This is a genomic window from Sphaerisporangium corydalis (assembly GCF_025506355.1).
In the GTDB taxonomy this organism is placed as follows: domain Bacteria; phylum Actinomycetota; class Actinomycetes; order Streptosporangiales; family Streptosporangiaceae; genus Sphaerisporangium; species Sphaerisporangium corydalis.
This window is the reverse complement of sequence record NZ_JANZYP010000031.1, coordinates 1-98,881: the sequence shown is the minus strand read 5'-3', so window position 1 is coordinate 98,881 and position 98,881 is coordinate 1. Positions and strand designations below refer to the sequence as shown.

Sequence of the window (98,881 nt, the reverse complement as noted above, 5' to 3'; positions counted from 1 at the left end):
CAACCGCCTGGTGGGCATCCTCCACGGCTGCCTTAAAACCCACACCACCTACGACCAGGCAACCGCATGGTCACACCGCAACCACGACCTCGCCGCTTGACATCCAACGTCCAGGGATGTCTGACCCCGTCACGGGCGCCGCCGCCCCAAGCGCCGGTGCCCGGAACGGTGTGGCCCAACTCTCGGGTGAGGATCTCGCGGACGCGTTCCGAGTTACCGTTCTCCCCGCTGTGACTCACCCCGGCCGCGAGCAGTCACCGCCCGGCCGACGGACAGGCGCATCCACCCTCGCCGGCCCCGTCAGAAATCGAACTCGTCCGCACGAACGCCCGCCAGGAAGGCGTCCCACTCACCTCGTGTATAGACGATGACAGTCCCCTCACGATCACGGCTGTGCCGGACGGCGATCCGCCCGGAGCCATCGAGGAGAGGTCCCGCCTCGACACAATTCGCGCCGCCATCTGGACTGAAACTGCTGATATGCCATGCAGCGCTGATCTGCGGGTCGGGAGTTGACATCGACCGTTCCTCCGTCTCAGGGCAGGCGAATCTTGTTCGCCGCCGCCTGGATCATTTTCACCGACTGTTCGTGATCCAACGCGTCCCGGCGAATGGCATCGTATTTGGCCGTAAGACGCTGAACTTCATCACTCTCAACATAGATTCCCCCTCCAGGACTGTCCACGAAGGCCACCTCGGGGTATGGATCAGGCATCTCGAAGATCCGGAACGCGCCCTCGGGGCTCACGTGAGCACCCGAGCTGAATGGAAGTACTCGAATACCCATCTTTGGGTGCTCAGCCAGATCAGCTAGATGATCGAGTTGATCTCTGAGCACCTCTGGACCTCCTGACAAGCGGTACAGGAGACTCTCATCCAAGACGGTCTCTATGTACGGCTGTTCTGGAGTCCCCATGAATTTCTGACGTTGCATGCGAAAGCGGACTCCGGATGCGACCTGTTGAGGAGACAGACCCTCACCGGCTCTTTGGATCACGGCTTCAAGGTAGGCGCCGGTCTGGAGAAGCCCGGGAATCACAAGAGCGTCGAATGAGCGGATCTTGATGGCACGCGCCTCCAGCCACGCGTAGTCGATGATGCTCCTGGACAGCTTCTCGGAATAGTCGTCCCACCAACCTGTGCGCCAGACCTCGGCGGCCAGACGTAGTAAGGCGTCCCTGCGATCGCGATCTGCCAGGCCGTACAGGTCCAGCAGCGCCGCGACATCTGGAGTGCGTGCGGGATAGAGCCCGGTCTCCAACCGGCTGATGGTGCCTCCGTCACGCTGGATATGGCTTCCCGCGTCCATGAGGGTGAGGTCCGCGTCCTCACGCAACTCCCTCAGTTGACGACCCAGCCACTGAGCCCTCAAGGTCATGCCTCGTTTTCCCGCCATGCCCGATCCCTCCTCACCCGGAACAGAGGGAACATTACTAGTCGCGGTCGGTCGATCACGTTGAGTTGAAGAACTTCCTCGAAACGGCATGCAGGATTGCAGACTCGCTGTCATTGTGCGTATTGGCTTGCATACGGAGAGTGCTGGCCTTGCTCTCATGGGGCAGGTGGCCGGTGCCGGTGACGGGAGGTCGGTCGTGGAGTTCGGGCGGATGGACCGGTTCGGGGGTGGCTCGTGGTGGGGCGGGGGGCGGGAGGAGGTGGAGGCCGAACCGGTCTCTCCGGTGTGCTCGCAGAAGTTCGCCAACGCGGCATGCCAGGTCAGACCGGCGCGCACGTTCGTCGCCGGGCTGCTGGGGCCGGCGCATCCGTGCCTGGACGACGCCGTCCTGCTGACGAGTGAGCTCGCGGGCAACGTCATCCGGCACGCCGTCGACCAGGACTTCACGGTCACGGTGGCCTTCAAGCCCTGTGGCGTACTGGTCGCCGTCCAGGACGGCGGCTCGACGAGGATCCCGACGCTGCTCAACCCTCGCGACGACGAGACGAGCGGACGAGGCCTGCTCCTGGTGAACAACCTCGCGGCACGCTGGGGCTTCCACCGCGACCCGTCCGGCACGACCGTCTGGTTCGAACTGGATGAGCTTCGGCGCGCGGCGACTGACTAGCGTGTCCACAGGTTCCTTTCACTGCGTGCGCACCGGCTGCTTACCGGTTTCTCGCCGTACTCGGCGCCGACAACTCCGCCCCGCGACCCGCCGTACCGGCGCCGTTCACAGACGCATTCCAGGTGCGGGGTAGTTCCTGGTGCGGGGTAGTTCCTGGTGGTTCCTGGTGCGGGGTGGTTCCTGGTGCGGGTGAGTGTGGGCCGTTCGGTGTGAAAGTGGGCCGGTCGCGTTGGCTCGGGTGAGCCGCTAGGCCTATAGAAAACTGCCCGAGCCGAAGGCGAGGACCTTTTCACCGCGCGCATACCGGATGCTCACCGGTCGGCGGCTTGGTTGGGCTGTCAGGCCCCTGGAAAACCGCCCGAGCCGAAGGCGAGGGCCTTTGCGGGTCTGCGTGACTGTGTAACTTACAGCGGCATCGGCGCGTGAGAAGGCCTTTGAGCTGTGAAAGGACCCGGGACGCGGCCGGCGGGGGTGCCGGGTGATTGACCGGCTCCTGGGGGCGATCTAGGAAGACGGCATGCAGCCTCGATCGGCCGTGACGGCCCTTCTGACCGCCGTCGCCCTGGCCGCCGCCATGATCCTCATCCCCGGCCCGGCCGTCGCGGCCGCCGGGGACGGCGGCCCGGCGGACACCAACATCGCCTATGTGGGCCGGTGGGACACGACCAACAGCGCCGGCTACGTCCCCAACTGGACCGGCGCCTACCTCGTGACGTCGTTCACCGGCACCACCGTCAAGATCAAGCAGCGCGACGCGGTCAACATGTACGTCAGCGTCGACCGGGGCGCGGACGTGTTCTACGCCGGGGTCAGGGGCACGGTGAACCTCACCCCGACCAGGCTCGCGGCCGGCACCCACACCCTGCGGGTCTCCTACCGCTCGGGCGACACGATCTTCCAGGGGCTGGTGCTCGACGCCGGGGCGACCACGGTGGCGCCGAGCGTGCCCGCCAAGCTGGTGGAATTCGTCGGCGACTCCATCACCGCCGGGTACCTCGACTCCAAGCTGGCGCTGTCGGCCTACGGGTGGGTGCTGGGCGAGAAGCTGGGCGTGCGCCACACCCAGATCGCGCGCGCCGGGTACTGCCTGGTCGCCCAGTCCGGGTGCGTCGGGCAGAGCGGCCAGTTCTTCAAGCTGGGCAGCACGGGCACGACCGACTGGAACTTCGGCCGCTACCAGGCCGCCGCCGTGGTGATCAACCTCGGGACCAACGACATCGGGCACGGCGTCACGGGTGCGGCCTTCCAGTCGTCCTACACCGCGTTCCTGCGCGCCGTCCGGGCGAGGTACCCCGGTGCCGCGCTGTTCGCGATGGAGACCTTCAAGAAGCGGTACGTCGCGGAGACGCAGGCGGCGGTCGCCGCGCTCAACGCCTCGGGTGACGCCAACGTGTTCTACATCGGCACCGAGGGGTGGCTGACGGTGAACACCGACTACGCCGACGGCGACGGGCACCCCAACGACGCCGGGCACATCAAGATCGCGAACCGCCTGGCGCCCATCATCGCGCCCAGGATCGGCGTCCCGGCTCCCTAGCCGGCCGAGGTCCCAGGAAGGGACGGCCCCATGTCGCACTGGAGGACCCTGATCACGCTGGCCGCCCTGGTCGCGGGCGGGCTCGTCCCCGCCACCGGGGCGTCGGCCGCGACCGGGGACGGCTCGCCGACGGACTCCAACATCGCGTTCACCGGCCGGTGGGACACGGCCACGACCACCGCCTTCACGCCGTACTGGGCCGGGGCCTACTTCACCACCGGTTTCACCGGCACGACCGTCAAGCTGCGGCAGCGCAACACCATCGACCTGTACGCCAGCGTCGACGGCCGGCCGTACACCTACCTGACCAACGTGAAGGGCACGGTGAACCTGACGCCGACCCCGCTGGCGTCCGGCAACCACACGCTGAAGGTGTCGTACCGGGTGGTCGCCGGCTCCTACCACGGGGACGCCGTCTTCCAGGGCCTGATCCTGGACTCCGGCGCCCGGACGCTTCCCGCGGCCGTCCCGGCCAAGCTGGTGGAGTTCGTGGGCGACTCCATCACCGTCGGGACCACCACCTCCAAGAACGCGCTCACCGCGTACGGGTGGCTCGTCGGGGAGCGGCTCGGCGTCCGGCACACCCAGGTCGCGCAGGGGGGTGCCTGCCTGGTGGTGACCACCGACGGGTGCGTCGGCCTGGAGCGGCAGTTCCTCAAGCTGAACCCGAACGCGACGACGCCGGACTGGGACTTCTCCCGCTACCAGGCGAGCGCCGTCGTCATCAACCTCGGGACCAACGACTCCGGCCACGGCGTGCACACCCCCGAGTTCCAGGCGTCGTACACCAACCTGCTGCGCGAGGTGCGGGCCAAGTACCCGCGTGCGGCGGTGTTCGCCCTGGAGACGTTCAGCAAGCGGTTCGCCGCGCAGACCCAGGCGTCGGTCAAGGCCCTGAACGACGGCGGCGACGCGAACGTGTACTACGTCAACACCGAGGGGTGGCTGACCGCCTCCGACCTGAGCGATTCGGTGCACCCGAACGACGCGGGGCACGTCAAGATCGCCGACCGGCTCGCCCCGATCATCTCGGCGAAGATCGGCTGAGCCGCCCGGCCCGGGAGGGGGTATCCCTCCTAATACCAGACGGGCGCCTTGGATACCCGATTCGCTGGCAGGAAGCGGTCATCGGCGGGCAACTTGCTGCCTTCGATTTCTCTGGCCCGCGGGCGGTGGAAAGCGCAGAGTTGGTCTTGCGAGAACGAATCCACCGCCCCGAGAAAGAGAAAAGGAATGAACGATCCCCGCCGCCGGCCAGTCCCTTATCAGTGTGGTCGGCATGCTTTGTCCCATATACGGGGCCGGCCCGCCAGTGGCCGTCCCGGTGGGCTTCACCTGGGGCGGAGCGGAGGGGCACGGCGATGCTCGTCGTGCTGACGCTGCGCCGCGACCCGAGGCACCCGTCGGACGACTCCCCCGTCGACGGTAAGCGACTCCTGGCCCAATTGCCCCGGCAATGGGACAAGGAACTCCGGCAGGGTGTCGGTTTCATCGCCATCCGAATTCACACAGAGGAGAGCGTCACCGCGCAGATCCGCGCACAGGTGGTCGACACGATCGCCAATCCCGAATTGAGCCCGTGGCGGCTGGTCTCCTGCGAGACCCTGACCCAGCGCCAGCCGAGAACGAGGAGGAACACCCCGCCCGCGATACAGCCCTTCCAGCAGCACTCGCAATGGAACTGACGCCCCGTGCCACCGAACCCGGCCGGCGAACATGACAAGGAGGACATCTCACGCCCACTCAGCGGGCAGGGTCCGGGCGCAGGCCCGCCGAGACCACGGTGATCATGCGCAGGCGCGCGGCGGTGTCACCGTCGCCTCGCTCCCTGGCGAGGCACCCCATGATGAGCGCCTTCACATCGGCCACCTCGACGTCCGGCCGTACCGCCCCCGCGCGCTGGGCGGCGGCCAGCAGATCGCGCAACACCCCCATGACGTCGTCGGAGGCGCCGGAGGACGCGGCCTCCATGTCGAAACCGGCGCCCGCGAACGCCTCGGTCAGCCCCCGGTTGGCCGCCGTCTCCTCCACCATGACGGCGAGGAAACGGTAGAAGGCCGTGCCGGGGTCCCCGAGCGACTCCAGGGCACGGGCCTGGTCCACGATGCGCTCGATGCGGTCGAGGATGATGGCGCGCAACAGGTCCTCCTTTGTCGGGAAGTGCCTGCTGACCGTGCCGGTGCCGACCCCCGCCCGCCGTGCGATCTCGGCGACCGGGACCGACAGGCCCTCGGCCGCGAACACGTCGCACGCCACCTCCAGCACCCGTTCCCTGTTCCGCCTGGCGTCGGCACGCACGACCCGTCCCCTCCAGGACCCTTCGACAAACGGGACGGCCGTCCCGTATAGTCGCCTCAAACGGGACGACCATCCCGATTATAGGCGGCTGGAGGCGCACCATGAACGCGAGATGGACCGGGGCCGAGATCGGCGACCAGCGAGGACGGACCGCCGTCGTCACCGGCGGCAACACCGGCATCGGCTTCGAGACGGCCAAGCTGCTGGCCGAGCACGGGGCCACCGTGCTGCTGGCCTGCCGCGACCTCGGCAAGGCGGAAGCCGCGGCGGCACGGATCGGCGCCGGGTCAACGGTCATCCCCATCCGCCTGGACCTGGCCTCGCTCGCCTCGGTCCGCGAGGCCGCGGAACGGATCGGGGAGATCCACCCCCGGCTGGACCTGCTCGTCAACAACGCCGGCATGATCATGCCGCCGTACACCCGCACCGAGGACGGCTTCGAGCTGCACTTCGGCACCAACCACCTCGGGCACTACGCGCTGACCGGCCTGCTGCTGGAACTGCTGCTGCCGGTGCCGGGCTCCCGCGTCGTGACCGTCAGCAGCATCGGGCACCGGCGCGGGGAGATGAAGTTCGGCGACCTCCAGCTCGAACACGGGTACAAGGGCGAGACCGCGTACTTCCAGTCGAAGCTCGCGAACCTGATGTTCGCCTACGAACTGCAACGGCGGCTGGCCTCGGCCGGCGCGGAGACGATCTCGCTGGCCGCGCACCCCGGCAACGCGCGCACCGACTTCGGCCGCAACCTGGGCGTCTTCGTGCGCGTCGCGATGCGGCCCGGGATGAGGTGGTTCACCTCGTGGCTGCTGCAGAGCCCGCACGTGGGGGCGCTGGCGTCGGTGCGCGCCGCCGTCGACCCCGCCGCGCGTGGCGGCGAGTACTACGGCCCGCCGGGCAGGCTCCAGTTCACCGGGCACCCGGAGCGCGTCGAGTCGAGCGCCCGCTCGTACGACACCGCCGCGCAGCGCCGCCTCTGGGAAGAGTCGGAGCGGCTGACCGGCGTGGTCTACCGCTTCGCCGAACCCTCTCTGCGACACCCCGGCTGACCGATCCGCGCGACACGACCTGAGCCGAGGCGGTGTGCGGACTGCGTCAGCCGTCGGGCTCCGTTAGCCCGTGGACTCCGTTTCGGTCAGCGGATTCCGGAGTCGGGGTTGGCGGTGTCCCAGCGGCGGCGCGCGTCGGCGATGACCTGGTGGTGCTCGGCCGACCAGTCGGCGAGGGCCTTCACCAGGTGGGTGAGGCTGTGGCCCGTCGCCGTCAGCTCGTACTCGACCTGGGGCGGGATCGTGGCGTGGACGGTCCTGGAGATCACGCCGTCGCGTTCCAGGCGGCGGACCGTGAGGGTCAGCATGCGCTGGGAGATGCCCGGCACGGCGCGCTGGAGGGCACGGAACCGGCGCACGCCCTGGGCGAGCTCGACGATCACCAGGACCGACCATTTGTCCCCGATGCGGTCGAGGACCTCCCGGATCCCGCAGTCCTCCTCGTAATCCGCGCAGCTGCCCACCGGCTCGCCGGTCACCACCGCTCGCCCCACTGTCATCGAGGTGCCTCCTCCGGCCCGATGGCGCGTCGCCGTCGATTGTCTCAGCCACCGGCCACGACCACCACCGCGAGCCACACCCACCCCGACGGTGCCACGACCCTGGTCAGGACGTGGCGACGCCCGTGGGCAGGACGGCGACGAGAGCCTTCACCGCGTCGGCGACCAGGTCGGGGACCGGACGGGGCGGCGCCGCCAGCAGGCCCGGCAGGTCGCCGCCCTCCTGCACGAGCCGGCCGGCGTTGACGTTGGAGAGCGTCGAGATCGCGTGGTCTGCCTGGAACGCCGGGAGCCCGGCCTTGCCGATGACGACCCGCGCGGCGGCCAGCGGCGCGGTCCGGTAAGCGACCGGGCGGCCCAGCGTCTCGGCGAGCGCCGCCGCGATGTCCGCCCCGCCGATGGCCGCCACCCCGGGCAGCTCGTACACGCGTCCCGCGTGCCGGCGGTCGGCACCGGCGGCCAGGTCCGCGTACGCCTCGGCGGCGACCCGCGCGGCCACGTCGGCGAGGTCCTCCCTGGCCACGACCGTGACCCGGCCCGCACCGAACGGCGCCTGGAGAACGCCGGAGGCGACGCCGGACCCGGCGCACAGCAGCGCGAGGGCGACGGGCACCTCCGCGTACAGCCCGTTGCGCAGGACGGTCACCTCGAAGGGGGCCTCGGCCAGGCGCTCCTCGGTCCAGCGGTGGATCAAGGCGAGGCTGAGCCCGTCGCCCGACCCGGCCAGGCTGGTGTAGATCACGTGCCGCACGCCCGCCTTGGCCGCCGCCCGGACCACCGCACCGTGCCGGGCGATCACCACGTCGTCGTCGGCGTACCCGGCCGACACGAACACCAGGACGTCAGCGCCCGCGAACCCGGTGGCGAGCGTCTCCGGCCGGTCGAAGTCGATCCACCGCGCGTCCGGACGACCGGCCGCCCGATTCCCCTCAGAGGTGTCGCCCGAGAGGGCCAATGGTGCGGGACCCGATGGCGCGGGGGCCGATGATTCGGGGGCAGCGGCGCGGGTGCCGGCGACCACCTCAAGGCCGGGGACGGCCGAGAGGCGGTCGAGGATCAGACCGCCGAGCGCGCCGGACGCGCCGGTGACGAGGATCATGAGGCATCTCCTTGGTTCTGTCAGGTAACCGCCCCAGCATCGCGACCGGCGGCCGGGCCCATAAGGAGGCACATGAATGTCGGTCAGGCACACCGCCGTAACCTCCCAGGTCAGCCCCATGGCCCTCCCTGGAGCCGCCCACACCTGCCACCGCTCCCCCGACCCAGCCGCGCGCGGACGGCGCCAGTGGTATGTTCGTGAACACAAGTTCATGAACGCGTGTTCATAACAACCTATGCCCGGAGTGAACGTCCGGGCTGGGCGGCACCCCATGGGAGGGCTCAAATGCATTCGATCGTCAACACCGAGCAGTCCGAGGCATGGAACGGGTACGAAGGGCGGCACTGGGCCGGCAACCACGACCGATACGACGCCGTGAACAGCGGATTCAACGGATTCCTGCTGGACGCGGCGGCCATCGGGGAGCACGACCGCGTGCTCGACGTCGGGTGCGGCAACGGGCAGCTCACCCGGCTGGCCGCGGGCCTGGCTCGGCACGGGCACGCCACCGGGGTCGACCTGTCGGAGCCGATGCTGGAACGGGCACGCGCCCTCGCGGCCGAAGAACGCGTGACCAACGTGACCTTCGACCGGGGGGACGCCCAGATCCACCCGTTCCCGGCAGGCGGTTTCGACGTCGCCATCAGCCGCTTCGCGATCATGTTCTTCGCCGACCCGGTGGCCGCGTTCGCCAACATCGGCCGCGCACTGCGGCCCGGCGGCCGGGTCGCCTTCCTGAGCCTGCGGAGCATGGCCGACAACGACCTCGGCCAGGTATTCGCCGAAATGGCCGAGCACCTCCCCGCGCCTGACGCCCCGCAGACCGGCGGCCCCGGGCCGGATTCGCTGTCGGACCCCGCGCACGTCCGCGAGGTGCTCACCGAAGCCGGCTTCACCGGCGTCGCCACCACACCCGTCGACGCTCCCCAGATATGGGGACGCGACGCCGCCGACGCGGCCGCCTTCCTCGGTGCCTGGGGACCCGTCCAGCACCTGCTCGGCCAGGTCGACCCGGCGACGGCGGCACGGGCCCGCCAGGCACTCACCGAGGCCCTGCTCCCCTTCGAACACCCCGGAGCCGTACGCCTGCGCGGCGGCGGCCTCCTGATCACCGCAACCCGCCCGTGACCCGGGTCCGGCCTGGTCTCCGCCGGGCGGACCGGGGCCGGTACTCAATACGATGTGCGTGATGTCTCCGAGAAGAGCGGCCGTGCTGCGGGACGGCGGCGGCGAGCAGAGCCTGCGCGAGCACCTCATCGCCACCGCCGAGCGGCTCATCGCCGAGCAGGGCACCGCCGGCCTGACGGTGCGGGCCATCGCCCGCGAGGCACGGGTCGCCGACGGCGTGCTCTACAACCACTTCGCCGACAAGGAGGAGCTCCTCGCGCTGGCGCTGCACGCGCACGTCCGTTCGGTGGAGCGCCGGCTGGGCGAGCCGCCCGGGCGGGCCGGGGAGGGCAGCGTCGAGGCCAACCTGCGCGCGTACGCCGCCTACGGCGTGGCCCTGCACATCGCGATCCTGCCCGCCTTCGCCGGCCTGCTCCACCAGCCCAGGGTGCTCATCCGTTTCGGCGAGCTGACCAACCCGACGGCCGGGGGACGCGGCCTGCGCGCCGACCTGGCCGACTACCTGCGGGCCGAACTGCTCCTCGGCCGCCTGTCCCCGGACGCCAGCCCCGAGGCCGCCGCCACGATGATCATCGGCGCCTGCCACGAACTGGTCCTGCTCCCCCTGCTGAGCGGCACGGTCCTCACCCCCGACCAGGTCCCCCCCGACTTCACCGACTCCCTGATCACCACCATCCTCACCGGCCTCGACCCCGAACCTCGACCCCGAGAATGACTGTCCCGCCCACGGGCACAGCGCCGCTAGTGATCGCTCAGCCAGTTGACGATGGTGGACGTCAGCCAGGCGCCGTGTGACAGGTGGAGGTCGTGGCCGCCTTCTGGGGCCTCCAGGTAGGTTCCGCGTGGGAGGGCCTCGGCCATCTGGCGGACCAGGCTCGGGGGGCAGAAGGGGTCGTAGGTTCCGGTGATCAGGAGCGTGGGGCAGGTGATGTCGGCCGCTCTTGATCGGCTGATGTCGCCGCCCGCGTCGATGACCGCGCTCAGTGCCTGGGACCAGCTGTTCGCCATGGTGCGGGCGTGGGCCACGCCGTGGCTCTCGGCCAGGTAGGCGGCCAGCGTCTTGAGCTCGTCGATGGGGTCGTCCAGCAGGTTCGCGAGCCCGTGGAGCATCCGCGGCGACGCCACGATCTGACCGGCCGCGCCCCAGGTGAGGACCGAAAGCGCCCGGGCCGGGCGCAGCGCCGCCATGAGGAGCGCCTCCTCGCCGCCATCGCTGAAGCCGATCAGATGGGCCACCTCGACTCCGAGTTCGTCGAGCAGGCCGAGCAGGACCCGGGCGTCGTCCAGGTAGTAGGTCGGCGCGTAGTGCCTCGGCTGGGGCAGGGACCGGCCTGATCCCGGCAGGTCGACGGCGATGACACGGAACCCGCCGGCGAGTTCGCCTCGCACGCGATCGAGGTCGATGACGCTGCCGCCCCAGCCAGGCATGATCACGACGGCGTCACCCCGGCCGGCGTCCTCGTAGTAGATCCGCTGCGCGTCCGGCCCGTACCAGGTCATGGAATCCTTTCGACACCCGTTCGGCACTCGCTCGGCAGGACCATCGAGGTCAGGCGATGCCGCCGTTCACGTAGATGATCTGGCCGTTGATCCAGCGGGCGGGGCCGGCGAGGAAGGCGACGGCCTCGGCGATGTCGTCGGGGGTGCCGAGGCGTTCCAGCGGGGGGCGCGCGGCCATGGCGTCGATAGTGGCCTGGTCCTTGCCGTCGAGGAACAGGGGCGTGGCGGTGGGGCCGGGGGCGACGGCGTTGACGGTGACATCCTTGCCGCGCAGCTCGCGCGCCAGGATCAGGGTGATCGCGTCGACCGAGCCCTTGGAGGCGGCGTACGCGGCGTAGCCGGGCGGGGCCAGCTTGGTGACGGAGGTGGAGAAGTTGATGATCGCGCCGCCGGAGCGGACCCGGCGGGCGGCCTGCTGGTCGACCACGAACGTCCCCCGGATGTTCACGCGGTGCATGCGGTCGAGCACGTCGAGATCGTAGGTGGCCAGCGGCCCGAGGATCATCAGGCCGGCCGTGTGCACCACGACGTCGATGCCGCCGAACTCCCGCTCGGCCCGGTCGAACAGCGCCGCCACCTCGGTCTCCTCGGCGACGTCGGCCCGCACCGTGATCGCGGTGCCGCCGGCCGCCTTCACCGCGTCGGCGGCGTCGGCGGCCTTGCCCTCGCTTCCCGAGTAGCCGACCACGACCGCGTACCCCTCGGCGCCCAGCCGCTCGGCGACCTGGCGTCCGATGCCGCCGGATCCGCCGGTGACGATGGCGACGCGCGAGCTGGCGTGCTCCGTGCTCATGAGGGATCTCCTTGGCAGGCTGCGGCGAGAGACCACCACCGTAACGGGAGGTCGCCCCCGGCCCGGAACCCGGCCGGTGAGAAACGGGAGAGCGTTCGAGGGCGGGTGCCCGGCGGGTCAGCCCAGCGGGTCAGCCCAGCGGGTCACAGGGTGGCGTGGCGGTCCAGGAAGGTGTAGACGTCGGCCTCGTCCACGCCGGGGAACGAGCCGGGAGGCAGGGCGGCGAGGACGTGGGAGTTGGCGCGGGCCGACGGCCAGGCGTACCCCTCCCAGCGCTGGGTCAGCTCGGCCGGCGGGCGGCGGCAGCAGTCGCCCGAGGGGCAGTTCGACTTGGACCTGTTGGTGGTCTCCCGGCCCCGGAACCAGCGGGACTCGCGGTACGGCACCCCGAGCGTGATCGCGAAGTCGCGCTCCCGGGAGGGGTCGACGTGGGCGCTGCAGAAGTACGTGCCGGTGGGCGAGTCCGAGTACTGGTGGAACACCGAGAAGCGGTCCGGGGACAGGAACACCTGGCGGCCGGACCACCGCAGGCACATGCGCTGCCCCTCGATGGCCCCCTGTTCGTCGGCGGGGAACTCGATGCCGTCGTTCTCGTAGGCCTTGTAGATGATGCCGCCCGCGTTGTTGCGCACGAAGTGGCAGACCAGGTCGAGGTGGTGGGTGGCCAGGTTGGTGAAGCGGTGGGCGGCCATCTCGTACGACACCGCGAACACGTCACGCAGGTCCTCGACCGACAGCACCCGGTCCTGCTTGGCCTCCCTGAGGTAGGGCACGGCGGTGGTCTCCGGGACCAGGATGGCGGCGGCGAAGTAGTTGGCCTCGGTGCGCTGCCGCAGGAAGTCGGCGAAGTCACGCGGCTTGTGGTGGCCGAGCGCGAGGTGGCCGAGGGTCTGCAGCAGGATCGTGCGGGGGGTGTGCATGCCGAGTTGCTCGTGTTTGACGTAGATGCGCCGATGGCGAAGGTCGGTGATCGACCGTACGGAGCGAGGGAGGTCCTGGGCGGTCTGCACGGTGTACCCGAAATGGGTGACGAGCGCCTGCACGGTGCCCTGGGAGAGCGCGCCGGTGCGGTACCCCACGGCGGCCAGGGCCTCGGCGGCGGCGGCCTCGATCTCGGCGAAGTAGTTGCCCTGCTCGCGCTGCTTGCGCCGCAGCTCGGCGTTGGCCGCCCTGGCCTCCTCGGGCGTCGCGGTCCCCTTGGCCTGCCGCGAGCGCAGCTCCTCGTACAGCCCGAGGATGTGTTCCAGCACGTCGTTGGGCACCCGGGCGGAGACCTTCAGCCGGGGCAGGCCGAGCGAGGCGTAGATCGGGTCGCGCTGCGCCTCCTCCAGGCCGATCTCCAGCTGGGCGCGGCGGTTGGGCGCCTGGCGCCGCAGCAGTTCCTCGACGGGCACGGTGAGCGCGGTGGCGAGCGACTTCAGCAGGGACAGCTTGGGCTCCCGCTTGCCGTTCTCCAGGAGGGAGAGCTGGCTGGGGGCCCGGCCGACGCGCTCGCCCAGCTCTGACAGGGTGAGCCCGCGCTGCTTGCGCAGGTGCCGCAGCCGTTGACCGAACGCCAGGAGGTCGAGCTCCTGCGTCAAAGACAGCGGTTCTTCTCCCACCAAAGACGCCATACCACGATCCTAATCGAAATTTCTACACATCTTCCAGCACGCTGCGTCATCCCGCCCGTCAAGCCCACCTCCGCCCTCCGGCCCGGCGCCGCCCCGCCGACCACACACCGTCCCGGCCGGCGAGGGACGCCGAACCCGCTCGCCATTCCCCGGCCGGGCCGCCGGTGACGGCGAGGCTCCAGATCATCGTCCCGGCCGGGTGGGCCGGGTGGCCGTCCGGCCCGGCCGACCGGGCGGGTCATGCCTTTCTTGGGACGACCCACCTGCCCACCCATCGCCCGAAGTATCCCTGTTTGTCGCGATAAATGGTGGTTTGCCAGCCTGCGATGAGTGGCGTGGTCCACAGGAATTGGTCTAGTCCATAGTGAAAACTTTGCGTTTCTTCTCAGCGGAATACTGACGAGTATTCATTCTGAACGAAAGAAGCGTCGTTCTTCTCTTGATCGATCCTGTTCACGACCCCTAGAAGGCCGCAGAATCGAAGCAAGCGCCCAGAGGACGCCAAAGGAGTCAAAATGAAAGATCGCCTCAAGGGAGCTGCAGACGAACTGCGGCGAGAGTGGGAGAGCAACCCGCGCTGGAAGAACGTCGAGAGGACCTACACGGCCGAAGACGTCGTTCGACTGCGCGGCTCCGTTCAGGAGGAGCACACCCTCGCCCGGCTCGGCGCCGAGCGGCTGTGGACCCTGCTGGAGACCGAGGACTACGTGCACGCGCTGGGAGCCCTCACCGGCAACCAGGCCGTGCAGCAGGTCAAGGCGGGACTCAAGGCCATCTACCTCTCCGGCTGGCAGGTGGCGGCGGACGCCAACCTCGGCGGGCAGACCTACCCCGACCAGAGCCTGTACCCGGCCAACTCGGTCCCGGCCGTGGTGCGCCGCATCAACAACGCCCTGCTCCGCGCCGACCAGATCACCTGGTCGGAGGAGGACGCCAGGGCCCCGCACTGGCTCGCGCCCATCGTCGCCGACGCCGAGGCCGGCTTCGGTGGCGTGCTGAACGCCTTCGAGCTCATGAAGGGCATGATCGCCGCCGGCGCGGCGGGCGTGCACTGGGAGGACCAGCTCGCCTCGGAGAAGAAGTGCGGCCACCTCGGCGGCAAGGTGCTGATCCCCACCGGCCAGCACATCAAGACGCTCAACGCCGCCCGCCTGGCCGCGGACGTCTGCGACGTGCCGACCCTGATCATCGCGCGGACCGACGCCCAGGCCGCGACGCTGCTGACCAGCGATGTCGACCCCCGCGACCAATCCTTCACCACCGGCGACCGCACGGCCGAGGGCTTCTACCGCGTGCGCAACGGCGTCGAGGCCTGCATCGCGCGCGGCCTGGCGTACTCACCGCACTCCGACCTGCTGTGGATGGAGACCTCCACGCCCGACCTGGACGTGGCGCGGCGGTTCGCCGAGGCGATCAAGGCCGAGTACCCGGACCAGATGCTCGCCTACAACTGCTCGCCGTCGTTCAACTGGAAGCAGCACCTGGACGACTCCACCATCGCCAAGTTCCAGCGCGAACTGGGCCACATGGGGTACCGGTTCCAGTTCATCACCCTGGCGGGCTTCCACTCGCTGAACTACTCGATGTTCAACCTGGCGCGCGGCTACGCCGAGGACGGCATGACGGCGTACGTCGAGCTGCAGGAGGCCGAGTTCGGCGCCGAGGCGCAGGGGTACACCGCGACCCGCCACCAGCGCGAGGTGGGCACCGGCTACTTCGACCTGATCAGCACGGCCGTCGCCCCCGACTCCTCGACGGTGGCCCTGAAGGGCTCCACCGAGACCGAGCAGTTCGCCACCACGCACTGACGATCCTCCGCCCAGGACCGTCCATCCGAACGCAGGGGTCCCTGGCCGCCTATCCGACGGCGGGGACTCCCTGCTCCCGAGAACGCGCGGGTCCGTCCAGTAAAGATCCGCCATGGGCAGCGGCCCCCTCCGGACGGACCCGCGTCCTCATGCCCGCTTCCGATACGTGGTGGTCATCGATCCGTGTTCTTCCGTGGCGGGAGCCGGCGGAAGGTGCGGCGGTATTGGGCGGGGGTGGTGTCGAGGGCGTTGTGGAAGCGGCGGCGGAGGTTGACGGCGGAGGAGAGGCCGACGCGTTGGGCGATGGTCTCGATGGGCAGGTCGGTCTCCTCCAGGAGGGCCCGGGTGCTGGCGATGCGGCGGTCCAGGAGCCAGCGGCCCGGGGAGACGCCCAGTTGGTCTGCGAAGTGGCGGCTGAGGGTGCGAGGGGTGCGGCCCGAGCGGGCGGCCATGTCCTCGAGCGTCAGGGGCTGGTCGAGGTTGGCGATGACCCAGTCCAGGAGAGGGGACAGGGAGTCGGGGACCGGGCCGGTGGTCGGGAGTTCGGGATACTGGCGCTGGCAGCCCTCGCGGTGCGGGGGCGCGGAGAACTGGCGGCCGATGCGCATGGCCAGGGCGGCCCCGTGTTCGTGTCTGACCTGGTTGAGGCAGAGGTCGATGGTGGTGCCTGAGGTGCCTGCCGTCGCGATGTCGCGGTCGTCCACGTAGAGGACGGTCTTGTCGGCGCGGACGCGCGGGTAGCGCTTGGCGAAGTCGGCGGTGAAGTCCCAGTGGACCGCCGCCCTCCTGCCGTCGAGCAGGCCGGCCTCGGCGAGCAGGTAGACGCCCGAGCAGATGGCGACCAACCGGGTGCCTCGGGCATGGGCGGCCTTGATCGCGTCCACGAGTTCGGCGCTGATGCCGGTGCCGCCGCACCCGCCCCACCCGGCGATCAGGAGGGTGCCGGCCTCGGCGATAGCGTCCAGGCCGCGTTCGACCACGAGGTCCGCGCAGACGCTCGTCGCGACGGGGCCCGGACGCTCGGCGCAGATCTGGAAGTCGTAGTGCCGGGGGATGTCCGGGCCGTGGTAGCCGAACACCGCCGAGGCGCAGGTCACCGTGTAGAGCTCCTGGAGCGGGCTGACGAAGACGACCACGCGCTGCTTCATGGCATGAATGTACCCATTGATGTCATTGCGGGCGCCTGCCGGAACCCCATCGGATGTCCAGAATGAGATCCCATGGAGTCCCCCGACATGACCGCCGTCCTCGATCGCGGGCAGCCCCCGGTCACCCGAAACAGCATCTGGACCAGGGATTTCACGCTCTATTTCGGGGCCAGATCCGTAGCCCTGCTCGGCGACGCGATGATGCAGGTCGCCGCCGCCCTGGCCGTCGGAGCGATTTACGGAATCGCGGGCGTTGGGTACGTTCTGGCCATCTTCACCACGCCCTTCGTGCTCTTCGTGCTGTTCGGCGGGGTCTTCGCCGACCGGATCGGGGCCCGCACGATGATGGTCGGCGCCGACGCCGTCCGGATCGTCAGCCAGGGCACGGTCGCGGTCGCGTTCCTGACCGGCGTCCCTCCGCTCTGGCTCCTGCTGGCCTGCTCCTTCGTCGCCGGGACCGCCGCCGCGATGTTCCAGCCCGGCGTCAACAGCATGGTTCCGCTGGTGGCGCGCGACCCGCAGCGCGCCAACGCCACCCTCAAGATCGCCGACGCGGCGTCCCAGCTCGGCGGGCCCGTCCTCGCGGGGCTGGTGATGGCGCTGTCCAGCGCGGGCGTCGTCTACTCGCTGAACGCCGCGGCCTTCGCCTTCAGCGCGCTGTGCCTCACGCTGATCCGGCTCGCCCCCACCGCACGGCCCGAGCGCGCGAGCGTGCTGCGTGACCTGCGGCGGGGCTGGGCGGAGTTCCGGTCCCGCACCTGGATGTGCGCGGTGATCATCATCTGGGTCTTCTTCGGGATGCTCGTCTTCGGCCCCTCGATCCCGCTCGGGTCCCGGCTGATCGGCGAGCGCCTCGGCGACGCGGCGTACGGCTGGGTGATGGCGGGCCTCGGCGTCGGGACGGTCATCGGCGGTCTGGTCGCGATCCGCTTCCGCCCGTCCCGGCCGCTGGCCGCGGGGGCCGTCGCGATGATCGGTTTCGGTTTCGGGCCGCTGGTGACCGCGCTCGAACTGCCGCTGCCCCAGCTGATGGCCGGGCATCTGCTCGGCGGCATGGCCTGGGCGTTCTGGGCCGTGATGTGGTCGACCAGCGTGCAGACCCAGGTCGCCCCGGACGTCCTGAACCGTGTCACCGCCTACGAGGTGGCCGGGTCGGTGTCCGGTATCGCCGTCGGGCAAGCGCTCGTCGGACCGGTGTCGGGGGTGATCGATCCCCGCGATCTGCTGCTGACGTCGGCGGGGGTCAGCTTCGCCGTCTGCGCCGCCCTGCTGCTGACGCCGTCGGTGCGCAAGCTGCGCAGGGCCGGGCCGGTCGGGGTCAGTGATGGCGGGTCACTCAGTCCGGCTCACTGATCATGTCGTTTGACTCCAGGGACTCGGCGGGCGCGGGGGGCGGTCGATAGGGTTGGGGTGGCGGCAGATCCACCACGAAAGGCCCTCGATCACCCGTGGCTGATTCATTCGTTCACCTGCATGTTCACACTGAGTACTCGATGCTCGACGGCGCAGCGAAGATCAATAAGCTGGCCGCGCGGGCGGCCGAACTGGGGATGCCCGCGATCGCGATGAGCGACCACGGCAACATGTTCGGCGCCTACGAGTTCCAGGCGAAGATGAAGGCCGCCGACGTGAAACCGATCATCGGGATCGAGGGGTACGTCAGCCCCGAGTCGCGCCATTACAAGAAACCGGTGTTTTGGGGGGAGCCCCACCAGCGCAAGTCCGACGAGCGGACCGGGCTCGGCGGCGACGTGTCGGCGACCGGCACCTACCTGCACAAGACGATGTGGGCCGTCAACGCCCAGGGGCTGCGCAACCTGTTCCGGATCTCCTCGCTGGCCTCGCTCGAGGGCCACATGAAGAAGTACCCCCGCATGGACGACGAGCTGTTCGAGAAGTACCACGAGGGGATCGTCGCCACCACCGGCTGCCCCTCGGGCGCGGTGCAGACCCGGCTCAGGCTCGGGCAGTTCGACAAGGCGGTGGAGCACGCCGCCAAGTACCAGGAGATCTTCGGCCGGGACAACTACTTCCTGGAGATCATGGATCACGGCGGGATCCCGATCGAGACGGGGGTACGCAGCGAGCTGCTGCGGCTCGGCGAGGTCCTCGGCATCCCGCCGCTGGTCACCAACGACTCCCACTACGTCACCGAGGACCAGTCCACCGCCCACGACGCGCTGCTCTGCGTCGGCACCAACTCCCAGATCAGCGACCCGTCCCGGTTCCGGTTCTCCGGCAACGGCTACTACGTGCGGTCGGCCGACGAGATGTGGGCGCTGGACCCGAACTCCGAGGTCTGGGCGCAGGGCTGCAAGAACACCCTGCTGATCGCCGAGCGCGTCGAGGCCTACGACGAGGTGTTCGCCCACCGCGACCTCGCCGCCAAGTTCCCGGTCCCCGAAGGGGAGACCGAGATGAGCTGGCTGCGCAAGGAGGCCCACCGCGGTGCGGTCCGCCGTTACGGCGACCCGGTGCCGGCCCATGTCGAGGAGCGCATCGAGTACGAGCTCACCGTCATCGAGAACATGGGGTTCCCCGGCTACTTCCTCGTCGTCGCCGACATCTGCCAGTACGCCCGCGACAACGGCATCTGGATCGGCCCGGGCCGCGGGTCGGCGACCGGTTCCATGGTGGCCTACGTCACCGGCATCACCGAGCTCGACCCCATCGAGCACTCCCTGCTGTTCGAGCGGTTCCTGAACCCCGAACGCATCTCCATGCCCGACGTCGACCTGGACTTCGACGAGCGCAGGCGCGGCGACATGATCCGGTACGTCACCGAACGCTACGGCCAGGACAACGTCTCGCTGATCATCACCTACATGACGATCAAGTCGAAGGCGGCCGTCAAGGACGCGGCCCGCGTCCTCGGCTACCCCTTCCCGGTCGGGGAGAAGATCACCAAGGCGTTCCCGCCGGCCGTCATGGGCAAGGAGATCCCGCTCTCCGGCATCTTCGACGAGAAGCACCCCCGGTACGCCGAGGCCACGGAGCTGCGCAAGCTCTACGAGGAGGACCAGGACGTCAAGCAGGTCGTCGACACCGCACTCGGCATCGAGGGCCTGACCCGGGGCACCGGCGTCCACGCCGCGGGCGTGATCCTGTCCTCCCAGCCCCTGCTCGACGTCATGCCGATCTTCATGCGGGCGGACGACGGCGCGCGAATCACCGGCTTCGACGGGCCCAGCAGCGAGAACATGGGCGCGCTGAAGATGGACTTCCTCGGCCTGCGCAACCTGACCGTCATCGGGGACGCCGTCCTGAACGTCAAGGAGAACCGCGGCGTCGACCTGGACATGCTCACACTGTCCCTGGACGACAAGAAGGCCTACGAGCTGCTGGCCCGAGGCGACACCCTCGGGGTGTTCCAGCTCGACAGCTCGATGATGCGCGACCTGACCAAGCTGATCGCCCCGGCCCGGTTCGAGGACATCTCGTCGGTCCTGGCGCTGGGCCGCCCCGGCCCGATGGGCGCCAACGCCCACACCAACTACGCGCTGCGCAAGGCCGGGCAGCAGGCGATCACCCCGATCCACCCCACGCTCCAGGACGCGCTCGACCCGATCCTCGGCACCACCTACCACCTGGTGGTCTACCAGGAGCAGGTCATGGCCATCGCCCAGCAGCTGGCCGGGTACACCCTCGGCGGCGCCGACATCCTCCGCCGGGCGATGGGCAAGAAGAAGAAGGAGGAGATGGACAAGCAGTGGGCCACGTTCTCCTCCGGCATGGTCGGCAAGGGCTACACCGAGGAGGCCGCCAAGGCCGTCTGGGACGTCCTGGAACCCTTCAGCTCCTACGGGTTCAACAAGTCCCACACCGCCGGGTACGGGCTCGTGTCGTACTGGACCGCCTACCTCAAGGCCAACTACCCGGCCGAGTACATGGCCGCCCTGCTCACCTCCGTCGGCACCAACAAGGACCGCATGGCCCTGTACCTCGCGGAGTGCCGCCGCATGAAGGTGAAGGTCCTTCCGCCCGACGTCAACGAGTCCGGGCTGCGGTTCAGCGCCGTCGGCGAGGACGTCCGGTTCGGGCTCGGGGCGGTGCAGAACATCGGCGAGAACGCCATCAACGGCATCATCACCGCCCGCTCGAAGAAGGGCGCCTACAGCGACTTCAACGACTTTTTGACCAAGGTCCCGCAGGTCGTGTGCAACAAGAGGACCATCGAGTCGCTGATCAAGGCCGGGGCGTTCGACGGACTCGGCCACACCCGGCGCGGCCTGGTCCAGATCCACGACCAGGCCGTGGACTCGGTCATCGACGTCAAACGCAAGGAGGCCCTGGGCCAGGACTCGCTGTTCGACGCGTTCGACGACGCCGACGACGACGCGAACAACGTGTTCCGCGTCGTGGTCCCCGAGGGCGAGTGGGACAAGAAGACCAAACTGTCCTTCGAGCGGGAGATGCTCGGCCTGTACGTCTCCGACCACCCGCTCAACGGCGCGGAGCGCGTCCTTGAGCGCAACCGGGACCTGACCGTCGCCCAGGTCCTGGAGGGCCAGGCGGGGTTCGGCAACGTCCGCATCGCCGGGATCATCTCCGGCGTCGACAAGAAGGTCACCAAGAAGGGCGACGTGTGGGCCATCCTCAAGATCGAGGATCACGACGCGTCCATCGAGGTGCCCTGCTTCCCCCAGACCTACCAGCTGTACGGGAGCAACCTCGCGCCCGACCTGGTCGTGTCGGTGACGGGCCGCATCCGCTCGCGCGGCGACGGCGAGGAGGCCACCATCTCCTTCAACGCCACCGACATCAGCTTCCTCGACATCTCCGGGATCCAGGCGGACGGCCGCGAGCCGGTGGTCATCGCCCTGCGCGAGGAACGGGTCACCCAGGACCTGGTGTACGAGCTCAAGCGGATCCTGAAGGTGCATCCCGGCGAGACCCCCGTCCACCTCCGCATGGAGCGCCTCAACCGGAAGATCAGCGTCGTGGAGCTGCCCGACTACCGGGTGAACGCCGTCGGCGGCGCGTTCGCCGGGGACATCAAGGTCCTGCTCGGCCCGAACGCCCTGGTCGGCCCCTGACCAGGGATCCGGGCCACCACGACATCCTGGCCGGAGGACGGGCCGTTTCGGCCGGTCAGCCGGCCGGGCGGGACGCGCGGGCGTACCAGCGGCCGTCGGCCCGGTCCAGGGCCAGGGGGCGGCCGAAACACTCCGACAGGTTCGGGCCGGTGAGCACGGTCGCCACCGGCCCAGCGGCCAGCACGCGGGCGTCGCGCACCAGCAGGGCGTGCGTGGTGGTCGCGGGGACCTCCTCCAGGTGGTGGGTCACCAGCACGGTCGTCAGCGCCGGGCGGCCCGCCGCCAGCTCCTCGATCGCGGTGACGAGGTCCTCCCTGCCGGGCAGGTCCAGGCCCGCGAACGGCTCGTCGAGCAGCAGCAGCGCCGGGTCGGGCATCAGCGCCCGTGCGATGCGCACCCTGCCCCGCTCCCCCTGCGAGCACACGGCGAACGGCCGGTCCGCCAGGTCCTTGCAGCCGAGGTCGGCCAGCAGCGCGGCGGCCCTTTCGCGTTCCCCGGGCCCGTACCGGTCCCACAGCGGGGCGCTGCTCCCGGTGTGACCGGTGAGCACCACCGTCTGGGCGGTCAGCCCCTCCGCCTCCATCAGCTCCTCGTCGACCAGCCGCCGGGTCGCCGCCACCAGCCCGATGTGCCGGCGCAGCTCGCGCAGGTCCACCCGGCCCAGCCGGTGCCCCAGCACCGACGCCGACCCCGAACTCGGGTGCCGCATGGCCGCCGCGACCGACAGCAGCGTGGTCTTCCCCGCGCCGTTCGGCCCGAGGACCACCCAGTGCTCCCCGTGCCCCACCCGCCAGTCGACGGCGTCCAGCAGCGTGCGGCCGACGACCCTGACGGTCACCCCCGCCATCTCCACCGCCGTGCGATCCTGACCCATCGGGCCCCCTTTCCCGCGAGCAGCATAGGGGGACGTTCCCCCGGGAAAGCGCGCCGGGCCGGTGCAACACCTGACCCTTCTCCCCCGTCTTAACCGGGACGGACGAGAGAGGACACTGACCCGTGGACGACGACCCACGCTTCGAGGACTTCGCCGGCGACCGCGCCGACGCGTTGCTCCGGTACGGCTACGTGCTGACCGGCAACCCGCACGACGCCGCCGACCTGGTCCAGGAGGCCCTCGTACGGTTGCGGGGGTCGTGGCCGAAAGTCCGGCGCAAGCAGGACCCGGAGGCTTACGTCCGCACCACGATGACCCGGCTGCACATCAACGCCTGGCGCAGGCGAAGACGCGAGCATCTCACCTGGGACCCTCCCGAGCCGGCGAGCGCCGACGACCCCTTCGCCAGGTCCGACGACGACGCCGAGCTGTGGGAGCTGCTGGCGGCGCTGCCCCGGCGGCAGCGGGCCGTGCTGGTGCTCCGCTACTACGAGGACCGGACCGACGCCGAGATCGCGGAGATCCTCGGCATCTCGCGTGGCACCGTGCGCAGCCAGGCCTCCCGGGCCCTGGACAAGCTGCGCTCCCCCGTCGCGACCGCCTCGCCCGCCAACGGGAGCACCCGATGACCGACCTCGAAGACGCCCTGACCCGTACGCTGGCCCGCGCCGCCACCCGGGCGCCGGCCGCCCGGCCCGATCTTCTCGGCCGGGTCGCCGCCCGGCACGCCGAGCGGCGCCGGCGCGGCCTCGCGGCCATCGCGGTCGCCGCCGCCGTCGCCGTCGCGGTCGTGGCGGGGTCGACGGTCACGCTCGTCCGGCTCACGGCCGGGCCGGACCTTCCCGTCACGAGGCCGTCCCCGACCACGGGGACCGGCATGCCGCCGGCGATCACGAAGGTGTGGCCGAAGGCCGTGCGCACCGCCCCCGAGAAGCTGCCCAACGGGCGGTACCTCTACCCGCAGCTCCTCCTGGACGACCACACGCTGCTGGCGACGACCCTCAAGGACGACCACGCCGACCGCCTCGACGGCCTGTGGACGTACGACATGAACACCGGCGAGGCGGGCAGGCTCGCACGGGTGACCACCCCGCCGGGGACCTCGGTCACCGCTTCCTACCTGTCCATCGGCGACGGGCACATCGGGTGGTGGACCTACCGCAGGGAGGGCGGGCACCAGGTCGTCCGGATCTGGACGGTCCCGGTGACGGGCGGCACGCCGCGCCAGGTGGCCGTCCTGCGGGACGCCGGTGCGACCGGGATCGACATGGCGATCGGGGACGGCAAGGTGGTCTGGTCGGTGTGGGGGAAGGACGGCGTCCACCAGGTGCCCCTCGACGGGAAGAGGCCGGCGCTGGTTCCCGGCACGGAAAAGTATTACCTGTTCCAGTGGCCCTGGGCGTCCTATCCGCGGGTCCACGAGAACGAGCCCTTCGACGTGCCCATCGGCGAGCACCTGCTCGACCTGCGGACGGGCAGGACCGTCGGCGCGGTCACCAGGCCGGGTGAGCGGGGCGTCGTCTGCGCGATCACGTGGTGCCTGACGGGGCGGACCGCGAGACATCGTGACGGGTCGGGGGAACGCGCTCTGCCTGGGCAGGCCATGCCGTCGCAGAACATCCCCCTCCTCGACCGTTTCCTGATGCTGGAGCGGCGGGCCGGTACGACGCGCGGAGGCGTGGTGCTCTACGACCTCACCTCCGGGCGCTCGGCCGACCTCGGGATCCGGAGCGACAAGCGGGGGGCGATGGCCATCCCGACCTTCGACCACCGCCTACCCGGCATGTTCAGCTACCGGCTCGGCGGGAGGTTCGTCATCGTGAACCTGGCCGCCATCGACTAGGTCAGACGGGTGGGGCGTCGGTCGGGGTGGGGGGTGGCAGGGACGGGGAGGGTTCGGGGGACTCGCCGTCGCCCCATTCGGGGAGCTGGCTGATGCTCACCGTCGGCTTGGGGGACCTGGTGGGGCTGCGGGTGGGTTCAGGGTTCCTGGTCGGCTTGCACGGCTTCTCCTTGCCGCGCTTGTTCGTGCAGGTCTCTGGGTCGTCCTGGGCCGGCGGCGGCGGGGTGGTGCGCTTGGGCGTCGGCGAGGGCATCCGCGTCTGCCATGGCGCGTCCGGCACGGGCGTCTCGCCACCGGGGTCGCTGGGGCGGGTCATCGCGATGCTCGGGGTCGGCGTGAACCCGGACGGGATCTGGCCGGGCCCGGAGGTCGGGCTCCCGCTCCTGACGCCCGCGACCGTGGGCCCTGAGGTGTTGAGCACCTCGACCGGGACCCGGGAGCCCTCGATCGGCACCACCACCGGGATCCGGCCGGGCCGGTCCGCGCTCGGGTCGACCCGGGTGCCCCCGGAGCCCGCCGCCACGACGGTCAGCGCGGCGATCGACACCGTGGCCAGGGCCGCGTAGCCGGCGTGCGAGGCGTGACCGCGCCGCCGCGCCGCCCGGCGCCCCGAACGAGCCCCCGTGGTGGCCTGGCCGTCGGCGAGCGCGCCGCCGGTGGCGTCCGCGAGCCGCAGGCGCCCGGCCCCCACGGGGTAGGGGACGGGGACCCAGATCTCCTCAAGGACGGCCGAGACGGCCTCCCGCTGGTCCCAGGCCGGGTCCACTCCCCCGGCGCGCAGCAGCCAGGACAGCAGGGCGGCTGCGTCCGGCCGCTGTCCCGGCTCCTTGGCCAGCGCCGCCGAGACGGGGTCCCACAGCAGTTTGGGCACCGACGCCAGGCGGGGCTGTTCCACCAGGATGCGCCGGGTGAGCACGTCGGCCTCGCCCGTGCCGAACGGGTGGTGGCCGGTCGCGGCGTAGGCGACCAGGCACCCCCAGGCGAACACGTCGGAGGCGGGGATCGCCGGGCCGCCGACGAGCCGCTCGGGCGCCACCCACCCGGGGCTGCCCATGACCTGGCCCGCCTGGGTGTGCGCGACGGCCGCGTCCACGTCCCTGGCGATGCCGAAGTCGATGATCCTCGGCCCGCGCGGGGACAGCAGGATGTTGCCGGGCTTGAGGTCGCGGTGGACGAAGCCGGCCTCGTGGATCGCGACCAGCGCCGCGGCCGCGCCGAGCGCCACGCCGTAGGCGAGGTCGGGGGTGAGCGGGCCGCGCCCGGAGACGACCTGGGACAGGGACGGCCCGGGGATGTGCTCGGTGACGAGGTAGGGGCGGTCGCGGTCGGTGCCGTCCTCGAGGACCGGGGCGGTGCAGAACGGCACCACGCGCCGGGAGAACGCGACCTCCTCGGCGAACCGCGCCCGCAGGGTCGGGTCGGCGAGATGGACGGCGTGCGGGGTCTTGAGCGCGACCAGACCGCCCTCCGGGCGCTCGGCGAGGTACACCACGCCCATCCCACCGGCGCCGAGCCGGCCGAGCAGAAGGTAGCGCCCGATGATCACCGGGTCGCCGACCGTCAGCGGCCGAACGCCTGGAGGCATCCCGCTGGGGACGCCTGCTCCGCCACGTGCCATCCGGAGGTGACCTCTCTAAGAGGAGTACAGCACAGGTAACTGTGTCGCTCCCGAAGGTCATTCGGCGACAACTAGTTCGAAGTGGCATGGGAGGTAAGGCGAATCATCCCTGGAGGTAAGGAACGGCAGTGTCTTATGTGACTGGATGGGCGATTGTGACCGAGGGGCCACTCTCCGCACACGGCCGCCGTCTCGCCGCCCGTGCCCGTTCAGCCGCCGCCGGTGCCTGTTTCCGAGGCGGTCAGGCCGCCGCCGAACCGGATTCGGGGTTCGCCGCCGAGGCCTGGAGGTCCCCCGGGACGGCCGGGGCGGGGACCAGGCCGGCCGCCGGCGCCGTGGAGGCGGCAGCCGGATCGGCCGCCGCGACGGCGTCCAGGAACCGCTGGATGTGGCCGAAGACGAGCCGGGCCTCGGGCAGGATGTCCGCCAGGATGGCGAACACGTGCGGCATGCGGTGCCACTCCTCGTAGGTGACCCGCACCCCCGCGCCCCGGGCCCGGGCGGCGACGCGGCGGCCCTCGTCCCGCAGCACCTCGGTGGACCCGGTGACGACCATCAGCGGCGGCAGGCCGGTGTAGTCGCCGTACACCGGCGAGACCAGCGGGTCGCGCGGGTCGAGCCCCGCGGTCCACCTGCGGGCGAGCCAGTCGACCCGGCTCGCGGTCAGCATCGGGTCGGCCCACCGGTTGGCCCGGCGCCCGCCGTCCGACAGATCGGCCCACGGCGACAGGCAGACCGCGGCGGCCGGCTCAGGCAGGCCTCGGTCGCGCAGCGCCAGCAGCGTGGCCAGGGTGAGGTGGCCGCCGGCCGAGTCGCCGGCGAGCAGGATGTCGCAGGCCCGGTAGCCCTTGTCCAGCAGGCCCTGGTAGGCGCCGAGGGCGTCGGCGAGCGACTGGGCGAGCGAGTGGGCCGGGCCCTGGCGGTAGTCCAGGGCCAGCACGGGACGCCGGGCGGCGGCCGACAGCCGCCAGGTGATCGGCCGGTGCGTCGCCGGGGAGCAGAAGAAGTAGCCGCCGCCGTGGAAGTAGAGCAGCACCTTGTCCTCGTCCAGGTCCGCTCCGGCGCGGACCCACTCAGAGCCGCACGGGTCGGCGTCCTCCTTGACGATGGAGACGCCGGCCGGGGCGGGCAGGGGGAGCCGCTCCCCCATGGCCACCAGCCGGGACACCAGGGACATGACGGCGGTGTGCCGGAGCAGGAGGGCCGACATGGGCTTGGTCGTGCCGCGCATCAGGCCGTTGAAGACGCTGGCCCGCCAGCTCATCGGGTACGCGGGGTGCACGTCCACATCGATGTCCTGCCGCATGCGAGCCTCCACGAGCAGCCCTTGCCTCCGCTTGTGCTATCTACCAGCACCTATACCCCGGTTTACATGCCTGTTACACACTTTGTACAGGGTTGACGGAAACATTTGACCTGGTAGGGGGCGTGGAGGGCTCGCCGTGGGGGTCGGCCCGTGGCCCGTCGCGGGCGTCGGCCCTGGCTCGTCGCGGGGCCGGCCGTGGGGCTCGTCGCGGGGTCAGCCGACGTTGCGGCGGATCTCCCCGAGGAAGCGGACGAGCTGCTCGCGTTCGGCCGGGTCCAAAGTGCGCAGGGCACGCTCGCTGAGCCGGGTCATCTCCTCGGCGATCACGCTCTCCAGCGCGTGCCCGCGCTCGGTCAGCCGGAGCCGCACCAGGCGCGCGTCGGTGGGGTGGGGTTCGCGGCGCAGCAGGCCGGCGGACTCCATGCGGGTGGTGGCCCGGGTGACGGTGGGCGTGGCCAGCTCCAGCCGCCGGGCGATCTCACCGGGGGCGAGCCCGTCGGTGTCCCACAGGCACTGCAGGATGAACTGCTGGCCCGCCCGCACGCCGTGGCGGTTGTACGCCGCCTCGGCCGCCACGGCCATCGCCCGCTTCGCCGTCCAGAAGGCGGTCTGGAACTCGTCCGTCACCGCGCGCCCCCTTCCCCGGTCACCCTTCGCGCATGTGTGCGCAAGGTACCAGGAACGCCGCGGGACCCCGGCGGTGGTCGCCCGCGCGTGAAAAATATCGGCGGCGCCGGGGCGCGGATGACTAGGATGCCTATCCCGTCTCCTCTGGAGGTGCCCGACCTTCCCTCTCTACTTCACCGTCTTCAGGTACGGCTTCCGCCGGCACGCCACCTACCGGGCGTCCGCCTACGCCGGGGCGTTCACCAACACCGTCTTCGGCGTACTCCGCGCCTACGTCCTGATCGCGTTGTGGGAGGCCAGACCGGGCCTCGCCGGGTACGACGTGGTCGACGCGATCACCTTCTGCTTCCTCACCCAGGCGTTCATCGGTCCCATGGAGGTGTTCGGCGGCGGTCTTGACCTCGCCCAGCGCGTCCGCACCGGTGACGTCGCCCTCGACCTGGTCCGCCCCGCGTCCCTGCAGTTCTGGACCATGGCCGACGACCTCGGCAGGGCCGCGTTCCTGTTCTTCGCCAGAAGCGTCCCGCCGACGGTGGCCGGGGCGCTGATCTTCGGCATCCGGGTGCCCGCCGACCCGGTCACCTGGGCCGCGTTCCTGGCCTCGATGGTCCTCGGGATCATGGTCAGCTTCGGCCTGCGCTACCTGGTGGCGCTGTCGACCTGCTGGCTCGTGGACGACCGTGGCCTGCAGTCCATGTCGCTGGTCATGACGACCTTCTTCAGCGGCATGGTGGTGCCCCTGGTCATCCTCCCGGGGTGGCTCGCCACGGTGGCGCAGGCGCTGCCGTGGTCGGCGATGGTGCAGGTGCCGGCCGACGTGTTCCTCGGCAAGCGCGACCCGCTCGGGGCCCTCGCCTTCCAGGCGGCCTGGGTGGCGGTGGTGCTCGGCGCCGGCGCCCTGGTCACCCGCTCGGCCCGCCGCAAGGTGGTGATCCAGGGTGGCTGACCTTCGCCCCGGACGCGAAGCGGGGTGCGCGTGATCGAGATGACCAGGGTCTACGTCCTGCTGGTGGTCACCTGGATCCGGGCCGCCGCCCAGTACCCGGTGTCGATGACGCTGCTCACCGCCGGCTCGTTCCTGGTCACCGGCCTCGACATGGCGGCCATCGCGGTGATCTTCTCGCACGTCGGCTCGCTCGGCGGCTTCACCCTGCCCGAGGTGATGTTCCTGTACGGCGCGTCGGGCATGTCGTTCGCGCTGGCCGACCTGCTGTTCGGCAACGTCGACCGGCTCGGCCAGCACGTCAAGGCCGGCACCTTCGACGCGATGCTGATCCGGCCGGTCAGCCCCTTCGTGCAGATCGCGGTCGAGCGGTTCTCCTTCCAGCGTCTCGGGCGCGTGGCGCAAGCGGCGACGGTGCTCGCCATCGGCCTCGCCCACCTCCACGTGCCGTGGCAGCGCCTGTGGATGATCCCGGTGATGGTGGTCTGCGGCATCGTGGTGTTCACCGCCATCTGGACCATCGGCAGCTCGATCCAGTTCACCCTGACCGACGCCGGGGAGGTGGGCCACGCCTTCACCTACGGGGGCGGGCAGCTCACGCAGTACCCCCTGAGCGTCTACGGTGCCGACCTGGTGCGCGCGGTCACCTTCATCGTGCCGCTGGCCTTCGTCAACTGGCAGCCGGGGCTGTACGTGCTCGACCGGCCCGACCCGCTCGGGCTGCCGTACTGGCTGCGCTTCCTCGCGCCGGCCGCCGCGCTCGTGCTCGCCTGCGTGGCCGCGCTCGCCTGGCGCTCGGGGCTGCGCCGCTACCGTTCCACGGGGAGTTGACCAGATGATCGAACTCGACGGCGTCGGCCGCACGTTCACCGTCCGCGCGCGCACCGGGCGGCTGCGCCGGGACACGCGGGTCGTGCACGCCGTGCGCGACCTGTCCTTCGAGGTGGCGGCCGGGGAGTTCGTCGGCTACCTCGGCCCGAACGGCGCGGGCAAGTCCACGACGATCAAGATGCTGACCGGGATCCTCACGCCGACCAGCGGGCGCATCCAGGTGGCCGGCCTGGACCCCTCCCGGCGGCGCACGACGCTGGCCCGGCGCATCGGCGTGGTGTTCGGGCAGCGGACGACGCTGTGGTGGGACCTGCCGTTGCGGGACAGCTTCACCCTGATCCGGCACCTTTACAAAGTAGATCAAAAGGTACATCAGAGTCGGCTGGCCGAGCTGTGCGAGGTGCTGGAGCTGGGCGGGTTCCTGGACAAACCCGTCCGCCAGCTCAGCCTGGGGCAGCGCATGCGGGGCGACATCGCGGCGGCGCTGCTGCACGACCCGCCGGTGCTGGTGCTCGACGAGCCGACCATCGGGCTGGACGTGGTGAGCAAGGCGGCGGTGCGGGACTTCCTGCGCGGGCTGAACGCCGAGCGGGGCACGACGGTGCTGCTCACCACGCACGACCTCGGGGACATCGAGCGGCTCTGCCGGCGCGTCATGCTGATCGACCACGGCAGCCTGGCCTTCGACGGGACCGTCGAGGACCTGCGGGCCACCGCCCCCGAGGGCGCGTCGATCGAGGAGGTCGTCACCCGGCTGTACACGCGGCAGGCCGGGTGACGGTGGCGGGCTAGTAGTAGCCGCGGGAGGTGTCGGGGGCCTCCTCCTCGTACACCTCTTCCAGCTCCTGCTGGCGCCCGGCCCACCGGGAGGGCATCAGGACCGGGACGAACAGGGCGATGCCCAGCATCGCGAAGATCCCCCGGCCCAGCAGGTCCTGCATGCCCCTGCCCGCCTGGACGATCATCGGGTTCATCGCGGGGTCGACCGGCGCCAGGCCGAGCGCGCGGTTGGTGTCGAGCGCGTAGATCACCGTCCACGCCAGCAGCGCCATCGAGGGGACGAACGTCGCGAGCGGCGAGACGCGCCCGGCGACGACCAGGCCGAGCACGAGGCCCGCGAGGAGCATGGCGCCGAGTCCGATCAGGGCCTTGGAGTCGTTGATCGGGTCGACCGTGGCACCGCCCGCCAGTCCCCTGACCGCGTCCTGCGAGGCCCAGCCCGCCCCGGCCAGCAGGACCGCCGTCACCACCACGCCGATCAGCAACCCGAGAAAGTGCCGCATGGTCACCACCTCGCCCCTCAGAGAACCAGCGAACGCGGCAACAGTAGCGACAAAACCCCTAAAGCGGCAGACGTCACAACGAGGCGGTAGAAATACGAAGCGTGCCGCGGGACAGGTGGTCCCCGGGCGTGAAACGATGTGGGACGTCATGCGTGCCCGCCTCCCCCTGCGCCTCACGCGTTCGGCCGCCTTCACGGTCGTCTGCGTGACGCTCGCCGTGCTCGGCCACCGCGCCGCGGGCGGGTCGGGCCCGGCGACCTGGACGGTCGCGGCCGGCGCGGTCGCGGTGAGCGTCCTCACGGTCCTGCTCGCCGGGCGCGAGCGGTCGCCGCAGACCGTCATCGCCTTCCTCGTCGGCACTCAGGTGCTGCTGCACCAGCTCTTCGGCCTGTCGGGGGTCACCGGCTCCCCCCTCGGCGTCCACCTCTCGCACGGGCAGGGGCTCGGCGCCGACATCGGCATGGTGGTCGCCCACCTCACCGCCACGCTGATCACCGGCTGGTGGCTGGCGCGCGGCGAAGCCGCCCTGTGGTCGCTGGTGCGCGGGCTCGGCGCGCTCGCGATGAGCCGGCTGCGCCACCTGGTGGTGCTGCTCGACGACGAGGGCGTGTCCGGTCCTGGGCGCCCGGTCGCCCGCGCGCCCCGCCGCCTCGGGCTCGGCCGGGCCCGGCGGGAACTCCGCCACACGGTCAGCAGGCGCGGTCCTCCGCTTCCCGCCGCCTTCTGACACCCCGCGAGCCGCCGCCGTCCGGTGGCGCGCCGTCTCTCACGCGCGCCCACGGCGCCCGCTCGCGCCTTCCCGGCCTACCCGGCCTTCCCCCTTGCACGAAGTGGAGATCCCCGATGTCGTTCCGCTCCGCCGGCCGCCGCGTGGCCGCCGTCACCGCCGGTGCCGTGGCCCTGACCCTCGGCCTGGCCATGCCCGCGCTCGCCCACGTCACCATCAACCCCGGGACCGCGGAGAAGGGCGGGTTCACCAAGGTGGCCTTCCGCGTCCCGAACGAGCGGGACAAGGACTCGACCACCAAGCTCGTGGTCGACCTCCCCATCGACCACCCGCTCCCGTTCGTGTCGGTCCGCCCGGTGCCCGGCTGGGACGTCAAGGTCACGCAGAGCAAGCTGCCCAAACCCGTCGCCTCCAAGTACGGCGAGATCACCGAGGCCGTCACGAAGATCACGTGGAGCGGCGGGAAGATCGCGCCGGGGCAGTTCCAGGAGTTCGAGGTGTCGATGGGGTTCATGCCCGAGGACACCGACCAGCTCGTGTTCCCCGCGACCCAGACCTACTCCGGGGGTGAGGTCGTGAAGTGGGCCGACGAGCCGAAGGCCGACGGTTCCGAGGCCGAGCACCCCGCGCCGACGCTCAAGCTGGTCGCCCCGGCGGCCGGGGAGGGCGACGAGCACATGGCGGGCACGCCCTCGGCGAGCCCGGCCGCGGCGGCGGCGCCCACGATGGCGGTCAAGGCCCAGGGCGACGAGGCGGCGGAGGGCGCGATGTCCGGCTCCGACGGCACCGCGCGGCTGCTGGCCGGCGTCGGCATCGCCGTCGGCGTGGCGGGCGTCGCGACCGGCGTCGCCGGCCTGCGCCGCGGACGCCGCGCCCCGCAGGACTGACCCACCCCGGGGCCCGGGCCATCGGCGCCCGGGCCCGCAGGACCGGCCCGCCGCGCCGGCCCGGATGTCATCCGCGGCCGGGCTCCGCGGGACCGTGTGGCGATGTCAGCTGGTGATGTCGCGACCGGAGAACCGGGCCCAGGCGATCGAGCCGAAGATGAGCGCGTAGGCGCCGAAGACGAGCAGTCCCTGGACCATCACGTCGGCCGCGATCGGGTCGCGCAGCGCGCCGTCGAACGAGCTCCACCACGACGTCAGCAGCCACGGCCGCAGGGGCTCGAGCTGCGGGATCAGGCCGAAGACCTGCGAGAACACCACGGTCACCATCGTGCCCGCGACCGCGCCGATCGGCACCTCGGTCAGCGTCGAGATGGCCAGGCCGACGGTGCCGAGCGCCGCCATGCCCGCCGCGCTGTACCCGGTGACGATCAGGACGCGCAGCAGGCCGTCGGCGAGCGGGATCGTCGACCCCGACAGCAGCGTGACCGGGCCGACGGGGAACAGGATCGAGCCGGTGACCAGCGCGGCGACGGCGACGACCGAGCACGCGGCCAGCGCGAAGACGCTCACGTTGGCGAACTTCACCGCAAGCAGCCGGCCGCGCCCGGCGGGGGCTGTCAGCAGGTAACGCAGGGTGCCGCCGTTGGCCTCGCCGGCGATCGCGTCGCCCGCCACCACCGACACGGCCAGCGGCAGCAGGAGCTGGACCAGCAGCGTCAGCGCGGCGAAGGTGAGCATCAGCCCGTTGCCGGCGACCTGGGTGATGATCGAGGGGGCGTCGTCGTCCCCGCCCACCACGCGCAGGACGACGCCGATCAGCACCGGGACGAAGGCGAGCACGACGAGCATCGCGATGTTGCGCGGCCTGCGGAAGGTGAGCCCGAGCTCCGACCCCAGCATCCGCAGCGCTGCCCGCCCCGGCCCCCGCCTCCTCACGGCCACCGCCCCGGCGCCCTGGCCGCGAGCCGCTCCCTTTCCCGTCCCGGCGCCTTGCCCGGCGCGCGGTTCGGTGTCCCGCCCGGCGTCCTGGTAGGCGCGCGGTTCGGTGTCCCGCCCGGCGCCCTCGCCGGCGGGCCGTTCCATGTCCTGGGCGGCGCGCGGTTCCGGTTCGCGGCCGGGGTCCTGGGCGGACGGGCCCGGCGGGCCGTCGGCGGGCGCGGTGGTGGCGGACGTCTCAACCGTCGACATCGAATCCCTCCCCTGTCAGTCCCACGAACAGCTCTTCGAGGCTGGGCCGCTGGACGCCGAACCCGCGCACGGCCACCCCGTCCGCGACGAGCTCCGCGACCACGCGTTCCGGCTCGACGTCGCCGAGCTCGGCCGTGACCTCGCCGTCCTCGGCGCGCACACCGGCCAGCCCGAGCCGGTCCAGCACGAACACCGCCTGGGCGGTGTGCGGGCTCTCCACGCGGACGCGCGGGGCGTGACCGGCCCGCAGCCCGGCGATCGGCCCCTGGGCGACCAGGCGGCCGGTGCTCATCACCCCGACGTGGGTGCACATCTGCTCGACCTCGGTCAGCAGGTGGGAGGACACGAAGACGGTGGTGCCCTCGGCGGCGACGTCCTTGATGAGCGTCCGCACCTCCCGGGTGCCCTGCGGGTCGAGCCCGTTGGTCGGCTCGTCCAGCACCAGCAGCTCGCGCGGGCCGAGGAGCGCCCCGGCGATCGCGAGGCGCTGGCGCATGCCCAGGGAGTAGGCCCGGTACCGCTTCTTCGCCGCCGCGCCGAGCCCGACCTTGTCGAGCGCGGCGCCGACGCGGGCGCCGGCGGTGCGGGGGTCGGCCATGGGGTCGGCGGCGTCGTACCGGCGCAGGTTGGCCTCGCCCGACAGGTACGGGTAGAAGGCGGGGCCCTCGACCAGGGCGCCGACCTTCGGCAGGGCGGTGGCGAGCCCGGCGGGCATCGGCTGCCCGAGCACCTCGCAACCCCCGCTGGTCGGGGACATCAGGCCGAGCAGCATCCGGATGGTGGTGGTCTTGCCCGACCCGTTGGGGCCGAGGAAGCCGAACACCGAGCCGCGCGGCACGGCGAGATGGAGATCGTCGACGGCGACCTGCCCGCCGCGGAAGCGCTTGGTGAGCCCGGTGGAGACGATCGAGCAGTCTTCGGGGGCGGCCGTGGGAAGGCCCGCCCGAGGGGGCGCCGTCCCCGGCGCCCCCTCCCCCGTCATCGTCGGTGTCACTTGTGGCCGGCCGCCTCGGCCAGCGCCTCGGGCGTGACCGCGCCGACCAGCAGCCTGCCGTCGTCGGTCACCAGCGCCGAGACCAGCTTGCTCTGGATGACCCGGCCGCTCCCCCAGGGCCCGGAGACCTGCTTGGCGGACTTCAGCAGGGAGTCGATGACCTGCGCCGGGTCGCCGCTCCCCCGGTCGCGCCGCTCGCCGGTGGCGGGCTTGGACAGGTCGGTGAGCGAGAACGGCACCTCGGCGACGGTGGCCCAGCCGGTGCCGAACGTGCGGACCTTGCCCGCGTTCTTCTCCATGGCCTCCTGGCCGGGGGTCTTGCCGGCGCCGAACGGGCCGCCGGCGTCCTCCTCGCCGAGGGTCTTCCGCTCGACCTTGGCGCCGGCCGGCGGGGTGAAGGCGAAGTTCTCCTCGGCGGGCGCCGAGAACGACACCTGGGTGAAGCCGACCTCGAAGGCGGGCTCGGCGGCGCCCTTGGCGAAGACCTGGACGCGCAGCGGGATGTGGTTCTCGCCGTCGAGCGCGACCTTGACCTCCTTGACCAGGGACGAGGAGTCCTTGGGCGTCAGGACGATCTGGTAGGCGGCGCGGCCCGCGATGTGCTGGCCGTTCTCGACGGCGACCGAGGTGCTCGCGTCCGCCGCCTCGAGCACCTTGGCGGCCACGTCGGCGGGCGTCGTCGCGCCGGGCGGCGTCGGGTGGGCGGGCCGCCTGTCGGCCGGGGTCCCCTGCTTCAGCGTGTAGGCGGTGGCGGTGTTGGTGTCGCTGCGCCACACCCAGGCCTCGCCCTTGCCGGTGGCGATGACGTCGGTCTCGCTCATCGGGCCGGGCAGCGCCAGCCGCATGCGGCCGTCGCCGCCGTACCAGACCTTGAGCGTGTGGGATCCGGACAGCAGGGACAGCGGCGAGCTGCTCGACCCGCCGGGGATGGGCAGGGACGGCAGCCCGAGCGAGGCGGTCTCCACGACGGTGCCCGACATCGCGGGCGGCGCCGTGTCGCGTGCCGCCTTGGCGAGGTCGGTGAGCAGCTGCTCCGCGGTACGGTCGGGCAGGGCGGGGTCCCCCTGGGCGGCGGCGATCACCGGGCCCGCGCCGACCGCGGCGCCCACCACGGCGACGGCGGCGATCGGTACCCCCCACCTCACGGCGCGTGCTCTTCTCGACTGGGGCGACATGTCACTCCTCAACGGTATGTCCTGGCGATCCGATATCCGCAGACTGCCGTGTTCCGCCTGTGCCGAAGCTGAGACGACCTGAGAGGTCTCTCAGGCTGGAGGCGTTCTCGCAGGCGGCGGGGCGTCCGTACGGGCCGGGGCCTCTCAGGCGGGTCTCAGCCGGGACAGGCCAAGATGGGGGGACACACTCGCTGGGGGGAGTCCGGATGCGCGTGCTCGTCGTCGAGGACGAGAGGCGGATGGCCGCCGCGCTGCGGCGCGGGCTGCAGGCCGAGGGGTTCGCGGTCGACCTGGCCCACGACGGCGAGGACGGCCTGCACCTCGCCAGGGAGGGCGACTACGACGTGGTCGTGCTCGACATCATGCTGCCCCGGCTCTCGGGGTACAACGTGTGCAAGCGGCTGCGGGCCGAGGAGAACTGGGTGCCGATCCTGATGCTGTCGGCCAAGGACGGCGAGTACGACCTCGCCGACGGGCTGGACCTGGGCGCCGACGACTACCTCACCAAGCCCTTCTCCTACGTCGTGCTGGTGGCCCGCCTGCGGGCCCTGATGCGGCGCGGCGCCCGCCGCCGTCCCGCGAAGCTGCGGTCGGGCGACCTGACCCTGGACCCGGCGGGCCGCTCGGTCAGCCGGGGGGACGTCGCGATCGAGCTGACGCCGCGCGAGTTCGGGCTCCTCGAGTTCCTGCTCCGGCGTCCCGGGGAGGTCGTGTCCAAGACCGAGATCCTGGAGCACGTCTGGGACACCTACGACACCGACCCGAACGTCGTCGAGGTCTACGTGGGCTACCTGCGCAGGAAGATCGACGTCCCGTTCGGGCGCAACTCCGTGCAGACCGTGCGCGGGGCGGGGTACCGGCTGGCCGGCGATGGCGGCTGACCCACCGGGCCCGGACGGGCACGAGCGATCGGCGCGAGGCCCGGACGGGCACGACCGGCCGGCGGTGGCGGCCGTGGCGCCGGGGCGGGCGGGGCCGCTGGTCTGGTGGCGGCGCAAGAGCCTGCGCTTCCGGCTGACCGCGACCGCCTCGGCGGTCCTCGCGCTCGCGCTCGCGGCGGCCGCGTGGATCCTGGTCGGCGCGCTCGGCCGCGCGCTGATCTCCTCGACCGACGAGCTGGCGTACCAGCGGGCCAGGGAGGTGGTCGCCCTCGCCGACGACGGGCGGCTGTACGACCCGATCGCGGTGTCGGACGGCACGATCATCCAGGTGCTCGACGCGCGCGAGCGCATCACCCACATCACCCTCGGCGGCGACCGCCTGGTCCCGCTGGTGAGCGCCCGCGAACGCGCGTCCGAGCCGCCGGACGGCCGGGGACGGTTCGTGGACGGCGGCCCCTACGGCATCCCCGGCCCGCTGCGCGTCGTCGTCCTGCGCGCCGACCACGGCCGCACGGTGATCGCCGCGCGCTCGTTCAAGGACGTCGCCGACAGCCTCACCACGACCGTGCACACGCTGGTCATCGGCACGCCGGTGCTGCTGGTCCTGCTCGGCGCCGCGAGCTGGCTGATCATCGGCCGCACTCTGCGGCCGATCGACGAGCTGCGGCGCGGCGCGGCGGAGATCAGCGGGACGGCCAGGGAGCGGCGGCTGCCGGTGCCCGAGGCGCGCGACGAGGTGCACGAGCTGGCCACCACGCTGAACGACATGCTCGCCCGGCTGGAGGCGGCCGGTGCCTCGCAGCGCGCCCTGGTCTCCGACGCCGCCCACGAGCTGCGCAGCCCGCTGGCCAGCATCCGCCTGCAACTGGAGGTCGCGCTCGGCCACCCCGAGGGGCAGGAGTGGCGCGAGACCGCCGAGGGCGTCCTTGAGGACACGCTGCGCCTCAGCCGGCTGGCCGAGGGCCTGCTCACCCTGGCGCGTCTCGACGAGCGCCGCCGCCCGGCCAGGCGCGAGCCCGTCGACCTCGGCGAGCTGGTCGGCGCGACGGCCGGGCGGTACGACGGGACCGTGGTGAAACTCGCGGCGGCCGAGCCCGCCGTGGTCGAGGGCGACGCGATGGACCTGGGCCGGGTGCTGGTGAACCTGCTGGACAACGCGGTGCGGCACGCCGGCGCCCACGTCGGGCTCGAACTGCGCGCGACGGCGTCGGATGCGGTGATCACGGTCACCGACGACGGGCCGGGGATCCCCGAGGCCGACAGGGAACGGGTGTTCAACCGGTTCACCCGCCTGGACAGCGCGCGCAGCCGCGACGAGGGCGGGGCGGGGCTCGGACTGGCGATCGTCCGCGAGACCGTGCGCGCGCACGGCGGCTCGGTCCACCTGGAGGACGCCTCCCCCGGCCTGCGCGCGGTCGTCCGTCTCCCCCTGGCCCGCGCCTGATCACCCTCACCTCCGCGCGCCCGTCCGGCTCCCCCTGCACCTGCCGGCCCTCGTCCACCCGTGACGTGACAGGGGTGCGGCGGCGCCCGGCATGGGTGGGGAGGCGTGGTAATGTCCCTCGCCGATTCCGTACGGCGTGCCGGGGCGCCGGACACGCCCGCTCACGGGACGGCGCCCCGTGCCCGCCCGTGTCGCAAGGGAGAACCGCGTGCTTCCCGAGAACGGCCGCCCGGCCGACGAGCTCCTCGCCGAGATCGCCCGGCTGCGGCGTGACGACCTGCAGGTGCGCGGCGGCAAGGTCACCGCCTACGTGTACGACACCGGACGCCCCGAGGTGCACGACGCGGCGGCCCGCGCGTACTTCGAGATGCTCGAGGTGAACACGCTGGACCCGACCGCGTTCCCGAGCATCGTGGCGATGGAGAAGCAGGTCGTCGGGGCGGTGGCGGAGCTGCTGGGCGGCGGCCCGCGCACCCCGGGCATCTTCACCAGCGGAGGCACCGAGTCGATCATGCTGGCGGTGAAGGCGGCCAGGGACGCCCGCCCGATGGCGGGCAGGCCGAACATCGTGGTGCCGGTGACCGCGCACCCGGCGTTCCACAAGGCCGCGCACTACCTCGGCGTCGAGGTGCTGCCGGTGGCCGTCGACCCGGTGACGTTCCGCGCCGACCCCGGGGCGGTGGCGGCGGCGATCACCCCGGCGACCGTGCTGGTCGTGGTGTCGGCCCCCTCCTACCCGCAGGGCGTGATCGACCCGGTGGCCGAGATCGCGGCGCTGTCGGCCGCGCGCGGGGTGCTGTGCCACGTGGACGCCTGCGTCGGCGGCTGGCTGCTGCCGTGGCTCGCGGACGCCGGAGCTCAGGTGCCGCCCTTCGACCTGTCGGTGCCCGGCGTCACCTCCCTGTCGTGCGACCTGCACAAGTTCGGGTACGCGCCCAAGGGCGCCTCGGTCGTGCTGTTCACCGACCCCGCGCTGCGCCGCGCCGCGTACTTCGCCTCGGCGGCCTGGCCGGGGTACACGATCATCAACGCCACCGTGCAGAGCTCGAAGTCGGCGGGGCCGCTGGGCGGGGCGTGGGCGACGCTCAACGCCCTCGGCCGCGAGGGCTACCGCGAGCTGGCCCGCAGCACCCTGGAGGCCACCCGCAAGCTCGTCGCGGGCATCGGCGGCATCCCGGGGCTGCGGGTGCTGGGCGAGCCGGAGTCGTCGCTGGTCGCGTTCACCGGCGACGACGAGGTGGACGTGTTCGTGCTGTCGGACGAGGCGCGCAAGCTGGGCTGGTTCCTGCAGCCGCAGCTCTCGTACGCGGGCATCCCCGCGAACCTGCACATCACGGTCACCGGGGTCACGCTGGCCGGGGTGGACGCGATGCTGGAGGTGATCGCCGCGTCGGCCGAGGCCGCCAGGGAACGGGGCCCGGCGAAGGTCCCCGACGGGCTGGCCGAGATCCTGGCCACGCTCGACCTCGACGCGCTGGACGACGCGACGTTCACGGAGCTGGCGGCGTCGGTGGGCATCGAGCTGGGCGGCGGGGGGCAGCCGGAGATGGCGGTGGTCAACGCGGTGCTCGACGCGCTGCCGGCCGAGACCCGCGAGGCGATCCTCATCAGGTTCCTGTCGGTCATCTACACCTGACCGCCTCCGCTCGGGCGGGCTCCGGCGAGCGCGAGCGTCCCGCAGACCGTGCGCGGGGCGGGTGTGCCGTGGACGGGCCTGGGGCGGGCGTGCCGGAGACGGGCCGGGGCGGGGCGGGCGTGCCGCGGTTCAGGCGTCCCGGAGGCGGCCGACGGTGGCGAGGGCGGAGCGGGCCGAGGCGGCGTCGTGGACCCGGAAGACCCGCGCCCCCTGCCACGCCGACACCGCGAGCGTGGCCAGGGTGCCGGCCTGGCGCTCGTCCACGGGGAGCCCGCCGAGCGTCTCCCCGACGAAGTCCTTGTTGGAGACGGCGACCAGCACCGGCCAGCCGGTGGCGACCATCTCCGAGAGCCTGCGGCTGACCTCCAGGGAGTGCCAGGTGTTCTTGCCGAAGTCGTGCGCCGGGTCGATGAGGATCGCGTCCTCGCGCACGCCGGCCCGCACGGCCCGCCCGGCCAGGCCGGTGGTGTGGGCGATCACGTCGGCCACCACGTCGTCGTAGGCGACGCGGTGCGGCCGGGTCCTCGGGGTGGCGCCGCCGGCGTGGGCGCACACCAGCCCGATGCCGTGCTCGGCGGCGACGGCGGCGAGGGCGGGATCGGGCCCGCCCCAGGTGTCGTTCAGCAGGTCGGCGCCGGCGCGGGCGACCACGTCGCCCACCTCGGCCCGCCAGGTGTCCACGCTGATCACCAGGTCGGGATGGGCCAGGCGCACCTCGGCCACCAGGCCCGCGACCCTGCGGATCTCCTCGGCGGCGTCCACGGTCTCACCCGGACCGGCCTTCACCCCGCCGATGTCCACGATGTCGGCCCCGGCGCGGGCGGCCTCATCGACGGCGGCGAGCGCGGCGTCGAAGCCGTAGGTCCTGCCCCGGTCGTAGAACGAGTCGGGCGTGCGGTTGACGACGGCCATTACGGCGAATTCGCCTGGCCGGAACTCGCGGTCGCGCAGGCGCAGAGTATGCATCGCCGCAAGCGTACGCCAGCGTCGCCGTACGAGCGCCGATGCCGTTGGACAGATGCTCCCAAGCTACGGGAACGCTCCAAAACGGCTCAGACCGCTGATTTGCTCTCGGCCACGGTCAGGAAATCCTGCGCCATTCCCGGTAGTCGCTTGCGCGCGTGCACGAGCGCGATGATCCGGCGCAGCGGTGGGTCGAGGGAGCGGACCACCAGCCCGGCCTTGACGGCCTGGTCGGCCATCCCCCGGTAACCGAGCAGGGACGCCGAGGCGGCCCGGATCGTGTTCAGCCAGCCGCCGCGCTCGTCGGTCTCTGCGGCCACGACGGGCCGCACGCCGTAGGTGGCGAAGAGCTGGTCGAACTCCCGGCGGCGCGCGCTTCCCGGCATCGGCAGGACGAGCCGCATGCCGTTCAGGCGGATCATCGGGATCGACTCGGGGAGGTCGAGGCCGAGGGGCGAGATCAGCACGATCTCCTGGCGCTCCAGCGGGTGACTGACCAGGTCGGCGGGCACCGGCAGGTCGGTCAGCCCGAGATCGGCGCGCTGCTCCCTGATGGCGTTCACGACCCCGTCGCGGCCGTCGCACCGGACGATCTGCACGCGCACCCCCGGATGCTCGGAGACGTACGCGGGCAGCAGGCGGCCGGCCAGGCCGGGCTCCAGGGTCGGGGGCGAGGCGATGCGCAGCTCGGTCGCACCCGTGTGGGTGTGCGTGGCGAGCGCCTCGATCTCGTGGACGGCGTCGAGCGCTTCCTTGGCGAGTTTCACCACGCGGCGTCCCTGCGCCGTCACGACCACTCCCCTGCCCGAACGGGCGAAGAGGGTCATGCCGAGTTCGCGTTCCAGATCGCGGATCGCGCGGGAGAGCGCGGGCTGCGCGATGTACAGGGATCTGGCCGCGTCGGTCATGGTGCGGTGCTCCGCAGTGGCGACCACATAACGGAGCTGCTGCAGATTCATGGGATCGAAGCTAGGGCAGACGGGTGCGGCGATTCCGGAACATCGCAGAGATCACCTTGGATGATTTCAGAATGTAACCATATACGGCTACTTCAGTGACTACAGAGAAATGAGTACAGTTCTGCCCAAAATGGTGAACAATGTGGATCTTGTGACTGGGGAGCACGGCTCGGCCTTTTGGGGCCGGGAAGGGGGCGCACGTTATGGCTACCAACGGACGGAATCTTCCACCGCCGCCGCCTCCGCCGGGGGGACGCCACCCCTATCCGCCGCCGCAGGATCCCGGTAATAACGGTCCCTTACCGTCCGCCGCGCCACCGTACCCGCCCCGGGGACCGCAGCAGCCGCCCCCGGGCTACCCGCCCCAGGGCAACCCGCCGCCCGGACGTCAGCCCTACCCGGGACAGGGCCCCGCCAACCCGTATCCAGGACAGGGCCCCGCGCAGCCGTACCCGCCGCAGGGCGCTCCGCAGCCGTACGCGCCGCAACAGGGGCCGGGGCAGCCCTACCGGCAGCCGTACCCGCCCTCGCAGGCCCCGGGACGGCCCCCGCAGGGGCAGCCGTACCCGGCCCCGCCGCCGCCGGGCGGCCAGGCGCCCGCGCCCTACCCGCCGCCCGGGCCCGGCTGGGGCGGGCCGCCGGGGACGTACGGGCCGCCGGGGCACCTGGCCCCGAACTGGCGGCCCCCGAAGCGCAAGTCGGGGGCCGGCGCGGTGATCGGCGGGATCCTCGGGGTGCTCGCCGCCGTGTTCGTCCTGCTGATCGTCGGCTCGGCGGCGCTGCGCAGTGCCAAGCACTCCGACCCGGTGTCGCCCGTGGCGATCCCGACGTACCAGCCGCCGAGCTACGAACCGAACACGCCGCCCCCGCTGCCCACCTACTCCTCCGGACCGGAGACCACGACCTCCACGGCGCCCCAGACCTCGCGGACGCCGGACACGACCACGACCACGCGGGCCGACACGAGCAACCAGACGACCACGACCCGGCCGGCGCTGAACAGGACCCTGACCGGGAACACGGTCTACAAGGCGGGGACGCTGCCGCGCCTGCCCTGCCGGGCGAGCGCGACGAACATCTACAACGACGCCCAGCTGAAGGCGCTGATCCTCAAGACCGGGCAGTGCATGAGCCGGACGTGGGCCCCGGCGCTGCGCCGGGTCGGCATCGCCTTCTCCCAGCCGGGGTACGCGATCACGGCGCGGGGCGGGCGCGGCGCGTGCGGCGACTTCCCGCAGCGGGGCTCCATCGTGCCCTACTACTGCCCCCGCAACACCACGATCTACGCCTCGACCTCGGCGCTCTCCCGGGGCAAGGGCAACGCGCGCGGGTACGGCAGCCTGTCGAGCTGGCACGGCGCGATCATCGCCATGATGGCCCACGAGTATGGCCACCACGTCCAGCAGCTCTCGGGGCTGGCCAACTCCTGGTGGGGCAAGACGCTGGCCTCGCGGTCGTCGAGCGGGAAGCTCGCGCTGAGCCGCAAGTACGAACTGCAGGCCAACTGCTTCAGCGGGATGTGGATGAGGTCGGTGGCCGCCAGCTACCCGATCCCGCCGGCCCGTCGCGGCAACCTGTACTACTTCTTCTCCAACGTGGGCGACTGGCCCCAGTACCCGCGCGACCACGGCAGCCCGCCCAACAGCGGGCGGTGGTTCCGGCAGGGATACGAGCGGCAGAAGGCCTACCAGTGCAACACCTGGCTGGCGCCCGCCTCCAGCACCTCCTAGCGGACGGACGTTCCCGCCCTGGTGATCACGGGTGGACGGCGCCCGGCCCGTCCGCCCGCGAACGGCCGGCACCCCTTGTCAACTGGGGCGGAATGTTAGGAGACTTGTTACCGTCCGATTCCTCAATATTGGGTTTGCGTCGGTGATGTCCATGTATGGGGGCTAGAATCCTGGAAATCCGTGAACCGCGAGGGGGCTGAGGATGGGTTTCTCCTGGTTGGCGGCTGGATTCCGACAGTCATGAGGGAGCGCTTGTGACCACGCCTCTGGGCCAGACCGTGGGGGAGGCAGCCGGAGACGGCCCGGGGGAATCGGAGAGACCCGCTCCGCGGCCGAAGACCGCCCCCGCCCCGCCCCGCTTCGCCAAGGCCCCCACCACGGCCTCGGTGATCGGGTGGACGACTCTGTCCGCACTGGTCCCAGGCGCCGCCCACTTACGGGCGGGCCGGCGGCGTGGCGGGTTCATCCTGCTCGGCGTCTTCGGCGCCGTCATCGTCTGCGGCGTCGTCCTCGCGCTCGTCCTGCGCTCCAACGTGGGGCTCGCCGCCACCAACGGCTTCCTCGTGGGAGTGACCATCGCGGCGGCCGTCGGCGCGCTCGCGTGGTTCGCCCTGGTCATCACCTCCTACGTCGCCCTGCGCCCCGACCGGCTGCCCCAGACCGGCCAGATCGTGTCAGGCGTCGTGGTCGGCATCCTGTGCGTCGGCATCATGGGACCGTTCGCCCTGACGGCGAGCAGCGTGCTGACGGCCCAGGAGACCATCAACTCGATCTTCCCGAGCGACCCGGAGCCGGGCACGACGGCCGCCCCGGTCAAGCAGGAGGACCCGTGGAACGGCCGGCGCCGGGTCAACTTCCTGCTCATCGGCGGTGACGCGGCCGGCGACCGCACGGGCGTGCGGACCGACAGCATGACCGTGGCCAGCGTCGACGTCAGGACCGGCAACGCCGTCATGTTCGGGCTGCCGCGCAACCTGCAGTTCGTCCGGTTCCCCAAGGGCGACCCGCTGGCGGCGAAGTTCCCCAACGGGTTCACCGGCGACTCCGGCCAGGGCCTGCTCAACGAGGTCTGGCAGTACTCCGAGGACCACCTCGGCAAGGGCAAGGGACCCCACGAGCTCAAGTCCGCCATCGGCTACACCCTGGGCCTGAAGGTCGACTACTACGCGATCGTCGACATGTACGGCTTCGCGGCGCTCATCGACGCGATCGGCGGCCTCAGAATCCGTGTCGAGCGCGATGTCAAGTGGGGCGGTCACTTCGGCACGGCCGGCACCATCAAGGCCGGCTACCACAAGCTCGACGGCGAGCACGTGCTCTGGTACGGGCGCTCCCGCGTCGACAGCGATGACTTCTCCCGCATGTCGCGTCAGCGCTGCGTGATGGGCGCCCTGCTCGACCAGGCCACGCCCAGCACGGTCCTGGCCAACTTCGGCAAGATCGCCAGCGCGACCCGGCACATGTTCCGCACCGACATCCCGCGCGACCTGCTGGAGCACCTGGTGCCGCTGGCCCTGAAGGTCAAGGACGCCAAGACGACCAGCCTGCAGTTCGTGCCGCCCACCATCTGGCCGGGCTCCGCGGACTGGCTGAAGATCCGCCGCCTCGCCGCGCAGGCCCTCAGGGACTCCGAGCGCACCACCAGGAGTGCCCTGGCCGCCGGCGTGACCGCCAGCCCCGGCGCGACCCCCTCCGGCTCAGGCGGCCTCCCCACCGCCGCCACCACCCCCAAAACCCCCACCGCCCTCCAAACCCCCACCCCCAACCGCCCCACCAAACCCGCCGCCAAATCCCTCGCCGAATCCTGCGGCCTCTGACCCACCACCCCCGCTTTCCGGGGGTGATGGGTGGCGGCGTACGGCGGGCTATATGGCTGGGGATTTGCGGGGGAGGAGGGCGAAGGCGCCTAGGTAGAGGAGGCCGGCTACGACGAGGAGGCCCTCGTAGCCGATGACGAGGGAGAGGTACTCGAGGCAGCCGCCGAGGATGGCGCCGAGGAGGTTGGCGCCGAAGGCGACGGTGGCGTCGGCGGTGTCGGCGAAGCGTTTGGCGAAGACCACGTTGGCGGCGAAGATGGGCAGGAAGGCGACGACCACCGCGCAGACGGCGCGCAGCGGCAGGGGCAGCCCGAGCAGCCAGGAGTTGGGCACCAGGGCGGCCAGCACCAGGCCGCCCAGCAGGATGGCGTACATGATCGGCAGGGACGGCATGCGGAAGCGCCGTGTCACCTCCACCGCGGCCAGCACCGCCACGAGCACGCCCGCGAACACGATGGCGTTGACGATCCAGGTCGTGCCGAACAGCAGCGCGAAGCCGGTGACGTTCTTGGTCTCCAGCAGCAGGAACGACACCCCGAGCAGGAACAGGTCGGCGTAGGGGCGCATCTTGCGGAACGGCCCGGCGACCGCGCGGACCGACACGACGCTGACCAGGAGGATCAGCCCGAGCGCGATGAGGTAGATGGACGGGATGTCGCGCCCGTGGAGGTAGAGGAACGGGCGGTCGTCCTGCGCGGGGGGCGGCGTGTCGGCCTTGGCGCCAGACCACACCGAGGCGCAGCGCTGCGCGTCCTCGGTGATGCCCGCGGTGATCACGGCCTGCTGCCCCGAGCCGACCTCGTCGACGCACGGCTTGTGGCCGAACGCGGCCTGCGCCGTCGAGGCGAGCCGGTCGACCAGCCACTGTTCGCGGTAGTAGTTGTACATCGAGAACGCGCCGCCCGGCTTGAGGTGGTCGTGCGCGGCGCGCATGGCCTGCTCGGTGAACAGGTAGCTCTCCAGGCGCAGCGAGCTGGCCCCCGACACCAGGGTGAGCGAGTCCGGCAGGGCGAACAGGATGAGGTCGTACTTGTCGTCGGTGCGCTCAAGGAACGCCCGGCCGTCGGTGATGTGGGTGGTGACGCGGGGGTCGCTGTAGGGCCGGTCGGGGTGGAAGGTGGCGCCGAGCTCCCGCAGCTTGGGGTCGATCTCCACCGCGTCGACGTGCCTGGCGCCCTTGGACAGGGCGATGGCCACGTCGGTGCCGCTGCCGGCGCCGACGATGAGCACGTTGCCGAGGTCGCCCGCCGACGCGGCCCGCTCGTACGGCAGGGCGTACTGGCGCTCCCACTGGAGCCGGTTGACGGCGGGGATCGCCTGCTGGTGCGGGATGCCGTTCACCGAGATGTCCATGATCGGGACGCCGCTGAAGTCGTACCGCTTGTAGGTCACCTTGTAGTACGGGGACCACAGCGCGCCCGCGCTGATCGTCTCCATCGTGAGGGCGCCGACGACCACCAGCGACGGCAGCGCGACGAGGACCACGTAGCGGGCCAGCGAGCGGGGCTGGAGCAGCAGGCCGTACGCGCAGGCGGCGATCAGGCCCCAGGCGACCGGCGGCGCGCCGGCGAGCGACAGCAGCGAGAACATCGCGATGCCGGTGAGGCTGCCGATGAGGTCGTACCGGTAGGCCTCCAGCCTCGGCAGCTCGGGGAAACACCTGCCGACCAGCTCCGCCGGGCCCATCAGGACCAGCGCCGCCGCGCAGAAGATCACCGGCAGGATGGCCCACGCGGGCGGCCCGCTGGTGGACAGGCTGGTGAAGTACAGGACGCCCTCGGTCTCGCGGTTCACCGTCACCGGGAAGAACAGCACGATCAGCACGAGCGCGGCGAGGACGATCGGCGAGTAGTACGGCTGCCGGGTGGTGCGCCCGACGCGCAGGAACCCGAGGCCGATGCCGAGGAACGAGCCCAGCAGCACGAAGTTCGTGAAGTAGCTGAGGTGGACGATGTTGGAACCGGTCCACCGGATCAGCGCCAGCTCGAGGAAGAGCATGAAGGCGCTGGCCACCACCAGCCTGGGGCGAACGGGGAGCCGGAGCCCCCCACCGGAATCAGGACGAGAGGGGCTGTCTACCTCGGCGATCATTCCTCAAAAGGTAGTCATCCGCCGCGTCCGGCGGAAGGCTTACGCGCGACCACATCTTGACGGGGTGCCCGACAGGGCCGTCACCCTTCCCGAAAGGCCGGTGGGAGAGCGCATCCGGGCGCCGCGTGGCGAAAAAACCTGTCGGCGGTTCGCCCGATTTCGCGGTCTATTGCCGAGCTACACGACATTTCTGCTGGTAGACGGGGTGCGGCCGATGCACGAATGTGGTGCCGTTCCGGCTTCGCATCCAAGGTGGTCCCCCCATGCGCGTCCTGATCCAGCTCCGTCCCTCCCCCGACGTCGTCGCCGCGGTGGCCGCGCCCGATCTCACGGCGACCACCGCCGACGTCACCGACGGGCTTCCCGGGGTCGCCCTGGACCATTCGTTCACCCCCGTGGCCCTCCCCCGTGCCCGGCCGGCCACCGACGGCGCCGATCCGCTGTCGATGCGCCAGCCGCTGGTCTTCTCCCTGGCGCCGGGCGAGGCGTCGGTCCTGGTGCGCGGTGAGATCTCCGACGACGAGCGCGGCGAGCGCATGGCGCTGCTCCCCGGCCACGACCCCAACGTGGTCGGCGTGTACGCCGATCCCGTCATCGAGACCAGCCTGACCTGCGGCGGCACTCCCCCGGTCGGCACCTGGCGGGACGTCGCCCGCCTGCTCGGCACCGGCACGCTGCTGTCGGAGGGCTGCGACGGCTCGGGCGTCGCCCTCGCGATCTGCGACACCGGCATCAACGCCGCCCATGTCGCCCGCCAGATGGGCAGGGAGTGCGCGATCGACCGCGACCGCTCCTGGAGCCCCGGCGGCGTGACCGGTGAGCCCGGGCGGTTCGACGTCGACCACGGCACGATGTGCGCCTTCGACACGCTCATCGCCGCCCCGGAGGCGACGCTGCTCGACATCCCGGTGCTGCTGTCGCGGCGGCAGGGCGACGGGGGCATCGACGGGCTGCTGTCCGACGCGGTGGCCGCGTTCGCCCACCTGCGCACCGTCCTGGACGCGCAGCCGGCCGCGACCCGGGCGCTGGTGGTCAGCAACAGCTGGGGGTCGTTCTCGCCGCTGTGGGACTTCGACCCCGGGCAGCCCGGCAACTACTCCGACAACGCGGCCCACCCGTTCAACATCATCGTGGGCAGCCTGGAGCACGCGGGCGCCGACATCCTGTTCGCGGCGGGCAACTGCGGCACCCAATGCAAGGACCGGCGGTGCGCCTACCCGAGCCGCCCGATCGGTGGCGCCAACTCCCACCCGCAGGTGCTGTCCGTCGGCGGGATCGACACCAACGGCGAGCGGGTCGGGTACTCCTCGCAGGGCCCGGGCCGGCTGAGCGAGCGCAAACCCGACATCTGCACCTACACCCATTTCGCCGGCTCGAAGGCGTTCGGCGACGACCAGCCGGACTCCGGCACCTCGGCGGCCTGCCCGGTGGCCGCCGGGCTCGTCGCCGCGATCCGCACCCGGTGGCCGGCCTCGGAGCTTCCGCCGAGCGCGCTCCGCAGTCTGATCAACCGCACCGCCGAGGACCGCAGCGACGTCGGCTTCGACTACGACTACGGGTACGGCGTCGTCGACCCGGCGGCGATCCTGCGGGTCCTGGAGCGCCGCGCCAGGCGGGACGCATGCTGAGGCGGCCGGCCTGTCCGGATCCGGTCCTGCGGCGCGCGGCGTGTCCGGATCCGGGGACGCGTAGCGTGAGGGACATGGTCCTGGTCACGGTACGGCTCCCGCCCACGGCGACCCTCGGCGAGGCCATGCTCCGGCTCGGTCTCACCGAGGACGAGGTGGACATGGCGTACGGCCTGGTGCCCATCGACCCCGACCAGGGGCTGTACGTGCTGCGCGTCACCGACGATGCCGGCGCGCGCGTGGGCCCGGACGCCGGCCCGTTCTCCGACCCGCACATCGAACCCCACGGCCCGCTCCGCTGACGCGCCCCTCGGCGCGTCGAGCCCTGTGGCGCGTCGAGCCCTGTGGCGCGTCGAGCCCTGTTGCCATCCACCGGCGCGGGCCCCTGGCGTTCGCGGCGAGCCGTCCTTTGACCTAGCGCTTGCTGGGCAATAATCTTGCCGGGCCCGAGGGAGCCGGAACAGGACACGAGGTCGCCATGGTCGAGCAGCAGCCGTCCGGCGGCGGAGTCAGGAGGCGCGTCAGCGTCGCGCTCCGCCCCTTCTTCCAGTGGCTCTCCACCACCCGGGGCTTCGCCATGGTGGCCCCCGCGATCGTCCCGCCCGCCGACCGCCTCCTGAACCGGCTCACCGGCGGGCGCGTGCTGATGGGCGACCAGATGATCCCCCACCTGCTGCTCACCACCACCGGCGCCACGACCGGGCAGGCCCGCCAGAGCCCTCTCGCCTGCCTGCCCGAGGCGGGCGGCACGTTCCTGGTGGCCGGCAGCAACTTCGGCAAGGACCGGCACCCCGCCTGGAGCGGCAACCTGATCAGGAACCCGGCGGCCACGATCACCTTCCGGGGACGCGTCACCCCGGTGACCGGCCGCCTGCTGGAGGGCACCGACCGCGAGCGGGCCTGGGAGGCCCTCAACCGCCACTGGCCGGTGTACGACGGCTACACCGAACGCTCCGGCCGTGAGCTGCGCGTCTTCCGCCTCACCCCGCGCCCCGGCTCAGGTGACGGCGGGGAAGACCAGGGAGAAGGCGGCGCCGTGCCCGGGTGAGGTGCGGAGTTCGACCCGCCCGCCGTGCGCGGCCACCAGCGACCAGGCGATGGCCAGCCCGAGGCCCGCGCCCCCGCCGTCCTCCCTGCTCCGTGAGGCGTCGGCGCGGTAGAACCGGTCGAACGCCCGGCCCGCCTGCTCGTCCGTCAGGCCGGGCCCGGCGTCCTCGACCACCAGGACCGCCTCGCCGCCCGCCGTCCCCACCCCGATCCGTACGGGCGTCCCGGCGGGGGTGTGCGCCACCACGTTGCCGACCAGGTTGCTCACCACCTGGCGCAGCCGCGCCTCGTCGCCCAGTACCGGCCCCGAGGCGGGCGGGCCGCCGTACGGGCCGGTCAGCTCCACGGGCCGGTCGGGGGCGAGGGCGCGCAGGTCCAGGCGGGCGTCGGCGGCGAGGGTGCGCAGGTCCATCGGCGCCAGGTCGAGCGGGAGCGCGTCGCCGCCCTCGTCCAGGCGGGCGAGCAGCAACAGGTCCTCCACCAGGCGGGCCAGGCGGCCGGACTCGCTCTCGATGCGGGCCATCGCGGGCCCGGCGTCGGCGAGGCCGCCCATGCGGTAGAGCTCGGAGAACCCCTTGATCCCGAACAGCGGGGTGCGCAGCTCGTGGGAGACGTCGGCGACGAACCGCCGCAGCCGCGCCTCGGACTCGGCCCGCGCCTCGAAGGCCCGCTCGATCTGGCCGAGCATGCCGTTGAGCGAGGCCGACAGGCGCCCGACCTCGGTGTTCTGGCCCTGGACGTGCGGAACGCGGCGGGACATCTCGCCCGAGGCGATGGCAGCCGCGGTGTCCTCGATGCGGCGCAGCGGGCGGAGCCCGGCGCTGATGGCGAACCATCCGGCCAGCGTGAGCAGGACGAGCAGGGCCGCGCCCGTCACCACGATGGCGGCACGCAGCCGTCCGACCGTCGCTTTCACCGCGTCGAGGGAGGCGGCCACGACCACGCCGGTCACCCGCCCGTCGTCCCGGCCGGCGAGGATCGGGGAGCGGGACAGGGCGAGCACCCGCCACTGTCGCGCGCCGTTGGCGCTCTCGGCGTCGAAGGGACGCGGGTCCCGCCGGGCGACCGCGTCCGCGTCGAGCACCGGCGGCTCCGGCCCGCCCGCTCCCGCGGCACCGGACGACCCCGGAGCGCCGGACGATCCCGGGGCAGCGGATGGGGACGGGGTACCCGACGGGGCGGAGGAGGACGGGGCGGGCAGGCGGGTCTCGCGCACGATCGTGCCGTCGGCGGCCAGGAACGCGACGTACAGGTCGGTGACCAGGTCGAGGTCCGCCGACGATACCCGTCCTGGCGCTATCCCGGCCGGGCTCTGTGCCGGGACGTCGAGCGGGAGGATGCGGGCCAGCCCGCCGAGGGCCCGGAGCTGCTGGTCGACCCGGTCGGTCAAACTGGTCCGCAGCACGCCAACCAGGACCGAGCCGCTGAGCAGCGACCCGGCCGCCAGCAACGCGCTGGTGATCAGCAGCAACCGGGCCCGCAGCGACATCCTCGCCGGACGCCACCCGGACGGCCCCCGGACCGCGCCGCGCACACGTCCCCGAAGCCGGGCGATCCCCCGCCGCACTCGCACTCCCGGCAGGGACGCCGCCCGCCGGGCGCGCCGCTCGGACCGGGACGCGTCCCCGGTGGCGCCCGGAGGGCGGGAGCCGGTAGGCGTCACCGGGGCCTGCGCAGGACGTAGCCGACGCCGTGGACGGTGTGGATGAGCCTCGGCCCGGACGCGTCGAGCTTGCGGCGCAGGTAGCTGACGTAGGTGTCGACGATGCTGGAGTCGCCCGCGAAGTCGTACTGCCACACGTGGTCGAGGATCTGCGCCTTCGACACCACCCGCCCGGCGTTGACCGTGAGGTAGCGCAGCAGGCGGAACTCGGTGGGCGAGAGCCGCACCGGGCCGCCAGCCCGCGTCACCTGGTGGCCCTCGGGGTCCACCTCCAGGTCGCCGACGACCAGGGTGTGCGCGTCCGGTGACCCCGTGCGGCGCAGGATGGCGCGGATGCGGGCGATCAGCTCCTCCAGGTCGAACGGCTTGGTCACGTAGTCGTCCCCGCCGAGGGTCAGCCCGGTCACCTTGTCCTTCGGCGAGTCGCGTGCGGTGAGGAACAGGACCGGGACCGGTGGGCTGGTGAGGTCGCGCAGCCGCCGCACGACCTGGAACCCGTCCAGGTCGGGCAGCATCACGTCGAGGAGCACCAGGTCGGGGCGCTGGACGCGGGCGGCGTCCAGGGCCCCGGCGCCGGTCGCGGCCGAGGTGACGGTGAAGCCGGCGAAGCGCAGGGTGGCCGACAACAGCTCGCGGACGGTGGGCTCGTCGTCCACGACCAGCAGCCGCTCCCCTGGGCGCGCGGCCCCCGTGACCTGCCCGTCCGGTTCCATCCCGCTGCTCCTCGCTCGCGCCTCATCACCACATTCACGACATTACGACCCCGGCGGCCCGCCAGGCGTGGCGCGCGTCAGGCGTCCCGCCGGCGGAACATCGCGTACGTGCCGAGCAGGAACACCGCCACGTATCCGCAGAACAGGGCATATCCCGTCCACGGCGCGAGGACGTCGGGATCGATCCTCGGGGCGGCCAGCCTGCCGCCCGCCATCGTCGGCCAGTACGTCAGCACGAACCTCGCCGGCCACTCCGGGAAGAGCGGTGACAGGGCCGGGATCAGCAGCACGATCATGACCACGATCGTCAGCGCCCCCGCCGTGGTGCGGACCAGCAGCCCTGCCGCCAGCCCGAGCAGGCTCATCGTGGCCATGACCAGCCCGACGCCGACGAGGGCGCGCACCACACCGGGCTGACCGAGCGCGTAGACCGGCGCGTCCTGCGCCACCAGCACCAGCCGGCCGGTGAGGTAGACCGCCAGGCCCGCGAGCCACCCGGCGGTCAGCGCCATCCCCGCGCACACCACGCCCTTGGCCGCGAGCAGCCTGCCCCGCCCCGGTACGGCCGTCACGCTGACCGGCATCGTGCCGGTGCCGTACTCGACGGTGACCGCACGCAGGCCCAGGTAGCCCACGAGGACCTCCACGAACAGCAGGGCGCGGAACACGCTCGCGAACGGGTCGAAGCCCGCCCGTTCCGCCGCCGTCATCTCCGCGTACTCCCGGGCCCCGCCGCCGGCGAACATCGCACCGAACAGCGCGGCGACCGCCACGATGGCGACCAGGGTGTACCAGGTGGACCGCAGCGTCCGCACCTTGGTCCACTCCGACCACAGCACGTCGCCGAACCCGGGCCGCTCCCCCGGCGCCCGCGCGCCGCGCGCCCTGGCGGCGGACCGGCTCGTCACGGCGGTCCCTGAACCACCCCGTCCAGCGGCCGTCACCGGGCCACCCCGCCCGGCGTTCGTCACCGGGCCGCCCCGTCCGGTGGTGGTCATCGGGCCGCCCCGTCCAGCACGCCGTACTCGACGCTCTCGCGTGTCAGCTCCATGAACGCCTCCTCCAGCGACGCCCGCAGCGCCGTCAGCTCGTACAGGACGGCCCCCTCGGCCGCCGCCAGCCGCCCGACCTCCTCGGTGGCCATGCCGCCCACGACCAGTCCCCCCTCGCCGGCCCGCACGCGGGCGCCGGCGGCGGTGAGCGCGGGGGCGAGCACCGCCGCGTCGGGGGTGCGGACCAGCACCTCGCCCGGCCGGACGAAGGCGTCGATGGCAGTGTCGGCGATCAGCCGGCCGCGCCCGACCACGATCAGGTGGCCGGCGGTGAGCGCCATCTCGGCCATCAGGTGGCTGGACACCAGCACGGTGCGGCCCTCGGCGGCCAGGTCGCGCATCAGCGTGCGGATCCAGACGATCCCCTCGGGGTCCAGGCCGTTCACGGGCTCGTCGAAGATGAGCACCCCGGGGTCGCCGAGCAGGGCGGCGGCGATGCCGAGGCGCTGGCTCATGCCGAGCGAGAACGTCCCCGCGCGGCGACCGGCCACCGCCGTCAGCCCGGCCAGGCCGAGCACCTCCTCGACGCGCCGCCGTGGCAGGGCGTTGCTCCTGGCCAGGCACAGCAGGTGGTCGCGTGCGGTACGCCTCGGGTGGACCGCGCCGGCGTCCAGCAGCGCGCCGACGGCGCGCATCGGCGCCGGGATGCGGCCGTACGGGGCGCCGAGCACGGTCGCGGTGCCGCCCGTCGGCGCGTCGAGCCCGAGGATCATGCGCATCGTGGTGGTCTTGCCGGCGCCGTTCGGGCCGAGGAAGCCGGTCACCGTCCCTGGCCTGACGTCGAAGGTCAGGTCGTCCACCGCCAGTACCGGGCCGAAGCGCTTGCGCAGGCCCCGCACCTCGATCATCGTCCCTCCTCCGGGCAGGGGCCCGTCATCGTTCCCACTCCCGAAGCGGACATCTCACAGTGCTCTCTGCGGGCGCGGACGTCGCGCCGTCGCCCCAGCGGGCGTGAACCGATCTCATGCGGGAGAGACTGGCGCGCCCGGCTGGAGGGCTCCGGGGAGCTTCTGGGAGATCTCTGTGAGCCTCCGGCCCCGCCGCGCCGGCCGGCCGTCCCCCGGCACCGCCGACCGGCCCGCCCGCGCCGTGCGCCGGCACCGTCTCTCAGGCCATTCCCAGGAACGGGACGACCCCGTGAGCACGGCGGACGGGGGTCGGTAGGATCGGGAGCCGCCGGTGGCCGGGCTTCGGCCCCGCCCGCCGTGAGGCGCGACCGGAACCAGCCCAGACACCCGGAGTTCACCGTGACCGACCCCGGCCCGCCGCGCCGCCCGGCGACGGCGGAGAGCCGTCCGGCGGCGACGGAAAGCCGTCCGGCGGGCGGCCGGATCGCCGGGCCGGCCCGCCGGTTCGCCCTGATGCCCGCGCGCGACCCCTCAGAGCCGCACCGGGCCTCGACCCCGCTGGAGCTGCTGTTCGACCTGGTCTTCGTGGTCGCGGTGGCCCAGGCGGCGTCGAGCCTGCACCACGCGATCATCGAGGGTCACGCGCTGACCGGCCTGCTGAGCTTCGTGGCGGTGTACTTCGCCATCTGGTGGGCGTGGATGAACTGGACCTGGTTCGCCAGCGCCTTCGACAACGACGACGTGATCTTCAGGCTCGTCACGTTCGTCCAGATGTTCGGCGCCCTGATCCTGGCCGCCGGGGTGTCCGACGCGTTCTCGGGCGACTACCGCCTGGTGGTGGTGGGCTACGCGGTCATGCGGTTCGCCATGGTCGCGCAGTGGCTGCGCGCGGCGGCGTCCAACCCGATGACCCGCGCGACCGCGCTGCGTTTCGCGGGCGGCGTCACCGTGGTCCAGCTCCTGTGGATGCCCAGGGCCGCCATCCCCGGCGTGTGGGCCTGGGTCGCGTTCGCCGCCCTATGCGCGGCCGAGCTGGCCGTCCCGTGGTGGGCGGAGCGCGGCCGGCCGACGCCGTGGCATCCGGGGCACATCGGCGAGCGCCACATGCTCTTCGCGATGATCATGCTGGGCGAGGCGGTGCTGGCCTCGACGGTCGCGGTGCGGTCGGGCATGGCGGCGGGCACTCCGGGCGTGGACCTGATCGTGGTCTCGGCCTGCGGGTTCGTGATCGTCTGCGTCATGTGGTGGCTGTACAACTCGCGGCCGGCCCACGGCTTCCTGCGCGGCGCCGCCCGCGCCTTCGGCTGGGGGTACGGCCACTTCTTCGTGTTCTCCTCGATCGCCGCGTTCGGCGCGGGGCTCGCGGCGGTGGTCGACGTCAAGGACGGCGCGGCCGGGCACTTCGACGCGCTCGCCGTCCGGGGGGCGCTCACGGTGCCGGTGGCCGCGTTCCTGGTCAGCGTCTGGGCGGTGCACATCAGGCCGCACCGCCCCGCCGGCGCCGTCAGCGCGAGCTACCTGGCGGGCGCGGCGCTGGTGGCGCTGGCGACGTTCACCCCGGTGCCGCTGGAGCTGACCGCCCTGGTCATGATCGCCACCCTGGCCGGCGCCGAGCTGGGCGCGCGCCGGGACCCGCCGCCGCCGCCGGGCCGCCCCGCCTCCCCGCGCGAAGGCGGGGAGGACGGGGAGGACGAGGCGGGCGTCGCCGGCGACGCCCGGGAGGTTCAGCGCGAGTAGTGCTCGACGACGAGCTGCTCGTCGACCGGCACGGAGATCTGACGGCGCTCGGGCCTGCTGACCAGCGTGAACCTCAGCTCGGAGAGGTCGACGTCGAGGTAGGCGGCGGTGACCTCGTCGGCGTAGGTGCCCTCGGCCGCGGCCACGAACGGCTGCATCGAGCGTGACCTGGCCCGCACGGCGACCGTCTGGCCGGGCCGTACGAGATAGCTGGGGATGTCGACCTTGCGGCCGTCGACGGTGATGTGGCCGTGGGTGACGTACTGGCGGGCGGCGTAGATGGACGCGGCGAGCCCGGAGCGGAGCACCAGCGAGGCCAGGCGGCTCTCCAGCAGCGACACCAGCTCGGCGCCCGAGCGGCCGGGCCGGCGCAGGGCGAGCGTCCAGTATCTCCTCATCTGCCTCTCGGAGATGTCGTAGTACCAGCGCAGCTTCTGCTTCTCCATGAGCCGCACCCCGTAGTCGCCGGTGGCGCGGCGGTTGGTCTTGCGGCCGTGCTCACCGGGCGGGTAGGGCCGCTGTTCGAAGTAGCGGACGGCCTTGCGGGTGAGGGGGACGCCCGCACGCCTGGACAGGCGCACTTTCGGGCCGGTGTAGCGCACGATGACCTCGCTGTGGTTAGGTTATCCTTAGTAAGGGCAGCCTAACCTTAACTTATCGTGTGACGCGAACGCGCGACAGCGAGGAGCCAACGCCATGCACGTGACTGTCCCCCCCATCTCCGAGCGCATCCGCAGCCTCGCCATCGCCTCTTTCCCCACCCATGTGTCGCTCGACGGGTCGGCCCACCGGGCGCGCGGCGGGGTCGACGCGACCGGGCGGCCGCTCCTGCTGGTCAAGCCGGGTGAGCCCCTGCACGCCTTGCCCGCCTCCGACGACGTGGTGGTCACCGTCGACCTCGCGGCCTCCCGCACGCTCGGCGGCGTCGAGCACCCGCGCGGCCTGCTGAAGGTGCAGGGCTGGGCGCAGGCCGTGCCGGCCGCCGAGGCCCGGGACGCGGCGGTGGCGGTGGCCGGCCGGTGCCCGGACGAGTCCCTCTTCGCGGCCGTCGAGGGCGACCCGGCCGGACCGCGCCTGTTCCGGGTCGACGTCGGGTACGTGATCTACCTGACCGGGCAGGAGTCGGGGATGCTGGACGCCGAGGAGTACCTGGGCGCCGGGCCCGACCCGTTCCTGGACGCCGCCGAGCGCATCCTGCACCACGTGAACGAGTCCCACCGCGACCAGCTCCGGCAGGCCGTGCGGAAGATGCTGGGCGGGCCGGCGCCGGACGTGTGGCTGTGGGAGCTCGACCGCTACGGCGCCACCGTGCGCTCGGGCATCGAGGACCCGACCCTCATCCGCGTCCCCTGGTCCGCCCCGGTCGACGGCCCCGAGGCCCTGGAACGGGCGCTGGCCTGCCTGATCTGCGCCCACTGACCGGGCGCGGCGGTCAGCCCGCCGACGCGAGCGGACGGCGGGGCCGTGCCGGCCGGGGGTGCTCGCTCGGGACGGCGACCGGGGTCCCGTCGATGGTGGCGTCCACCGCGTCGGGCGCCAGGACGTGGTCGATCACCATGAGCGCGCAGCCGGTGATGCCGGCGCCCGCGCCGAGCCGGCTGCGCTCGATGCGCAGGCTGCGGGTGGACAGCGCCGTCGAGCGGCGGTAGACCACCTCGCGCACCCCGGAGACCAGCGGCTGGAAGTGCTCGGCGACGTCGCCCCCGAGGACCACCACGGCCGGGTTGAGCAGGTTGACCGCGCTGGCGACCACCTCCCCGAGCAGCCGCCCGGCCCTGCGCACGACGGTCATCGTCTCGGCGTCGCCCGCGCGTACCAGCGTCACGACGTCGTGCAGGGAGTGGACCTCGCGCCCCCGGGCCCGCAGGTCGCGCAGGATGGCGGTGCCGCTCGCCACCGAGTCGACGCAGTCGATGTTGCCGCACCGGCACAGCACCCCCCCGCCGTCGCGCACGGGGATGTGCCCGAGCTCCCCTGCGGCGCCGAGCGCCCCGCGCAGGATCTCGCCGCCGGCGATCACCCCGGCGCCGATGCGGGTCGAGACCTTGACGAACAGCAGGTCGGAGACCTCCCGCGCGTACGCCGCGCGGTACTCGCCCATCGCGATGACGTTGACGTCGTTGTCCACGAAGACGGGCACGGGGTAGCGGGCGGCGATGAGCGGCGGGATCGTCACGCCGGTCCAGCTCGCCATCACCCGGGCGCTTTCGGTGCGCCCGGCCGCGAACTCGACGGTCGCCGGCACGCCGAGGCCGGCGCCGCGCACCGCCGACATCGGCCGGCCGCCCAGCAGGTCGGCCCAGGTGTCCATCAGCAGCGGCAGCACCACGTCAGGGCCGCGTTCGACGTCGATCTCCAGGTCGGTGCGGGCCAGTTCGGTGCCGGCGAGGTCGCACATGGCGATCTGGGTGCGGCTGGCGCCGAGCGAGCCGACCAGCACCACGCCCCCCGCGGCGTTGAAGGCCAGCCGGGCGGGGGGCCGCCCGCCGGTCGAGGGTCCTTCGGTGTCCTCGACGACCAGGCCGAGGTCGAGCAGCCCGGCCACCCGCAGCGCAACGGCGGGCCGGGACAGGCCGGTCACCCGGCCGATGTCGGCACGGGTGACCGCCTCGCCCGTGCGGATGAGCTGCAGGACCTCACCGCTACTGGCGAGCGCGGAGGCTGATCGTCGACCCATCGGCCAAGTCAACCACACCTCTTTTGTAATCCAAAGTTCCTAAGTTCCTCATCTCAAATGGCAGAACTGTGGTTGTGCGCGACCAAAGATCGGGCTACTGTCCGTTCTGTCCTCCCGTTGGTAGATCTACGGAGCTTTCCGTGCCTGAGACCTCGACCACGACCACGTACGAGCCCCCGCCCGTGGCCGCGCCGGGCGCCGTCACGGCCCCGCCGTCGGCGGCCGGCCTCCCCGGCACGGCGGCCACCGGTCGCCCCGAGGCGCACGCGGCCGACCTGATCGTCTTCGGCGGCACCGGCGACCTGTCCATGCGGAAACTGCTCCCGGCGCTCTACCACAGCGACCGCGACGGCCGGCTCGCGCCGGGCAGCCGCGTCATCGCCCTGTCGCGCGGCGGGCTCACCGACGCCGGCTTCCGCGGGAAGGTCGAGGCCGAGGTGCGGCCCGGCCTGCACGCCGACGACGCCGAGGGCTGGGAGCGGTTCCTCGGTCGGCTGCGCCACGTCAGCCTGGACGTGGGCGGCCCGCGCCGCGACGGCTGGACCGCGCTCACCCACCTGCTCGCCGGCCGGGAGGACACCGCGAGGATCTTCTACCTGGCGAGCCCGCCGGCCACGTTCGGCCCGTTCTGCCGGGGCGTCCACGATGCCGGGCTGGTGACCCCGCGCTCCCGGGTCGTGCTGGAGAAGCCGCTCGGCCGCGACCTGGCCGGCGCGCGGCGGATCAACGACGAGGTCGGCGCCATCTTCGGCGAGCACCAGATCTTCCGCATCGACCACTACCTGGGCAAGGAGACCGTCCAGAACCTGCTCGTGCTGCGCTTCGCCAACGCGTTCCTCGAGCCCATCTGGAACTCCCTGTGGATCGACCACGTCCAGATCACCGTCGCCGAGTCCGTCGGCACGCCGGGCCGGCGCGGGTACTACGACCAGGCGGGCGCGCTGCGCGACATGGTGCAGAACCACCTGCTGCAACTGCTGTGCCTGGTCGCGATGGAGCCGCCGTCACGCAACGACCGCGAGTCCATCCGCGACGAGAAGCTCAAGGTCCTCCAGGCCCTGCGGCCGATCACCGGCACCGAGGCCGACCGGTTCACCGTGCGCGGGCAGTACGTCGCCGGCGAGGCGGGCCCGGGGTACCTCGACGAGCCCGACCAGACCGCGCCGACCACCGCCTCGCACCGCGTGGAGACCTTCACCGCCGTCCGCGCCGAGGTCAAGAACTGGCGCTGGGCGGGCGTGCCGTTCTACCTGCGCACCGGCAAGCGGATGCCGTACCGCCGCTCGGAGATCGTCGTCCAGTTCAAGGACGTGCCGCACTCGATCTTCCCCGGCGGCGGGCCCAACCGCCTGGTGCTGCGGCTCCAGCCGGGCGAGGGCATCCACCTGCACATCATGGCCAAGGAGCCCGGCGCGGGCGAGGTCGTCCCCCGGCCCGTCCCGCTCAGCCTGAGCTTCGCCGACACGTTCCGCACCCGCGTGCCCGAGGCGTACGAGCGGCTGCTCATGGACGTGCTCGCGGGCAACCCGACCCTGTTCATGCGGCGCGACGAGGTCGAGGCCGCGTGGAGCTGGATCGACCCGATCGCCGCGACCTGGGAGGCCGCCGGGACCGCCCCCGACCCCTACCCGGCGGGCACGAGCGGCCCCGCCGCCGCCCACGAGATGCTCGGCCGCAGCGGCCGCGCCTGGCACGAGGAGGACCTGCCGTGAACCGCACCGTCAAGGAGGTCACCGAGCGGCTCACCGAGCGCAGCCTGCGCAGCCGGACCGCCTACCTGGCCCGCGTCGGCGCCGCCGCCCGCGAGGCCAGAGCGCAGGGGCCCGCCAGGGCGGGCCTGGGCTGCGCCAACCTCGCCCACGGCTTCGCCGCCTGCTCGCCGGGCGACAAGCAGGACCTGCGCGGCGCTTCCAAGCCCGGGGTCGCGATCGTGTCCGCCTACAACGACATGCTGTCGGCCCACCAGCCGTTCGAGACCTACCCGGCCGTGCTGAAGGAGGCCGTGCGCGAGGCGGGCGGCGTGGCGCAGTTCGCCGGCGGCGTCCCGGCGATGTGCGACGGCGTCACCCAGGGCCGGGCCGGGATGGAGCTGTCCCTGTACAGCCGCGAGGTCATCGCCATGGCCACGGCCATCGCCCTGTCGCACGACATGTTCGACGGCTCGCTGCTGCTCGGCGTGTGCGACAAGATCGTGCCGGGCCTGCTGATCGGCGCGCTGCACTTCGGCCACCTGCCGGCGATCTTCGTGCCGGCCGGGCCGATGCCCTCCGGGCTGCCCAACAAGGTGAAGGCCAGGACCCGCCAGCTCTTCGCCGAGGGCAAGATCGGGCGCGGCACCATGCTGGACGCCGAGGCCAAGTCGTACCACTCCCCCGGCACCTGCACCTTCTACGGCACCGCCAACTCCAACCAGGTGCTCATGGAGGTCATGGGCCTGCACCTGCCGGGCACGACGTTCGTCAACCCCGGCACCGAGCTGCGGGACGGCCTCACCCGCGCCGCCGCGCGACGCGTCGTCGAGATCACCGCCCACGGCGGCGAGTACACCCCGGTGGCCGAGGTCGTCGACGAGAGGGCCGTGGTCAACGCGGTCGTGGCTCTGCTGGCCACCGGCGGGTCGACCAACCACACCATGCACCTGGTCGCCATCGCTGCCGCCGCCGGCATCGAGCTGCTGTGGGACGACCTCGCCGAGCTGTCGGCCGTCGTCCCGCTGCTCACCCGGATGTACCCCAACGGGCAGGCCGACGTGAACCACTTCCAGGCGGCGGGCGGCATGCAGGTCCTCATGGGCGACCTGCTCGACGCCGGGCTGCTGCACGAGGACGTCCTGACGGTCGCGGGCCGGGGCCTCGGGCTGTACCGCAGCGGGCCGGAGCTGAAGGAGGGCGAGGTCGTGTGGGCCGAGCGGCCCCCGGCCAGCGGGGACCTCGACGTGCTGCGGCCGGTCGCCGCGCCGTTCTCCGCCGACGGCGGCATCCACATGCTCAGCGGGAACCTCGGCCGCGCGGTCAGCAAGGTGTCGGCGGTCAAGCCGGAGCACCTGGTGATCGAGGCCCCGGCGAAGGTCTTCGACGACCAGGCCGAGCTGCTCGCCGCGTTCGCGGCGGGCGAGCTGGACGCGCGGGACTTCGTCGCGGTGATCCGCTACCAGGGGCCCAGCGCCAACGGCATGCCCGAACTGCACAAGCTGACGCCGCCGCTGGCCGTGCTGCTGGACCGGGGGCAGCGGGTGGCGCTGGTCACCGACGGCCGCATGTCCGGGGCGTCGGGCAAGGTGCCCGCCGCCATCCACCTGTCGCCCGAGGCGGCGGACGGGGGCCCGATCTCGCTGGTCAGGGACGGCGACCCGATCCGGCTCGACTCCACGACCGGCACGCTCGACCTGCTGGTCCCCGCCGACGAGCTGGCCCGCCGTACGCCGGAGGGGCGGGCCCTGCGCGACGACGAGTGGGTGGGCACCGGGCGCGAGCTGTTCGCCGCCTTCCGCCGCGCCGCCGGCCCGGCCGAACGCGGCGCCGGGATCTTCGCCCTCAGCGGCGCCGAGGGGCGCGGGGGCGCTCTCGGGTCCCGCGCGGGGGAAGACGCTCTTAGGGAAGGCGGCGGCGCGTTCGGGTTCCCCGCCGGGCAGGGCCGGGACGGGGCTCTCGAATCCCTCGCCGGGGAGGGCCGCGCGTGACCGTGATCGATCCGCCCTCGCCGGGACGGCCGTGGCTGGTCGCCGACATCGGCGGCACCAACGCGCGGTTCGGCCTGGTCACCCGGCCCGGCGGCCGTCCCGGGTCGATCGCCGTGCTGCCCGGGGCCGAGTTCGGCGGCCTGCCGGACGCGGTGCGCACCTACCTGGCCGGTCACGCGGGCGGGGTGCGGGCCGGGGCCGCGTGCCTGGCCATCGCGGGCCCGGTGAACGCCGACCGCTACCACCTCACCAACACCGGCTGGACGGGCTCGATCACCGAGCTGGACATCCCGCACGTCGAGCTGCTCAACGACTTCGAGGCGCTCGCGCTCGCCCTGCCGCACCTCGGCGGGGACGACCTGGCACCGCTCGGCGGCCCCGGCCCGGCGCCGGACATGGTCAAGGCGGTGCTCGGCCCCGGCACCGGGCTCGGCGTCGCCGGGCTCGTCCCCGCCCGAGGCGGCTGGGTGCCCGTACCGGGCGAGGGCGGGCACGTGTCGGCGCCCGCCGTCACCACCCTGGAGATCGAGATCGTCCGGGCGCTGCGGGCCGACGGCATGCCGTTCGTGGACGCCGAGCACCTGCTGTCCGGGCCCGGCCTGGTCCGGCTGCGCCACGGCCTCGCCCTGGTCGGCGGCACGCCGGTCGCGCCGCTTCCCGCCTCCGAGATCGTGGCCCGGCTGGACGATTCCCTGTGCGCGCGTACGGTTGAGGTGTTCTGCGGGCTGCTGGGAAGCTTCGCGGCGAACGTCGCCCTCACCCTGGGGGCGCGGGGCGGGGTGTACCTCGGAGGGGGGATCGTGCCGAGGATCGTCGGGCGCGTCCAGGACAGCGACTTCCGGCGCCGGTTCGAGGCCAACCTCGTCCTGTCGGGGTATCTGTCGGGGATCGCCACCACCGCGATCGTCGCCGACCAGCCCGCCCTGACCGGCGCCGCCGCCTGGCTCGCCCAGCGCGCCACCGACCACAAGCACACCGCCCACCAGCGGCGAACCCCCCTCGAAACCCCCGGATCATCGTCCGCAAGGAGTGCGAACCCGTGACCATCCTCGACCTCGCCCCTGTCGTCCCGGTCGTCGTGATCGACGACGTGGAGACGGCGGTCCCGCTCGCCCGGGCGCTCGTGGCGGGCGGGCTCCCGGTCATCGAGGTGACGCTCCGCACCGCGTGCGCCCTGGACGCCATCGAGCGGATCGCCGCCGAGGTCCCGGACGCCGTCATCGGCGCGGGCACGGTGCGCACCCCGGCGGACGTGGCCGCCTCGGTCAAGGCGGGCGCCGGGTTCCTGGTCAGCCCCGGCACGACGCCGTCCCTGGTCGACGCCATGGTGGACAGCGGGGTGCCGTTCCTGCCGGGCGCGGCGACCGCGTCCGAGGTGCTGGCACTGGCCGAGCGCGGCCTGACCGAGCTGAAGTTCTTCCCCGCCGGCCCGGCCGGCGGCGTCGCCTACCTCAAGGCGCTCGCCGGTCCGATCCCGGAGGTGCGCTTCTGCCCGACGGGCGGCATTCGTCTAGAGACGGCCCCCGACTACCTGGCGCTCCCGAACGTCGGCTGCGTCGGCGGCACCTGGCTCACCCCCGCCGCCGCCCTGGCCACCGGCGACTACGCCCACATCCAGAACCTGGCCACCGAAGCCGCCGCCCTCGGACGCTCCTGACCGGCTGACGCGACGCGCCTGTGGCCAGGGCGTCATCGTGCACGGGACCGCGCACGGTGGGCGGCCACCGTGGTCCGGCTGGCGCACGCGCCGGAGCAGAAGCGCCGGCTGCGGTTGCGAGACCGGTCGATGTAACTGTCCGACGCCCCCACGTCCTGTTCCGGTCCGGGCGTTGGGACCACGCGCTGGCTCTGCTTCCGAGTACGGAGACCACTCGCCGCGCGGAGATCCTGGTCGACCGGTTCTGGTGGCGCCACGAGGGGGGCACCGAGGCCGGGGCGCTGATCGACTCCTTGCCGGAGGGCGTGATGACCTCCTACCTGCGTGCCCAGCTCGCCTACACCCGCGTCCTGTTCGACCTCGAGCCGCGCCCGGACGACGCGGACACCGCACGGCGCGGCTTCGAATCCGCCGCTAGATGTATTGACCCGGAGGGTTGTTGACGCGGGTGATCGGGGGTTGTCCTTGGAGTGCGGTGTGGCAGCGGTGGTGGTTGTAGGTGTGCAGGAAGTCTTGCAGGGCTGCGGTGCGTTGGTCGTTGGTGGTGTAGGGCCGTTGGTAGGCCCATTCGTCGAGCAGGGTGCGGTTGAAGCGTTCGACCTTGCCGTTGGTCTGGGGGCGGTAGGGGCGGGTGTGTTTGCCGGTCGCGCCCAGGTCGGCCAGGGCGTGACGCCAGGCGGTGCTGGTTCGGTAGGCCAGGGCGTTGTCGGTCAGCACGCGTTCGATGGCGGGGATGCCGAGGCCGGCGAAGAAGGCGGCGGCGCGGCGTAGGAAGCCGGCGCAGGTGGTGGCCTTTTCGTCGGGGTGGATTTCGCTGTAGGCCAGGCGGGTGTGGTCATCGACGGCGGAGTGGATGTAGTCGTAGCCGACGGTGGGGCGGTGGTGGTGGGCGCGCTGGTCGCGGCCGTGGATGTGCCAGCCGCCGCCGTCGGGGATACGGCCGAGTTTTTTGACGTCCACGTGGATCAGTTCGCCGGGCCGGTCGCGCTGGTAGCGGCGGATCGGCTGCCCGGTCGGGCGGTCCAGGAAGGTCAGCCGGTTGAGGCGGTGGCGGGTGAGGATGCGGTGCACGGTGGAGGGTGGCAGGCCCAGGATCGGGCCGATGCGTGCGGGGCCGAGCTTGCGTGTGGTGCGCAGCAGGCATACCTGGGTCTCGATGTGGGCGGGGGTGCGATGCGGGGTGGTGTGCGGACGGCTGGGCCGGTCGTACAGCCCGGCCTGGCCTTCCTGGCGCCAGCGGCGGACCCATTTGTAGGCGGTGGGCCGGGAGATGCCCATCTCAGCGGCCACATGCGCGACCGGACGCCCCGACAGCACCCGCTGGACCAGCAGCTGCCTGCCGTGAACGGTCAACCGGGCATTACGGTGGGACACGAAGACCTCCGTGCGTGGTGTGGAGCCTAGACACCTCCACCACACCGGAGGTCTTCCCATTGATCAAGCCCAACTGTCAACAACGCTCGTGGTCAATACAGCTAGACAGAGCGACCTCGCCGGATGGGGACGGTTCTGGCTCGGTGCGCTCGCCGACAACGTCGCCAAGGATCCGGCCTCAGCGGCGGAACACTACGCGGCCGCCGCCGTCCACACGCCCGGCGATCACCTGCTGGAGTCCTACGTGGCCCGCCATCAGGGCTTCCACCTGCTGCGAAGCGACCACGCCGAGGCCGTCACGCTGCTCCGCAGGTCATATGTCCTGCGCTCCGCCCTGGGCGCGCGCCCCCAGACGGCGGCGGCCGCCGCGGCCCTCGCGGACGTCCTGCCGGCGGGCAGGGAGGGCCGGGACCTGCGCGAGGCCGCCCTCCTGACGGCGCGGGACCTCGAACTCTCCTGGCTCCTCGCGCACCTGCGGCGATCCTGACGCCGGCCGCCGGTGCCACGCCCTCAGCTCACGGCCGGGTGGTGAGGGTCTTCAGGAGTGAGCGGAGCGGGGTGGCCGGCCGCTGGAGGAGGGTCTCCAGTTCCGGGCCGGTGGTGGCGAACTCTCCTCGGCGGGAGGCGTGGAACATGCCGAGCAGCATGTCCGCCTGGCCGGCGGGCACGCCGTGGCCGATCATGGTGGCCGTCCACTCGGCGTCGTCGGCGACGACGCGGCGGACGGCGCGTCCGGTGAGTTCGGTGACGATTCCGGCGATGTCCGCGAGGTCGAGCGCGTCCGGCGCGGTCAGCGGCGGGGTCGGGCCGTCGTACCGGCCCTCGGCGAGGATGACCGCCGCCGCCTCGGCGAGGTCGGCGTGCGCGGTCCAGGACACCGGCCCGTCGGCGGGCGCGACGAGTTCGCCGGTGTCGAGCGCCCGGCCGAGCAGGTGCCGGACGGTGTCGGCGTAGAACCCGTTCCGCAGCGCCGTGAACGGTGCGCCGGTCTTGGACAGGTACTGCTCGGTGGCGGCGTGGTCGGGCATCGGCGCGAACAGGGAGTCCTCGGCGGCGCCCTGGTGGCTGGTGTACAGGACGCGCCCGGCGCCGGCGTCGCGAGCGGCGTCGATCGCCGCGGTGTGCTGGGCGAGCGCCGCCTCGCCCGTCCCGTCGGTCGAGACGACGAGCACCCGCGTCGCGCCTTCGAACGCGGCGGCGAGGGAGCCGGGGTCGGTGAAGTCGCCGCGCCGGACCCGTACCCCGCGCCGGGCCAGGTCGCCGGCGCGGCCGGTGTCGCGGACGCTCACGCCGACCTGGTCGGCCGGGACCCGTTCGAGCAGCCGTCCGACGATCTGGGAGCCGAGCTTGCCGGTTCCTCCGGTAACGATGATCATGATTTAATCCCTCCTGCTAACAACGGAACGACTTTAACGCTACCATTGTTAGCAACGGCGGTAGCAAGAAGGCGCTACCATTGGAATCATGGTGGAGGTCAGAACGGACAGCGCCGGCCGGCACAAGACGCGGGCGACCATCGTGGAGTGCGCGGCGCGGCTCCTGCGTGAGCACGGCGCGGGCGCGGTCACCACCCGCGCGGTCGCGCAGGCCGCCGGTATGCAGGCGCCGACCATCTACCGGTTCTTCGAGGACAAGGACGCGCTGCTCGACGCCGTCGCCGAACACGTCCTCGCCACCTACGTCGCCGTCAAGACCCTCGCCGAGGACGACGGCGACCCGGTCGCGGACCTGCGGGCGGGGTGGGACACGCACATCGGCTTCGGCCTCGCCAACGCGGCCCTGTTCGGTCTCCTCACCGACCCCGCCCGGGGGACCAGGTCACCGGCGGCGGCGGCCGGCCTGGAGGTGCTGCGCGCCCGGGTGCGCCGCGTCGCGGCGATCGGCCGGCTGCGGGTCAGCGAACGGCGCGCCGTGGAACTCATCCACGCCGCCGGCACCGGCGCCGTGCTCACCCTGCTCGCCACCCCGCCGGAGCATCGCGACCCCGGCCTCGCCGACGCGATGTACGAGGCGGTGACCCGGTCGATCCTCACCGACGCGCCGGCGCTCCCCGCCGACGGCCCGGCCGCGGCCGCCGTCGCGTTCCGGGCCCTGGCCCCGGACCTGACAACCCTCACCGCCGCCGAACGCACCCTGCTGTCGGAGTGGCTGGACCGGGCCGCCGGCTGAAACCGCGATCGGCGTGCCTCCTCACGGGGACGAACCGGGCCGTGCGACGCGCCAGAGACGTGCCGCCACGACCGTGAGGCACGCGGCCGTGGCCGTCACCAGCCAGATCATGAACGTCGGGTAGATGTAGGCGAGCTGGATCCAGCCGGCGTCGCGGCCGCGTGCCAGTACGCGATGGATCGGGACGATCGTCAGGCACGACAGGAGCGGGACCAGGTACGGTGCCAGTCGCCACAGCCGCCGTCCGGTGCGGCGGGCGGCCCAGCGCCGGGCGCGTACGGTGCCCCGCGCCGCGAGCCCGATGGTCACCAGCGTCAGCAGCGCGAAGAACGCGTCGATGATGATCCAGTCCTGCGGGGAGGGCGGCTCAGGGGTGCCGCCCTCGATGATGGCGACGATGCCGTTCATGAGGGTGTGCGCGTCGGCGAAGGCCGCGCCGGTGTTGGCCATGACGGCGACGCCGTAACCGGAGGACGGCATCAGGAGCTGGTGAGCGGTGGAGGTGTGCAGGTCTCCGCCGTGTTCGAGCACGGGGGTGCCCCGGCCGGTCTCGCCGATCATCCAGCCGAGGGCGTACTCCCCGTTCTGCTTCGACGGGGTGCGCATCTCCCGTACGGCCCGCGGGGACAGCAGGCCCGTGAGACCCCCGTTCTGCGCGATCAGCCACCTGGCCATGTCGTTCGCGGTGCTGATGACCCCGCCTGAGCCGTTCCCGAACCCGGTGGGCTCCGGCAGGGCCACGGCCCGGCCGAGGACGTACAGGTGGCCGCGGGCGCTGGGGGGCAGGTCACGATCGGTGTCGACGGTCGTGCTGTGGTCCATGCCGAGGGGCCGGAACACCTGCGCTTCGAGGTAGGCCGCGAACGGCAGGCCGCCGGCCACTTCGACGAGCCGCGCGGCGACCTGGTAGTTGGTGTTGTGGTAGCTGAAGGCGGTCCCGGGATCGGCGGCGAGTCTCGCCGTCCTGAGCCGGGCCACGGCGCCCTGGAGGGTGTGCGGCTGGGGCAGGCTCCTTTCGTGGAAGGCCGAGTCGGCCATGCCCGAGGTCTGGTCGAGCAGCTGCCGCACCGTGATCTTCGCGGCCCGGGGGTCGGCCATCGTGAACTCGGGCAGGTAGCGGCGCACCGGCTGGTCCAGGGCGAGCCTGCCCTGATCGGCCAGCCGCAGGACGGCCAGGGCGGTGAAGGACTTGCTGACCGACGCCATCGCCATGGGGGTGTCGGCGGTGACGGGCTCGCCCGTGGCGGTCCGGCCGTATCCGGTGGCGTGGAGGACCTTGTCCCCCTTCGTGATCGCGACCTCGACGCCCGGCAGGCCCGTGGCCGCGCGGTACCGCTCGACATAGGAGTCGACCGACGCCGGAACCGACGCCGGAGACGGCGCGTGGACCGCCGGAGTCGGCGCGGAAACCCCAGCGCCCCGCGCGTGGGCCGCCGGGGACGGCGCGGAGATGGTGGGGAGCAGGGCGAGACAGATCGCGGCAAGGGTGGTGGGGAGCACCGGCCGAAGGTACTGAGGCCCCTCCCCCACGCACCATTGGGAGAATCCTCCGCGTTCGTTACGGGAAACCACCATGCCCGCGCGGGTGGGGCGCAGCCTAGACTGCGGCCGTGTCGGGTCGTGGGGTGCGCACTCTGGTGGGACTGCTGGCGGGCGCGGTCCTGAGCGTGGCCGAGGTGGTGTTCCTCTGCGTGGCCGTGCCGGCCCGGCTGATCCCGGCGGCGCGGCCCGCCTTCGACCGGATCGCCGGACGGCTGCTGGCACTCGAACGCGCACGGCTCGCCACGTGGCTGGGGCACCAGGCACCTCCGGCCGGTGGCGGGTACGGCTTCCTCGCCGTGCGCGCCGCCGCCGGGCTCGCGACCGGGTACGCCGTGGCCGCCGGGCTGTTCCTCAGCGGGCTGCTCCTGCTGGGAGGGTCGTGGGACCTGCTCACCGGCGAGAGCCGGTCCGTACCGTTCGACCTCCCCGGTGTGAAGGTGGTCAGCAACATCGGCGTCGTGGCGCTGCTGACCGGGGGGTTCCTGCTGGTACTGACCCTGGCCGTCGCCCTCGCCGCCGGTGCCGCGGACCGCTCCCTCGCCGACCGGGTCCTCGGGCCGGGCGGCGAGGAGCGGATGCGCCGGCGCATCGCCGAGCTGACCGCCACCCGGTCGGACATCGTCCGCGCCGTGGACGACGAGCGGCGCAGGATCGAGCGCGACCTGCACGACGGCGTCCAGCAGCAGGGGGTCGCGCTGGCCCTGCTGCTCGGCCGCGCCCGGCACACCACCGACCCGGCCAAGGCCGGCGAACTGGTCGCCCAGGCGTACGCAGAGTCGCGCCGGCTCCTGGACGAACTGCGCAGCGTGGCGTGGCGGATCTACCCGACCGCGCTCGACGAGCTGGGACTGCGCGCCGCGCTCACGGGCATCGCCGAGCGGGCCGGCGTGCCGGTGACCGTGCGCTACGGGCTGTCCGGACGGCCCGTCTCCGAGATCGAGACGGCCCTGTACTTCATCGTCCGCGAGGCGATCACCAACGCGGTCAAGCACGCGGGCGCGCGTGACATCCTGGTCACGGTGGACGAGGACGAGCGGACCGTGAGCGTGACGGTCTCCGACGACGGCGCGGGCGGCGCCGCCCCCTCCGGTGGGGGACTGTCCGGGCTCGCCAGGCGCGTCCGGGCCCTGGACGGCGCGTTCACCGTCGACAGCCCGCCGGGCGGGCCGACCAGGATCGCGGCCACGCTGCCCAGGGACGTCGCGTGCGGGTGATCCTGGCCGACGACTCGGTACTGCTCCGCGAGGGGCTGACCCGGTTGCTCGCCGACGCCGGGCACGAGGTCGTGGCCGCCGTCGGCGACGGGCAGGCCCTGCTCGGCGTGGTCGGCGAAAGCCCGCCCGACGTGGCGGTGATCGACGTGCGCATGCCGCCGACGCACACCGACGAGGGGCTGCGCGCGGCCCTGGACATCCGCGAGCGCCACCCCGACGTCGGGGTGCTCGTCCTGTCGCAGTACGTCGAGAAGACCTACGCGGCCAGGCTCCTGTCAGGCGACGCCGGCGGGCTGGGCTACCTGCTCAAGGACCGCGTCTCGGAGGTGGCCGACTTCCTCGGCGCGCTGGAGCGCGTACGCGCGGGCGGCACGGTCTTCGACCCCGAGGTGGTCCGCCAGCTCCTCTCCCGCACCACCCACGCCGACCCACTGAACACCCTGAGCCCACGCGAGACCGAGGTCCTGCGCCACCTCGCCCAAGGCTACGTCAACACGGCGATCGCCGAACGCCTCCACGTCTCCCTGAGCACCGTCGAAAAACACATCAACTCCCTCATGGACAAACTAAAACTCCCCCGCGACCCCGACTACAGCCGCCGAGTCCTCGCCATCCTCCACTACCTCGACACCTGAGCGCCGGACTCGATCGGCCGACGCCCTGTCGCCTTCTTTGGTTTCCCACGCATATGTCTGCAGCAACCTGGCAAGATCACGTGTCCGCACTCGGCTAGTCCTACGAGTGACTGTTGGTGCGCATGGCACGAAAGAGCTAGTCACTATCACAGCTCGAACCCTGGCAAACTGACCTACTCAGGCTATTTTGGAGCCGCCGGTCAACCAACCCCTGGATCTGAACGTCTCGATCCGCCATGGCGGCTAAATTGAATGCGCCGGACCGCGTCAACGATCCGGCGCATTCTCGCCGAAGGACGAACCTCCGACCGTAAACAGGGCGTTTACACTGACCAGTTTACCCTGCCCGCAACACGAATTCTGGTCTTTCGGATGCGTCCTTCGGTCTCTCCGTGGCGAAGGGACTGTGCATGAAATTGGGCAAGGGAGCGTTACTCTCGGTGGCACCCACCGTCACCGCAGTAGCGACCTGGCAGGACTATCCGTGGGTGAGCATCGCCATCGCCGTGACCAGCGCGATCTGGCTGGCGGTCATCCTGTTGGTGTTCGTGTTCCGAGGAGGGACCTTCACCGTCAGCTCAGGACGGGGAGACGGCCGGAAGTCCGCCAGCGTCCGGGTGCCAGGGCGGCGACCGTCCCGAAGAGGCTGAGCCGGCCAGAACCGCCGCACGGCTCCGATACGCCGACTCCGCATATGGCGCAAAAATAGTAACCCCAGCAATGCAATTCTGCTCAAGATCTCCGACTGTTCGACAATGGACGAGCTCGGCAGTGACGGCGAATCCATATCGACGATGATGCGCGCCAGCCCGCACACGCAGAAGACGATCACGAAGACGGCGACGGATATCCATGAGCGTGGGCGGCCATGGCGTCGCCGGCGGGCGGAAGGCGATTCGTTCACGGCCACCTCCTGCCCCAGGGTGGCCGGGTAGGCGCTTCCCGCCGTTCTCCGGGGGACCGTACGTCCGGTCGGTCGTGGTCGACCTCGTTCAGGCGCGTTTGAGCAGGGAGATGACCGCGCGTTCGGCGGCGCCGTGGGTGGCGGGGGCGTTCTCCTCGCCGAGGTCGCCGAGCGCGCGGTCGATGGTCTTCCCGTGTTCGTAGGCGGTGATCACGCGCGGGTCCACGTAGGAGGCGCGGGCGACCGCCGGGGTGTTGCCGAGGTGGTCGGCCACCTCCTTCATGACCCGGGCGATCGCCTTGCGGCGGCCCGTCCGGGTGCGCACCCGTTTGGAGACGGCCAGGCCGACGGCGGCGAACACCGTGGCGTGCCAGGTGCGGAAGTCCTTGGCGCTCACGTCGGTCTCGAAGCGTTCACGCAGGTAGGCGTTGATGTCGTCGCTCCGGACGTCGGCCCAGCCGCCGTCGTGCTCGTAGCGGAGCAACTCGCCCTTGGCATGGGTGTCGTGCAGGGCGGCGATCACCTCGCACACGTCCGGGTCGAGAAACTCGATCTCGCGCCGCTTGCCGCCCTTGGCCGGGTACGCGCACGTCACCCGGCCGGTCGAGCACCTCACGTGCTCCATGCGCAAGGTGGCCAGCCCGAACGACTCGTAGGCCTCGCCGCCGACCCGGAACAGGCCGATGTCCAGCATCCGGGCGGCCGCCGCGAGCACCCGGTCCCGGCCGAGGCCCTTCTGGTCCAGGTCCGCCTGGACCTTCTTCCGGAAGTCGGGCAGCCGTTCGGCGAGAACGCCGACCCTGGCGAACTTGGCCAGGTCCTGTTCCTGGCGCCACACGTCGTGGTAGCGGTACTGGCGCCTGCCGGCGGCGTCGGTGCCGATGGCCTGGATGTGGCCACGGGGATCGCGGCAGATCCACACCTCCCGCCAGGCGGGCGGCAGGGCCAGCGCCCTGATCCGGTCGAGGGTGCGCCGGTCCTTCACCTGGCGGCCGTCGGCGTGGGCGTATGAGAACGACCGCCCGCGCCGCCGCCGGGTGATGCCGGGCTCGGCCGGGTCGCTGGTCCGCAACACGGACATCTCAGCCCTCGTGGCCGCGCGTGGCCCGGCGGCCTGACTCGTCCCGGGGCTCGGGAGCCGTGCCCCCGCCCGGATGTCCCCGCGTCTGCCCAGGTGGTGACCGATGTGGTTCGTCAGGCATCCTCACCCCGTGCCCCGCCGGACGAGCGTCTAACGAAAGATCACCGATCGCTGGAGATGCTTGGGCGAGCGAATGTCGGGCCGATACCAGGCCGCTCCCCGTCCCTGTGCTTCGAGCCGCACAGGACCCTGCGCCCCGCCGAGCGCACGCTCACCTGAGAACCCGCCCCCGAGGCGCGCAGTGGATCGTGGTGCCGTCCGGGCGTTTACCGTCGTTCTATGATCCATCTGAGCCGGCTGGGGTATCTGCTGGGCCTGGAGGGTGTCGCGCTGCTGCGCGGGTTCCGGGAGGGCGCTGATCGGGAGTTCGTCGAGGCACGGATCGGCGAGATCCGCGCGCTGCTCGACGACCCCGCCCTCGCGGAGGCGGACGGCGTGACGGCGGAGCCCGGTGCGATCTCATCGGGCGATGTGTATCGGACATGGGCCTCGCACTACGACACCCCTGGCAACCAGATGATCGACTCCGAGCAGCCCGTCGTCCGCCGCGTCCTGGACGGCCTCCCCGTCGGCGTCGCGCTGGACGCGGCGTGCGGCACCGGCCGGCACACCGCCTACCTGGCCGGGCTCGGCCATCAGGTCATCGGCGTCGACGGCTCTCCCGAGATGCTCGCCCAGGCCAAAACCCGCCTGCCCGGAGCCCATCTCTCGCAGGCCAGAACCCGCCTGCCTGGAGTCCGTCTCTCGCAGGCCGATGTGAACCGGTTACCGCTGCCCGACGACGCCGTGGACACCGTCGTGTGCGCGCTGGCCCTGGTACACGTGCCCGATCTGGGAGCGGTGCTGGCCGAGTTCGCCCGCGTGCTGCGACCCGGCGGCCACCTGGTCATCTCCGATCCCCACCTGCTGTCGGGCTACCTGCAGCCGAGAACCCTTCGCACCGGCCCGGACGGCCTGCCCGCCCTCCTCGCCGACCACTACCGTCCGCTGAGCGACTACCTCGCGGCGGCACTCCCCCTGGGTTTCCAGGTCCGCCACTGCGAGGAACCCCGCCGCCCGCCCCTCCGCCTGCACCCCGCCACTCCCCCTCCGAACCCACCACCGCCCCACGGCTCCTGGGACATCATGCACTGGTGCCCGGAAGCCGCCTTCGCGGCCCTATCCGGCATCCCGATCGTGGTCATCTGGCACTTCCAACTGGCCAACGACGAATGACCCAGGGGACGCCAACTGACGGATCACGAGCTTCTGGAGAGTAGCTCGACCTCGTATGTCTCCGAGTACCCCTCCACTCCGAGCAGTTCTCGTACGAACGCGCGGGCCACCGCCACCGCGCCGGCCCTCCCGGGAAGCTCGACGACGCCCAGAGGTCCTGCGACGCCGACGCCTGGCCGCAGAACTGCGGCAGCTCCGTGAGGAGCGCGGGTTCACCCTTGAGCAGGTGGCCGAGGAGATCGACTGGCACGCCACGAAGCTGAGCCGGATCGAGACGGCGAAACGCGCGGCGCAGCCGAGTGACGTCAGAGCATTGCTCGCGCTCTATGAGGTGGCCAAGGAAGCGGCCGAACCTCTGCTCGCCCTGGCGCGGGAAGCACGGCAACGAAGCTGGTGGCAGGCTTACGGGGAGGCGGTGCCCGAGTCCTTCCAGGTGTACCTCGGGCTGGAGTCCGAAGCGTCATCGCTGCGTGTGTACGAGGCCGAGTTCGTCCCCGGTCTGCTTCAGACAGAGGAGTACGCCCTCGCGCTGCACCGTGCCGTGCAGATCGGGGTGGGTGAGACGGAGATCGAGCAGATGGTCGCCGTGCGCATGGCCCGGCAAGAACTGCTTCTCACCGATGAGGCGCCTCGGTTGTGGATGGTGGTCAACGAAGCGGTCATCCGCCGGATGGTGGGAGGTCCTGAAGTCATGGGTGCGCAGCTCGCCCGGCTCATCGACGCGACCAAGATGCGCAATCTGACCCTTCAGATACTCCCGTTCTCGGTAGGAGCGCATCCCGCGATGGGTGGCGGCTTCCGCATCATCGACTTCGAGGCCGGGGCCGATGATGTCGTTTATATCGAGTACCCGACAGGCAGTCTTTATCTGGAGAAGAAGCGTGAAGTTGATTCATATACGCTGATGTTTGACCATCTACGTGCGACAGCGCTGCCGATCGATGCTTCCCGGGCGCTGATCGAGCAGGTGTACGACGAGTGAGCGCGACATTGACGAGAAGGTGGTGCGGGATGGGCGCGAGGAATCCAGCCGGAGACCTGTCCCGCGCGGAGTGGCGTAAGAGCAGTCACAGTAACGGCAGCGGCGGGGAGTGCGTGGAGGTCGCGGGAACCATACCGGGTGTCAGGGCCGTGTGTGACAGCAAGAACGCGAGCGGGGCGGTGGTCGTCGTCGAGCCTGGTGGGTGGGCGGCGTTTCTGGACGGCCTTAAGCGCGGGAGCATTCCCGCCTGAGGTCTGTGGCCTATCCCGCCCGGCGGGTCATCCCTGAGAGCCCACCTCGCCCGGTGGTCATCAGAGCGGAGGCCTTCGTACGGTTTCAGGGTCGGCTGTAGTACTGAAGCCGACTCAGTCTGTAGTGACGGTCAGTCCGTGGTGCGGTAGTGGTAGGCGCAGAGTTCGGTGAAGCCCGCTCGTTCGTAGAGGCGCAGGGCGGGGGTGTTGTCGCACTCCACCTGGAGGTACATGTGGGGGGCGTCGTGGGCGGCGGCCCAGCCTGCCAGGGCGGCGAGTACGGCGCGGGCGGCGCCCCGGCCTCGGGCCTGGGGGAGGGTGGCCATTCCGAACACGCCCGCCCAGCCGGTGTCGGCGACCGTGCGGCCCACCGCCACTACCTCGTCCCCGAGCAGCGCACTGGCGTAGGCGCGCGGTCCTTCCACGCGGCCGAGCAGGTCCCATTCGGCACGAGGGTCGCCGCCGTGGCCCTGCACGGCGTGCCAGACCTCGAACCACGCATGGGTCGGACCCTCGTCCAGCCGGATCCGCAGCACGTTCGCCGCCGACTCAGGAGCAGGCGCCGTCAACGCCCCCTCCGAGCCAGGCACTGTCGGCGCCTCTTTCGAGCTAGGCGCCTCTTCCAGGGCAGGGACGTTCGACTTCCCTTCCAGGGCAGGCGCGGGTGACGCTTCCAGGGCGGGGGTCGGTGATGTCTGGTTGAGGATGTGGGTGGTGGGGGCGGTCTGGATGGCCACCGGGCCTTCGAGGCGGTAGCCGCGGGCCGCGAGGATGGTGTCGAGGGTCTCGGGGCAGGCCGGTGGGCTGACCTGGAATCGCGTGGGGGCGCCGAGGGCGGCGTAGAAGTCCTCGGCCTCGGCGACGCGGCGGGTCAGTTCGCCCGGTGCCGCGTCGGCGTGGGGTAGCACCGTTCCCACCCACCAGGCGCAGCGGGGGGCGTGGCGCAGCCACCAGCCCCCGGCGTCCTCGACCCGCTCCGCAGGGAGGGCCCGGGCGGCCCTCTCCTGCAGGCCCCGCACCATTTCCAGACCGCTCATGGCGGACGTCACCGACACGCGCATCCCCTCCGAGAACCGTCGGACGCCGATACCCGCAGATTCTCGCGTATCGCGAATCTCCGCCGGCGCGCGCCCTGGCAGGTCCGCTGGCCACGTGTACGGGTGGCCCCGCTGGTCGGTCGCGTGTTCCCGGCCACCAGGGCGGTGGCCGGGGGGGGGCGGTGGTTGTCAGGTGGTTGGGGTGTCGGCTTTGGCGTCGCGCATGGAGAGGGAGGGGGCGAGGTCCTCTAGGGAGCGGCGTTCGGCGTTCACGGCGAAGAAGTATGCGACGACCCCCGCGAGCACCATCAGCGTCGAAGCGAGCAGGTAGCCGTAGAAGAGGCCGGACGGGTCGGGGTTCTTCTCGTCGCCGATGAGGGCGCCGAACAGGACGGGGCCGAGGGCGCCGAACCCCTGGGCGACCGAGAAGAACAAAGCGATCGCCAGGGCCCTGATCTCCAGCGGGAACAGCTCGCTGACCGTCAGGTAGCCCGAGCTGGCCGCCGCCGAGGCGACGAAGAAGATCACCGACCAGAGCAGCGCCTGGGTCGTCGCGGTGAGCGCCCCCTGCTTGAACAGCCACCCCGTCAGGGCCAGCAGCAGGCCGGAGACCACGTAGGTGCTGGAGATCATCACCCGGCGGCCGATCGTGTCGAACAGCGGCCCGAGGATGAACGGACCCGCGAGGTTGCCGACCGCGAACACCAGCAGGTACTTGGACGCGTCGCTCGCCGACACCCCGTAGAAGGTGTTCAGCACGATCACGTACGTGAAGAAGATCGCGTTGTACAGGAACGACTGGCTGATCATCATAGTGACGCCGAGGAACGTCCGCTTCGGGTACTCCTTGAGCACCACCCGCAGGATCTCGCGGTACGACGGGGCGCCGTGCGGGCGCAGCTCCATCGACTTACTCTGGTCCACCTCGGGAAGGGGCCGCCCGCTCTCGGCGACCGCGGCCTCCACCGAATCGGCGGCGCGCTCGGCCTCCTCGTGCCTGCCGTGCATGAGCAGCCACCGCGGGCTCTCCGGCAGGTGGCGGCGCAGCACCCAGATCATCGCGCCGAGCACCGGGCCGATCAGCAGCCCGAGCCGCCAGCCCAGGTTCACCGGCAGCAGGTCCGGGTTGAGCAGGATGTACGTGCTCGCGGTGCCGATGATCGCGCCCAGCCAGTACGTGCCGCTCACCGCCAGGTCGACCCGGCCCCGGTAGCGGGAGGGGATCAGCTCGTCGATGGCGGAGTGGATGGCGGCGTACTCCCCGCCGATCCCCGCGCCGGCGAAGAACCGGAACACCAGCAGGAACGCCAGGTTCGGGGAGAAGGCCGTGATGCCGTTCGCCACCAGGTAGAGGCCGAGCGTCAGGACGAACAGCTTGCGCCTGCCGTACTTGTCGGAGAGCCGCCCGAACACCAGGGCCCCCGCGACCTGGCCGATCAGGTAGACGGTGGCGGTGAACCCCACCTGCACGGCGGACAGGCCGAGCGTCTCCTTCTCCTGGAGCACCGACCCGACCGCGCTGGCGATCGTGATCTCCATGCCGTCCAGCACCCACGCGACGCCGAGCGCGACCACCAGTTTGGTGTGGAACCGCGACCACGGCAGCCGGTCCAGCCGGGCCGGCACCAGCGTACGCACGACCTTCTCCATCGTGACCTGCCTTGCGATCATGCCTGCCCGGCCGGACCGCGGACGACGGCCGTCCCGGCGGCGCTTCGGCCCGCTCTCTGCCCAGGCCTGCCCTGTCCTAACGGCCGGCACACCTCACCTGTGCGCGGGCGCCCGGGCGTCGCGCGGATCGTGCGCGCCGCCGCTGGGGGCGTTCAGCGGATCGCGGGCGCCGCCGGGGGCGTTCAGCGGATCGTGGTGCCGCCGTCGACGCTGAGGACCTGGCCGACGACCCATTCGGCGTCGGCGGAGAGCAGGTAGGCGACGGCCGCGGCCACGTCGGCGGGGTCGCCGAGCCTCGGGCTGCGCTGCCTGCGCAGCACCGAGTTGCGGAACTCCTCGGGCAGGCTCTCGCGTACCGAGGTGGTCAGGACGAGGCCCGGGGCGACCGCGTTCGAGCGGATCCCCCGCTTGCCCCACTTCGAGGCGACATGGCGCATCAGCGCGTTCACGCCGGCCTTGGCCATGGCGTAGCACACCCGCTCGGCCTCGCCGGCGAACGCGGCGCCGGAGCTGGTGTAGACGATCGAGCCCCTGCCGCGCTCCAGCATGTGCGGCACGACGTACCGGGTGAGCAGCAGGTACCCGCGCAGGTCGACGTCGATGGTGCGCTGGAACACCTCCATGGACACGTCGGCCGCGGTGCCGTCGTCGCCGATGACGTTGAGGTCGGCGGCGTTGGCGTGCAGGCCGTCCACGGCGCCGTAGGTGACCAGGGCGGCCTCGACGAGGGCGCGGATGGAGTCCGCGTCGGCCTGGTCGTACGGCACGGCCGTAGCGGTGCCGCCCGAGCCGGTGATCCGGGCGGCGACCTTCTCGGCCTTCTCGATGTCGATGTCGCCGACGATCACCCGGGCGCCCTCGGTGGCGAGACGCGCGGCGGTGGCGGCGCCGATGCCGCTCGCCCCGCCTGCCACCACGACCACCTGATCGACGAACCGCCCCACCATGGCCGACGCTCCCTCCGCACCGGAACGTTCCCGGGCCGGAACCCCGGAGCGGGGCCACGGATGACCTTCGCCGATCTGATCATGACGCTCCGTCCCCGTCCAGACAAGGTTCCGTCCCGGTCCGGACAGAGGTTAGGACGGAGCCTGATCGCACCCGGGGGCCTACACCGCGTTTTCCAGGGCAAAGGTCCGGGGAACCGGCCCGCGCGGGCCGGTGCGACGCGGAGGGGAAGCACCGGGCATGGCGCAGCGAGCCGGACGGCGGGCGGAGCGGCCGGGGCATCCTGGGGAGCCGAGGCTCCCGGCGGCGTGCGCGGTGGTGGTGGCCATCGCGCTGTACGCGGCGCTGCCCGGCCATCTCATCCTCGGGCCGAGGTTCGTGGTGCCCGCGCTGGAGGCGCTGCTGTTCGTCCCCCTGGTGGCGGTGAACCCCTGGCGGATGCGCCGGGAGAACACGCTGCTCAGGCGGCTGTCCATCGCCCTGGTGCTGCTCATCGCGGTGACGAACGCGGTGGCGCTGGTCCTGCTGGTGCAGAAGCTCGTGGCGGGGCGGACCGAGGACGGCTCGCAGCTGCTGCTGGCGGCCGGCCAGGTGTGGCTGACCAACATCATCATCTTCGCGATGGCGTACTGGGAGCTGGACCGCGGCGGCCCGGTGCGGCGCACGCAGGCGCGGGGCCAGGACCTGCCCGCGGCCGACTTCCGGTTCCCGCAGGACGAGGACCACGACGCGGTGGACGAGGTGGCGACGCGCTCGTCGATGAAGTCGGGGTGGACGCCCGGGTTCGTCGACTACTTCTACGTGTCGGTGACGAACTCGTCGGCGTTCAGCCCCACCGACACCATGCCGTTGTCCGCGCGGGCGAAGCTGCTGATGGCGACGGAGTCCGTGTCGGCGCTGATGCTGTCGATCCTGGTCATCGCGCGCGGAGTGGGCCTGCTGAGGTGAGCAGGGCCCGTTCATCGATGGGGCTCTCGTGGGTGCCCTGGACGGCGCAGGCGTGGGCGCCGGCGACGGCGCCCAGGCGGGCGCACTCCGGGTGCGGCAGCCCGCGCAGCCGCCCGTAGAGGAAGGCCGACACGAACGCGTCCCCGGCCCCGTTGCCGTCGACCACCGGGCCGGGCGGCGTGGCGGGCGGGACGCGCAGCACCTCGCCGGGCGCGTCGCGGGTGAGCAGGTACGCGCCGGAGGCGCCGGCGGTGCACACGACCACGCCGGCGCGGCCCCGGCCGAGGATGCCGCGCATCACCGGCACCGGGTCCCCGAGCTTGGCCGCCGACAGGAACACCACGTCGGAGGAGTACGCGAAGTCGTGGTGGTAGGGGTTCTCGCCGTCCCAGTCGTGCAGGTCGGTCGAGACGGGGACGCCCAGCTCGCGCAGCTCGGGGTAGAGGTGACGGGAGAAGTCGGTGATCGAGACGTGGACGTGCCGGGCCTCGCGGATCGCCGGCCCGTACAGCTCGCGGGGCAGGCGCTGCCCGGGGGCGGCGCGCGGGTCGTACAGGGAGGTCCGCCGCCCGTCGGGGCCGACGAGCAGCACGCTGCGCCGGGTGCCCTCCGGCACGATCGCGTACGCGAGACCGGCGCCGCGCGCGGCGAGGTGCGCGCGGACCAGCGCGCCCTGGGGGTCGTCCCCGATCAGGTCGACGAGCAGGGCCCGCAGGCCGAGGGCGTGGCAGCCGAGCACGACCCCGGCCCCGGTGTTGCCGATGCGGTCGACCACGGGCGGCACGCTGTAGGTGTCGGCGTACGGCAGCGGCAGGCCGGGCACGTACACGGTCGTGTCGACCCCGGCCCCGCCGATCACGACGACGTCGAGGCCGGTGGCGGCGGGCGGGGGGTGGCCGGGGCTCATCGCGTGCCTTCCGCGTCCGCCGGGACACCTGACCGCGCCGCCGGGACACGCGACCGCGTCACCGGGCCGGGCCGGGCGTTCAGCGGTTGACCAGGGGGCCGGAGCCGGTGGAGCCCCGGACGACGAGCTCGGGCTGGAAGACCAGCTCGATGTTCTTGGGCTCGGCCCCGTCGATCTCCTCCAGCAGCGTCTGGACCGCCGCCGAGGCCATCGCCCCGATGGGCTTGCGTACGGTGGTGAGCGGCGGGTCGGTGAAGGCGATCAGCGGCGAGTCATCGAAGCCGACGACCGACACGTCGCCCGGCACGGCCAGGCCGCGCTCGCGGGCCGCGCGGATCGCGCCGAGCGCCATGAGGTCGCTGGCGCACACGATGCCGGTGCAGCCGCGCCCGATCAGCGCCCCGGCGGCGGCCTGGCCGCCCTCGACGGTGAACAGCGAGTGCTGGATCAGCTCGCCGCAGTCGGAGACGCCGAGGAGCTGCGCCATCGCCTGCGTGAAGCCCTCGATCTTGCGGATCACCGGGACGAAGCGGCGCTGGCCGAGGGCCAGGCCGATGCGTTCGTGCCCGAGGTCGACCAGGTGCTGCACCGCGAGCCGGGACGCCAGCCGGTCGTCGGGCGAGATGAAGGGCGCCTCGATGTGCTCGCTGTAGCCGTCGACCAGGACGATCGGCAGGCCCCGGTCGGTCAGCCGGCTGTAACGATCCATGCGGGCCGTGGTGTCGGCGTGCAGGCCGGAGACGAAGATGATGCCGCTGACGTCCCGTTCGAGCAGCAGTTCGGTGAACTCGTCCTCGGGGGCGCCGCCCGGGCTCTGCGTGCACAGCACGGGCGTGTAGCCGTGCTGGGTGAGCGACTTCTCGATCGCCTGGGCGAAGGCCGGGAAGATCGGGTTGTCCAGCTCGGGGGTGACCAGCCCGATGAGGCCGTTGCTGCGCTGGCGCAGCCGCTGGGGGCGTTCGTACCCCATGAGGTCCAGGGCCGTCAGGACGAGCTGGCGGGTGCTCGCCGACACGCCCGACTTGCCGTTCAGCACGCGGCTGACCGTCGCCTCGCTCACGCCCGCCTGGGCGGCGATGTCGGAAAGCCGGGCGTTACCGTTCATGACCGCTACTTTACGCATCGGCGAGTGACCACCACGCTGCGGAGTCCGGTGCCAGCCGGATGACCTCGCCTTCCGCGGTGACAGCGGCGCTCGCGACGAGGAGCTCGCCGGGCCGGGGCAGCTCCACGGGCTCACCGGTCGTGTTCACCGTGCACGCGAACCCGTCGCGGGTGAAGACCAGGGTGCCGGACGGGGAGTCCCGCCACGTGAGGGTCCCGTCGCCGAGCGCGGGGTGCTCGCGCCGCACTCGCAGCGCGGCCCGGTACAGCGAGAGCGTCGAGTCCGGGTCGCCGAGCTGGGACTCCACGCTGAGCGGGCCCCAGGTCGCCGGGACCGGCAGCCAGGTGGCCTCGATCCCCGGCGGGCTGAACCCGAACGGCGGCTCGGAGTGGGCCCACGGGATCGGGACGCGGCAGCCGTCCCGGCCGTCGCCGGGGGCGCGCAGCCGTTGCGGGTCCTGGCAGACCTCCTCCGGCAGGTCGAGCACCTCGGGCAGTCCCAGTTCCTCGCCCTGGTAGACGTAGGCGGAGCCGGGCAGGGCGAGCATCAGCAGGGCCGCGGCCCTGGCCCGGCGCAGGCCGGTCTCGCCGTCGCCGTAGCGGGTGACGTGCCGCCGGACGTCGTGGTTGGACAGCACCCACGTCGTCGGGGCTCCGACCGGGACGACGGTGGCGAGCGACTCGTCGATGACGCGGCGCAGCATCTCCGCGTCCCACGGCGTCTTCAGGAAGTGGAAGTTGAAGGCCTGGTGCAGCTCGTCCGGCCGGACGTACCGGGCCAGGCGTTCCTGGGAGGGCGCCCACGCCTCGGCCACGCCGATGCGCTCGCCGTCGTAGGAGTCGAGGACCCGGCGCCAGGCGCGGTGGATCTCGTGGACGCCGTCCTGGTCGAAGTACGGCAGCACGGCGGTGCCGAGCATCTCGACCTGCCCTGGCGACCCGATGTCGGGCAGCCCGGCGGCCTTGACCATGCCGTGGGCGACGTCGACGCGGAAGCCGTCCACCCCGATGTCGAGCCAGAAGCGCAGGATCGCCTCGAACTCGGCGTGGACCTCGGGGTTGTCCCAGTTCAGGTCGGGTTGCTCGGGGGCGAACAGGTGCAGGTACCACTCGCCGCCGGCCACCCGGGTCCACGCCGGGCCGCCGAAGACCGACTCCCAGTCGTTCGGGGGCAGGTCCCCGTCCTCGCCCCGGCCCGGGCGGAAGATGTACCGCTCGCGCTCGGGGGAACCGGGTCCGGCGCGCAGCGCCGCGACGAACCAGGCGTGGTGGTCGGAGGTGTGGTTCGGCACCACGTCGGTGATGATCTTCATGCCGTGGCCGTGCGCGTCGTCGATCAGCGCCCGGGCGTCGGCCAGGGTGCCGAAGATCGGGTCGACGTCCCGGTAGTCGGCCACGTCGTACCCGAAGTCGGCCATCGGGGAGGTGTAGAAGGGGGTCAGCCAGACGGCGTCCACCCCCAACTCGGCCAGGTACGCGAGCCGGCTGCGCGCTCCGAGCAGGTCGCCGACGCCGTCGCCGTTCCCGTCCGCGAAGCTGCGCACGTAGACCTGGTAGATCACCGCGTCCCGCCACCAGCGGGTGGCCGCCTCGACGTGCTTGGCTTCGCGGACCACATCGGTCATTGCTATCCCCCGATTCTCCGAAATATCAAGATCTGATACCACGGTGGCGTCACGACTTCGTGGCACCGGCGGTCAGGCCGGTGACGATGTTGCGCTGGACGAGCAGGAAGACCACCGCCGCCGGGATCGCGATCAGCACCGAGGACGCGGTGAGCAGTCCCCATTCGGCCTTGTGCTGGCCGACGAACTGCCCGATGCCCACGGCCAGCGTGTACTTGTCGTCGCCCGTCATGAACGCGGTCGCGTACGCGACCTCCGCCCAGGCGGTGATGAAGGAGTAGAACCCGGCGACCGCGAGCCCCGGCTTGGACAACGGCAGGATCAGCCGCCAGAACGTGCCGAACGGGGTGAGCCCGTCGACCCGTCCCGCCTCGTCGATCTCCACAGGGACGGTGTCGAAGTAGCCCTTCATCATCCAGGCGCAGAAGGGGATCGTCGAGGTCAGGTAGGCGATGACCAGCCCGGGGAACTGGTTGATCAGCCCGAGCCCGGCCATCAGGTTGTAGATCGGCACGATCAGGATGGCCACCGGGAACATCTGGGTGATCAGCAGCATCCACATGATCGACCGGAAGCCCGGGAAGCGGAAGCGGCTCACCGCGTACCCGGTGGTCGCCGAGAGCACCACGCCCATCACCGTCGTCATGGCGGCGACCAGCAGCGAGTTGAACAGCCAGCGCGGGAACGCGGTCTGGCCGAGCACCTGCGTGTAGTTGTCCAGGCTCGGGTGGTTGAACAGCTCCACCGTGGTGGACTGCCAGGCGTCCCTGGGCTTGATCGAGGTCAGGACCAGCCACGCGACGGGGAAGACAGCGATCACGCTGGCCACGATGAGCGTGGCGTGCAGCGCGAGGGACGCGCCCGCCCCGCGCGAACCGCGGGTTCCCGCGACCGGAGTACCGGCGGTACCGACCGTGCTCACCATGCCTCCCCTTGCTTGCGCAGCGCGCGGCGGTAGACCACGGCCATCACGACCAGCAGCGCGAGGATCAGCACGCCCCAGGCCGCCGAACCCGAGTAGTTGCGGATGCCCTCGAAGGCCTGCCGGTAGGCGTAGGTCACGAGGATCTCGCTCGACCCGCCGGGGCCGCCCCGCGTGACCAGGTAGATGACCGGGAACTGGTTGAAGGTCCAGATCGTGCCGAGCAGCACCACCGTGCTGGACACCGGGCGCAGGCCGGGCAGGGTGATGTGCCGGAAGCGCTGCCACGGCGTGGCGCCGTCGACCTCGGCCGCCTCGTACAACTCGCGCGGGATGGCCTGCAGGCCGCCCAGCAGGGCGAGCATCATGAACGGCACCCCGAGCCAGACGTTCACCGTGATGACCGAGACCTTGGCCCAGAACGGGTCGTCCAGCCAGTCGAGGCCGGCGAAGCCCGCGGCGCGCAGCATCGCGTTGACGACGCCGAACTCGCCGTTGAGCAGGTAGCGCCAGATGAACGCCGAGACGAACGCCGGCACCGCCCACGGCAGCACGAGCATCATCCGGTACAGCGAGCGGAACCGCATCGGCCGGTTGAGCAGCAGGGCGAGGCCTAGGCCGATCCCGAAGTGCAGGGCGACGCAGACGACGGTCCAGGTGACCGTCCAGGCGAGGCGGGAGAGGAACTCGGCCGAGCTCACGATGCTGAAGTAGTTGGAGAGCCCGACGAACTCGTACGTCGAGGGGATGGTGTTCATCCCGATCGTCCGGCCCATGTTGGCCTCGGTCGCGTCCGTGAGCGACAGGTAGATGCCGCGCACGAGCGGGTAACCGATCAGCACCAGGGTGACGACGACGACCGGCGCGCACATGGCCCAGGCGTACCAGTGCCGGGACAGACGGCCGGTCCCCCCCTCGGGCCTCGGGTGGCGGATCCGGCCGCGGGCGGTGCCGCCCGCGGCCGGGCCGTCAACGACCTGCGTCGCCATCGGTCACAGGCTCCAGCCCTTGAGCAGGCCCTGGTAGGCCTTGGCCACGTCCTGGGCCATCGCGTCGCTGCTGGTGTCACCGGTGGCGAGCTTCTGGTAGCCCTCGACGAGCGGCTGGAAGAGCTGGCCGGCCTCGGGGATCCACGGGCGCTCGACGGCGGCGGTCATGGGCTCCTTCCAGCGGCCGATCATCTCGTTGCCCTGCGCGTCCGGCATGCTGTACGCCGACTGGCGGGTGGGCAGCAGGCCGAGCTTGCCGGCGACCTTGGCCTGGCTCTCGGCCGAGTCCATGAACTTCACGAACAGGTAGGAGGCGTCGAGGCTCTTGGAGCCCGCGTACACGGTGTAGTCGTGGCCGCCGGTCGGCGCGCCCGCCTTGACCGACCCGGCGGGGACCGGGGCGATGCCGAAGTCGTCGGGCTTGTCCTTGAAGACCTTGCCGCCAAGGTTGTCGGTGTTCGACCACGGCCCATTGAAGATCATGGCCGCCTTGCCCTCCTTGAAGGCGGTCTCGGCGTTGGTGTAGCTGTCCTGGATGGCGGGCTTGGAGGCGGCGCCCGACTTGATCAGGTCCTCGACGACCTTGAGGCCGGCCACGGACTGCGGCGAGGCGACGGTGATCTTCTTGCCGGCGACGTCGAGCAGGTCACCGCCCTCGCCGTAGATGAACGGCAGCAGGAAGTAGGCGTCGACGTTCAGGGCCAGGCCCTCGGCGCCGGTCTTGGACTTCACGTCCTGGGCGACCTGCTTGAGCTCCGCGAAGGTCTTCGGCGCGGCGTCGTGGCCGGCCTTCTTCAGCAGGCTCTTGTTGTACAGCAGGCCGAGCGTGTCGGTGACCTGCGGGATGCCGTAGGTCTTACCGTCGTACTTGCCGCTGCCGGCCGGGCTGGCGAGGAAGTCGTCGGGCTGGTCCAGGGCCGCGGTGCCGTCGAGCGGCGCGAGGTAGCCGAGGGAGGCGAACTCCGCGACCCAGCCGACGTCGGTGCGCAGCACGTCCGGCGCGCCCGCGCCGCTCTGGGCGGCGGTCTTGAACTTGTTCTGCGCGTCGGCGAACGGGACGTTGACGTAGTTGACCTTGATCTTCGGGTACTTCGCCTGGAACTCGGTGATCAGGTCCTTGAAGACGGGCGCCTCGTTGGTGGCGTCGGAGGTGTCCCACCACGTCACCTCGCCGGAGACGGCCGCGGGGTCGGCGCTGCCGGCCGGGGCGGCCGACGGATTGGAGGTGGTGTCGCCGCCGCAGGCGGATACCGCCAGTGCGAGCGCGGCGGCTGTCGCCGCGACCGAGATGCCTCGCCGCATGTTCTGTACTCCTTGCTCAACGTCACTGCCCGAAGGTTCTACCGGCGGCGCCCACGCCCCCCGCAGGGCGGGCGAATCACCGGGGTACGCGGAACGTAACAGCCATGTGAACAGACATGAAAGACCTTTCGGAAACTTTCTGCAAATTGTGACACGCCTGTCATTGCGCCGCCGTTACCCATCCGGGCGACGACGGCCCGGCGGTGGGACGACAGTCAACCCGCGACGGCTCGACGGTGGCTCGAAAGCGCCTCGGCGACCGTCGGAGGACGGGCCGACGGGATGATCTTTCCTGCTCATTTGCATGTGTCCTGACCTCTACAGACAGATAACGGTCAAGTAACCAGGAGATGAGCGATTTATCACGCGACGTATGGACACGGCAGCCCGGGACGCGATGTACTACCTCATCAATCACAATGACGGCTGGGTCCGGGTTTCGATGCCCGAGAGGAACGAGTGACGATGAGTACCGTCGTTCTCGACAACGTGACAAAGGTGTACCCCGGGGGGCATCTCGCGGTCGATCGCATGAGCCTGCGCGCCGAAGAAGGGGAACTCCTGGTCCTGCTCGGCCCGTCCGGATGCGGCAAGTCCACCCTGTTGCGCATGATCGCGGGCCTGGAGGAGATCACCGCGGGCGACCTCTTCCTCGACGGCAAGATCGCCAATGACCTCGCCCCCCGCGACCGCGACGTCGCGATGGTCTTCCAGAACGGCGCCCTCTACCCGCACCGGACGGTCCGGGGAAACATATCGTTCCCCCTGGAGATCGCCAAGGCGGACCCCGCCATGGTCAGGGAGCGGGTGATCGAGCTCTCCCGCGCGCTGCACATCGACGAGACTTTGGACCGCCGGCCCGGAACGCTCTCCGGCGGCCAGCGCCAGCGCGTCGCCATGGGCCGCGCCATCGTCCGCCAGCCGTCGCTGTTCCTGATGGACGAGCCGCTGTCCAACCTCGACGCGGGGATGCGCACCGAGCTGCGCATGGAGATCTCGTCACTGGTCCGGGCGCTCGGCGTCACGACGATCTACGTCACGCACGACCAGGTCGAGGCGCTCACCCTGGCCGACCGCATCGCCATCATGAACCGCGGCATCCTGCAGGACGTCGGCACCCCCGGGCAGATCTACAACGACCCGGCGACGGCGTTCGTGGCGGCGTTCCTCAGCTCGCAGCAGATCAACCTGCTCTCGCCGATGGTGCGGACCCCGCAGAACCAGTACATCATGCTGGATTTCGGCATCCACCAGATCACGATGCCCTGGACCGACCCCCGCGCCTACGCGGTCTCCCAGCACACCGGCAGCCAGATCATCGTGGGGATCCGCCCCGACGGGCTCACCCCGATCCCCGACGGCGCCGACGGGCCGCACTTCAGCGGCCGGGTCAGGACCCTGGAGTACCACGGCCACGAGTGGCTCGCCTACCTGGAGGTCGGCATCCCCGCCGTGGCCGCCCCCGAGCCGGGGCCGCCGGCCCAGGCGAACGGGCACGCCAACGGCAACGGCCACGCCGCCACCGGCACCACGAGCAAGGTCAGATCGATGATGCGGCGGCTGATGTCGGGCGCCGAGGAACAGCCCCCCGAGTACCAGGCCCCCGCGTCGGCCGGGAGCGGCACCCACCGCCGGTCCGACCTGGTCGTCCGGCTCGGCTCGCGGCCGGTGTGGCGGGCCGGCGAGCACGGCCGGGTCGCGGTGGACCTGAGCAGGCTGATGCTGTTCACCATCGAGGGCGACCGGATCGACCCCCCGCGCCGCTGAGGGCCCGGCCCCTGAAAACCCGATCCGCACGTCGAAGGTCTTCGTCGCGGGCGCCGGTCAGGCCACCGTCCGGTCCGCCGTCGCGCTGGCGAGCAGTGAGACGATCTCCACGACCCGCACGACCTTGTCCAGCTCGACCTGGTGGAAGGCCGGCCCCTCCATACGGGCCACCACCAGATGCAGCCCGGCGGCCTTGACGGGCAGGCTGAGCAGGTGCAGCGGTCCCTCGCTGAACGCGGATGGCCGCAGGGGCGTCAGGTCGGGCATCTCCTCCACGCCCGGCGCCTGCCAGCTCCCGTGCACGACCGCGCCGGTGTCGGAGTCCACGGCCACCGCCCATTCCGCGCTCACCAGGTCGGGGACGGCGTCGACCAGCGTCACGAAGGCGCGCTCGGCGTCGGACACGACGTGGCCGAGCAGGTCGTAGTCGGGACTGGTGCCCGGCGCCTCCCTGGTGGGCCACACGCCCTCGATGCGCACTCCCGGCACGACCGAGAGCCGCTCGCGCAGTTCCTCGGCGGCGAACCCGCCCGGCCAGGACAGCGTGAAGTCGTCCACCGCCCGGCCGCCCTCCCGTTCCAGGACCGTCACCTGGAGGATGTCCGCGCCGAGGACGCCGAAGGCGCGGGACACCTGCCCCAGCACGCCCGGACGATCAGGAAGCGAAACCCGGATCCGCAGCACCGTCACCACCACCTCTGCCTATACGGCCGAACCACGTGAACGGGCCGGTGTGCCCGCACGTGGCCGCGTGGACCGGCCGGCCGACGCGTGGCCGGTCCGCGTGAACGGCCGGCCCTCGTTCTCCTCTGTCCACTGCACCACGCCACACAGCGTCGTGGATCGAGGTTTCGCCGAAGTTCCGAAGATATGTCCTAAATAAATCCAATTCAGTATTGATAGGCGCCCGCGTCCGGGTTCTTGGAACGGGGAATGGATCGGCCGGCGGCGTCCACGGCCAGCGCCGCGCCGCCGAACCAGGAAGGACCGAGCGGCACCCCCTGGCCGATCGCGGGCGCACCCGGGCGAAGCCGCAGGTCACGGCGGCTGCGGAAGCCGGGGTCCCGGCGGATCGTCCGGCGGCCCGGCTTGAAGTGCGAGGCCCTGCCGTCGTAGACGCCGCCCGCGTCGTCGATGCCGGAGCCGTCCTCGAACATCGCCGTCCCGCCGACCTTGATGGCGTTGTTGCGCATCACCAGGATCTTCGGCGAGCAGCCGTCGGCGCAGGAGACGCCGATGGTCTTGCGGGCCGGGAGGTACACCGAGTTGTTGACGGCCGTGGTGCCCGAGACCGGGCCGACGACGTGCCCGGGGCCCCGGGTGATGAGGAAGGACCCCCGCTTGCGCGAGGAGGTCACCACGTTGTTGGCGAACAGGTTGTCCTTGGCGGTCCGGTCCGGGCTGTGGCCGAGCTCGGTGAAGGTCTCGTTGTCGCGGGAGACGTTGTGCGAGACGACGTTGCGGTCGCCGTCGTACACCTCGACGGCCGCGCCGTCGGCCACGTAGTCCTGGCTCGCGGCGTAGCTGCCGGCGATGAGGTTGCCGACCACGCGGTTGTCGTCGCCGTTCAGCAGCACGCCGAAGGCGCCCGAGTCGTTGTCCGGCGCGCCGTCGTTGACGCTCATCCTGTCGTTGCCGATGATCTGGCTGTGCCGGATGGTGTTGCGGCTTCCGCGTTCGGTGACCCAGATGCCCGCCACGTTCCGGTCGGCGTACACGTCCCACAGGTCGTTGTGGCGGCCGTCGACGCGGAACCCGCCCCACTGGCAGTCGCTGGCCCGCAGGTCGGAGATCCGCAGGTAGGAACCCTTGACCACCACGCAGTCGCCGTCCCTGCCGGTGATCTTCGGCCGGGCCCCCTTGCCGTAGGCGCCGACGGTGATGCGCCGCGCGGACGTGCCCTTGCCCCTGAGGGTCAGCGTGCCCTTCCACCGGCCGTCCCGGCGGAACAGCAGGGTGTCCCCCGGGCGCAGCCGGGCGCCGTTCGCCCGGTCCAGGGAGCGCCACGCCTTGCGGGCGGAGGTGCCCGGCGCGTCGTCGTCGCCCTTGCGGGCGTCCACGTAGTACACCCGGCCGGCGGCGGACCGTTCCAGAAGCGGAAGCGCCTGGTAGGGCGGCACGACGGAAGGGTGGGCCAGGACCGGCCCCGAGGGGTCGCCGGGCGCGGCCCGCGCGGGGAGGGACGAGATCGCCGCCTGGGCGGCCAGCAGCAGGAAGGCCAACGGCAACGACAGACCGGTCCGCCAGAAGTTCGGCGTCATAACCCCACACTCTGTAATAATTGATCGCTGCCGCTCACGGTAGCGGTCGGAGGTCCCCACCGGGAGACCCCAACCCGCGGCGGCCGGATCTGGTGACCCGGCACGCCGGACGGTAGGCTCCCCGGCGCCTCTCCCCCGGGCGGGCCCGGCGAGTTTGCCATCCCTTGGACATCTCTTGCCCGGCGCCCGGATCTTGCCGGAGAACCCCGCGAGTAGCCTTTGCCAATGTCCCTCCCACGGGCCGCCGTATGGCCTCGGTCGATCCGGGGGCAGGTCACCCTCCTCACCCTCGTACTCGCGGGCCTGTTCCTGATCCCCCTCGGCCTGGCCGCCGACATGGTCATCAGAAGCACGGTCGCCGACTCCATCTGGCGTGAGACCAGGGAGGCCGCGTCCCGCGTCGTCGTCGCCTACCGGGACACGACCCTGCGCAACCCCATCGCGCCCGGCCCCGACGGCGTCACCGTCATCCAGGTCGTCGGACCCGGCGGCCACATCGTGGCCTCCACCGGCGAGGCCCAGGCGATGCCGAGGATCAGCGACGTGCGCCCCGACCTGCCCAACCGGCTCGTCGACCTCGCCACCTGCACCCGGAACCCCAAGATCTGCTTCCACGCCACGGCCGTGGTGACCGGCTCCGCGCCCGGCGCGCCCGTCGTGTACGCCGCCGCGCGCACCCCCCGGGTGCTGTCCGGCCGCTTCCTGGACGTGGCCGTCGCCCTGCACATCGCGGGCGTCGCCGCCCTGATCGGCTGGATCGTGTGGAAGGCCGCCGACCGGGGGCTGCGGACCGTCGACAACATCCAGGCCGAACTGGCCCACATCACCGTGAGCGACCTGTCGCGCCGCGTCCAGGAACCGCCGGGAGAGGACGAGATCTCCACCCTGGCCAGGACCGTCAACGGCACGCTCGCCCGGCTGGAGCACTCGGTGGAGCAGCAGCGCCGCTTCGCCGCCGACGCCTCCCACGAGCTGCGCACCCCGATCGCCGGGCTCCGCACCCAACTGGAGGAGGCGCGCCTGCACCCCGAGCACGCCGACCTGGCGACCCTGGTGAACGGAGCGCTGCGCGACACCGACCGGCTGGAGGCCATCATCACCGACCTGCTGTTCATGGCCAGGCTCGGCTCCAGCGGCCCCGCCGTGCAGGAGCCGGTCGACCTCGGCCGGCTCGCCGCCGGGGAGATCGCGCGCTGCGGCGGGCGGATCCCGGTGCGCGCCGACCTCCAGGAGGACGTGACCGTGCTCGGCGTCCAGACCCAGCTCTTCCGCGTGATCGACAACCTGCTGGACAACGCGCGCCGGCACGCCTCCAGCGTGATCAGGGTGGAGGTGACCGGCCAGCGGGGCACGGCCGTGCTGTCGGTGCTGAACGACGGCGACCGCATCCCCGAGCAGGACCGCGAGCGCGTCTTCCACCGTTTCACCCGGCTCGACACCTCCCGCAGCAGGGACCGGGGCGGCACCGGCCTCGGGCTCGCCATCGCCCGCGACGTGGCCATCGCGCACGGCGGGACCCTGCACGTCGAGGACGTCCCTGAGGGCACCAGGTTCGTCCTGCGGCTGCCGATGATCGAATAACGGCTGCTCCAAGAGTTAACAGGAGCGACGCTGAGCGTTCAGCTCAGGCTCCCCTTGCGCGACGGCGCAGGTGGTTAGCGTGCGTGACACCCTGCGAGCCTGTTCCCCCCGGCAACGCTCGCCACGCCGCATATCGAGGAGTCACCTTGCGAGTCCTGGCCGTCGTCCCCGCCCGCGGAGGTTCTGCCGGCGTCCCGCTGAAGAATCTGGCCAAGGTGGGCGGCACGCCCCTGGTCGCCCGTGCCGTGGCCTCCTGCGCGGGGTCGGGGCTCATCGACGAAGTGATCGTCAGCACCGACCACGAGGGGATCGCCGAGGCGGCCAGGGCCGCCGGGGCCCGCATCGTCGAACGTCCCGCCGGCCTGAGCGGCGCCACCGCCTCCAGCGAGTCGGCCCTGCTGCACGCGCTGGACCAGTTCGACGCCGACCCCGAGGTGGTCGTGCTCGTCCAGTGCACCAGCGCCTTCATCGACCCCGCCGACCTGGACGCCGCCGTCGGCCAGGTCCTCGACGGGACCGCCGACGTCGTGTTCTCCGGCCTGCCGACCCACGAGTTCGTCTGGGCCGCCGGCGACGCCGGGGTCAGCGGGGTCAACCACGACCCGGCGCACCGCCCGCGCCGCCAGGACCGCACCCCCGACTACCGCGAGACCGGCGCCTTCTACGCCATCCGCACCGCCGGCCTGCGCGAGCACGGGCACCGCTTCTTCGGCACCGTGGGCGTCCAGCCGGTGCCCTCCCGGCACGCCGTGGAGATCGACACCCCCGAGGACCTGGAGATCGTCCGGGCGCTCGCGCCGTTCGTGGACCGCCCCGGGCCGCTGGACGTCGACGCGGTGGTCACCGACTTCGACGGCGTCCACACCGACGACCTGGTGTTCGTCGACCAGGAGGGCCGCGAGTCGGTCGCCGTCAGCCGCTCCGACGGCCTCGGGATCTCCCTGCTCAAGCGGTCGGGGGTCAAGGTCCTCGTCCTGTCGACCGAGCGCAACCCGGTCGTCGCCGCCCGCGCCCGCAAGCTCGGCGTGCCCGTCCTTCAGGGCCTGGCCTCCAAGCAGACCGCGCTGCGCGAGTGGCTGAGCATCGAGGGCCTGGACCCGTCCCGCGTCGCCTACGCGGGCAACGACCTCAACGACCTCGGGTGCATGGAGCTGGTCGGCTGGCCGGTCGCCGTCCCCGACGCCCACCCGCGCGTGCGGGCCGCCGCGCGCATCGTCCTGGACCACCAGGGCGGCGCCGGCGCCGTACGCGAACTGTGCGACCGGGTCCTGGCCGCCAGGCCCGCCGTCGCCGAGCCCCTCGTCCCCGGCCCGCGCGCCATGCTGCGCGTCAAGGGCGAGCCCGTGCGCATCGGCGAGTCGCTCGTCGGCCCCGGACAGCCGGTGTACTTCATCGGCGAGATCGGCATCAACCACAACGGCGACCTGGACATCGCGCGCCGGCTCATCGACGTCGCCGCCGACGCCGGCTGCCAGGCGGTCAAGTTCCAGAAGCGCACCCCCGAGATCTGCGTGCCCGTCGAGCAGCGCGACCAGATCCGGCAGACGCCGTGGGGCGAGATGACCTACCTGGAGTACAAGCACCGGGTGGAGTTCGGCCACGACGAGTACACCCAGATCGCCAAGTACTGCGCCGAGCGCGGCCTGGACTGGTTCGCCTCCCCGTGGGACGTCCCTTCGGTCGACTTCCTGGAGGAGATGGGCGTCGTCACGCACAAGGTCGCCTCGGCCAGCGTGACCGACCACGAGCTGCTGCGCAGGCTCGCCGCCACCGGCAAGCCGATCATCCTGTCGACCGGCATGTCGACGCTCCCGGAGATCGACGAGGCGGTGGAGATCCTCGGCACGTCCCGGCTGGTCATCATGCACGCCACCTCCACCTACCCGCTGCCGCCCGAGGAGGCCAACCTCCGCACGATCACCACGCTGCAGGACAGGTACGGCGTCCCGGTCGGCTACTCCGGGCACGAGCGCGGGCTGCAGATCTCGCTGGCCGCCGTCACCCTCGGCGCGGTCACCGTGGAGCGGCACATCACCCTGGACCGCACGATGTGGGGATCCGACCACGCCGCGTCCCTGGAGCCGAGCGGCCTCACCCACCTGGTCCGCGACATCCGGATCATCGAGTCGGCCCTCGGCGACGGGGTCAAGCGGGTGTTCCCCGGCGAGGAGGCCCCCAAGTCCCGGCTCCGCCGCGTCACCGTCTGACGGGGAGAAGAGTGCACACCGTCATCGGTGACCATGCCGGACGGCGCGGATCCGCCGTGACCCGATCCGCCCGCCTTCCGGGCGCCGGGGATCACGCGGTCCGCCGCCCCGGCGTCGTGGCCGGGGGCCGCCGGTGATCACCCTGTCCGTGATCGTCCCCGTGCGGGACGCCGAGCCGTACATCGCCGACGCGCTGGCCTCGCTGAGGTACAACACGCGGCGCGACTTCGAGTTCATCGTCGTCGACGACGGCTCGGTGGACGCCACCCCGCAGGTGATCGACGACTTCCGCGACGAGCTGCCCGGCCTGACCGTCCTGCGCAACACCGCCCCGGCCGGGCTCGCCGACGCGCGCAACCTCGGCCTGTCCCTCGCGTCCGGCCGGTACGTCACCTTCATGGACGGGGACGACTGGCTCGCCCGGGGGTACCTCGCCGACCTGGTCGCCGCGATCGAGGGGCTCGGCTGCGACTTCGTCCGGACCGACCACGTCCAGGTGGAGGGGCGCAGGCGGGTCGTCCACCGCGCGCCCGAGGCGCGGCGCGGGGTCGTGCTGAAACCGAGGGACCGGATCCTGCCGGCCGCCGCCAAGACGATGGTCGACTACCCCTACGCCTGGGCGGGGATCTACCGCCGCGAGCTGGGCGACCTGCTCACCTTCCCCGGCCACCTGCACACCGCCGAGGACCGGCCGTGGATCTGGCGGCTACACCGGGAGGCGCGCTCGTTCGCGGTGGCCTCGCTCGCGGGCGTGTTCTACCGCCGGATGGTGCCCTCGTCGCTGACCCAGATCGGCGACGAGCGGCAACTGCACTTCTTCGACGCCTTCGATCTGGTGTTCGCCCAGGTCGAGAACGAGCCGGACCTGATGCCCAAGGCCGTGCGCACCTTCTGCGCGCTGCTGGCCCACCACCTGGAGCTGGGCGACCGCTTCTCCCCCGAGCTCCGCGCCCGGTTCGAGGCCAGGGCGCGGGACGTGCTCGCCGGCCTGCCGCCGGGCCTGGTCGCCGGATCGGGGCTGGAACCCGAGCGGGCCGCGCTGCTCGACCCGCTGCTCCCCCGGCACCGCGACGAGCACGAGGAGCGCCTCCCGTGACCCAGGTCTTCTACAGTTCGACGTTCTTCGGGGCGATGACACTGGCCTCGGCGATGGACGCCGGCCGGTTCGGCCCGCACACCGGGCGCCGCATCCTGCTGGTGTCCGGCAACGCCTCGGTCCCGGAGGTCACACCGGCCCTGGACGAGGCGCCGGGCTTCGCCGCGCTCCGGCGGCGCTTCGACGAGGTCCGGTCCTGGAACGAGGTGATCGCGCCCCTGCACCCCTCGGACTGGAAGGCGCGGATCATCGAGGTGCCCATGCTCGGGCGCCTGCTGAGCTCCCACCTGTCCCTGGACGACGGGGTGGAGGAACTGGTCCTTGAGTCCATCGCGGTGCCCCCGGCGCGTACGGTGGCGGCGCTGATCCGCGACTGCCCGATCACGGTGTACTCCGACGGGCTGATGAGCTACGGGCCGACCCGGGACCCGCTGCCGCTGGAGATCTCCGGCCGGATCACCCGCCTCCTCCACCTCGACCTGGTCCCCGGCCTCACCCCCCTCCTCCTGACCGAGGCCGGCGTCCCCGCCGACCCCCTCCCCGACGACACCTTCCACCACATCCTCACCGAAGTCTCCACCCCGCCCCCACCCGATCAGGCGACGTACGGAAACACGGGCGGTCCGGCGACGCACGGCAGTCCCGGCGGGGCGATGATCCTCGGCCAGTACCTGTCGGCGCTGGAGATCGTCACAGCCGACGAGGAGGCCGAGCTGCACGCCGGGATGCTGCGCGCCCTGGTCGCGCGCGGGCACACGAACGTGCTGTTCAAGCCGCACCCGGCGGCCGGGCGCCACCACGCCCGCCGGCTGCGCGAGGTGGCCGCCGAGCTGGGCGTCGAGCTGACCGTGGCCGGCGAGACCGTCCCGGCTGAGGTCTGCTTCCAGACCGCCCGCCCCGCGCTGGTGGTCGGCTGCTTCTCCACGGCCCTGATGACCGCGCACCGGCTGTTCGGCATCCCCGTCGCCACCATGGGCTGCGACATCGTCCTCGAACGGCTCGTCCCGTACGAGAACAGCAACCGGATCCCGGTGACGATCGTCGACGCCACCGTCCCCCGCCTCGCCCCGGACGGATCGATCACCGACCCGCCGCAGACCGACCTCCCCGGGCTGGTGAACGCGGTCGGCTTCTGCATGCAGAGCGAGAACCACCCGTCGCTCCGCGAAGCGGCCGCCCGCTACATCGAGACCCACGGCACCCAGGCCCGCTACTTCAAGACCCGCCGCCTGACCTCCGTCGGCCTGCTCCCCACCCCCGACCCCCCCAAACCCAAACCCCTCTCCCGCCTCCGCCGCGCCCTCTCCCGCTGACCCCGATCACAGGGGCGCCCCCCAGGGACACGGAAGGCCCTGTTCAGCGCCCTGCGGCGTCGAACACACCGATCCGGGCGGGCAGTTCGGTGAGTGAAGTGATGCGCATGGTTGGGACCGTATCCGCCGCCGGGTCGTCCTGTTGCGCCATGCCCCAGGGGCCTCGGCGGATCAACGCCGTCGGAAGCCCCATGGCGGCGGCCGGGCGGATGTCGTTGTCGAGCCGGTCACCGACGTAAAGGATCTCGCCCGGCTCACAGGGGGTCTGCTCCGCCAGGGACCGGAAGAACGCAGGGTCCGGCTTGGATACTCCCCAGTCATCGGACGTGGCCACCATGTCCGTGGGAAGGTCCAGGGCGCGGAGGATCCCGCCCGCTCTCACCGTCTGGTTTCCGGCGATCCCGACCCAGAGGCCGTTGGCGCGCAATTCACGAAGCGCCGGGCGAACGTCCGGGTAGAGATCCTCCTCGCCGAACCACTCCGCTTTGCCGGCGGCAGCGCGTCGTTCCCGCTCTTCGCTCAGGTCGAAGCCGGGCCGGAACACCTGGAATGTCTCACGGTAATCCAGTCCCCTGGCGATGACGGCGCCGAACACGGCGGAGAAGGTGTGCCGGGGAACGCCCAGCCAGTCGGCCCAGGTGCCGTACTCCCGCGTCTCGTCGACCAGGCACTCACCGACATCGAAGACCACAGCGCGGATCATGTGATCAGCCTATGACGCGGCCGAGCGCGTCATAGGCGGGGAATCGGGCGCGGGACTCAGCCGAGGGCCTTGAGGTAGCGGCGGACTCGGCGGCTGGTTCGGTAGCCGACGCGGAGGACGTCTGGGGGGACCTCGACGCGGAGGCGGGCGCGGCGGCGGGCCGAGGCGTGACCGGGGCCGTCGAGCAATGGCCGTACGGGAGGCAGGCCGCCGGAGCGGGCCCGGTCCACCAGGGCGGAGAGGCGGGTGACCCAGTCGTTCGCGGCGGCGTCGTGGAAGTAGTTGGCGTCGCACCACGCCGCGGCGGGCGAGCGGAAGCCCGCGCCCGCGAGGTCCTCCAGGGTGCCGAGGCAGCCACTGCCCTCGAACACCAGGTTGATCATCTCGGCGCTCACGCCGAAGTCGGAGAGGACCAGCAGCGGGACCTTCCCGGCGATGGCCTCCAGTGCCGCGGTCGAGCTCACCGTCACGAACGCGGCGGCATGGGCGAGATGCTCGTGCATGGGACCGGCGGCGAACCGCACGCCTCCGTCGCGCACGGCGCCCGAGGCGACCATCGAGCGCCAGAGCCGCTCGTAGTGGTGCCGCTCGTTGTGGGTCTGCCGCTCGGTCTCCAGCGCCCGCAGTTTCACCACCACGTCCAGGTCGGGACGGCTCTCGGCCAGCCGGGCCAGGGCCAGCAGGATGCTCTCCCGCTCCTCCCGCCGCCTCGGCACCTTCGCCTGCGTCGCGAACACCACCCGCGAGGCCTCCCCCGCGACCGGGATCCCCGGCACGGCTTCTCGCACGACCGACGCCTCCGGCACGGTCTCTCGCGCCACCTGGATCTCCGGCACGGTCTCTCCGGCGGCCGGCGCCACAGCCCATGCCTCGGGAGCGGCGGGGGGCTCCGGCCAGATCTTGTGGGCGACCGGTGGGCGGGGGGCCGGGTGTGGTCGCTCGGGGTGGGGCCAGACCAGTTGGGCGGAGGGCGCCGGGGTGGCGGG

89 protein-coding genes are annotated in these 98,881 nt (G+C 71.9%); 44 read left to right on the top strand and 45 right to left on the bottom strand.

Annotated features, from left to right (window positions below):
- Positions 1–300: 300 nt before the first annotated feature.
- Positions 301–519, bottom strand: a complete 219-nt coding sequence (locus NYZ98_RS21710; RefSeq protein WP_262844677.1) for a DUF397 domain-containing protein — start codon at positions 517–519, stop codon at positions 301–303.
- A 16-nt stretch (positions 520–535) separates the two neighbouring features.
- Complete coding sequence (locus tag NYZ98_RS21705; protein ID WP_262844676.1) at positions 536–1,396, bottom strand: helix-turn-helix domain-containing protein; 861 nt, start codon at positions 1,394–1,396, stop codon at positions 536–538.
- A 166-nt stretch (positions 1,397–1,562) separates the two neighbouring features.
- On the opposite strand from NYZ98_RS21705, the gene NYZ98_RS21700 reads away from it, so the two are divergent.
- The 4 genes from NYZ98_RS21700 to NYZ98_RS21685 all read left to right on the top strand — a co-directional run bounded on the left by NYZ98_RS21700 (position 1,563) and on the right by NYZ98_RS21685 (position 5,285).
- Positions 1,563–2,063, top strand: a complete 501-nt coding sequence (locus NYZ98_RS21700) for an ATP-binding protein (protein WP_262844675.1) — start codon at positions 1,563–1,565, stop codon at positions 2,061–2,063.
- Positions 2,064–2,580: 517 nt separating this feature from the next.
- Positions 2,581–3,600, top strand: a complete 1,020-nt coding sequence (locus NYZ98_RS21695; RefSeq protein ID WP_262844674.1) for an SGNH/GDSL hydrolase family protein — start codon at positions 2,581–2,583, stop codon at positions 3,598–3,600.
- A gap of 30 nt (positions 3,601–3,630) precedes the next feature.
- Positions 3,631–4,647: an SGNH/GDSL hydrolase family protein gene (locus NYZ98_RS21690; protein WP_262844673.1), complete on the top strand. Its 1,017-nt coding sequence runs from the start codon at positions 3,631–3,633 to the stop codon at positions 4,645–4,647.
- Between the two features lie 314 nt (positions 4,648–4,961).
- On the top strand, positions 4,962–5,285 hold the full coding sequence (locus tag NYZ98_RS21685; RefSeq protein ID WP_262844672.1) for a hypothetical protein: 324 nt from the start codon (positions 4,962–4,964) through the stop codon (positions 5,283–5,285).
- Between the two features lie 58 nt (positions 5,286–5,343).
- Here NYZ98_RS21685 and NYZ98_RS21680 read toward each other — a convergent pair whose 3' ends face one another.
- Positions 5,344–5,898: a TetR/AcrR family transcriptional regulator gene (locus NYZ98_RS21680; protein WP_262844671.1), complete on the bottom strand. Its 555-nt coding sequence runs from the start codon at positions 5,896–5,898 to the stop codon at positions 5,344–5,346.
- 101 nt (positions 5,899–5,999) lie between these two features.
- On the opposite strand from NYZ98_RS21680, the gene NYZ98_RS21675 reads away from it, so the two are divergent.
- Positions 6,000–6,944: an oxidoreductase gene (locus tag NYZ98_RS21675; RefSeq protein WP_262844670.1), complete on the top strand. Its 945-nt coding sequence runs from the start codon at positions 6,000–6,002 to the stop codon at positions 6,942–6,944.
- Positions 6,945–7,030: 86 nt separating this feature from the next.
- Here NYZ98_RS21675 and NYZ98_RS21670 read toward each other — a convergent pair whose 3' ends face one another.
- Positions 7,031–7,444: a winged helix-turn-helix transcriptional regulator gene (locus NYZ98_RS21670; protein ID WP_262844669.1), complete on the bottom strand. Its 414-nt coding sequence runs from the start codon at positions 7,442–7,444 to the stop codon at positions 7,031–7,033.
- A gap of 106 nt (positions 7,445–7,550) precedes the next feature.
- Positions 7,551–8,543: an NmrA family NAD(P)-binding protein gene (locus NYZ98_RS21665; RefSeq protein WP_262844668.1), complete on the bottom strand. Its 993-nt coding sequence runs from the start codon at positions 8,541–8,543 to the stop codon at positions 7,551–7,553.
- A gap of 285 nt (positions 8,544–8,828) precedes the next feature.
- On the opposite strand from NYZ98_RS21665, the gene NYZ98_RS21660 reads away from it, so the two are divergent.
- The gene (locus NYZ98_RS21660; RefSeq protein WP_262844667.1) at positions 8,829–9,671 is read left to right on the top strand and encodes a class I SAM-dependent methyltransferase; all 843 of its coding nucleotides are present in this window, start codon (positions 8,829–8,831) and stop codon (positions 9,669–9,671) included.
- A 61-nt stretch (positions 9,672–9,732) separates the two neighbouring features.
- Positions 9,733–10,386, top strand: coding sequence for a TetR/AcrR family transcriptional regulator (locus tag NYZ98_RS21655; protein WP_262844666.1), 654 nt, complete (start codon positions 9,733–9,735; stop codon positions 10,384–10,386).
- A 26-nt stretch (positions 10,387–10,412) separates the two neighbouring features.
- Here the strand turns inward: NYZ98_RS21655 and NYZ98_RS21650 are convergent, their stop codons facing one another.
- From NYZ98_RS21650 to NYZ98_RS21640, 3 genes are all read right to left on the bottom strand, one after another.
- Positions 10,413–11,171, bottom strand: coding sequence for an alpha/beta fold hydrolase (locus NYZ98_RS21650; RefSeq protein ID WP_262844665.1), 759 nt, complete (start codon positions 11,169–11,171; stop codon positions 10,413–10,415).
- Between the two features lie 49 nt (positions 11,172–11,220).
- Positions 11,221–11,964 (bottom strand): SDR family oxidoreductase, encoded by a 744-nt coding sequence (locus tag NYZ98_RS21645; protein WP_262844664.1) that lies wholly within the window; start codon positions 11,962–11,964, stop codon positions 11,221–11,223.
- A gap of 143 nt (positions 11,965–12,107) precedes the next feature.
- Entirely contained in the window at positions 12,108–13,577 is a 1,470-nt protein-coding gene (locus NYZ98_RS21640; RefSeq protein WP_380706364.1) for a helix-turn-helix domain-containing protein, read from the bottom strand.
- A gap of 515 nt (positions 13,578–14,092) precedes the next feature.
- Between NYZ98_RS21640 and aceA the strand changes: the two genes are divergently transcribed.
- A complete protein-coding gene (aceA, locus tag NYZ98_RS21635) occupies positions 14,093–15,385 on the top strand; it encodes an isocitrate lyase (RefSeq protein ID WP_262844663.1) in 1,293 nt (430 codons plus the stop codon).
- 173 nt (positions 15,386–15,558) lie between these two features.
- Here aceA and NYZ98_RS21630 read toward each other — a convergent pair whose 3' ends face one another.
- Positions 15,559–16,533, bottom strand: coding sequence for a GlxA family transcriptional regulator (locus NYZ98_RS21630; RefSeq protein ID WP_262844662.1), 975 nt, complete (start codon positions 16,531–16,533; stop codon positions 15,559–15,561).
- 72 nt (positions 16,534–16,605) lie between these two features.
- On the opposite strand from NYZ98_RS21630, the gene NYZ98_RS21625 reads away from it, so the two are divergent.
- A complete protein-coding gene (locus NYZ98_RS21625) occupies positions 16,606–17,886 on the top strand; it encodes an MFS transporter (RefSeq protein ID WP_262844661.1) in 1,281 nt (426 codons plus the stop codon).
- Positions 17,887–17,981: 95 nt separating this feature from the next.
- Positions 17,982–21,569, top strand: coding sequence for a DNA polymerase III subunit alpha (gene dnaE, locus NYZ98_RS21620; protein ID WP_262844660.1), 3,588 nt, complete (start codon positions 17,982–17,984; stop codon positions 21,567–21,569).
- A gap of 55 nt (positions 21,570–21,624) precedes the next feature.
- Here the strand turns inward: dnaE and NYZ98_RS21615 are convergent, their stop codons facing one another.
- Complete coding sequence (locus tag NYZ98_RS21615) at positions 21,625–22,443, bottom strand: ABC transporter ATP-binding protein (RefSeq protein ID WP_262844659.1); 819 nt, start codon at positions 22,441–22,443, stop codon at positions 21,625–21,627.
- 122 nt (positions 22,444–22,565) lie between these two features.
- On the opposite strand from NYZ98_RS21615, the gene NYZ98_RS21610 reads away from it, so the two are divergent.
- Positions 22,566–23,072 carry a SigE family RNA polymerase sigma factor gene (locus NYZ98_RS21610; RefSeq protein WP_262844658.1) on the top strand — a complete coding sequence of 169 codons (507 nt, stop codon included), beginning with the start codon at positions 22,566–22,568 and terminating at the stop codon, positions 23,070–23,072.
- Positions 23,069–24,286, top strand: a complete 1,218-nt coding sequence (locus NYZ98_RS21605; RefSeq protein ID WP_262844657.1) for a TolB-like translocation protein — start codon at positions 23,069–23,071, stop codon at positions 24,284–24,286. The genes NYZ98_RS21610 and NYZ98_RS21605 overlap by 4 nt, the downstream gene beginning before the upstream one ends.
- Before the next feature lies 1 nt (position 24,287).
- On the opposite strand, the gene NYZ98_RS21600 is transcribed toward NYZ98_RS21605, so the two are convergent.
- The 3 genes from NYZ98_RS21600 to NYZ98_RS21590 form a co-directional block, all read right to left on the bottom strand.
- Positions 24,288–25,871: a serine/threonine protein kinase gene (locus NYZ98_RS21600; protein ID WP_262844656.1), complete on the bottom strand. Its 1,584-nt coding sequence runs from the start codon at positions 25,869–25,871 to the stop codon at positions 24,288–24,290.
- Between the two features lie 274 nt (positions 25,872–26,145).
- Positions 26,146–27,210: an alpha/beta hydrolase fold domain-containing protein gene (locus NYZ98_RS21595; RefSeq protein WP_316249589.1), complete on the bottom strand. Its 1,065-nt coding sequence runs from the start codon at positions 27,208–27,210 to the stop codon at positions 26,146–26,148.
- A 213-nt stretch (positions 27,211–27,423) separates the two neighbouring features.
- Positions 27,424–27,837 carry a MarR family winged helix-turn-helix transcriptional regulator gene (locus NYZ98_RS21590; RefSeq protein ID WP_262844655.1) on the bottom strand — a complete coding sequence of 138 codons (414 nt, stop codon included), beginning with the start codon at positions 27,835–27,837 and terminating at the stop codon, positions 27,424–27,426.
- A 286-nt stretch (positions 27,838–28,123) separates the two neighbouring features.
- Between NYZ98_RS21590 and NYZ98_RS21585 the strand changes: the two genes are divergently transcribed.
- Genes NYZ98_RS21585 through NYZ98_RS21575 form a run of 3 tightly spaced genes read left to right on the top strand, consistent with a single transcriptional unit; the run spans position 28,124 to position 30,389 of the window.
- Entirely contained in the window at positions 28,124–28,783 is a 660-nt protein-coding gene (locus tag NYZ98_RS21585; RefSeq protein WP_316249588.1) for an ABC transporter permease, read from the top strand.
- A 39-nt stretch (positions 28,784–28,822) separates the two neighbouring features.
- Positions 28,823–29,611: an ABC transporter permease gene (locus tag NYZ98_RS21580; RefSeq protein WP_262844682.1), complete on the top strand. Its 789-nt coding sequence runs from the start codon at positions 28,823–28,825 to the stop codon at positions 29,609–29,611.
- 4 nt (positions 29,612–29,615) lie between these two features.
- Positions 29,616–30,389 (top strand): ABC transporter ATP-binding protein, encoded by a 774-nt coding sequence (locus tag NYZ98_RS21575; protein ID WP_262844654.1) that lies wholly within the window; start codon positions 29,616–29,618, stop codon positions 30,387–30,389.
- 10 nt (positions 30,390–30,399) lie between these two features.
- Here NYZ98_RS21575 and NYZ98_RS21570 read toward each other — a convergent pair whose 3' ends face one another.
- Positions 30,400–30,894, bottom strand: coding sequence for a hypothetical protein (locus NYZ98_RS21570; RefSeq protein ID WP_262844653.1), 495 nt, complete (start codon positions 30,892–30,894; stop codon positions 30,400–30,402).
- Positions 30,895–31,042: 148 nt separating this feature from the next.
- Between NYZ98_RS21570 and NYZ98_RS21565 the strand changes: the two genes are divergently transcribed.
- On the top strand, positions 31,043–31,621 hold the full coding sequence (locus tag NYZ98_RS21565; RefSeq protein ID WP_262844652.1) for an MFS transporter: 579 nt from the start codon (positions 31,043–31,045) through the stop codon (positions 31,619–31,621).
- 116 nt (positions 31,622–31,737) lie between these two features.
- Entirely contained in the window at positions 31,738–32,508 is a 771-nt protein-coding gene (locus NYZ98_RS21560; protein WP_262844651.1) for a YcnI family copper-binding membrane protein, read from the top strand.
- A gap of 105 nt (positions 32,509–32,613) precedes the next feature.
- On the opposite strand, the gene NYZ98_RS21555 is transcribed toward NYZ98_RS21560, so the two are convergent.
- From NYZ98_RS21555 to NYZ98_RS21545, 3 genes are read right to left on the bottom strand one after another with little or no spacing between them, the layout of a single operon-like run.
- Positions 32,614–33,696, bottom strand: a complete 1,083-nt coding sequence (locus NYZ98_RS21555) for an ABC transporter permease (RefSeq protein ID WP_262844650.1) — start codon at positions 33,694–33,696, stop codon at positions 32,614–32,616.
- Entirely contained in the window at positions 33,683–34,690 is a 1,008-nt protein-coding gene (locus NYZ98_RS21550) for an ABC transporter ATP-binding protein (protein WP_262844649.1), read from the bottom strand. Before NYZ98_RS21550 ends, NYZ98_RS21555 begins: the two co-directional genes overlap by 14 nt.
- On the bottom strand, positions 34,687–35,835 hold the full coding sequence (locus NYZ98_RS21545) for a LolA family protein (protein WP_262844648.1): 1,149 nt from the start codon (positions 35,833–35,835) through the stop codon (positions 34,687–34,689). The genes NYZ98_RS21550 and NYZ98_RS21545 overlap by 4 nt, the downstream gene beginning before the upstream one ends.
- A gap of 236 nt (positions 35,836–36,071) precedes the next feature.
- On the opposite strand from NYZ98_RS21545, the gene NYZ98_RS21540 reads away from it, so the two are divergent.
- The 3 genes from NYZ98_RS21540 to NYZ98_RS21530 all read left to right on the top strand — a co-directional run bounded on the left by NYZ98_RS21540 (position 36,072) and on the right by NYZ98_RS21530 (position 39,826).
- Positions 36,072–36,746: a response regulator transcription factor gene (locus tag NYZ98_RS21540; protein WP_262844647.1), complete on the top strand. Its 675-nt coding sequence runs from the start codon at positions 36,072–36,074 to the stop codon at positions 36,744–36,746.
- Entirely contained in the window at positions 36,736–38,190 is a 1,455-nt protein-coding gene (locus NYZ98_RS21535) for a sensor histidine kinase (protein WP_262844646.1), read from the top strand. Before NYZ98_RS21540 ends, NYZ98_RS21535 begins: the two co-directional genes overlap by 11 nt.
- A gap of 208 nt (positions 38,191–38,398) precedes the next feature.
- Entirely contained in the window at positions 38,399–39,826 is a 1,428-nt protein-coding gene (locus tag NYZ98_RS21530; protein WP_262844645.1) for a pyridoxal phosphate-dependent decarboxylase family protein, read from the top strand.
- Between the two features lie 129 nt (positions 39,827–39,955).
- Here the strand turns inward: NYZ98_RS21530 and folP are convergent, their stop codons facing one another.
- Complete coding sequence (gene folP, locus NYZ98_RS21525; protein ID WP_262844644.1) at positions 39,956–40,792, bottom strand: dihydropteroate synthase; 837 nt, start codon at positions 40,790–40,792, stop codon at positions 39,956–39,958.
- Between the two features lie 86 nt (positions 40,793–40,878).
- The gene (locus NYZ98_RS21520) at positions 40,879–41,748 is read right to left on the bottom strand and encodes a LysR family transcriptional regulator (RefSeq protein ID WP_262844643.1); all 870 of its coding nucleotides are present in this window, start codon (positions 41,746–41,748) and stop codon (positions 40,879–40,881) included.
- Positions 41,749–41,951: 203 nt separating this feature from the next.
- On the opposite strand from NYZ98_RS21520, the gene NYZ98_RS21515 reads away from it, so the two are divergent.
- A complete protein-coding gene (locus NYZ98_RS21515; protein WP_262844642.1) occupies positions 41,952–43,478 on the top strand; it encodes a neutral zinc metallopeptidase in 1,527 nt (508 codons plus the stop codon).
- Between the two features lie 254 nt (positions 43,479–43,732).
- A complete protein-coding gene (locus NYZ98_RS21510; protein ID WP_262844641.1) occupies positions 43,733–45,295 on the top strand; it encodes an LCP family protein in 1,563 nt (520 codons plus the stop codon).
- Between the two features lie 48 nt (positions 45,296–45,343).
- Here NYZ98_RS21510 and NYZ98_RS21505 read toward each other — a convergent pair whose 3' ends face one another.
- Positions 45,344–47,386, bottom strand: a complete 2,043-nt coding sequence (locus tag NYZ98_RS21505; RefSeq protein ID WP_262844640.1) for a spermine/spermidine synthase domain-containing protein — start codon at positions 47,384–47,386, stop codon at positions 45,344–45,346.
- Positions 47,387–47,649: 263 nt separating this feature from the next.
- On the opposite strand from NYZ98_RS21505, the gene NYZ98_RS21500 reads away from it, so the two are divergent.
- From NYZ98_RS21500 to NYZ98_RS21490, 3 genes are all read left to right on the top strand, one after another.
- Positions 47,650–49,014, top strand: coding sequence for a S8 family peptidase (locus NYZ98_RS21500; RefSeq protein ID WP_262844639.1), 1,365 nt, complete (start codon positions 47,650–47,652; stop codon positions 49,012–49,014).
- Positions 49,015–49,088: 74 nt separating this feature from the next.
- Positions 49,089–49,316 (top strand): hypothetical protein, encoded by a 228-nt coding sequence (locus tag NYZ98_RS21495; RefSeq protein ID WP_262844638.1) that lies wholly within the window; start codon positions 49,089–49,091, stop codon positions 49,314–49,316.
- A 176-nt stretch (positions 49,317–49,492) separates the two neighbouring features.
- Entirely contained in the window at positions 49,493–50,062 is a 570-nt protein-coding gene (locus tag NYZ98_RS21490; protein ID WP_262844637.1) for a nitroreductase/quinone reductase family protein, read from the top strand.
- Here the strand turns inward: NYZ98_RS21490 and NYZ98_RS21485 are convergent.
- The 4 genes from NYZ98_RS21485 to NYZ98_RS21470 all read right to left on the bottom strand — a co-directional run bounded on the left by NYZ98_RS21485 (position 50,012) and on the right by NYZ98_RS21470 (position 54,337).
- Entirely contained in the window at positions 50,012–51,628 is a 1,617-nt protein-coding gene (locus NYZ98_RS21485; RefSeq protein ID WP_262844636.1) for a sensor histidine kinase, read from the bottom strand. The genes NYZ98_RS21490 and NYZ98_RS21485 overlap by 51 nt on opposite strands.
- A gap of 92 nt (positions 51,629–51,720) precedes the next feature.
- Entirely contained in the window at positions 51,721–52,437 is a 717-nt protein-coding gene (locus tag NYZ98_RS21480) for a response regulator transcription factor (RefSeq protein ID WP_262844635.1), read from the bottom strand.
- A gap of 77 nt (positions 52,438–52,514) precedes the next feature.
- Positions 52,515–53,345: a hypothetical protein gene (locus tag NYZ98_RS21475; protein WP_262844634.1), complete on the bottom strand. Its 831-nt coding sequence runs from the start codon at positions 53,343–53,345 to the stop codon at positions 52,515–52,517.
- Between the two features lie 86 nt (positions 53,346–53,431).
- Positions 53,432–54,337 (bottom strand): ATP-binding cassette domain-containing protein, encoded by a 906-nt coding sequence (locus NYZ98_RS21470; RefSeq protein WP_262844633.1) that lies wholly within the window; start codon positions 54,335–54,337, stop codon positions 53,432–53,434.
- A 399-nt stretch (positions 54,338–54,736) separates the two neighbouring features.
- On the opposite strand from NYZ98_RS21470, the gene NYZ98_RS21465 reads away from it, so the two are divergent.
- Positions 54,737–56,074: a low temperature requirement protein A gene (locus NYZ98_RS21465; RefSeq protein ID WP_262844632.1), complete on the top strand. Its 1,338-nt coding sequence runs from the start codon at positions 54,737–54,739 to the stop codon at positions 56,072–56,074.
- On the opposite strand, the gene rpsD is transcribed toward NYZ98_RS21465, so the two are convergent.
- On the bottom strand, positions 56,062–56,676 hold the full coding sequence (gene rpsD, locus NYZ98_RS21460; protein WP_262844631.1) for a 30S ribosomal protein S4: 615 nt from the start codon (positions 56,674–56,676) through the stop codon (positions 56,062–56,064). The genes NYZ98_RS21465 and rpsD overlap by 13 nt on opposite strands.
- A gap of 94 nt (positions 56,677–56,770) precedes the next feature.
- Between rpsD and NYZ98_RS21455 the strand changes: the two genes are divergently transcribed.
- Entirely contained in the window at positions 56,771–57,493 is a 723-nt protein-coding gene (locus NYZ98_RS21455) for a DUF2470 domain-containing protein (RefSeq protein ID WP_262844630.1), read from the top strand.
- Between the two features lie 13 nt (positions 57,494–57,506).
- Here NYZ98_RS21455 and NYZ98_RS21450 read toward each other — a convergent pair whose 3' ends face one another.
- Positions 57,507–58,751 (bottom strand): ROK family transcriptional regulator, encoded by a 1,245-nt coding sequence (locus NYZ98_RS21450; RefSeq protein ID WP_262844629.1) that lies wholly within the window; start codon positions 58,749–58,751, stop codon positions 57,507–57,509.
- A gap of 275 nt (positions 58,752–59,026) precedes the next feature.
- Here NYZ98_RS21450 and zwf point away from each other — a divergent pair, with 275 nt between their 5' ends.
- Genes zwf through eda form a run of 4 tightly spaced genes read left to right on the top strand, consistent with a single transcriptional unit; the run spans position 59,027 to position 64,087 of the window.
- A complete protein-coding gene (zwf, locus tag NYZ98_RS21445) occupies positions 59,027–60,463 on the top strand; it encodes a glucose-6-phosphate dehydrogenase (RefSeq protein WP_262844681.1) in 1,437 nt (478 codons plus the stop codon).
- Positions 60,460–62,430 (top strand): phosphogluconate dehydratase, encoded by a 1,971-nt coding sequence (edd, locus tag NYZ98_RS21440; RefSeq protein WP_262844628.1) that lies wholly within the window; start codon positions 60,460–60,462, stop codon positions 62,428–62,430. Before zwf ends, edd begins: the two co-directional genes overlap by 4 nt.
- The gene (locus tag NYZ98_RS21435) at positions 62,427–63,473 is read left to right on the top strand and encodes a glucokinase (RefSeq protein WP_380706363.1); all 1,047 of its coding nucleotides are present in this window, start codon (positions 62,427–62,429) and stop codon (positions 63,471–63,473) included. The genes edd and NYZ98_RS21435 overlap by 4 nt, the downstream gene beginning before the upstream one ends.
- The gene (gene eda, locus NYZ98_RS21430) at positions 63,470–64,087 is read left to right on the top strand and encodes a bifunctional 4-hydroxy-2-oxoglutarate aldolase/2-dehydro-3-deoxy-phosphogluconate aldolase (RefSeq protein ID WP_262844627.1); all 618 of its coding nucleotides are present in this window, start codon (positions 63,470–63,472) and stop codon (positions 64,085–64,087) included. Before NYZ98_RS21435 ends, eda begins: the two co-directional genes overlap by 4 nt.
- Before the next feature lie 32 nt (positions 64,088–64,119).
- Here the strand turns inward: eda and NYZ98_RS21425 are convergent, their stop codons facing one another.
- The gene (locus NYZ98_RS21425) at positions 64,120–64,239 is read right to left on the bottom strand and encodes a CGNR zinc finger domain-containing protein (protein WP_262844679.1); all 120 of its coding nucleotides are present in this window, start codon (positions 64,237–64,239) and stop codon (positions 64,120–64,122) included.
- A gap of 262 nt (positions 64,240–64,501) precedes the next feature.
- Positions 64,502–65,461 carry an IS481 family transposase gene (locus NYZ98_RS21420; protein WP_262844626.1) on the bottom strand — a complete coding sequence of 320 codons (960 nt, stop codon included), beginning with the start codon at positions 65,459–65,461 and terminating at the stop codon, positions 64,502–64,504.
- An 88-nt stretch (positions 65,462–65,549) separates the two neighbouring features.
- On the opposite strand from NYZ98_RS21420, the gene NYZ98_RS21415 reads away from it, so the two are divergent.
- Entirely contained in the window at positions 65,550–65,948 is a 399-nt protein-coding gene (locus NYZ98_RS21415) for a hypothetical protein (RefSeq protein WP_262844625.1), read from the top strand.
- A gap of 28 nt (positions 65,949–65,976) precedes the next feature.
- Here the strand turns inward: NYZ98_RS21415 and NYZ98_RS21410 are convergent, their stop codons facing one another.
- On the bottom strand, positions 65,977–66,837 hold the full coding sequence (locus NYZ98_RS21410; protein WP_262844624.1) for an NAD(P)H-binding protein: 861 nt from the start codon (positions 66,835–66,837) through the stop codon (positions 65,977–65,979).
- An 88-nt stretch (positions 66,838–66,925) separates the two neighbouring features.
- Between NYZ98_RS21410 and NYZ98_RS21405 the strand changes: the two genes are divergently transcribed.
- Positions 66,926–67,630 (top strand): TetR/AcrR family transcriptional regulator, encoded by a 705-nt coding sequence (locus tag NYZ98_RS21405; protein WP_262844623.1) that lies wholly within the window; start codon positions 66,926–66,928, stop codon positions 67,628–67,630.
- Positions 67,631–67,651: 21 nt separating this feature from the next.
- Here the strand turns inward: NYZ98_RS21405 and NYZ98_RS21400 are convergent, their stop codons facing one another.
- Positions 67,652–69,130: a serine hydrolase domain-containing protein gene (locus NYZ98_RS21400; protein WP_262844622.1), complete on the bottom strand. Its 1,479-nt coding sequence runs from the start codon at positions 69,128–69,130 to the stop codon at positions 67,652–67,654.
- A 110-nt stretch (positions 69,131–69,240) separates the two neighbouring features.
- On the opposite strand from NYZ98_RS21400, the gene NYZ98_RS21395 reads away from it, so the two are divergent.
- The gene (locus tag NYZ98_RS21395; protein ID WP_262844621.1) at positions 69,241–70,386 is read left to right on the top strand and encodes a sensor histidine kinase; all 1,146 of its coding nucleotides are present in this window, start codon (positions 69,241–69,243) and stop codon (positions 70,384–70,386) included.
- Positions 70,377–71,021 (top strand): response regulator, encoded by a 645-nt coding sequence (locus NYZ98_RS21390; RefSeq protein ID WP_262844620.1) that lies wholly within the window; start codon positions 70,377–70,379, stop codon positions 71,019–71,021. The genes NYZ98_RS21395 and NYZ98_RS21390 overlap by 10 nt, the downstream gene beginning before the upstream one ends.
- A gap of 478 nt (positions 71,022–71,499) precedes the next feature.
- Here the strand turns inward: NYZ98_RS21390 and NYZ98_RS21385 are convergent, their stop codons facing one another.
- A complete protein-coding gene (locus NYZ98_RS21385) occupies positions 71,500–71,925 on the bottom strand; it encodes a hypothetical protein (protein WP_262844619.1) in 426 nt (141 codons plus the stop codon).
- A gap of 88 nt (positions 71,926–72,013) precedes the next feature.
- A complete protein-coding gene (locus NYZ98_RS21380; protein ID WP_262844618.1) occupies positions 72,014–73,006 on the bottom strand; it encodes a DNA topoisomerase IB in 993 nt (330 codons plus the stop codon).
- Between the two features lie 339 nt (positions 73,007–73,345).
- Between NYZ98_RS21380 and NYZ98_RS21375 the strand changes: the two genes are divergently transcribed.
- The 3 genes from NYZ98_RS21375 (at position 73,346) to NYZ98_RS21365 (ending at position 75,514) form a co-directional block, all read left to right on the top strand.
- Positions 73,346–74,281: a class I SAM-dependent methyltransferase gene (locus NYZ98_RS21375; protein ID WP_262844617.1), complete on the top strand. Its 936-nt coding sequence runs from the start codon at positions 73,346–73,348 to the stop codon at positions 74,279–74,281.
- Positions 74,282–74,438: 157 nt separating this feature from the next.
- Positions 74,439–75,263, top strand: coding sequence for a helix-turn-helix domain-containing protein (locus NYZ98_RS21370; protein WP_262844678.1), 825 nt, complete (start codon positions 74,439–74,441; stop codon positions 75,261–75,263).
- A gap of 29 nt (positions 75,264–75,292) precedes the next feature.
- A complete protein-coding gene (locus tag NYZ98_RS21365; RefSeq protein ID WP_262844616.1) occupies positions 75,293–75,514 on the top strand; it encodes a DUF397 domain-containing protein in 222 nt (73 codons plus the stop codon).
- Between the two features lie 131 nt (positions 75,515–75,645).
- On the opposite strand, the gene NYZ98_RS21360 is transcribed toward NYZ98_RS21365, so the two are convergent.
- The 3 genes from NYZ98_RS21360 to NYZ98_RS21350 all read right to left on the bottom strand — a co-directional run bounded on the left by NYZ98_RS21360 (position 75,646) and on the right by NYZ98_RS21350 (position 79,169).
- On the bottom strand, positions 75,646–76,551 hold the full coding sequence (locus tag NYZ98_RS21360; protein WP_262844615.1) for a GNAT family N-acetyltransferase: 906 nt from the start codon (positions 76,549–76,551) through the stop codon (positions 75,646–75,648).
- A gap of 189 nt (positions 76,552–76,740) precedes the next feature.
- Entirely contained in the window at positions 76,741–78,189 is a 1,449-nt protein-coding gene (locus NYZ98_RS21355; protein WP_262844614.1) for an MFS transporter, read from the bottom strand.
- A gap of 215 nt (positions 78,190–78,404) precedes the next feature.
- The gene (locus tag NYZ98_RS21350; protein ID WP_262844613.1) at positions 78,405–79,169 is read right to left on the bottom strand and encodes an SDR family NAD(P)-dependent oxidoreductase; all 765 of its coding nucleotides are present in this window, start codon (positions 79,167–79,169) and stop codon (positions 78,405–78,407) included.
- A 241-nt stretch (positions 79,170–79,410) separates the two neighbouring features.
- On the opposite strand from NYZ98_RS21350, the gene NYZ98_RS21345 reads away from it, so the two are divergent.
- Complete coding sequence (locus tag NYZ98_RS21345) at positions 79,411–80,118, top strand: hypothetical protein (protein ID WP_262844612.1); 708 nt, start codon at positions 79,411–79,413, stop codon at positions 80,116–80,118.
- Here the strand turns inward: NYZ98_RS21345 and NYZ98_RS21340 are convergent.
- From NYZ98_RS21340 to NYZ98_RS21315, 6 genes are all read right to left on the bottom strand, one after another.
- Positions 80,087–81,025, bottom strand: coding sequence for a carbohydrate kinase family protein (locus NYZ98_RS21340; protein WP_262844611.1), 939 nt, complete (start codon positions 81,023–81,025; stop codon positions 80,087–80,089). The two genes, NYZ98_RS21345 and NYZ98_RS21340, sit on opposite strands and share 32 nt — an antisense overlap.
- A 79-nt stretch (positions 81,026–81,104) precedes the next feature.
- The gene (locus tag NYZ98_RS21335; protein WP_262844610.1) at positions 81,105–82,130 is read right to left on the bottom strand and encodes a LacI family DNA-binding transcriptional regulator; all 1,026 of its coding nucleotides are present in this window, start codon (positions 82,128–82,130) and stop codon (positions 81,105–81,107) included.
- 10 nt (positions 82,131–82,140) lie between these two features.
- Entirely contained in the window at positions 82,141–83,754 is a 1,614-nt protein-coding gene (locus tag NYZ98_RS21330; RefSeq protein ID WP_262844609.1) for a glycoside hydrolase family 13 protein, read from the bottom strand.
- Positions 83,755–83,803: 49 nt separating this feature from the next.
- Positions 83,804–84,679 carry a sugar ABC transporter permease gene (locus tag NYZ98_RS21325; RefSeq protein WP_262844608.1) on the bottom strand — a complete coding sequence of 292 codons (876 nt, stop codon included), beginning with the start codon at positions 84,677–84,679 and terminating at the stop codon, positions 83,804–83,806.
- Entirely contained in the window at positions 84,673–85,665 is a 993-nt protein-coding gene (locus NYZ98_RS21320) for a carbohydrate ABC transporter permease (protein WP_262844607.1), read from the bottom strand. Before NYZ98_RS21320 ends, NYZ98_RS21325 begins: the two co-directional genes overlap by 7 nt.
- A gap of 3 nt (positions 85,666–85,668) precedes the next feature.
- Complete coding sequence (locus tag NYZ98_RS21315) at positions 85,669–86,967, bottom strand: extracellular solute-binding protein (RefSeq protein ID WP_262844606.1); 1,299 nt, start codon at positions 86,965–86,967, stop codon at positions 85,669–85,671.
- Positions 86,968–87,432: 465 nt separating this feature from the next.
- On the opposite strand from NYZ98_RS21315, the gene NYZ98_RS21310 reads away from it, so the two are divergent.
- The gene (locus tag NYZ98_RS21310) at positions 87,433–88,734 is read left to right on the top strand and encodes an ABC transporter ATP-binding protein (RefSeq protein ID WP_262844605.1); all 1,302 of its coding nucleotides are present in this window, start codon (positions 87,433–87,435) and stop codon (positions 88,732–88,734) included.
- A 57-nt stretch (positions 88,735–88,791) separates the two neighbouring features.
- Here NYZ98_RS21310 and NYZ98_RS21305 read toward each other — a convergent pair whose 3' ends face one another.
- Both NYZ98_RS21305 and NYZ98_RS21300 read right to left on the bottom strand, forming a co-directional pair.
- On the bottom strand, positions 88,792–89,379 hold the full coding sequence (locus tag NYZ98_RS21305) for an ACT domain-containing protein (protein WP_262844604.1): 588 nt from the start codon (positions 89,377–89,379) through the stop codon (positions 88,792–88,794).
- A gap of 245 nt (positions 89,380–89,624) precedes the next feature.
- On the bottom strand, positions 89,625–90,995 hold the full coding sequence (locus NYZ98_RS21300; protein ID WP_262844603.1) for a right-handed parallel beta-helix repeat-containing protein: 1,371 nt from the start codon (positions 90,993–90,995) through the stop codon (positions 89,625–89,627).
- A gap of 225 nt (positions 90,996–91,220) precedes the next feature.
- Here NYZ98_RS21300 and NYZ98_RS21295 point away from each other — a divergent pair, with 225 nt between their 5' ends.
- The 4 genes from NYZ98_RS21295 to NYZ98_RS21280 all read left to right on the top strand — a co-directional run bounded on the left by NYZ98_RS21295 (position 91,221) and on the right by NYZ98_RS21280 (position 97,192).
- Complete coding sequence (locus NYZ98_RS21295; RefSeq protein ID WP_262844602.1) at positions 91,221–92,576, top strand: sensor histidine kinase; 1,356 nt, start codon at positions 91,221–91,223, stop codon at positions 92,574–92,576.
- A gap of 146 nt (positions 92,577–92,722) precedes the next feature.
- A complete protein-coding gene (locus NYZ98_RS21290) occupies positions 92,723–94,783 on the top strand; it encodes an N-acetylneuraminate synthase family protein (RefSeq protein WP_262844601.1) in 2,061 nt (686 codons plus the stop codon).
- Between the two features lie 133 nt (positions 94,784–94,916).
- Positions 94,917–95,879 (top strand): glycosyltransferase family 2 protein, encoded by a 963-nt coding sequence (locus tag NYZ98_RS21285; RefSeq protein ID WP_262844600.1) that lies wholly within the window; start codon positions 94,917–94,919, stop codon positions 95,877–95,879.
- Positions 95,876–97,192 carry an alpha-2,8-polysialyltransferase family protein gene (locus tag NYZ98_RS21280; protein ID WP_262844599.1) on the top strand — a complete coding sequence of 439 codons (1,317 nt, stop codon included), beginning with the start codon at positions 95,876–95,878 and terminating at the stop codon, positions 97,190–97,192. Before NYZ98_RS21285 ends, NYZ98_RS21280 begins: the two co-directional genes overlap by 4 nt.
- Positions 97,193–97,235: 43 nt before the next feature.
- Here NYZ98_RS21280 and NYZ98_RS21275 read toward each other — a convergent pair whose 3' ends face one another.
- Complete coding sequence (locus NYZ98_RS21275) at positions 97,236–97,895, bottom strand: HAD family hydrolase (RefSeq protein WP_262844598.1); 660 nt, start codon at positions 97,893–97,895, stop codon at positions 97,236–97,238.
- A 56-nt stretch (positions 97,896–97,951) separates the two neighbouring features.
- Positions 97,952–98,881 (bottom strand): DUF6716 putative glycosyltransferase (locus NYZ98_RS21270; RefSeq protein WP_316249587.1); only part of this gene is annotated, 930 nt, incomplete at its 5' end.

Coding starts and splice junctions, on each gene's coding strand:
- NYZ98_RS21580 (WP_262844682.1), top strand. CDS start 28,823: ATGACCAGGGTCTACGTCCTGCTGGTGGTCACCTGGATCCGGGCCGCC.
- NYZ98_RS21495 (WP_262844638.1), top strand. CDS start 49,089: ATGGTCCTGGTCACGGTACGGCTCCCGCCCACGGCGACCCTCGGCGAG.
- NYZ98_RS21315 (WP_262844606.1), bottom strand. CDS start 86,967: ATGCGGCGAGGCATCTCGGTCGCGGCGACAGCCGCCGCGCTCGCACTG.
- NYZ98_RS21275 (WP_262844598.1), bottom strand. CDS start 97,895: ATGATCCGCGCTGTGGTCTTCGATGTCGGTGAGTGCCTGGTCGACGAG.
- NYZ98_RS21615 (WP_262844659.1), bottom strand. CDS start 22,443: ATGGGTCAGGATCGCACGGCGGTGGAGATGGCGGGGGTGACCGTCAGG.
- NYZ98_RS21325 (WP_262844608.1), bottom strand. CDS start 84,679: ATGGTGAGCACGGTCGGTACCGCCGGTACTCCGGTCGCGGGAACCCGC.
- NYZ98_RS21300 (WP_262844603.1), bottom strand. CDS start 90,995: ATGACGCCGAACTTCTGGCGGACCGGTCTGTCGTTGCCGTTGGCCTTC.
- NYZ98_RS21310 (WP_262844605.1), top strand. CDS start 87,433: ATGAGTACCGTCGTTCTCGACAACGTGACAAAGGTGTACCCCGGGGGG.
- NYZ98_RS21705 (WP_262844676.1), bottom strand. CDS start 1,396: ATGGCGGGAAAACGAGGCATGACCTTGAGGGCTCAGTGGCTGGGTCGT.
- NYZ98_RS21350 (WP_262844613.1), bottom strand. CDS start 79,169: ATGGTGGGGCGGTTCGTCGATCAGGTGGTCGTGGTGGCAGGCGGGGCG.
- NYZ98_RS21365 (WP_262844616.1), top strand. CDS start 75,293: ATGGGCGCGAGGAATCCAGCCGGAGACCTGTCCCGCGCGGAGTGGCGT.
- NYZ98_RS21295 (WP_262844602.1), top strand. CDS start 91,221: ATGTCCCTCCCACGGGCCGCCGTATGGCCTCGGTCGATCCGGGGGCAG.
- NYZ98_RS21505 (WP_262844640.1), bottom strand. CDS start 47,386: ATGATCGCCGAGGTAGACAGCCCCTCTCGTCCTGATTCCGGTGGGGGG.
- NYZ98_RS21600 (WP_262844656.1), bottom strand. CDS start 25,871: ATGCCTCCAGGCGTTCGGCCGCTGACGGTCGGCGACCCGGTGATCATC.
- NYZ98_RS21405 (WP_262844623.1), top strand. CDS start 66,926: ATGGTGGAGGTCAGAACGGACAGCGCCGGCCGGCACAAGACGCGGGCG.
- NYZ98_RS21345 (WP_262844612.1), top strand. CDS start 79,411: ATGGCGCAGCGAGCCGGACGGCGGGCGGAGCGGCCGGGGCATCCTGGG.
- NYZ98_RS21380 (WP_262844618.1), bottom strand. CDS start 73,006: ATGTCCGTGTTGCGGACCAGCGACCCGGCCGAGCCCGGCATCACCCGG.
- NYZ98_RS21335 (WP_262844610.1), bottom strand. CDS start 82,130: ATGAACGGTAACGCCCGGCTTTCCGACATCGCCGCCCAGGCGGGCGTG.
- NYZ98_RS21450 (WP_262844629.1), bottom strand. CDS start 58,751: ATGGGTCGACGATCAGCCTCCGCGCTCGCCAGTAGCGGTGAGGTCCTG.
- NYZ98_RS21660 (WP_262844667.1), top strand. CDS start 8,829: ATGCATTCGATCGTCAACACCGAGCAGTCCGAGGCATGGAACGGGTAC.
- NYZ98_RS21675 (WP_262844670.1), top strand. CDS start 6,000: ATGAACGCGAGATGGACCGGGGCCGAGATCGGCGACCAGCGAGGACGG.
- NYZ98_RS21625 (WP_262844661.1), top strand. CDS start 16,606: ATGGAGTCCCCCGACATGACCGCCGTCCTCGATCGCGGGCAGCCCCCG.
- NYZ98_RS21330 (WP_262844609.1), bottom strand. CDS start 83,754: ATGACCGATGTGGTCCGCGAAGCCAAGCACGTCGAGGCGGCCACCCGC.
- NYZ98_RS21410 (WP_262844624.1), bottom strand. CDS start 66,837: ATGATCATCGTTACCGGAGGAACCGGCAAGCTCGGCTCCCAGATCGTC.
- NYZ98_RS21605 (WP_262844657.1), top strand. CDS start 23,069: ATGACCGACCTCGAAGACGCCCTGACCCGTACGCTGGCCCGCGCCGCC.
- NYZ98_RS21645 (WP_262844664.1), bottom strand. CDS start 11,964: ATGAGCACGGAGCACGCCAGCTCGCGCGTCGCCATCGTCACCGGCGGA.
- NYZ98_RS21455 (WP_262844630.1), top strand. CDS start 56,771: ATGCACGTGACTGTCCCCCCCATCTCCGAGCGCATCCGCAGCCTCGCC.
- NYZ98_RS21640 (WP_380706364.1), bottom strand. CDS start 13,577: ATGGCGTCTTTGGTGGGAGAAGAACCGCTGTCTTTGACGCAGGAGCTC.
- NYZ98_RS21650 (WP_262844665.1), bottom strand. CDS start 11,171: ATGACCTGGTACGGGCCGGACGCGCAGCGGATCTACTACGAGGACGCC.
- aceA (WP_262844663.1), top strand. CDS start 14,093: ATGAAAGATCGCCTCAAGGGAGCTGCAGACGAACTGCGGCGAGAGTGG.
- NYZ98_RS21690 (WP_262844673.1), top strand. CDS start 3,631: ATGTCGCACTGGAGGACCCTGATCACGCTGGCCGCCCTGGTCGCGGGC.
- NYZ98_RS21535 (WP_262844646.1), top strand. CDS start 36,736: ATGGCGGCTGACCCACCGGGCCCGGACGGGCACGAGCGATCGGCGCGA.
- NYZ98_RS21560 (WP_262844651.1), top strand. CDS start 31,738: ATGTCGTTCCGCTCCGCCGGCCGCCGCGTGGCCGCCGTCACCGCCGGT.
- NYZ98_RS21630 (WP_262844662.1), bottom strand. CDS start 16,533: ATGAAGCAGCGCGTGGTCGTCTTCGTCAGCCCGCTCCAGGAGCTCTAC.
- NYZ98_RS21695 (WP_262844674.1), top strand. CDS start 2,581: ATGCAGCCTCGATCGGCCGTGACGGCCCTTCTGACCGCCGTCGCCCTG.
- NYZ98_RS21570 (WP_262844653.1), bottom strand. CDS start 30,894: ATGCGGCACTTTCTCGGGTTGCTGATCGGCGTGGTGGTGACGGCGGTC.
- NYZ98_RS21490 (WP_262844637.1), top strand. CDS start 49,493: ATGGTCGAGCAGCAGCCGTCCGGCGGCGGAGTCAGGAGGCGCGTCAGC.
- NYZ98_RS21685 (WP_262844672.1), top strand. CDS start 4,962: ATGCTCGTCGTGCTGACGCTGCGCCGCGACCCGAGGCACCCGTCGGAC.
- NYZ98_RS21555 (WP_262844650.1), bottom strand. CDS start 33,696: ATGTCGACGGTTGAGACGTCCGCCACCACCGCGCCCGCCGACGGCCCG.
- folP (WP_262844644.1), bottom strand. CDS start 40,792: ATGCATACTCTGCGCCTGCGCGACCGCGAGTTCCGGCCAGGCGAATTC.
- NYZ98_RS21480 (WP_262844635.1), bottom strand. CDS start 52,437: ATGGAACCGGACGGGCAGGTCACGGGGGCCGCGCGCCCAGGGGAGCGG.
- NYZ98_RS21565 (WP_262844652.1), top strand. CDS start 31,043: ATGCGTGCCCGCCTCCCCCTGCGCCTCACGCGTTCGGCCGCCTTCACG.
- NYZ98_RS21320 (WP_262844607.1), bottom strand. CDS start 85,665: ATGGCGACGCAGGTCGTTGACGGCCCGGCCGCGGGCGGCACCGCCCGC.
- NYZ98_RS21500 (WP_262844639.1), top strand. CDS start 47,650: ATGCGCGTCCTGATCCAGCTCCGTCCCTCCCCCGACGTCGTCGCCGCG.
- NYZ98_RS21515 (WP_262844642.1), top strand. CDS start 41,952: ATGGCTACCAACGGACGGAATCTTCCACCGCCGCCGCCTCCGCCGGGG.
- NYZ98_RS21655 (WP_262844666.1), top strand. CDS start 9,733: ATGTCTCCGAGAAGAGCGGCCGTGCTGCGGGACGGCGGCGGCGAGCAG.
- NYZ98_RS21375 (WP_262844617.1), top strand. CDS start 73,346: ATGATCCATCTGAGCCGGCTGGGGTATCTGCTGGGCCTGGAGGGTGTC.
- NYZ98_RS21665 (WP_262844668.1), bottom strand. CDS start 8,543: ATGATCCTCGTCACCGGCGCGTCCGGCGCGCTCGGCGGTCTGATCCTC.
- NYZ98_RS21340 (WP_262844611.1), bottom strand. CDS start 81,025: ATGAGCCCCGGCCACCCCCCGCCCGCCGCCACCGGCCTCGACGTCGTC.
- NYZ98_RS21540 (WP_262844647.1), top strand. CDS start 36,072: ATGCGCGTGCTCGTCGTCGAGGACGAGAGGCGGATGGCCGCCGCGCTG.
- NYZ98_RS21470 (WP_262844633.1), bottom strand. CDS start 54,337: ATGATCGAGGTGCGGGGCCTGCGCAAGCGCTTCGGCCCGGTACTGGCG.
- NYZ98_RS21575 (WP_262844654.1), top strand. CDS start 29,616: ATGATCGAACTCGACGGCGTCGGCCGCACGTTCACCGTCCGCGCGCGC.
- NYZ98_RS21360 (WP_262844615.1), bottom strand. CDS start 76,551: ATGAGCGGTCTGGAAATGGTGCGGGGCCTGCAGGAGAGGGCCGCCCGG.
- NYZ98_RS21710 (WP_262844677.1), bottom strand. CDS start 519: ATGTCAACTCCCGACCCGCAGATCAGCGCTGCATGGCATATCAGCAGT.
- NYZ98_RS21595 (WP_316249589.1), bottom strand. CDS start 27,210: ATGCGGCAGGACATCGATGTGGACGTGCACCCCGCGTACCCGATGAGC.
- NYZ98_RS21520 (WP_262844643.1), bottom strand. CDS start 41,748: ATGAATCTGCAGCAGCTCCGTTATGTGGTCGCCACTGCGGAGCACCGC.
- NYZ98_RS21670 (WP_262844669.1), bottom strand. CDS start 7,444: ATGACAGTGGGGCGAGCGGTGGTGACCGGCGAGCCGGTGGGCAGCTGC.